Here is an 83,903-nt window from a genome sequence, read left to right on the forward strand (position 1 = left end):
CACGCTCGAACTCCAGCCAGGCGAAGTCCACCTCAGGGTACAGCGCCTCCACGTGCACCTGGCTGTTGCCCACCTCGACGATCAGCAGGCCTTTCTCGGTCAGGTGGTCGCCCGCCTCGGCCAGCATGCGCCGCACCAGGTCCAGGCCATCATTGCCACAGGCCAGGCCCATTTCCGGCTCGTGGTGGTACTCGGCCGGCATGTCGCCGAAGTCTTCGGCATCGACATACGGCGGGTTGGACAGGATCAAGTCGAAGCGCTGCCCCGGCAGGCCCGCAAAACCGTCGCCCTGTACCGTGAACACGCGCTCGTCCAGGCCATGGCGCTCGATGTTCTGGTTGGCCACCTCCAGCGCCTCGAACGACAGGTCGGCCAGCACCACCTCGGCGTCGGGGAACACCTCAGCGGCAACGATGCCGATGCAGCCAGAGCCGGTGCACAGGTCGAGAATGCGCGCAGGCTCGGCGGCCAGCCACGGCTCGAAGCGCTTCTCGATCAGCTCGCCGATGGGCGAACGGGGCACCAGCACGCGCTCGTCGACGATGAACGACATGCCGCAGAACCACGCCTCGCCCAGCAGGTAGGCGGTCGGCACGCGTTCCTCGATACGGCGCTTGAGCAGGTGCTGCAGGCGAACCCGCTCATCGTCCTCCAGCTGGCAGTCCAGGTAGCTGTCGGCGATTTCCCAAGGCAGGTGCACGGCACCCAGCACCAGCAGGCGGGCTTCGTCCCAGGCATTGTCGGCACCGTGGCCGAAGAACAGCTCATGCTCGTGGAAGCGGCTGACCGCCCAGCGGATGTGGTCGCGCAGGGTGCGCAGACGAGATGTGATCACGGGGGACTCCTAATTCAGACCGTACAAAAGTCTAACAGCCCAACCCGCACATTTCTTCCGCGCAATGCCCCAGCGGATAGCCACAGGCCAGTAATCACGCCACTTGCGTTGTCAACCATTCCCATTGGCGCCAAGGCAAGGGAGAATAGGTATACAAAAGCCCTTCCAAGGAGCCCTTGATGTCTGTTCCAACCACGATGTTCCGCCTCACTGGCCGCGACTATCCGCCGGCCAAGCTGAGCCAAGCCAGCCTGATCATCATCGATGCGCAGAAGGAGTACCTCAGTGGTCCCCTGCAACTGTCGGGCATGGACGAGGCCGTGGCCAACATCGCCCGGTTGCTCGACGCCGCCCGCAAGGCTGGCCGTCCGATCATCCATGTTCGCCACCTCGGCACCGTTGGCGGGCGCTTCGACCCGCAGGGTACGGCTGGCCAGTTCATCCCGGGCCTTGAGCCGCATGAGGGTGAAATCGTCATCGAAAAACGCATGCCCAACGCCTTCAAGAACACCCAGCTGCATGAAACCCTGCAGGCGCTGGGGCACCTGGACCTGATCGTGTGCGGTTTCATGAGCCATTCCAGCGTCAGCACCACCGTGCGCCGCGCCAAGGACTATGGTTACCGTTGCACCCTGGTGGAAGACGCCTCGGCCACCCGCGACCTGGCACTGAAGGACCGGGTGATTCCCGCCGCGCAGATCCACGAGTGCGAAATGGCCGTGATGGCCGACAACTTCGCCTGCGTTGCCCCTACCGCCAGCTTGATCTGAGGCAGGTAGCCACATGACCGCCCGGCAGCCGGGCGGAACCAGACGGCCCGCGCACAGGTCGAATTCAGGTTGTTCACAGAGGAACCTGGAATGAAGCTAAAAGGCAGTTTCGACGCCAAACGCCTGCGCCCGCGCCAACCGCGCAACTGGGGCGCCCGAATTGCCGCCGGGCTGTCGGCCCTGCTTGCCACGCTCGGCGTGTTGCTGGCCATGGCCGGTGTCGCCGGGCTGCTGGGCAACTATGCAGCCCTGGCCGAACTCAATGCCAACCGGCCGCTGGCCAGTACCCTGGCGGTGGTGGGCCTGTTGTTGCTGTACTTCGGCGTGCGCTTCTGGCGCCGTAGCCGCATTCGCCTGCGCCGTGGGCGCGAGCTGAACCTGTCGCCGCACCTGATGAAAAAGCATGATTAGGGGTTTGCGCTGCCGGCCCTTTCGTTGTAGGAGCGGGCTTGCCCCGCGAATGGGCCAGCACTGGCGACACATAGCTGCACGCCGGGTCACACTCGCGTAAACTACGCCGCCCACGTGGAGGCACCATGCAAGACGACGATTTTTCCCTGTTCAGCGCCGAAGTGCGCGGCGTCAAGCCGATCAAGCACGACCGCGCCGACGTGGGCAAACCGAAAACCGACCGCCAGCAACTGGCCGGCCTGCGCCAGGCCGCGACCGTGCGCAGCGGCCAGGCCCTGGTGATCGACGGCCTGTCCGACCAGTTCGTGATCGACGTCGGCGCCGAAGACGAGTTGATGTGGCGCCGCGACGGCGTGCAGGAAACCCAGATCCGCAAGCTCAAGCTCGGCCAGATCGCGTTCGAGGGCAGCCTCGACCTGCACGGCATGAGCGTGGAGAAGGCCCGCGAAACCCTGTGGGCCTTCATTGCCGAGGCCACAAGCCTTGAAGTGCGCTGCGTGCGGGTAACCCATGGCAAGGCCGCGCGCCTTGACGGCAAGCGCCCGATGATCAAAAGCCACGTCAACACCTGGCTGCGCCAGCACCCGCAGGTGCTCGGTTTCACCTCGTGCCAGGCCCGCCACGGCGGCACCGGCGCGGTGTACGTGATGCTAAAGCGAACCATGATGGAGGGCCGCGACGAGTAACGCCGCGCTTGCAGCGCCGCCCGCGTCGCCGTACCCTTCTTTTTTGCGATTTTTACCCACAGGTAGATACATGTCCCTGGAACAGAACTACACCGAGATCCTCAGCCAACTTGGCGAGGACGTCTCCCGTGAGGGCCTGGTCGACACGCCCAAACGGGCTGCAAAGGCCATGAAGTACCTTTGCCGCGGTTATGAGCAGACGCTGGAAGAAGTCACCAACGGCGCCCTGTTCACCTCCGACAACAGCGAGATGGTGCTGGTCCGGGACATCGAGCTGTATTCGATGTGCGAACACCACATGCTGCCGTTCATCGGCAAGGCCCACGTGGCCTACCTGCCCAAGGGCAAGGTGCTGGGCCTGTCCAAGGTAGCGCGGATCGTCGACATGTTCGCCCGCCGCCTGCAGATCCAGGAAAACCTCAGCCGCCAGATCGCCGAGGCCATCCAGCAGGTTACCGGCGCCGCAGGCGTTGCCGTGGTGATCGAAGCCAAGCACATGTGCATGATGATGCGCGGTGTCGAGAAGCAGAATTCGAGCATGCTCACTTCGGTGATGCTGGGTGAGTTCCGTGAGAACGCCTCCACCCGCAGCGAGTTCCTTAGCCTGATCAAGTGATCGGCGCGTGACCCAAGCCGGCCCCCTGGGGTCGGCTTTTTCATTTCAGGAGTAGCCCATGATCGTCAAAGCCCTGCGGGTTGGCCTTGGCCAGCTCATCGTGTTCGGCGACTGGATCAGCCGCCCGGCCAAGCGCAAGCGCGATGCGGCGACCCAGGCGCGTGTCGAGCAGGAGGCCAAGGGCCTCGCGCTGTACCAGTTCCATGCCTGCCCGTTCTGCGTGAAAACCCGCCGCACCCTGCACCGCCTGAACGTGCCGGTGGCGCTGCGCGACGCAAAGAACGACGAGGTGCACCGCCAGGCGCTGCTCGAAGGTGGCGGGCGGGTGAAGGTGCCGTGCTTGCGCATCGAGGAGGAAGGCAAGGTGACCTGGATGTACGAGTCCAAGGCCATCATTGCCTACCTGGACAAGCGCTTCGCCTAAGCGCCAATTTTTCGCGGAACAAGCCCCTGTTGTAGGAGCGGGCTTGCCCCGCGAAAAGGCCAGGCCCGCCTACTCAACCATCGGCACATGCCGCGGATGGCTGGCCACCCTGGCCAACCAGGCCCGCACGCCTGGGTAATCGCCAAGGTCGAAGCCACCCTGGTGGGCCACATGGGTGTAGGCATACAACGCCACATCGGCAATCGAATACTGCTCCCCGACCAGGTACGGGGTCATCTGCAGTTGCCGCTCCATCACCTTCAGCGCCTTGTAACCGCCCTTGTGCAGCTTGCGGTACTCCTCCACGCGCGCGTCTGGCAGGCCCAGGTAGAACTGGATGAACCGCGCCACGGCAATGTACGGCTCGTGGCTGTACTGCTCGAAGAACTGCCACTGCAGCACCTGGGTACGCAGGCGCGGCTCGCTGGGCAGGTACTCGCTGCCGTCGGCGAGGAAGTTGAGAATCGCGTTGGACTCCCACAGGCAGGTGCCATCTTCAAGCTTGAGCACCGGCACCTTGCCGTTGGGGTTCATGGCCAGGAACTCGGGTGTTTCGGTCTCGCCCTTGAGGATATCCACCGGCTGCCATTCATACGGCCGGCCCAGCAGGCTGAGCATCAGCTTGACCTTGTAGCAGTTGCCCGACTGGTAATCGCCATAGACCTTGTACATCGCCCCGCCCCTCCCGTGCAGTTACGCAATTGTGCCCAATAGTTGGCGACTGTACGGCTAAAAGCAATGCCTGCTGTATGGCAACGATAGATGCCGCCCGCGTTAGGCTGAAAAAAATGCTTACACATGGACAAGGACCCCTCCCATGACCGATGCCACCTCCGCCCCCCTGCGGCCCCTGGCAGACAGTGCCCCTTCAGCGGTAGTTGCCGGTTTCATCGCCATGCTCACCGGCTACACCAGCTCGCTGGTGCTGATGTTCCAGGCCGGCCAGGCTGCCGGCCTGACGTCGGCGCAGATTTCATCGTGGATCTGGGCGCTGTCGATCGGCATGGCGGTGTGCAGCATCGGCCTGTCATTGCGCTACCGCACCCCGATCACCGTGGCCTGGTCCACGCCAGGGGCGGCGCTGCTGATTACCAGCCTGGGCGGGGTGAGCTACCCCGAGGCCATCGGCGCCTACATCACCTGCGCGTTGCTGGTGGTGATTTGCGGCCTGACCGGCAGCTTCGAGCGCCTGGTCAAGCGCATTCCAGCGTCATTGGCCTCTGCCCTGCTGGCCGGCATCCTGTTCAAGATCGGCAGCGAAATCTTCGTTGCCGCCCAGCACCGCACGTTGCTGGTGCTGGGCATGTTCTTCAGCTACCTGCTGGTCAAGCGCCTGTCGCCGCGCTACTGCGTGCTGGCGGCGTTGCTGGTGGGTACGCTGCTCTCGGGCGTGCTGGGCCTGCTGGACTTCAGCGGCTTCTCGCTGGAAGTGGCGACCCCGGTGTGGACCACGCCCAGTTTCTCGTTGGCTGCGACCATCAGCATCGGTATTCCGCTGTTCGTGGTGGCCATGACCTCGCAGAACATGCCCGGCGTGGCGGTGCTGCGGGCGGACGGTTACCAGGTGCCCGCCTCGCCGCTGATTTCGGCCACCGGCTTCGCTTCCTTGCTGCTGGCGCCGTTTGGCTCGCACGGGGTGAACCTGGCGGCGATCAGCGCGGCGATCTGCACCGGGCCACATGCCCATGAAGACCCGCGCAAACGCTATACGGCGGCCGTGTGGTGCGGGATTTTCTATGGCATTGCCGGGGTATTCGGCGCCACCCTGGCGGCGCTGTTCGCGGCCTTGCCCAAAGAGCTGGTGCTGTCGATTGCCGCGTTGGCGCTGTTTGGTTCGATCATGAACGGCCTGACCGTGGCCATGGGCGAGGCGCGTGAGCGGGAGGCAGCGTTGATCACCTTCATGGTCACGGCCTCCGGGTTTACCTTGTTTTCGATTGGCTCGGCGTTCTGGGGGATTGTGGCGGGGGTGGTGACCTTGGTGATACTTAGCCCGCGCAAGGCCTGAAGCCTTTATCGCCGTCGCGGGTAACCCCGCTCCTATGGAAAAAATCGTAACTATCTGATTTAAAAATGAATCCGGTGGGAGCGGGCTTGTCGAGGCGTCGAACCGCCGCGAACACCGGCGTAGCCGGTGCCATCCACCGCGTCGCCTGCCCCCACAGGACCCGGTAGGAGCGAGCGCAGCTCGCGATGGGCTGCAAAGCAGCCCCAGCGTGATGAGTTGCGAAGCTGAAGACCTGGGGCCGCTGCGCGCCCCATCGCGAGCTGTGCTCGCTCCTACCGGGGCGGCGCTGGCCTGGAGATGGGCGCTGGTTCGGCAGGCCAGGGTTGCGGTGTAGGTCAATCGGTGGTGTTCGCGTATCGCATTTTGGACACTCACGCATTGCGGCGCGGCGGCTGGCAATGTTCCCTGCGCGACAGCACAGCCTGCAGGGCTGGATGATCTCCTACAGGATATTCCGTTAAATCAGACAGTTATGATTAGCGCCGCGCGGAGGCCGTTGGCTCAGATGGCGGTCGCCCCGCCATCCACCGTCAGGCAATGGCCGGTGGTGAAGGCCGCGCCATCGCTGCACAGGTACAGCACCGCGCTGGCGATTTCCTCGACCTTGCCGATGCGCCCCACCGGGTGCATCGCGGCGGCGAACTCGGCCTTGCGCGGGTCGGCTTCGTAGGCGCGGCGGAACATGTCGGTGTCGATGACCGCCGGGCACACCGCATTCACGCGAATGCCCTTCTTGGCATACTCGATGGCCGCCGACTTGGTCAGCCCGATCACGGCATGCTTGGACGCGCTGTAGATGCTCATTTTCGGCGCCGCGCCCAAGCCCGCCACCGAGGCGGTGTTGACGATCGCCCCGCCACCCTGGGCCAGCAGCAACGGCAGCTGGTATTTCATGCACAACCACACGCCCTTGACGTTGACGCCCATGATGGCATCGAACTGCGCTTCGCTGCCCTCGGCCAGGCGGCCCTGTTCGATTTCGATGCCGGCGTTGTTGTAGGCATAGTCCAGCCGCCCATAAGCATTGATGACCTGTTCATGCAGCTGGCGCACCTCGGCATCGCGGGTCACGTCACAGGCCACGAACAGCGCCTGCCCACCGGCTTGGCGAATCTGCGCCACGGTTGCTTCACCGCCCACCCGGTCGAGGTCGGCCACCACCACCTTCAGCCCTTCGCCGGCGAAGGCCAGCGCCGTTGCCCGGCCAATGCCCGCCGCGCCACCGGTGACCAGGGCTACCTGGCCGGAAAAGGTCATGCTCATCGTCTGCTCCTGAAGGGGATGGGATACCGGCCTGAGTCTAGCCACCCGGCTGCCCGGCAGGGCAGCATCATCAGGGCAGCGGTTGAGCTACCATGCTTACCAGTGATTTTACGGACCCGCCTGCATAAGCAGGTTAAATTGACCGTTCAGCCCACAAAGGACCCCTGCCATGACCCAGACCAACCGCCGCTTCCTGCTCGCCAAACGCCCGGTGGGCGCGGTGCGCCGCGACGACTTCACCTTTGAGAGCGTGCCTGCCGAAGCGCCGGCAGACGGCCAAGTGCAGGTGCGCAACCTGTACCTGTCGCTGGACCCGGCCATGCGCGGCTGGATGAACGAGGGCAAGTCGTACATCCCGCCCGTGGCGCTCGGCCAGGTGATGCGGGCCCTGGGCGTTGGTGAAGTGGTTGCCTCCAAGCACCCCGACTTCAAGCCTGGCGATCATGTTAGCGGCGCCCTCGGCGTGCAGGATTTCTTCACCGGCGAACCCCAGGGCCTGCACAAGATCGACCCGCGCCTGGCCCCGCTGCCACGCTACCTGTCGGCCCTGGGCATGACCGGCATGACCGCCTACTTTGCCCTGCTCGACGTCGGCCAGCCCAAGGCCGGTGATACCGTGGTGATCTCCGGCGCCGCCGGTGCGGTGGGCAGCATCGTCGGGCAAATCGCCAAGCTCAAGGGCTGCCACGTGGTCGGCATTGCCGGCGGCGCGCAGAAATGCCAGTACCTGAAGGACGAACTGGGCTTCGACGGGGTGATCGATTACAAAGCCGAGAACGTGCTCGAAGGCCTTAAACGCGAGTGCCCCAAAGGCGTGGACGTGTACTTCGACAACGTGGGCGGGGAAATCCTCGACGCCGTGCTCACGCGCATCAACTTCAAGGCGCGCATCGTCATCTGCGGCGCAATCAGCCAGTACAACAACAAGGAGAGCGTGCAAGGCCCGGCCAACTACCTGGCGCTGCTGGTGAACCGCGCACGCATGGAAGGCTTCGTGGTAATGGACCATGCCAAGGACTATGGCAAGGCCGCGCAGGAAATCGCCGGCTGGCTGGCCAGTGGCAAGGTCAAGAGCAAGGAGGATGTGGTCGAGGGGCTGGAAACTTTCCCCGAGACGTTGCTGAAACTCTTCAGCGGTGAAAACTTCGGCAAACTGGTGCTGAAAGTTTGACCCCTTGCGACCGGGGAGCCCCTGCCGGCTCCTCGGTTGCTAGCAAATAGGCATTAATCAATTGTGAATAAATTGTAGTGAAATTGTGAAAACTCAGTATCATTGGATCCAATGATTATGGCTTTTTGGCACTACAAGGACGATGCGTGGTAGGTAATACACAGCAATGGCAGGACGAATTCCCTCACACCGTGCAGCTTCGCGACACCACCCTGCACTTTCAGTCTCCCATCCCGGCCCACACCCGCAAGGCGCTCGAACAACTGGTTGAGCAAACGCCTGCAGCCAAACGGGTGAGCGCGCCGCTGGCGTGCTCTGCCAGCAAACTGTTCACCAAACGCGAACAACTCGACTCGCTGCGCAAGAAATGGCGAATGCAGCGTGGCAGCCCCAAGCGCAACGGCATGTACGACTGGTCGCTGGAAGAGTTGATCAACACCCACGAAGCAGCCAGGCGCGGCGCCCGCGTCCCCGCGCTGAAAGGCTTCGGCTACCGCCGCTCGAAACTCGGCCTGATGCAAGACTTCATCCTGATTACCGAGTTGCTGACCGGGCACGTGGACGGCATGAGCACCGTTCGCCAGGCGCCGGAATCCGTACACCACGTGATACGGGCAACCTTCGAGCTGCTGCATGCCCTGCACGCCCAGGGTATTACCCACATGGACCTGTGGGCGGCGAACGTCATGCTACCCAAGCGCGGCGAAGCCCAGGCGATCGACCTGGAGAACAGCTTCTCGGAGCCTACCGACTACCTGAGCGAAACGTTGGGCTTTCAGTTCGGTTTTTTCTACTTTCGAGAAATCTACCGCTACATCACCGAAGCGGACTATGATGCTGCGGTAGAATGCGCGCTCGCCGAGTACTTCCCGGATGTGCAACGCGCCGCTTTCAACCGGGTGTATGCGCTCGCCAAGCATGAAGAAATCGGGCGCTTGAAGCGCCGGGAAATCTTCACCAGTGGTGTGCTCGAAAGCCGCTGGTAGAGCGTCATGGCTACCCATGACTTCACAGAGTAGAAAATGATCAAGATCACCCAGACTATCGAATGCTCCAACACCGCCCCGTTCGTATTGTTCGGCGGCATCAATGTGCTCGAGTCCGAGGACCTGGCGTTGACCGCCTGCGCCGAGTACGTTCGGGTAACCGAGAAACTGGGCATCCCCTACGTATTCAAGGCCAGCTTCGACAAGGCCAACCGTTCCTCGATCCACTCCTACCGTGGCCCCGGCATGGAAGAAGGCCTGCGCATCTTTGAAAAGGTGAAAGCCGAGTTCGGCGTGCCGATCATCACCGACGTGCATGAAATTCACCAGTGCGCCCCGGTGGCCGAAGTGGTCGACGTGCTGCAGCTGCCGGCCTTCCTGGCACGCCAGACCGACCTGGTGGTGGCCCTGGCCAAAACCGGCAAGCCGGTGAACATCAAGAAGCCGCAATTCCTCAGCCCGTCGCAGATGCAGAACATCGTGCAGAAGTTCAAGGAAGCCGGTAACGACCAGCTGATTCTGTGCGACCGCGGCACCTGCATGGGCTACGACAACCTGGTGGTCGACATGCTCGGCTTTGGCGTGATGAAACGCACCTGCGACAACCTGCCGATCATCTTCGACGTGACCCACGCCCTGCAAAACCGCGACCCGTCGGGCGCCGCCTCCGGTGGCCGCCGCGAGCAGGTGGTCGACCTGGCACGCGCCGGCATGGGCGTTGGCCTGGCCGGCCTGTTCCTGGAAGCCCACCCGAACCCCGACCAAGCCAAGTGCGATGGCCCAAGCGCCCTGCCGCTGGACAAGCTGGAACCGTTCCTGGCGCAGATCAAGGCGCTGGACGACCTGGTGAAGTCATTCCCACCCCTGACTATCGCCTGATCGACCGCCCGCCCAAAAGGCCGGCACGCACCCGCGTGTCGGCCTTTTCATCATGTGATAGGTATAAATTGCCCGCAGAGCGTAACAACGTGCTACGCCAGGGGCCCAATGGTCGCGCCGCCCCGGCGCTTGCAGTACCCTTGGCAAATACTGCCGACCGTGAGCCTCAAGCTTGAGCAAAAAGGCGATAAGTGAGCTGCAATGAATGAATGCAGCGATGACCCTGTTTAGAGGCTTCTACATGCACGCCGAACACCCTGCCAATGAGTCACCCCTGGTGACCGTGATCATAGCGTCCTATAACCATGCCAGGTACATCGAGCAAAGCATCCTCAGCGTCATCAACCAGACCTACGACAACATCGAGCTGCTGGTCATCGACGACGGCTCCAAGGACGACAGTCCCCGCCTGCTGCAACAGCTGCAGCAGCAACATGGCTTCGACCTGAAGCTGCAGGCCAACCAGGGCCTGGCGCGCACCCTGAACCAGGCGATCGCCCGCGCCAAGGGCAACCTGATCGTGCCGTTCGGCTCTGACGACATCATGGTCCCGCACCGTATCGCCACCCAGGTGGCCTACATGCAAGGCAAACCGGAAGTTGGCATCTGCTCGGCAAACATCGAAACCATCGACCAAGACGGCAAGGTCATGGGCGCCCGCGAGCAGCGCAACCGCAACCTGCCCTTCCGCCGTCTGGACTTCGACGACCTGTTCCTGGACCGCAAGCCCGGGCCGATGGCGGCCACCTTGATGCTACGCCGCGAGGCGCTGGAGAAAGTGGGCGGGTTCCATGACCAGATCCGCCTGGAGGATGTGTACATCGAGCTGTCGATTGCCCACGCCGGCTACTACATCGATGTGCTGGGCGAGGTGCTGGCGCAATACCGCGACCACCCCACCAACACCTTCAAGAACGGCCGCTTCATGATCGACAACGTACTCAAGACCTACGCGATCTTCAGCGACCACCCAAGCTACGAACAGGTGTGCATGCGCTTTCGCAACTCCATGCTGCTCAAGTACGCCAACCGGGACAAGCCACTCGCCCGGGAAATCCTTTCGGACATCCCGGTGAAGTATTGGAACAGGAAGACCTTGCGCGGCCTGTGGCGCCTGGTGTGGTCTTAAGCCAGGCGCTGGCGCGCCTGTTGCAACAGCCATTGGCCATACACCAGCGCCAGCGGCATCCAGATCAGGTACCAATGCTCTTTCGGGCGTGACATGAACGCACTGCCTTCGGTCAGGCCCGAGGCGAAGCCGAAGATCATCCAGGTGGCGGCCAGCATCACGAAGGGCTGCGCCCGGTTGCGCCAGCAGAAGTGCATGGCCAGGCCATAGATTGCCATCCACAGCACCAACCCGACGATGCCACCGGCGTACAGCACGCCCAGTTCGATGTTGTGCGGGTCGGCCAAGGTCTGCTCAAGGCCTGGGATGATCACGGTCATGTGCGTGTCGTAGCCATGGCCGAACCACGGGTGCTGGCCGATCTGGCGCAGCGACTCCATCCAGATGGCCGGGCGGTAGGACACACCGCGCTGCAGGATCGCCTCGGGGTAAGCCAAGGCACCGCCCACCAGGCCCAGCACCACCAAGCCAACGGCCAGCAAGCCACGGCGCCGGTCACCGACCATCAGCAACCAGCCTAAAGCTGCGGCCAGCCCTACCAGAGGGGTTCGAGAGCCGGTGGCCAGCACCGCCACCAGCAATACCGCCAGGCTCGCCAGCGCCAGCGGGTTGAACACACGCGGCCCCTGGAACCATATCACCAACCAGATGGCAGCGAAGGTGCCCAGCACGTGGGCCGTCAGCAGCGGGTTGTAGAACGCCCCATAGCCGGTGAAGCGCCCGCTCGCGTCTGGCTGGTAGGCGAAGTACGCCAGCATCAGGGCCGTGGCCAGCGCGGCTATTACCGCCGCCAGGCGCACGCATTGCTGGAACAGCGGCGGTGACTGCAGGCAGATCATGCCCGCCGACATCAGCAGCATGGCCACGTAAAGCGGCCGCTTGAGCAAGCTGCCCAACGAGTTTTCGGTATCGGCCCAGGCCACGGTGAGCATGGTGTAGGCACTGAACACCAGGAAAGCGATGAACAGCGGGTTGCTGAACAGCGCCTTGGCGACCCGTGGCTGGAGGATCAGCGCCACCAGCGTGGGTGCAGCCAGCAGGATGTAGAAAAGCTTGTGGTACAGCGCCCGGTCGCCAACCCAGAACATGCCCGTCATGATCGACAGCCAGCCCAGCGGCAACACGTAGCGCGTGATGAGGGCACCCCATCGTTGAGCTGGAGAAGCGGTCAGTGCATCAGTTTGCATCTAGCGTCCTCTTGCAAATGGAGATTTGGCGCACCCATGCGCCGGGCCCTCAGCATCTCAGGTTTTGATGAACATCATCCATGGTGGCGACACAGCGGCGGGTTTCAGCGGCTGATTTCAGCCACGACGGCCTTCAGTGCATCGGCCGGGTTGGCCGCCTGGCTGATCGGGCGGCCGATTACCAGGTAGTCGGAACCGGCGTCCAGCGCCTGGCGCGGGGTGAGGATGCGGCGCTGGTCGTCCTGGGCGCTGCCGGCGGGGCGAATGCCTGGGGTTACCAGTTGCAGCGCCGGGTGCGCAGCTTTCAGCGCCGGGGCTTCCAGGGCCGAGCATACCAGGCCGTCCATGCCGGCCTTCTGGGCCAGTGCGGCCAGGCGCAGCACCTGCTCTTGCGGGTCGACATCCAGGCCGATGCCGGCCAGGTCTTCACGCTCCATGCTGGTGAGCACGGTCACGCCGATCAGCAGCGGCTGCGGGCCACTGCGCTTGGCCAGTTCTTCGCGGCAGGCCGACATCATGCGCAGGCCACCGGAGCAGTGCACGTTGACCATCCACACGCCCATCTCGGCGGCCGCCTTCACGGCCATGGCGGTGGTGTTGGGAATGTCGTGGAACTTGAGGTCGAGGAACACCTCGAAGCCCTTCTGGCACAGGGTTTCGACAATGCCGGAGGCACTGCTGGTGAACAGCTCCTTGCCCACCTTGACGCGGCACAGGGCCGGGTCCAGCTGGTCGGCCAGCTTGAGGGCGGCGTCACGGGTAGGGAAATCCAGGGCGACGATCAGGGGCGTCTGGCAGGCGGACATGTCGAGGTCTCTTTGGCAAGTCAAAACGGCGCGCATTGTACGCGAGATTTGGTCGGCCAGGGGGCAGGATCCTATAATGGAACCAACCAATGGCGCAGTTGCTCGAATTTCCTACAAGCGATGCGCTTTTTGAGAATGGGAGAAACACACATGCCTTGGTATGCCTGGCTGATACTCATCATAGCCTTGGGTTCGATCGTCGGCGGGCTGATGATGCTGCGTGATACGGCGAAGAAACTGCCGTTGACGGATGAGCAATTGCGCAAGGTGCACGAGCGCAATGCCGAGGCCGATGCCAAGGATGCGCAGGATCGGTAGGAGGACAGCGACCCCGCAATTACCTGTGATTACCTGTGATTCCCTGTGATTCCCGTAGGAGCGAGCAAAGCTCGCGATGGGGCGCGCAGCGGCCCCAGGGGCTGCCTTGCAGCCCATCGCGAGCTACGCTCGCTCCTACGGGGGTACGGGTGCTTACTCCACGCTCAACTTGCCACGGTTGCGCTCCAGCAGCGCATTGCCGATGCCCTTGATTTCCAGCAACTCATCCACCGAGGCGAACGGCCCGTTGGCCTCGCGGTAGGCCACGATGGCTTCGGCCTTGGCTTTACCGATGCCGCTCAGCTCCTTTTGCAACGTAACTGCATCCGCTTGGTTCAGGTTGAGCATGGCCGAGGCCATGGCTTGCTGGCTCACCAACGGCACCGGCTCAGGTGCAGTGGTGGGCGTTGCATTGACGGAAAACGACAGGCCCGCGAACAGGGGCAGAAACAGGTAGGACAGAACGTTATTGCGCATGACAGGCACTCCTTCGGGTCAGTTTACAAGGCAGCGTTTCCTTGGCTGCCCGGTAAAACTAACGGCTCGAAGTGCGGCGAGATAGCGCCAGAAACAGCGCAGGCTGTAGGAAAGCGCGCTATCTGTCCTGGCGCTGCTGCTGGTACACCCAATCGACGATATCGCCTTCTGGCGTATAGCCATTGACCAGCTCGCGCAGCAACTGCCGAACCCGGCTGAAGTCATCCTCAGCCACCGCCTTGAGCAAGGCGCCCAGGCGCTCGCGCAGCAGGTCCCAGGCGAGATAGTCCTCGTTGGCGGTCATGATCATCGGATGCAGCGTTGGCGCCACGTCATCGCCGATCAGCAACTCCTCATAAAGCTTCTCGCCAGGGCGCAGGCCGCTGAACTCGATGGCGATATCGCCATGGGGGTTGTTTGGGCTGCGCACGCTCAGGCCCGACAGGTGGATCATCTTCTCGGCCAGCTCCACGATCTTCACCGGCTCGCCCATGTCCAGCACGAACACGTCGCCGCCCTGCCCCATGGCCCCGGCCTGCACCACCAGTTGCGCGGCCTCCGGAATGGTCATGAAGTAGCGGGTGATTTTCGGGTGGGTGACCGTCAACGGCCCGCCGGCCTTGATCTGCTTGTGGAACAGAGGGATCACCGAGCCGGAAGAACCCAGCACATTGCCGAAGCGCACCATGGTGAAGCGGGTTTTGTTCACCCGGGATACCTTGGCACTGTCGCCGTACATCACCGGCGCCGCCTCGCGGCTGAGCGCCTGCAGAATCAGCTCGGACAAACGCTTGGTACTGCCCATCACGTTGGTGGGGCGCACGGCCTTGTCGGTGGAAATGAGCACGAAGTTCGCCACCCCCGACTGCAAGGCCGCCTGGGCCGTGCACAGGGTGCCGAAAACATTGTTGAGAATGCCTTCGGCCATGTTGTGCTCGACCATTGGCACATGCTTGTAGGCAGCGGCGTGGTAGACCGTATCGACCCGCCAGGTGCCCATGATGTCGGCCAAATGCTGCTGGTTACGCACCGAACCCAGGATCGGCAACAGGCGCACCTGCAGCGACTCGCGGGCAATACGCTGTTCCAGCTCGCTGAGGATGTTGTACAAGTTGAACTCACTGTGGTCGAACAGCAGCAGCGTTCTGGGCTGCGAGCCGATGATCTGCCGGCACAGTTCAGAGCCGATCGAGCCACCAGCGCCGGTGACCAGCACCGTTTGCTTCTTGATGCAGCGTTCGAGCAGTTCCTCCTGGGCCGGCACCGGGTCGCGCCCCAGCAGGTCGGCGATGTCGACATCCTGGATGTCATCGACCTTCACCCGGCCGCTGGCAAGGTCGGCGAAGGCCGGCACGCTGCGCACGTGCAGCGGGAACGGTTCGAGGAACGCGAGGATTTCCTTGCGCCGCGAGCGCGAGGCGCGTGGCAGGGCCAGCAGGATCTCCTGGGCACCGCTTTCCTTGATCATCTGCTGCAGGTGCTTGGGCTTGTACACCTGCAGCCCGGAAATAACCCGGTTGGCCAGGTCGCCGTCATCGTCGATGAACGCCACCGGGCGCATCACCCGGCCCATGCGCAGGGCCGCCAGCAGCTGGTTGCCAGCAGTACCGGCGCCATAGATGGCGACCTTGATCTGGCCATCGTCGCGGTTGGCGAAGGGAATCTGATGGTTGCCGGTGAACCAGTCACCGAGGAAATACTGGCGCATGACCAGGCGCAAGCCACCGATGATCACCAGGCTCAGCCACCAATAGTTGAAGATGATCGAGCGCGGCACGACTTCCTTGTGGTTGCTGTACCAGTACACCACCACCGCCAGGATCAACGCCGACAGGGTCACCGCCTTGATGATGGTGACCAGGGCGTCGTTGCCGAAATAGCGCATCACCGCCCGATACATGCCGAAGCGGATGAACAGCGGCACCGCCACGGTGGGCGCAGCCAGGAACAGCCAGGTGTGCTCCAGGATCGGGTTGTACATCTCGTCGATGCCCAGGCGCACGATGAACGACAGCCACAGGGCGAGCCAGATCAGCAGCACGTCGGTGCACACCTGGATCAGGCGTTTTTGCCGCCGTGACAGGTTCACCAGGAACTGGCGCACGCTGTCGTTGTTTGCCTCGCTCATCCGGCCCTCCTCAAGGTGCCATGCCCGCTAGCCGTGATCATGTTACTCGCGCTTCCCAGCATGGTATTTGACCGCCAGCAGTATAAGAGGCACATAGGCCACCAGGGTTCCCGTTGCCCCGTCGAGCTGGAACGCTACCACGACCAACGCTACCGGCAGCAACCAGCCCAGGTTGATTGCCGCCACCGCCAGGCTGACCGGCCGATGGCTGCCGTGCTGGCGCGAGGCATACTGGTAGGCATGGCTGCGGTGCGCCTCGTAGACGCGCTCACCGCGCAGCAAGCGGCGCCCGAGGGTGAACGTGGCATCCACCACGAACACACCCAAAAGTATTAACCATCCCCAGAATAATAGCGGATTTATCCAGGCTGCCTGCAACGCCAGCAAACCCAGCACGATGCCGAGGAAACCGCTGCCGGCGTCCCCCATGAAAATGCGCGCTGGCGGGAAGTTCCAGAACAGGAAGCCGGCCACCGTGGCCGCCAACAACAGCGGCAGCCATAGCGCCTCGGGGTGGCCCACCAGCGCGTACAACAGGCAGCCGCCCAGGCACACGCAGATGGCCTCGATGCTGGCGATGCCGTCGATGCCGTCCATGAAGTTGTACAGGTTGAGCAGCCACACCAGGTACAGCGCACCGAGCACCGCGCCCAGCCAGGCGCTGTGAAGCTCCCAGCCGAACACCAGCAACGGCGGCAGGCCGCCCAGCCAGGCAAGCCCCCAGCCAGCGGCCAGGAAGTGCCCGAGCAGGCGCCAGCGCGCAGCGATATGGCCGTGGTCGTCCATGAACCCGATCACCGCCACCAGCCCGCCGGCACCCAGCAGGCCGGCCAGCAGCGACGGCGCAAGCAGACCGTTCCAGCCCAGGGCCAGTGCCGCCAGCATGAACGTGATGACGAACGACAGGCCGCCACCGCGCGGGGTCGGCAGGCTGTGCGAGCTGCGGGCGTTGGGGATGTCCAGCAGGCTGCGGGACAGCGCGTAACGGCGCAGGCCCGCGGTCATTGCCAGGGCGGCGAGGCCTGCGGCCAGCATCAGCCAGATCATCGGGGTTGGGCATCCAGGAAAGCGCGGGCGGTCACGTTGAGTCCTTGTTGCAGCGTGTAGGGAGGTGCCCAGCCCAGCAGTTGCCGGTTCTTGGCGATGTCGACTTGCAGCGAGCCTAGCAGGCGTTGCGCCAGGTCGCCGCGCCCAAGCACCCGCGCCGCCGTGTACAGCAACACGGGTGGCACTGGCAGCAGGCGCGCCGGGCGCCCCAGCGCCTGGCCGAGGGCGCGCAGCAGTTCGCTGAGGGTGACGTCCTGGCCGTCGCTGGCCAGAAACACCTGGTTGGCCGCTTGCGGGTGATCGAGGCAGGTCATTACCAGGTCGACGAGGTTTTCCACGAACACCAGGCTGCGGCGGTTGCGCAGTGCGCCCAGCGGCAACGGCACGCCACGCTGCACCCAGCGCAGCATGCTGAGGAAGTTGGCCTTCACCCCTGGCCCGTAGACCAGCACCGGGCGCACCACCACCACCTCCATGCCGGTAGCCGCGGCCAGTTGCAGCAGGCCCTGCTCGGCCTCGTGCTTGGACACCCCATAGGCGTCCTGGGGCGCGGGCGGGTCATCGGCGCGCAGGGGCTGGCCGGGCTGGCTGAGTTCGCCATTGACCTTGATCGAGCTTATGAAGATGAAACGGCGCACACCGGCAGCAGCGGCCTGGCGTGCGAGGTTCAGCGTGCCCTCGGTGTTGACCCGGCGGTGTTCGGCCTGGCTGTCATTGGCATTTTCCTGCATGACATGCACCCGGGCGGCGGCATGGATGACTGCGTCGGCGCCTGCCAGCATCGGGGCCCAGTCGGTCGCGGCGCCGAGTTCACCGTCACGGCGTGACGGGGCGCGGACGCTGAAGGCGCCGGAGGCGTTCAACTGGCGGCACAGGGCGCTGCCTACGAAACCGCTGGCGCCGGTGACAAGAATTGTTCGTCTGTCCATGAATAGTATTCTTAGCGCTAATCCAAAATCTGGCGCGACCGTTGTAGGAGCGGGCTTGCCCGCGAAACAGGCACCGCGGTGGGTGGCACCGGCTGTGCCGGTGTTCGCGGGCAAGCCCGCTCCCACAGTATTCAACCGCGCTTGTCCCTTACAGCAGGCTTCGGTACAAATCGGCATAGGCCGCGGCCATGGCCGGGGCGGTGAACACCTGCTCGTAGCGCTCCAGGGCCTTGGCGCCCATGGCCTGGGCCATGGCCGGGTCATCCCACAGGCGCTGCATGGCCCGGGCCAGTGCCGGGGCGTCGCGCGGCGGTATTACCAGGCCGGTTTGGTCGGCCAGGTTGATGAAAGTCGTGCCCGAGCCCATTTCGCAGGAAATCAACGGCTTGCCGTACATCGCCGCTTCCAGCAAGGAAATACCGAAGGATTCCGAACGCAGGTGCGAGGGGAACACGAAGCCGTAGCACAGTTCGAGCAACGCGGCCTTGTCTTCGTCCGGCAAGCCGCCCAGGAAATGCACATTGCCCAGGCCAAGGTCGGCTGCCTGTTGCTTCAACTCTGCCTCAAGGAAACCGCCGCCCATGACCACCACCGGCAACCCGTTGAGCTTGGCCGCCTGCAGCAGGTAGTCCAGGCCTTTGTAGTAACGCAGTGCCCCCACGAACAGGAAGAACCGCTCACCCAGCCGCTCGCGCCAGTAGGCCAGCTTGCTGGCTGACGCCTGCGGATAGGTGGCCCGGTCCAGCCCATAGGGAATGATCGAGACTTTGTCCTTGAAGCGCGTCAACACCGGGCTGTGGGCCGCGTAGTTGGGCGAGGATGCCACCACCCGGTCGACGCTTGCGAAAAACCGGTGCATCAGCGGCTGGTAGAGCTTGAGCAGCCACTTTTGCTTGATGATGTCCGAATGGTAGCTGACCACGGTCGGCTTGTTCAGGCGGGCCAGGAAGTGCACCAGGTCCATGTAGGGCCAGGGGAAGTGGTAATGCACGATGTCGGCCTGGCGGGCCAGCTCGGTGAAATCCTTCAGCGCCGACACGGAAAAACCGGTGGAGGCCAGGTGCAGATCGAGCTTGGCACGGTGCGTGAGGTGGTTCGCCACTGGCTCGTTGCGCGCCGCGCCGCGGTCGCTGAGGTAAAGCACTTCGGGCTCGATACCGTGGGTGCGGGTGCCTTCGGCGATCTGGAAGATGACCTGCTCGATGCCGCCCATGGAGTCGGGGTAATAGGTTTTGAAAAAGTGCAGTACCTTGATCATCGTCCCTCGCTGACCTTGCGGTAGACCTCGATGGTGGCCTGGGCACAACGCTCCCAGGAGAACCCGGCGGCATGCTGCAAGCCCTGCTGCACGGCCGACTGGCGCCAGGCTTCGTCCTCGAGCCCTTGCTGCAACAGGGCGCTCAGGCCATCGACGTCGTCCGGCGCGCACATCAGTGCGGCCTGCCCTGCCACTTCTGGCAACGAGGAGCTGTTGGAGCACACCACCGGCACGCCCGAACTCATGGCTTCGAGCACCGGCAGGCCGAAGCCTTCGTAGTGCGAGGGGAAGGTGAACAAGCGCGCGCCGGCGTACAGCAGCGGCAGCTCTTCACTGGCGGCAAAGCCCAGGTAGCGGGCCCAACCTTGTTGCTGCGCCTGGGCGATGCGTTGGTGAATGGCCTCGCTGCGCCAACCGTGGTAGCCGGTGAGGATCAGGGGCCAGCGCTGGCGCAGCGCCAATGGCAGCTTGCCGTAGGCATCCAGCAGGGTTTCCAGGTTCTTGCGCGGCTCGATGGTGCCGACATACAAGCTGTAGCCACCCGGCACCAGGCCATGGCGGGCCAGCGTTTCACGCAGGGCCTCGGCGCTGCGCGGGTAGAATTCCGGCGAGCTGGCCAGGGGCACTGCATGGATGCGTTCGATGGGCCAGGCGAAGTAATCGGCCAGCTCCTGGCGGGTGTAGTGCGAATCGGTGATCAGCGCGTCTGCACGTGCCAGCGTCTGCTTGAGTTCCTTCTGCAGGTAGCGGGCAATCTGCGGGGCCTGGCAGTGCGCCCAGGTAAAGGGCGACAAGTCATGAAACGTTGCCACGCTGCGCCCTGCGAACGGCGGCAGGTAGTAATTGGGGCTGTGGTAGAGGTGGTCCTCATGCCCTTTCAGCGCACGCTTGCGCAGGTAAGGCATCAGCCGCCGGTAGGCCTCCACGGCCAGGCCATTCTTTTGCACCAGGCGCTTGAGCCCGTGCACCGCATCGGACTGCTCAGCCGCCTGGGGCAAGGCCGGCAGGAAGCGCCGCCCGGCAAAGAACTCAAGGTGCGTAATTGCGCTGCTGTTCTGCAGGCGCGTGGCCAGTTCGTAGGTGTAGCGCCCTATGCCGGTCAGCGGGAAGCGGACCGGCTCGACGGAAAGGATGAGCTTCATTTACCCGTAAGCATCCAACCCAGGGTTTCATCCAACGACGGGGTTTGCCAGCCCGGTACCAGCGCGCGCAGGAGGCTGTTGTCGCCACAGAGGGTTTTGACCTCGTTGGCGCGCACGAACGCTGGGTTGACCTGCACCTCGATAGCATGGCCGGTGATGGCCGAGCACTTGGCGATTACTTCGCGCAGCGAGTGGGTTTGCCCGGAGCTGACGTTCACCGTCTGCCCCACCGGGCGTGCTTCGATCAGGCCACGGTAGGCCTGCACCACGGCGCGCACGTCGCTGAAATCGCGCCATACATCAAGGTTGCCGAGTTCGATGGTGTCGGCCTTGCGCTGGAAGTGCGAGACGATCTTGGGCAGCAGGAAGTTCTCTGCCTGCCCGACACCGGTGTAGTTGAAGGGGCGCGTGATGACGATTGGCAGGCGGTCGAACCACAGCCGGGCCATGTATTCCATGGCCAGCTTGCTGACCGCGTAATCGTTGGCCGGTGCGGGCAGCGTCTGCTCGCCCAGCATCCCTTCGGAAACATTGCCATAGACGTTGGCACTGCTGGCGATCAACACACAGTCTGGTGTTTTGCCGCAGGCCGCGATGGCTTCGAGCAGGTTGCGCGTGCCCACCAGGTTCACCTGGTAGAACGCATCGGCGGCGCCGTGCCCGACAAAGGCGATGGCAGCCAGATGCACGATGACATCCGGCTGCAGTTCGGCCAGCAATGCACGCAGGCCAGGGCCGTCGGTGAGGTCGACCTGATGGTAGTCAGGTGCCTGCGACGGCTGGCTGCCAGTCCCTATGACGTGATAACCACGGGCTTGCAACTCGGCTGCCATGTAGTGGCCGGTGAAGCCCTGAATCCCTGTGATGAGCGCGCGTTTGCTGGCCATTTGCATCAGAACGAGAACCCTTTTTCGTTACGACGCAGGTCGGCTTCGACCATCATGCGGCACAGCTCTTCGAGGCTGGTTTTTGGCTCCCAACCCAGCACTTCCTTGGCCTTGGCCGGGTTGCCGATCAGCAGCTCGACTTCCGCAGGGCGGTAGAATTTCGGGTTGATGACGACCAGCACCTTGCCACTGGCGGCGCAGGTGCCCTGCTCGGCTTCGTCCTTGCCAGCCCAGGTGATTTCGATGCCGGCGGCCTTGAAGGCCATGGACACGAAGTCACGCACGGTTTCGGTACGGTTGGTGGCGAGCACGAAGGTGTCTGGCACTTCGGCTTGCAGCATGCGCCACATGCCTTCGACGTATTCCTTGGCAAAGCCCCAGTCGCGCTTGGCGTCGAGGTTGCCCAGCTCCAGCTTGTCGAGCAGGCCGAGTTTGATCTTGGCCACCGAGTCGGTGATCTTGCGGGTGACGAACTCACGGCCGCGCAGTGGCGACTCGTGATTGAACAGGATGCCGCTGGTGGCGAAGATGCCGTACGACTCGCGGTAGTTGATGGTCATCCAGTGGGCGTACAGCTTGGCCACACCGTAGGGGCTACGCGGGTAGAACGGGGTATCCTCGACCTGTGGAATGGCCTGGACCTTGCCGAACATTTCCGAGGTGGACGCCTGGTAGAAGCGCACCTTCGGGTTGACGATGCGGATGGCTTCGAGCAGGTTCACCGCACCCAGGCCGGTGATTTCGGCGGTGGTGACAGGCTGTTCGAAGGAAACGCCCACGAAGCTCTGCGCCGCGAGGTTGTACACCTCGGTGGCTTCAGTGGTTTGCAGCAGGCGAATGCTGGCCGAGAGGTCGGTGAGGTCGTATTCGACCAGGTGCAGATTGGGGTTGGTGTGGATACCCAACTCTTCTATGCGCCAGAAGTTGACCGAGCTGGTGCGACGGTAGGTGCCGTAGACGGTGTAGCCCTTTTCCAGCAGCAGTTCCGCCAGGTAGGCGCCGTCTTGACCAGTGATCCCAGTGACGATTGCTTTCATGCGACTTAACCAACTCCGATAGTGCCGTGCGGGCATGTGTGAATGTCAGACCGGCGCGGGCGAATCCTGCCACGCGCACTTTAAGGTTCGATGACGGAGTATACATCTGTTGGACGGTGCGCTCGACTTGGAAAAAGCCGGCGCTCGCCAGGTGGTATCAATGCCCCCTGCACAGCGTACAAGCGCGGTTTTTTCCCGACAACCGAACGCTATTCGACATGGGGCGTAGGATAAGTTCCGGGAACAGCCAATTCCAGCGGAATGGGCGTAGGAAATTTCTGAAATTCCCCGCCACCGCCCTCAGGGGACAAATCGTAAATGCCTGACTTAACGGTGAATCCTGTGGGAGCGGGCTTGCCCGCGAACACCGGCAAAGCCGGTGCCATCCACCGCGTCGCTTTCTTCGCGGGCAAGCCCGCTCCCACAGGGGAATTGCGGCGCGGGTGCGGGCAATGCTCCCTGAGCGGTTAGCGGCGCCGCGGCTCTGCGGCGCTGTCCACCTGGGCTACATCACCGCCCGGCAAACTGGTTTCAGGAACCGGGCTCAACCACACATTCACATGGTCGACGCTGTCCTGGTTCAGCTCCCCTGCCCACCGGTTGAGCAGGAACAGGTTGGTGATGAAATCGTACTGCGACTTGAGCAAATCACGCCGGGCCTTGAACTCGTTCTGCACCGCATTCAGCACGTCTACCGCATTCACCACGCCGAAACTGAAGGCCTTCTGCGCCGCCAGGCTCGACTTCTGCGCCGACGACAGCGCATTACGGTTGGCGCGGATTTTCTCGACGCTGGACTGGGCGGTGAGGTAGGCCGTGGTGGTTTCCTTCACCACCTGCCGGCGCACGCCTTCGGCTTGCTCTTCGGCCGCCAGCTGGTCGTCATACAGGCCACGCACCCGGGCCGAGGTAGAGCCGCCGCTGTAGAGCGGGATTTTCACCCCCAGCGAGGCCACGTAGCTGTCGCTGCGCGGCGCCTGGGTGTTGTCGTAACCCTGGTCGGACTGTTGCGCGCTCAGGCTCAAGGCCAGTTGCGGGTAATGCTCGCCCTTGCCCTCGCGCACCGCCGCATTCGCAGCCTCCGCGCCGCTTTGCGAAGCCTTGAGCATCGGGTTGGTTTCAATCGCCTGGGTGATCCAGCTTTGCAGCGGCCGGGTTGGCGCCTGCAGGGCAACGTCGTTACGCACCCGGCTGAGCGGTTCGTTCACCGGCCGGCCTACGATGTCGGCCAGTGCCTCGCGGCTTACCTGCACCTGGTTGCGTGCATCCACCTCTTGCGCCGCCAGGAAGTCGACCCGCGCTTGCATGTCGAGCTTGTCGGTGATCTTGGCCATCTGCCGGTCGAACATCATGCTCACCCGGTCGAGGTTCTTTTGCGTGGCCCGGCGCTCGGCCTGCACCAGCGCCAGCTCGTCGTCCGCCGCCAGGGCGACGAAGTAACGCTTGGCCAGGTCTACCGTGGCCTCAGCCAGGGTGTCCTCGGCCTGCTGGCCCTGCTGGGCCTTGACGCTCTTTGACTTCTGGTAGCGCTCCCAGGCCGGCTTGTTGTACAGGTACTGGGTAAGGCTCAGCGAGTAGGTTTCGTTGTTGTAGATGTCGCGTGCGGTTTCATTCTTGCGCAGCACGCGGCTTGAGTTGGCATTGGCCGACACCTGTGGCAGCAACTGGCCAAAGGCCTCGCGCTGTTTCTCGGCGGCCGAACGCGCCTTGGCGTAGCCTATCAGCACGCGCGGGTCTTCCAGCCGGGCCTCGCGGTACAGGCCGGCGAGGTCCAGCGCGTAGGTAGACGCCGACACCCCCTTGGGGCCCTGGTTTTCAACCGCCACCGCCTGCCAGGCGGCCACGCACATCAGTACACCGGGGAGCAAACGCAGCACAATCATTCCTCGATCAGCGATTCAGCGAACATGTTGCGCGCCGGTTTCAACAGGTACTGCAGCATGGTGCGGTCGCCTGCGTTGATCAGGACTTCAGCCGGCATGCCGGGCTGCAGCTTGCGGTTGCCGAGCTTTTTCATGCCGTCTTCGGTGACGTTGACCCGCACCAGGTAATACTGGTCGCCCGTGCGCTCCTCGGTCAGGCTGTCGGCCGAGATGCGCGTCAGGGTGCCCTCGATGACCGGTGTAGTGGCCTGGTTGAAGGCGCTGAAGCGGATGTCGGCGGTTTTGCCCAGTTCCAGGCGGTCGATGTCCTTGGTCGCGACCTTGGCTTCGATCACCAGCTCCGAAGAGGCCGGAACGATATCCAGCAGCGGGGTGGCTGCGCTGACCACGCCACCGATGGTGTGTACTTTCATGTCCAGCACCATGCCGCTTTCCGGCGCACGGATTACCACCCGCGACAGGCGGTCACGCAGTGCGGCTTCTTTTTCCTGCAGGTCGAATACTTTGGCCTGGGTATCGGACAGGTCGTTGGCAACGTCGGCGTCGAACTTCTTTTTCAACTGTACGATCTGCAGTTCGGTTTCACCGATCTGCAGCTTGGTTTTGGTGATGTTCGACTCGTGGTCGGCCACTTCCGTCTTGAGCATGTCCAGCTTGCGCTCTTGCTCCAACAGACGCTGGTTGTCGACGAAGCCTTCGGCGAGCAATTCCTTTAGTTGCTTGATCTCGCCACTGTAGGATTTTTCCAGGCCGGTTTTAGTGCGGATCATGTCGTTGAGGCCGGCGATTTGCTGCTTCATCTGCTCGATGCGCTCGCGGTTCACCGAAATCTCACCTTGCAATGAGTCGCGACGGGCCTTGAATACTTGCTGTTCGCCGGCCAACGCTTCGCTGGCGCGCTGGGAGTCGGTGCCTTCCATGGTTACGGCTGGAATCACCGGCAGGCCGTCGCGCTCAGCGCGCAAACGGGCCTCTTTGTAGCGGGCGACGATCAGCTGGTTGCGGGTGGACTCGTATTCCGAGCTGAGCTGGCTTTCATCCAGCACGATCAGCGGGTCGCCCTTCTTCACCAAGTCGCCGTCACGGGCATACAGCTCTTTGACGATGCCGCCTTCCAGGTGCTGCACGGTCTTGCGGTAGTTCTGCACGGTAACCGTGCCGGAACCATGCACGGCATTGCTGAGCGGGGCGAATGCCGCCCAGGTGCCGAAGATGCCGAAGGTGACGAAGACAATGGTGAGGCCGATGCGGCGGATGCCGCGGTCGGAGGTGGGCATGTCGTCGAAATTGTGGTCGAACGTGGTGATCGCTTTACTGCTCATCTGAAAATCCTTTTACGCGCCAGTGCCGGCAGGAGCTGCGGGCGCAGCGGCAGGGGCCGCGGGGGAAACCGGGTGAGGCGCGGCGGGGGCGGCCGCCGTTGGTTGCGGGGCGGCCGGCTGGGCAACACGCTGCTGGGCCTGCGCTTGGGCCTTGGCCTGCTGGGCGGCCAACTCGGCGATAACCCGGTCGCGCTCGCCATACAGCGACACCGTGCCACCTGCCATGACCAGAATGCGGTCCAAACGGGTAAGGATGTTTGGCCGGTGTGAAACGATGAACACCGTGGCGCCGGTTTCCTTGAGCTTCTGCAGGGCCACGCCCAAGGCGCGTTCGCCAACGTCGTCGAGGTTGGAGTTGGGCTCGTCGAGCACGATCAGCCGTGGGTTGCCGTACAGCGCCCGAGCCAGGCCGATGCGCTGGCGCTGGCCGCCGGAGAGGTTGATGCCGTCGCTGCCGATGACCGTGTCGTAGCCGTCGGGCAGCATCAGGATCATTTCGTGCACGCCGGCCATTTGTGCGGCCTGCACGACCTTTTCTGGGTCGACTTTGTCGAAGCGGGCGATGTTTTCGCTGATGCTGCCTTCGAACAGCTCGATGTCCTGGGGCAGGTAGCCGACGTACGGGCCCAAGGCTTGTTTGTCCCAGCTGGCGATATCGGCGCCGTCGAGGCGGACCACGCCATGTTGAGGCGGCCAGATCCCCATTAGGGCACGCACCAGGGTGGACTTGCCGGCGGCGCTTGGGCCAATGATGCCGACGATGGAGCCGGCCGGGGTCACGAAGTTGACGCTGCGCAGGACTGGGGCCTTAGCGCCAGGCGGGGCGACGATCAGGTTTTCGACCTGGATGTGGCCTTCGGGGGCTGGCAGTGGCATGCGCTCGGGTTCGTTTTTCAGGTCGTCCATTACCTTGCTCAGGCGGTCGTACTGCACCTTGGCGGAGACGAAGCCTTTCCAACTGCCGATCATCTGGTCGATCGGTGACAGCGCCCGGCCTAATAGCAGGGAACCGGCCATCAACAGGCCTGGGTTGATTTCATGGGTGACCACCAGGTATGCGCCGATAGCCAGCATGATCGACTGCGACCAGGTGCGGAACGTTTTGGAGAACGAACTAACCACTCCACCCTTATCGCTGGCCCGCGATTGCAACAACATGATGTTGCGCTGGCGCTTAGCCCAACGATTCATCAGGGTTTCGAGCATGCCCATCGACTCGATGACCTCGGCGTTACGCAGGGTCTTGGTCGTGACAACGTTCGAAGCTACGTTCTCTCTGTTCGCGCTGGCCAGAGCCTGCCCGGTAACTCGATGGTTCACCACCGCCAGAGTCGTCAACACCGCGCCACAGGCCAGCGTCATCCAACCGAACCAAGGGTGGAACAGGAACATGACAATGGTGTAGATCGGGAACCAAGGCGCATCAAAGAAGGCGAAAAGGCCTGAGCCCGTGAAAAACTGGCGCAACGATGTCAGGTCATTGAGGGACTGCGCGGTGGCATCTGCCCCACCACTGTTAAGCGCGCGCTTGAAACTCGCTCGGTACACATCACGACTCAGCATCACATCGAGGCGATTACTGATACGCACCATGATCCGCGATCGCACCCATTCCAAAGCACCCATGGTGACTACGAGCACCGTAAGAATCAGCGTCAGCATCAGCAACGTGGAAGTGCTGCTGGAAGGCACAACACGGCCCGACACCTGGATCATGAAGAAGGTGGGCACCAGCATCAGGGCATTGACGAAGAAGCTGAAGAAACCGACCGAAAGGAAGCTGCTTTTACAGGCTTTGAGGGCGGACTGCAGGTTATTTTCGGATAGTGAACTCATAGTTTCCATACGTGAGAAAGGCGAAAACGGCCGGCAGTGTATCACCCGACTAGACGAGCGGCGTGTTGGTTTCCTCAAGTCATTGACCTGGCACCCGATACACAACCCACTGGCGGCTGAATGATGAAACTTGCTAGCCGGCTGAGAAATGCAGGGATAGGGCCCTGCGCAGCGGGCTCGAACCCACCCTTAGTTGCACATCAGATTGCCACATGCGGCGGTATGAATACCGACAGACGGCAACCCAACCCGACGAGTGACAGTTTTTCGGCGCCAAAAAAACAGAAGGCTTGACCCAAGTCAATTAAAAGCCTGTAAGCTCTTGATTTCAAGTTACTTAGAACGCAAAAAGGCTGCCTGGCGATGGCCCTGTAACCGCCCTCCCAGACCGCTCCGGAGCACGAACAAGGTGATTTAGTTCACTTTTTTGATGAAATTTTTTTTACCCGCTGCAGTTGACAACTTTTTCACACCACTGCATCTTCGCCCCTTCGCAGGGAAAGGCCAGTAAGGCCGTTTGGTGTATGCACGGGTTTGAGCAAGTGAGCTGCCAGTGTGTTTAAAAGGAGCTTAACAACGCCATGTCTATGCCTTCGCAAACCCTAGATGGTTTGAAAATCAGCTCGCGAGTGACGCTACTCGAGCCGGGCATGTACATTTTCCGCTATGCCTCGCAGCCCCCTGCCGACAAGCCAGTTTGCATCGCGCTGCAACAAGCACCGCTGGGCAAAGGCTCCATCGACTTCTTCCCCGCCGAGGGCGTCAGCAAGAACATGCTGACCAAACTGGGCGACACCATCGTGGCCCGGGTGAAAGGTGGCGTCACCACCATCCTGATTACCGAATACCACATGTTCGACGCAGTGATCGACCCAATCGACCTGCGCATCGACCGCATCGACACCTCCCCCGCCATCATGCGCACCTTTGCCGTGGTGGCCGGCGGTGAACCCACCCCAGCTATCGCTGCCAGCACAGCGCCCATGCCGCTGGCGCTGACCGCACACCTGCAAACCACGGGTGAAGTGACTTCCCACGAAGGCTGGGTCGGCACCCCGAACAGCAACGAATTCATTGAAAGCTTTGCCGTCAACTGGCCGAACAAACCGGCCGGTGTCGACCTGCTGTACACCTGCATGGTCGCCGGCTCCGGCCCTAGCCGCAACGTGTCCACCGGCACTTTCGTTGGCGTGCGTGGCGAAGGCCTGCCGCTGATTTGCGCAGGTTTCAGCCTGGTCGGCCCGCAACGCAAACACTACGAACTCACAGGCCATATCGTGTTCGGCAACGCCGAGCCGCAAAGCCTGGTAACCAACCAGATGATGCATGGCCCCACTGGCACCGAGCCTCTGGTGGCGCTGCATATCGCCATTACTCCCGTTACGAAGATGAACGCTGCCCGCTCTAAGTCTCCGTGGGAACACTCTGCGCAACCGCAGAAAATCAGTGCAGCAAGCCAATTGGCTTGAAGTAACAGGAATACACCATGCAATACGATAATCCCGTCTCGGAACTGCAAGACCACCTGGCAGCCTCGCAGCTGTCGGCTGGCACCATCGACGCCATCACCTCCCTGCTGGGCCTGGATGAAGAAGGCGCAACCGTCAACGTTGCTACCTTCGACGGCGTGAACCTGGTGCTGCCAGAAAGCGGTACCGCCAACGTGGTCACCGGCGTGGTTGCAGGCCAGAAGAACGACCAGGTCGCTGTTGACCTGACCAAAGCCGTGGCTGCAGGTGCCAACACCTTCATCCTGGAAAGCGATGCCAACCTGGTTGTCAACGTACCGACTCCGGCTGCCCAGGCTGCTGCCCTGGCCGCTGACGGCGCTGTTGCCATCGACCAGCTGATCGCCACCGGCGGCGGCGACGACCTGATCACCGTTGCAGGCGACCAGAACGTCTACATCGATGCAGGCGCTGGTAACGACACCATCATCACCGGCAACGGCAACAACACCATCGTTGCTGGCGAAGGCAACAACTACGTGAAGACCGGTTCGGGCTCCGACACCGTGATCCTCAGCGGCAGCAACCACGCTGACGTAGTTGACACCGGTGCAGGCTTCGACGTTGTTCAGCTCGACGGCGCACGTGGCGACTACAAGTTCGCTGTGAGCGACTCCAACTTCACCGTCAACCTGACCGGCAACCAGACCGCGCTGATCAGCAACGCTGAGTTCCTGAGCTTCGCCAATGGTGACACCGTTGCCCTGGCACACAGCGAAGCCGAAGCAGACGCTCTGCGCCTGTACCAAGGCATCCTGGGCCGTGACGCCGACGTTTCCGGCGCGAAGGGCTTCGTCGACGCGCTGAACTCGGGCTCTTCGCTGACCGATATCGCCAACACGTTCCTGAACTCGGCTGAGTTCACGTACGCTGTCAACGCCACTGACATCAACGAGCTGTACCAGTCCCTGCTGGGTCGTGATGCAGAAGGCGTAGGCCTGGCCGGCTGGCAAAACGTGCTGGCCAACGGTGGCACGCTGGCTGATGTAGCAGCCGCTATCGCAACGTCGGCCGAAGCGCAGGCACTGGACCAGTCGAACGCCGACTTCGTTTCGAGCCTGTACAGCAACGTACTGGGTCGCGATGTAGAAGAAGCCGGCCTGCAAGGTTGGGTGAGCCTGCTGGTCAACGGCACCAGCCGTGCAGACGTTGCCAAAGGCATCGTCGACTCGGCGGAAGCCAGCAACAAGTCTGACAGCGACTTCATCGACGCTCTGTACCAGTCGGCCCTGGGCCGTGCTGCGGAAGAAACTGGCAAGGCTGGCTGGATGCAAGTGCTGGCCAACGGCGGCACCCACGCCGACGTAGCCCTGGGCATCGTTGGTTCCGTTGAAGCTGAAGCACACATCGACAACGTCGTTGTGCTGCACGGCCAGGTGTAACTAGCCCTGCCGTAGCGCGTATGCCCGGCCGCAAGGCCGGGTGTATGCAAAGGGGCGACTTTCGGGTCGCCCCTCTTTTTATTTTTTGTAGCCAAGCCAAGCTTATGTCCAGAATTCTTGACCATGGGCGCGAAACGCTCATGAACACCTTCCACCGCCATCGGCAGGCCAATGCGCACGACCTGGCGGCTGCCGCACTCGAGCGCGCCCTGCAAACCGCCGAGTACCGGCCGGAAGCTCAATTATGGAAAGGCATCGCGGCCCTGCCGCAGGCGCCTGAGCTGGCCTTTTTGTTTTTCGCCAACGCTGCCCGGGCCTTGCCCGAGCGCGCCGACATCCATGCGCTGATCGGCCGTAGCCTGCTGGCCCAGGGGCACAGCGCCCTGGCCTGCAAGTACCTGACCACCGCCTGGCGGCAACAGCCCAACGAAGCCGCCATTCGCATGACCTTGTGGCAGGCCCGCAGCGAAGCGCTTGCACCGGCCGAGCTGCGCCGGATGATTCTGGCCTACCTGCCCGAAATCAGTTCCGGCAAGGAGCTGGCCCTGCTGCTCAAGCTGCTGGCCGCCCAGCCCGACGCCCCCCGCACCCTCGGCGTGATGCGCTATGTAGAGGAGCGCCGTGAAATCCATGGCTGGGCCATCGACCTGCGCAGCCTGCAAACACCTGTGACCCTGCAGCTGGAGGCCAACGATGCCAAGGTCGCGACCAGTGCCAGCGCCCCTCACCCATTGCTGAGCGCCGCCGGCCTGCCTGCTACCCATGGCGGCATCCGCATCAGCGTGCCGAACCCGACCGCCGCCGTGCACGTGCGCTTCACCGATGGCTCGCCCCTGCTGGGCAGCCCGGTGTACGCCATGCCGGCCCTGGTTCCACCGCCTGCTGCCAGCGGTGGCGGCCTGCAGCAACCGGTCGATGTGCTGATTCCGGTGTACGACGGCCTGGAAGAAACCCTTGAGTGCATCAACAGCGCCCTGGATGCCCGCAAGCTCAACCGCACGCCGCACCGCCTGGTGGTGGTGGATGACGCCTCGCCACAGCCCAAGCTGAACAAGGCCCTGAAAGTGCTGGCCGCCAAGGGCAAGATCACCCTGGTGCACAACGCCGTGAACCTGGGCTTCATCCGCACCATGAACCGCGCCATGGCCCTGAGCCCGAACAAGGACGTGGTGTGGCTGAACGCCGACACCCGCGTGCACGGCGCGTGGCTCGACCGCTTGCGCCAGGTAGCCTACAGCGCCGAAGACATCGCCTCGGTCACGCCCTTCACCAACAACGGCGAGCTGATGAGCTTCCCGCGCAGCCAGGTGTGCCATGACCTGCCCAGTGCCCAGGCGCAGGCTGAGCTGGATGAACTGGCCCGCCAGGTGAACAGCGCGCCCATGGAAATCGAAACCGGCTGCGGTTTCTGCCTGTACATCAAGCGCGCCGCACTGGACCAGGTGGGCTACCTGGACGAAGTGCACCTGGCACGCGGCTACGGTGAAGAAACCGACTGGTGCCTGCGTGCCCGCGAGCACGGCTGGCGGCACATGGGGGCGCCCAATGTGTTCGTTGCCCACCAGGGTGGCATCTCGTTCGGTGCCGAAAAGGTCATGCGCGTGGCGCACAACAACGCCATCCTGCGCAAACGCTACCCCGATGCCTCGGCGCGCTACAACGCCTTCACCCTGCGCGACCCAATCAAGCCGGCCCGCCAGGCCCTGCAGCAGGCGCGCCTTGAGCACCTGGCAAGCAAAACGGCGAACGAGCAACACACGTGCTGGGCCGCCCAAGCCGACAAAGCCCTGTACATTCACGACGGCTCGAACGACAGCGCCGACTTCAGCCTGAGCTACCACCGCGACAGCCATCGCGAGTGGGCCGTACTGCGCGCGCCCTTGAAGCCCCTGGCCCTGAACCTTGAGTTCGAGCTGCCAGGCGACCTTGGCGCCCTGGTACACAGCCTACGCAAACTGCCGCTGCAAACGCTGGTATTCCAGCAACTGGCACGCTGCCCGGTAGCCTTGTGCGACCTCCCTGCCCTGCTGGCCATCCCCTACCGCATTCTCTGCCACGACGACCGCCTGCTCAGCCAGCATGGCGATTACGACTGGCAACGCTTTGCCCGCGAAGCTGCCAGCGTGCAGCTGCCTTGGCAGGCGCTACAGGCAACATACGCCAGTGCCCTGCCGGGCGCCCAGTTGCTTGCACTCGCCAACCCGGCATGCGGCAGCGCACCTGCCAGCATGCCCAAGGCACTGCTGATCGGCGACCACCTACGTGATGCCGACACCGCCCAGCGCTGGTTGAAGCTGGCCCGGCATATCCGCCGCGAGCAGTTGCCCCTGCGCTTGCTGGCCCAGGGCAATAGCCCATGGCTCAAGCAATTGCGCGCCACAGGCACCGTGCACGACCTGCCTGAGCTGCATGATTTCAGCCTGGCCGAACGCGCCCAGGCGGCGGGCTGCGATGGCGTGCTGAGCCTGGCCGAGCACCCCGGCAGCGACTGGCATGCACCAGCGCTGGCCGATGAACTGGCCCAACCCCTGTACGCCCACCCCGGCCTGCTGGCAAGCGAAGCCGGCGCAACGACCCTTACCTCTTTGCCTTTTACCCCGAGCCTGGACCGATGACCCAACACCTCCTGGACCAACCACAGGCGGCGCAACAGCCCGTCACCCTGCCTGCGTTCAGCGGCGCCATTCTTGGCCTGCAGGGTGACGTGCTGCATGGCTGGGCCATGGACAACGCGCAGCCAGAGCAACGCCTGGCCATCGAGGTGTTCGTCGACGGTGCCAGCGTGGCCCTTGTGCGTGCCGACCAGTACGAGCCACAGGCCAGCGCCGGCGACCAGTACCACGGGTTTGTGGTGCAGTTGCGCCAGAACTGGCTGGATGAAGCGCGGGTCATCACCGCACAAATCGCCAACCAGGGGTTCAGCCTGGAAGGCCAGATACTGCTGCCCACCGCACCCAGCCAAGACAGCGCCTCCATCGCCTCACAGGTGTGGCACACCGGCGGCCTGCGGGTGGGTGGCTGGTGCTGGGACCCACAGGCACCGCGCCGCCATGTGCAAGTGACGGTGCGTGAAGGCAACCAAGTGGTCGGCCAGGGCACCTGCAACGTGCACAACCAGGCATTGGCATACCGAGCGACCAGCGACCACGGCTTTGCGATCGACCTGCCGTGGGAATTGGCTGACGGCAAAGTGCACATACTGGATGTGGTCAACGACCTTGGGCAGCCCCTGGCGGGCAGCCCGATTCGCTTGTGCTGCTGGCCAGAAGGCGTGGAAGGGCTGATTCGCAAGCTCGACCCGACGCAGGACAAGGCAACGCTTGAGCTACTGACTGCCGTTGCTAATGAACAAAGCCTGCGCTTGCCGAAGAGTGCTGGCTGGGAGAGTTATCCGCAGTGGTTCGAAGCGTTCCAGCGCTTGGACGAAAAGGATTCCCCTGCACTGCAGGGCAAACTCGGCCTGCTGTTGGTCAGCGAAGGGGATGCAGCGCTGGAACACACCAGCCTGGAAAGCCTGGGCGCCAACCGTGCGAATGTTCATGAAGTCGCCACCGCACCATCGGCTGACCTTACGCCGGCGCTTGACCGGTTACTATCGGCAGGGTGTGATCGCATCTTGCCGATTCATGCCGGGGATCGACTGGCACCGTTTGCCCTGCCTCACCTTAGCGCTCTGCTGGATGATGGCAGTGCGTGGGCGTTTGCCGACTGTGACCGCGACGGCCCCCAAGGCGAGCGTAGCCTGCCCTGGCTAAAGCCGGTGTGGGACATCGACCTGTTTATCGGCGCCGATATTTTTACATCGGGCGCGATCCTCGGCGCAGGCATTGTCGAAAAGGCGCTTGCGCTGCTGAACGGTCGCACCGAATCAAGCGTTTGCTGGCACGACCTTATGGCGGGTGTGGCATTGGCCACAGAACACGAACACGCGAGCGTTGCGCACTTGCCTCGCGTTCTTTATCACCGTGCCAACCACCTACCTGGCAGCCCAGAGCAGGCAGAGCCATCCGAGCAACGGATGCAAGCCATTCAGTGGCTGTGCGAAACACTGGCACCCGGCGCTTACGTAAGCCGCGTGCCAGATTATCCCGCGCTGCTCAGGGCCCATTGGCCGCTACCTGAGACGCTGCCGCGGGTAAGCCTGATCGTGCCCACACGGGATCAGTACAAGTTACTGCACGCCTGTATCGAAGGGTTGCTGAACGATACCGATTATCCTTACCTGGAAATCATCGTTGTCGATAACCAGTCCAGTGATCCCGCCACCCTTGCGTACTTCGAGGATATCAAGGCACGGGGAGTGACCCTTTTGGAGCACCCCTACCCGTTCAACTATTCAACCATCAACAACCGGGCGGTAGGGGTTGCGACGGGTGAATTGATTGGTTTGGTGAACAACGATATCGAGATTATCGAAAGCGGCTGGCTTCGAGAGATGGTTGCGCAGCTCTATCGCCCAGGTGTTGGGGCAGTAGGCGCTAAGCTGCTGTGGCCCAACCGCATGGTCCAGCATGGCGGCGTCGTAGTTGGTATTAATGGTTTGGCGGCACATACGGGAAACAGTCTCGAACAGCGTGATGCGGGGTATTTGGGGATGAATCAGATCACCCGAAGGCAAAGTGCAGTGACTGCCGCGTGCCTGTTGGTACGCAAATCGGTCTTTGATGCCGCAGGTGGCCTGGATGACCGCGCCTATCCAGTAGCGTTTAATGATGTCGACCTTTGCCTTCGTATCACACAGCAAGGCTTGCATATTATTTGGAGTGCATTTGCACAACTGATTCATGCTGAATCCGTTAGTCGAGGGAAAGACTCAACACTTGATAAGCAAGCAAGAGCACAGCGGGAGCAGAAGAACTTCATCAGACGCTGGTCTTGTGATCAGGCATTTGAATGCCGCTATCACCCTTCGCTAAGCTTGGACTATTTATCAGGCCCGCATGGTGGACTTGCCATTCCCCCTAAGAGTTTTGAGCCCAGAAACTCAAGCCATAATCAGTGACCGTTATGAATCATAAAAGAAATGGAATTCTATTCGTGTGCGAAAGCACCGGAAGCATCAACATCGCTCAACGCCTGGCTAGCCAGTTTAAATTCGATGCTCCTATTTACTTATTTACTCTTGAGCGCCTCCTTTCTCAAAACGAGAAAGCATTCAACCTTTTCGATCAAATCACAACTGAACCCCACACTGTCCCGGGGCTTCTTGAAAAGACCAAACTTGTTTTACTTGGAGCTCACGAATCCACCCCCCACTGCAAAGTCTCTAACGCAATCGGCTATCTATGCAAGCAAACAGGTACAGCTCACGCCAGCATCCAGCACGGCTGGATTCAACCTGGTCACAATTTCTCCTCTACGCTTAAACGGATAGACTACCGAGGCACTGAGACTGACAACTCATTATCGTTATTCCACTTTTCCAAACTACTTAGTTTTTTTGGCGATGATGGCATTGGTTACCCATACCCAAACTCAACTGTACGAAAACTCTCCAGCAACGCTATTCACAACATCATTATTGCGACCAATTTTAACTGGGGAGTATACAGCAAGCACCAAATCGTTAGCTTTATTTACGCCATCAAAGAGATCAGAGCGAAATACCCACAAAGCACTATGATACACCGGCCACATCCAGCGGAAAAAAAAGAACAAATCAATCAAGACTGGGCAGAGGCATACAAGCAATGCAACATCAAATGCACAAGCGAACACCCTGAGTCCCTAGAACTAGATTGGGCCTCGCTAGTGATATCAACACCCAGCACAATTGCACTGGACTACATAACAACCAACACACCTACAGCCTTATATGCACCAGAGCCTTTTGCTTCTTTCACTCATGAGCTATCGCTTAACTCAAGAGTTTTCACCAATGCAAATGAAGTGATACAAGCCACTGACTACGCCTTGAACAACACAACGCACAAAATACCTAAATTCCCCAACAGAAAATTCAGAGCAAAAATTGAAGATCTAATCAAGCTTAACGAACCCTTCAGGCTCACTGAAGACATATTCTTTAGGTTTGGTGAGCTCATCAAATAGTACTCAGGGCAATTGAGATGACTAAATTAACAAATTCAGCAACACCCACAACCCCCTACACTTTCAGCCTACTTGAAACCCTACACTCACTCCGCCCTGATCTTGATAAAAATTTGATCTCCAGGCTAGTCATCGACGAAACCGCTTACTATCGAGACCATAAGGACGTGCATAAAGCTGGAGTGCCTGCCGCCCGTCACTACTTCCAGTATGGCGAGAAAGAAAAGCGTCGATACCACTATCCCCGATTGCCGTTTTCTAAAAATTCTTGCTCCGCGCCAATCACTCAAGGCACCACTGTCTTCTATACCGACGCACCTGAAGATAATGCCTCTTGGCTGTATCGCTGCATCTTCCCTCACAAAAAAGATGATAATTTTGACCAAGTTATCTTCTTCGCCGGAAACAACCTGCTTAGCGATATTTTAAAAGCCGTATTCTCGGCCAAAAAAATGATTTTCATGCGCCCCGCCTACAGCCCGAAAATTATATATCTCGTACAGCTCTGCCGGACCATTGGCATCAGCGTAGAGTTTGACTACGACGATCTTTTGCTACCGGAGTATGCCAGAGAGCGCGGCGCATGCCGCTCGGGTTTAAGAACACCTCAAGAGGATTTCGGGGAATCTCTCAAGCAATCAGCACTAACAGTATACGCAGATTCCTTTACTTGCTCCACTGAAGCCATCGCACTAGAACTTCGCAAGATCAATCCATCTGTAACAGTTCGACAAAATAAGCTACCAATAAAATACTTCAAAACCACTCAACAGGTAGTCGCACGAGCGAAAACCCATAAATTCTTAGACAATAAAGTTAAAATCCTTTATCTATCTGGTAGCAATACACACAAAAGAGACTTTTCAACTATAACTGGCCCTCTTACAAAATTAGCCCAGCAACATCCTGAGAAGTTCTCAATTAGCTTCATGGGGAGCTTATCAGATTACTCAAATGTTTTTTCTACACTGGGCGTGAAATCTCAAATGATTAGCACCGCCTCTTTTGAGAAGATGCTCGAAATCATATTCAACCATGATCTCGTTCTCGTCCCTCTTGAAAATAGTGTTTTCAATAACTGTAAGTCTAATATTAAGTATCTTGAGTGCGCCTCTCAATCAGTACCGGTTATAGCAAGCAACGTATCTGAGTTCAACTCCGTAATCACGGACGGCGATAATGGCTGGCTTTGCAACAACGAGCTAGAGTGGTATGAGAAATTGGTTAAAATCACTTCTAATCCAGACCTTATAATTAGTTGCGGCATCAACGCTTACAAGCAGGCGAAGCAAGGACTTAGCGTATGAAGAAGAAAAAACCCCAAAGCCTCCAAGCGCAGCCTTTAAACTCCACTAGGAACTCATATCCGAATCAAGCTGTACTCGAAAAACAATCCACCATAGCAGCCAAATGGCATTCAGTGTCAGGAAGCATCGCAGATTCACAGCCTGACTACTTAACGACAGTTCTCTATATCGCGACAAATGCCTCACAGATCGAGATGGCATGCCTGATGTCTGAAGGCAGTCGCTATAAGTCTATCATTTACTCCGAGGGTTTTGATTTCTTCGAGTGCAGCCAAAAATTTAAAAAAGCTAGCTTCTGTAGTTCAATCAAAAATATCGCAGCCATTTTTAAAAAAATCACAAGAATAGTCACCTACATTGGCCAAGTAAACCCCAACATAAAAAAAGAGTACAGAGCACTACTTTCGAGCGCTTTGAGCCTAAGCATTCCCATCATTGAGTTACCGCATGGCCTCCTACAATCTGGCTATAATTTAGACGACGATTCAAAAATCATTGACTTAAGCTCTTACTACGATGGAATTGGAGAAAGCTTACCGTCTATCGCTTCATTACGGCTGAAGTGGTACGGCGACTCTAGTGTAGGATACCCAAGACATTTGAATGCAAAACCCGCAGAAAGGAGTCTGCCCGCCTACACGGTAATTACCACAAATACCAATTGGTTTTTATATTCCGTAGAAGACAAAAGAAACTTCTTCAATATTGTCTGGCGATTCGCAGAGAGCAACCCCGAAAAACTTTTCATTTGGTCACCCCATCCTGCCGAAACAAATCAACACACATACTCATACAGCGTCGCCGCTCTACGACCCGCTAACGTTTTGATGTATGGACTAAAACAGGACATCTACTTTGACGGCATTGAAAATACAAACGACCTCATAGCTTACTGCGAAGAAGGTATATCAACAGTCAGCACATGCCTTTTAGAGTATGAAATTCATGAAAAAAATGTCAAAATATTTTCAACTGAAGGCGTAAAGAAACTAATCGACCATTTCGACTCAGCACTTGTATTTACTACAGACGCAGAGATTTCTGTGCCCGGCGAGCGCTTAACTACTGGCATGCTTGAGGAATACAACGCTGAGAAATTTGACGATTACTTGGCCTGCGCGCCAAATAGTGACCCGCGAAATTCAGCTTACCTGGAGATAGCGTAAAGATTATCGCCAAAGGGAGCCTGCGCTAAAGCAGACTCCCTATTTTACAAAAATTAAAACAAATCAGCCCTGAGTTTATCTTTAAACTTATTATACTCGGGCTTTCCGTAGGATAGAAATGCATTCATTGCGATTGCATACTCCTGATCTGGCGCATGCCCGATACCCTTTAACAACGGATACAAGAAAAAATTAGGTGCAATGTCGTCCCTGTCAACCGACCCGAGATATCTCTCTGCATTGCCGGTTATAACCAAGTCCGGCCGAGCCATATCAACCAAATCTTCATGAAAGTAGCGCGTCCTAAAAAAGGCAATTTCCTTGAAGCATCGCGACAAAAACAAGCTATGCAGTCGCGAGAAGGAGTCGCCAAAAATAATCACCCTCATCCCCGTAAGTGCATTTTCATTAAAATACAGCTCTGCCAAACCGTCATTTGAAACACCGAGATTATTCTTAACATGCAGATAGCTCCAGTTAGGCTCAATATCATTTTTGACATCAAACTCTTCCGGATCCATTTTGGAGCCAAGATCACCAGAGTATTTAACATGCTTGGTTAAGCACCCTATGAGTTCTTGCTTCACCGCTTCACATAATCTGTCATCAAAACCTAAGCTGCGCAATAGTAGAGCAGTTAGATTACAATAACCGCTGTCAGACATGTGGGTATCTTTTTTATGAAAAGAACCAGAGCCCAGGTCACGCTTTGGGTACATCAACGACCCAGCCAAATCTATACATTTCTCCGCATATCGATCTCCCAAGCAGGTGTAATCGAGCAGCGGAAAGTTAGAGCTTTCTACCGACTGCTTATCAGGAAAGATGATATGCTTATACTTGATATTACGCGCCTTACAAAAACCTTCTCGCCGCTTTAAGTTATCCCTAAAGTTTTCAATCGACAACAAAGGCGGTGACTTTCTACCCGTAATGTAATCCAGTACCGAATGCCTTCCCCCTGCGAGATAAAGATATCCATTCTCACCAACTATTACGTTTCTCGACTCATCCGAAAATCGTAACCCCTTGTACCCAGCTATCAGCTCCATATATCTGCTTGAATAGCCCGTCCTTCGTACGATCTCTCCGCAGCGCGCATGGAAATCGATTATCTGCGACTCAAGCAAACAATCAGATAGCGCTCGCTCAACAAGAGCAAAGTCTCTATCTCCGAGCACTTCACCCCGGCAACATACTAACTGGCACAGCAAATCAAAAGTCTGGCCAGGCAGCTTATTTTCAACAGCACGCTCCAGCCTGTCAAACTCATTAAACTCTTTAGCCTCCACACCGAACCTCTCTCATTCATGCTTTTATGAACAGTGTATTTAAATAACCCCCCTTGTGCAACCCACCGCCCTCTTATCCCCTTAGGCTTCGTGGAGCTGAAAAAATCCTCAAAAAAATTCTAAAAACAACCTCACAAGGTAGGGAAAAAACGCTCTGCCACCCTTTTTTTATAGCCGTGCCAACCCATTTGTTGTACCATCCACCTTGACTTGAGAATCGTCGCACTCAGCTCATCCTGCGGCGACTAGCGCGACGTGCACTCTCGAAGTTTCCAAATAGCAGACATGACAATTAAACGGACTGAGTTTTCATATGATATTAGTGACTGGTGGAGCGGGCTTTATCGGCTCTAATTTTGTTCTGAAATGGTGCACCCATAATGACGAGCCAGTTATAAACCTAGACGCTCTGACATACGCTGGAAATCTCGCCAACCTAAAGTCTCTGGAAGGTGACACTCAACATAATTTTGTCCAAGGCAGTATCTGCGATTCTTCCTTGCTGGCTGAATTGCTTAGCAAATATCGGCCTCGTGCGGTAGTGCACTTTGCAGCAGAGTCCCACGTAGACCGCTCCATCACAGGCCCCGAGGCATTCGTTGAAACCAACGTGGTAGGCACCTTCCGACTGCTCGAAGCCGCTCGCGCGCACTGGAACAGTCTCGAAGGTACGGAGAAAGACTCATTCCGCTTCCTGCATGTCTCCACCGATGAGGTGTACGGCACGCTCGGGCCCAACGATCCGGCGTTCACCGAAACCACGCCTTACGCCCCCAATAGCCCGTATTCGGCCAGCAAAGCCGCCAGCGACCATTTGGTGCGCTCGTACTTCCACACCTACGGCATGCCGGTACTGACCACCAATTGCTCGAACAACTACGGGCCTTTCCACTTCCCCGAAAAGCTCATCCCGTTGATGATCGTCAACGCCTTGGCCGGCAAAGCCCTGCCGGTTTACGGTGACGGTCAGCAAATTCGCGACTGGCTGTATGTCGAAGATCACTGCTCTGGCATTCGCCGTGTCCTGGAAGCAGGCACCTTCGGCGAAACCTATAACATCGGCGGCTGGAACGAAAAAGCCAACATCGACATCGTTCATACGCTCTGCGGCCTGCTCGATGAACTGGCCCCTGCCGCCTCACGCCAGGTGATCAACCAGCAAACCGGCAAGCCAGTCGAGCATTATGCCGAACTGATTACCTACGTCACCGACCGCCCGGGCCACGACCGCCGCTATGCTATCGATGCGCGCAAAATCGAGCGTGAACTAGGCTGGAAACCAGCCGAAACCTTCGAAACCGGCATTCGCAAAACCGTGATGTGGTACCTGGCCAACCAGGAATGGGTCAAAGGCGTCATGGACGGTAGCTATCGTGACTGGGTTGCCCAACAGTACGGAGCACATAAAGCGTGAGGATCCTGCTGTTAGGGAAAAACGGTCAGGTCGGCTGGGAACTGCAACGCGCCTTGGCCCCGCTCGGCGAAGTCATCGCCCTGGACCGCCAAGGCAGCAATGGCCTATGTGGCGACCTTGCCGACCTGGAAGGCCTTGCCGCAACCGTACGCCAGGTGGCACCGGACGTGATCGTCAATGCGGCCGCCTACACGGCAGTGGACAAGGCAGAAAGTGACCAGGCACAGGCGCTACTGATAAATGCCGAGGCCCCAGGTGTGCTGGCACGTGAAGCTGCAGCATTGGGCGCTTGGCTAATACACTATTCCACGGACTATGTGTTCGATGGCAGCGGCCAGAGCCGTTGGCAGGAAAACGCTGCCACCGGGCCATTGTCGGTGTATGGCCGCAGCAAACTCGAAGGCGAACGGGCCATCGAATCCAGTGGCGCCCGCGCCGTGGTGCTTCGTACGAGCTGGGTGTATGCTGCGCGGGGTCACAACTTTGCCAAGACCATGCTGCGCTTGGCTAGCGAACGCGATGCGCTCAATGTGGTGGCAGACCAGTTTGGTGCCCCTACAGGAGCTGAACTGATCGCAGACGTAACCGCGCATATTCTGCAACAGATCAACCATGCTGCAGATGCAAGCAAGCTGGCCGGGACTTATCACCTGGCTGCAGCAGGCGAAACCAGCTGGCATGGTTTTGCCAAATTCGTGCTGGCGTATGCCGCCAACAAAGGTGTTGAGCTGAAGGTTTCGGCCGAGCAGGTTGGAGCCATTAGCACTGAGGACTATCCAGTACCCGCACCACGGCCGCGCAATTCGCGCTTGGCGCTGGATAAACTCGAAGGCACCTTCGAACTCAAGATGCCGCCTTGGGAGCAGGGCGTGCAACGGATGCTGGACGAAATTCAGTAATAGGGATTCTCATGGCTCGTAAAGGAATTATTCTGGCTGGCGGTTCGGGCACACGCCTGCACCCAGCCACACTATCGGTATCGAAACAGCTGCTGCCGGTGTACGACAAACCAATGATCTACTACCCGCTCAGCACGCTGCTGCTGGCTGGTATACGCGACATCCTGATCATTTCCACACCGCAGGACACACCGCGTTTCGAACAGCTGCTGGGTAACGGCAGCCAGTGGGGCCTCAACCTTTCCTATGCAGTGCAGCCGAGCCCGGACGGATTGGCGCAAGCATTCACCATCGGTGCCGACTTCATTGGCAACGACCCGTCAGCCTTGGTTCTGGGCGACAACATTTTCTACGGCCACGACTTCCAGTCGTTGCTGCTCAATGCCGGCCAGCGTGAAACCGGTGCTTCGGTTTTCGCCTACCACGTGCAGGACCCGGAGCGTTACGGCGTGGCCGAGTTCGATGACAGTGGCCGCGTGCTATCGCTTGAAGAGAAGCCGAAAGTACCGAAGTCCAGCTATGCAGTGACAGGCCTGTATTTCTACGACAACCAAGTCGTCGACCTGGCTCGCGACTTGAAGCCGTCCGCCCGAGGCGAATTGGAAATCACCGACCTCAACAACCTCTACCTGCAGAAAGAACAGCTGCAAGTCGAGATCATGGGGCGTGGCTATGCCTGGCTGGATACCGGCACCCATGACAGCCTGCTGGATGCCAGCCAGTACATCGCCACCATGGAACGTCGCCAGGGCCTGAAGGTCGCCTGCCCGGAAGAAATTTGCTATCGCGCGGGCTGGATCGATGCCGAACAGCTGGAGCGCCTGGCTCAACCGTTGCTGAAAAACGGCTACGGGCTGTACCTGAAAAACTTGCTTAAAGAAAAGGTGTTCTGATGCACGCTGTTCCCTTGGCCATCCCCGACGTCTTCCTGTTCACCCCCAAGGTGTTCGGCGATGACCGCGGCTTCTTCTACGAAAGCTTCAACGCCAACGTTTTCAGCGAGGTCACTGGCCAGCGTCCTGACTTCGTTCAGGACAACCACTCGCGTTCGGTGAAAGGCGTGCTGCGCGGCCTGCACTACCAAATGCCGCCTCACGCCCAGGGCAAACTGGTGCGCGTGATTCAGGGCGAGGTGTTTGATGTGGCGGTAGATATCCGTCGCTCTTCGCCAACGTTCGGCAAGTGGGTAGGTGCCGTGCTGTCTGCCGAGAACAAGAACCAGCTGTGGATTCCGCCAGGGTTCGCGCATGGCTTCGTCACCCTGAGTGAAACCGCCGAGTTCCTGTACAAGACCACCGATTTCTACTCGCCACGCAGCGAGCGTTGCATTGCCTGGGACGACCCGGCAATCGCGATCGAATGGCCGATCGACTTCGTGCCTAGCTTGTCCGGCAAGGACCAGTTGGGCGTGGCACTCGGTGACGCCGAATTGTTCGATTAATAACGAAGTGGGCTAAGCTATGTCTCGCTTGGCCCACCCTCAAATTGACTTAAGCCCCATCACGCATATGGACAGACTGGCTATAAATTAATCAAAAATCTCAACAACACCTACAACCTTGCCAGCAGTATTTTTTACCGGCAGTACCCTGATCTTATTATCCAACATATACGACTCCGCCTCGGACAACTGAGCTTCATCCAGAATGGTATGTGGTTCCCCAGTCATGAACTGGGCAACGTTTTCACGAACGACCCCTTCATTCTCCAGCAGCGCGCGCCTTAGATCACCATCCGTCACAATACCGATCAACTCATCACTTTCCATGACTACAGCCAGGCCTAGGCGACTGCTTGTCATGACCAAGAGACAGTCATGAAAGCTTGTACTACGCGAAACAACCGGCACGGGCGAATGCATAACATCTTTTACGCGAGTGAGCAATTTTCGGCCCAAGCTGCCGCCTGGGTGGTAACGTGCAAAGTCCATCGGCTTGAACTGAGTAGCTTCAATTAATGCAACCGCCAAGGCATCGCCCATGGCCATTGTTGCCAAAGTCGAAGTAGTAGGTGCTAAATTATTTGGGCACACCTCACGCTCGACCGATATATCGAGCCAGACATCAGCATGTCGTGCCAAAGTAGATGCACCATTACCAGTCATGGCAATAATCTTATTACCGAATGTTTTCAGGCTCGGAATGAGCTTAATCAACTCTTCGGTTTCACCGCTGTAACTGATGAGGATCAGCACGTCTACAGGTTTGAGCATGCCGAGGTCGCCATGAAATGCTTCGGCAGGATGAAGGAAAAAGCTTGGCGTGCCAGTAGACGCAAAAGTGGCAACCATTTTTTGGCCAATCAATCCCGATTTCCCCATCCCACAGACAACCGTTCGGCCCTTGCATCCCAGTATCAGCTCGACAGCTGTTTGAAACTCTCCATTTAAACGTTCAGCCAGTTGACTTACGGCCTTTGCTTGAGTAACCAATGCTTCTTTGGCAATGCTGAGATGGTTCATATTCATCCATGAAGGGTGGGATTGATGCGAAACGTGCAATCATAAGGTCATATTGCCTTAATGGAAAGCGCAACAGGCCTGTTGATACCTTCCAACTGACAGTACGACGCCAGCCCAGTCAGCCCGCAAGCAGAGTCAGAAATTTCCCCTTTCCTGTAGTCCGTTTCCCAAAGATACTCTCCCCCGCTATTTTCCGTTGCGGCTGCCCACGCAGGACCCTAGTCTCGAGGTGTCGTTGCTCATCAGCGACACGGCTTTGACAGGCCGTAACGGTATTATGCAAACGGCTGCCTTTATGGTGGCTGTACGTGGGGCACGTTCGCGTGCGCCGGAACTCGCATAGTCCGCCGGTCTGTCAACCCACGTACAGCTGCCACCCTCTTGTTTGACAGCAGGAAGGTGCGGCCCCTTTGAAAGGTACTATGCGATGCTAAAGATTGTCCCCGATCCACCCCACGATTTTCACTCCCTCGAAGACACCCTGATCCAAGCCACGGACTACGCCCTGTGCGCAGCCACGGTCGCGCATCAGGCCCTGCTGTTACAACCCAATTCACCGGCTTCGATTCTGATGATAGCTTCCATGCATGAAATGGAGGCGTTGCAGGCGCTGCTGGAGCAGGCCTTGATTCAGGTGCAGATGCCTGCGGGGCCTCGGGACCTGCAGTGACGGTTGAGTGATGGGTTGCCTGGGATGGCCCTTTCGCGGGGCAAGCCCGCTCCTACAGGGTTGGCCTGTGGTGCGAAGGGCCATCGCGGGCACGGGAAAATTCAGGGAGATTCAATAATGAGCACAGACAACACCCCATGCACGGTTGGTAAAACCAAGTTCTACCAAGGCGAAAACCGAACCCACCCGCTGTTCTCCATCGAACCTGGCATACCTTGCCAGCACGCCCGTGAACAAGCGTCCGAGCTGTTGGGCTACGCGCAGGAACTCACCGCCAGCGGCTTGATGGATGACAACCCCAGGCTGGTGTGGGCCGCCTATTACCTCGGTGGGCTGGCCAAGGCACTGATGGATGATGCCGAAGCCGGGATGGCCCGCTAACCACCCGCCACGCTAGACGTGCGAGGGAAGCTCGACGATCATCCACCTCCCCATCAGCGATGGTGCTGCTACCGAGCCAGCGTTTGAATGGCGCAGCCACCACAACCCACGGAGGGTTACCCCCGCATGGCCAGAATGCTGCCCCCTACACCGCCCGCACCGGCAAGCCTTAGCGGGCAACTGGCAGCCTTCCTGGCGCTTGTTGCAAGTGTGATCATGCTCGCCGCCGGCATCAGCGCCCTCGCCGGGCATTTTCACTTCGGCAGCAACCCTGTGGTACCAGCCTTCGCCGAGGCAAGGGTGCCCACTCCCAGCCAACTGAACCCTGTACCCGTGGAACGCCTGGTGTTCATTATCCTCGCCGCGCTCACACCCATCGCGTTGGTGATAGCGGCAAGGCTGTGGAAAGGCCGGCACTTCAGCATACGGCTAAACGCGCCGATGGCCGCACTGACAGGCACGCTGCTGGTGTTGCCCTTCATTGGCTCCGACTTCGCGGGCCGAACTCGCAAACCCTCTTCAAACTGGACGACACCCGCTTGATGGCGCATTACACCGTTTCCGCCAAAAACAGCTTGAACACCCTTTGGCTGCTAGAGCCTCGGCAGGCCATAACTGACAAGGATTGATTCTCCCGATCCTCACTGCGTGGCGCTTACACGGTGTGCGCAGCACACCCATGCCAGTGGGCAGAGCACAACTTCTGATGCAGCAAGCGCGCACCTCGGCTATGATACTGCCCCTCAAGGGCGCGAAGCTTAAGGCTTTACGCCCCCTGGCAACCCAAGCACGGACAAGCAATTCAGCGTGATAAACGGATTTTCTGAGCGCCTTCACACAGCTCGCTCGGCTGCACGTCCCCTCCCTGTTACACGCAGGCCACACGGTGTTTTCGGCTCACGAGAACGCCCACAGGTCAGGCGCACCCGGCTAACTGCCAAAATCCTAGCTCGGCGCTTGGTGGTTTTTTGTAGGCAAATTCCTATAGATTCAGCCGTCTGGCAATTGCGCCACTGAACGCCTTGACGCGATGGTAGACTCCCTGACTTGTCACAATTTCAGAAGCGCCGCCGGAGTGCCCGCCATACCCGGGTTAATCCTCAGGCAACTTGCTTACCGGACTTCCACCGCCAGGTTTACGTGATGGGTTAATCCCTCATTGACTGGCAAAGGCCGACAACAACTTCTGTAACCCCTTAGCATTTCAAACCCGGTAACCCCAATGGCGTCAGTAAAACTTCAAAACGGGAAAACCTTCAGCAGCGAAACCGGCACCTCACTGCTCGACAGTGCCAAGGCCGCCGGCCTCACCTTGGAATACAGCTGCCGTACCGGCCGTTGCGGCGTGTGCAAAACCACCGTCGTCTGCGGCGAAACCGAAGCCCTCCGTGAAGAAACCTCGCTGACCGCCGAAGAACGGGCCGCCGGGATGATCCTGACCTGCTGCCGCCACGCCACCAGCGACGTGGAAATCGACGCCGAAGACCTCGGCGCCCTGGGCGACATCGTAGTCAAGACCGTGCCCTGCCGCATCGACAGCCTGACCCGCCTGGCCGACAACGTGGTCGAGGTGGTGCTGCGCGTGCCACCTACCGGCAAGCTCAGCTACCTGCCCGGCCAGTACCTGGACGTGATCGGCGAAGGCGGCCTGCGCCGCAGCTACTCCATTGCCAACGCCCAGCGCGAGGACGGCAAGCTGGAGCTGCAAATCCGCGAAGTCGAGCAAGGCATGATGTCGCAATACTGGTTCGGCAGTGCCAAGCACAACGACCTGCTGCGCCTGGAAGGCCCGCTGGGCACCTTCTGCCTGCGCGACAAAGAAGCGAGCACACTGATCTTCCTCGCCACCGGCACCGGCATCGCACCGGTGAAGGCCATGCTTGAGCAGTTGCTGGGCAACCCGGCGCTGGCCGCCGGCAAGAAAATCTACATCTACTGGGGTGGGCGCCACCCTGGCGATATCTACTGGGCCCCTCAGCTCGAAGGGCTCAATGCCGCGTTCATTCCGGTACTGTCGCGCACCCATGCCGACTGGCCAGGGCGCACCGGCTACGTGCAAAAGGCACTGCTCGAAGACGGCATCGAACTTGCCGACGCGGTGGTCTATGCCTGCGGCTCGGAAGACATGATCCACTCCGCGCGCACCGCACTCACCGCCGCCGGGTTGCCGGCCAAACACTTTTACTCCGATGCATTTGTAAGCTCAAACTAACAAGGAGCAGTCATGAAAGCAGTCATTTTGGCAGGTGGACTGGGGACGCGCTTGAGCGAAGAGACCGGTACTCGCCCCAAGCCCATGGTCGAAATCGGCGGCAAGCCGATCCTCTGGCACATCATGAAGATGTACTCCTCGCACGGCATCAATGACTTCATCATCTGCTGCGGCTACAAGGGCTACATGATCAAGGAGTATTTCGCCAACTACTTCCTGCACACTTCCGATGTCACCTTCAACATGCGTGACAACAGCATGGAAGTGCACGACAAGCGTGCCGAAGACTGGAACGTGACCCTGGTCGACACCGGCGAAACCTCGATGACGGGCGGCCGCCTGCGCCGTGTGGCCGACTACGTGCGCCACGAAGAAGCCTTCTGCTTCACCTACGGTGACGGTGTGGGCGACATGGACATCAGCGCCACCATCGACTTCCACAAGCGCCACGGCAAGGACGCGACCCTGACCGCCACCTACCCGCCTGGGCGTTTCGGTGCGCTGGACATCAGCAAGGGCCAAGTCCTGAACTTCAAGGAAAAGCCAAAGGGCGACGGCGCCATGATCAATGGTGGCTTCTTCGTGCTGTCGCCGAAAGTGCTCGATCGCCTGAGCGCCGACAGCACCGTGTGGGAGCAAGAGCCACTGATGGGCCTGGCCGATGACGGCCAACTCATGGCCTATGAGCACGCCGGTTTCTGGCAGCCAATGGACACCCTGCACGACAAGAACCTGCTGGAAAAGCTGTGGCAAAATGGCACCGCGCCATGGAAATCCTGGGAATAACGCGAACATGAAAGCTTCCGTCTCGGCCGCCTTCTGGCAAGGCAAGAAGGTATTTCTCACCGGCCACACCGGTTTCAAGGGCAGCTGGCTGGCCCTGTGGCTGCAAGGCATGGGCGCGCAGGTGAAGGGCTTTGCCCTGGCACCGCCCACCACGCCATCGCTGTTCGAACAGGCGCAGGTCGAGCGCGGCATGCAGGCCTCGCAGATCGGCGACATTCGCGACCTGGCGGCCATCACCGAAAGCATGACGGCGTTCGACCCGGACATTCTGATTCACATGGCGGCCCAGCCGCTGGTGCGCCTGTCGTACCGCGAGCCTGTGGAAACCTACGCCACCAACGTGATGGGCACCGTCCACGTGCTGGAAGCTGCACGCCAGTGCCCGAGCCTGCGCGCAATCGTCAATGTCACCACCGACAAGTGCTACGAGAACCAGGAATGGGAATGGGGCTACCGTGAAAACGAGCCCATGGGCGGCCACGACCCCTACAGCAACAGCAAAGGCTGTGTCGAGCTGATTACCAGCGCCTACCGCAATTCGTTCTTCAACAGCGAAGGCGCCGCGGCCCTGGCCTCGGCCCGGGCCGGTAACGTGATTGGCGGTGGCGACTGGGCCGACGACCGGCTGATCCCCGACATCCTGCGCGCCGTGGCGCAGGGTGAGCCGGTGGTGGTACGCAACCCCAAGGCCACACGCCCCTGGCAGCACGTGCTGGAGCCGCTGAGCGGTTACCTTGTTCTGGCCCAGCAGCTATGGGAGCATGGCCACGCGCACGCGCAAGGCTGGAACTTCGGCCCGCGTGATGAAGACGCCCGCCCTGTCGAATGGATCCTCGACCACATGGTCCAAGCGTGGGGCGATGGCGCGCGCTGGCAGCTGGACAACGACCCGCAGCCGCACGAAGCCCGTTACCTGAAACTGGACATCTCCAAGGCCCGCGCCCACCTCAAGTGGGAACCGACCTGGAACCTTGAAACCACCTTGACCTACATCGTCAACTGGCACCGCGCCTGGCTTCAGGGCGATGACATGCACGCCCGTTGCGTGGACGAAATCAACAGCTACATGGCAGCCATGGCTTCTGGCGCCTAACCAACTATTAGCTTGAGCAGGAACTACTATGACCCCCGATATGCTCCGTCAGGAAATCAGCCAGCTCGTCGAGCGCTACGCCCAGATGGCCCTGGCTGCCAAACCTTTTGTTGGGGGCGAAACCGTCATCCCTCCTTCGGGCAAGGTGATCGGCGCCCGTGAATTGCAGCTGATGGTCGAGGCGTCGCTGGACGGCTGGCTGACCACCGGCCGCTTCAACGCCCAGTTCGAGAAGAAACTGGCCGAGTTCCTTGGCGTGAAGTACCTGATCACCGTGAACTCGGGCTCGTCGGCCAACCTGGTGGCCTTCAGCACCCTGACCTCGCCAAAGCTGGGCGAGCGTGCCATCAAGAAAGGCGACGAAGTGATCGGCGTGGCCGCTGGCTTCCCCACCACCGTGAACCCGATCGTGCAGTTCGGCGCCATTCCGGTGTTCGTCGACGTCGACATGGCCACCCACAACATCGATGCCGACCTGATCGAGGCCGCCATCACCCCGAAAACCAAGGCCATCATGCTTGCCCACACCCTGGGCAACCCGTTCAACCTGGCCAAGGTCAAGGAAATTTGCGAGAAGCACAACCTGTGGCTGGTCGAAGACTGCTGTGACGCCCTGGGCGCCACCTACGACGGCAAACTGGTCGGCACCTTCGGCGACATCGCCACCCTGAGCTTCTACCCGGCCCACCACATCACCATGGGTGAAGGCGGCGCAGTGTTCACCAACAACGCCCAGCTCAAGCTGATTGCCGAATCGTTCCGTGACTGGGGCCGCGACTGCTACTGCGCACCAGGTTGCGACGACACCTGCGGCAACCGCTTCGGCCAGCAGTTCGGCAGCCTGCCGCAAGGCTACGACCACAAGTACGTGTATGCCCACCTGGGCTACAACCTGAAGATCACCGACATGCAGGCGGCCTGTGGCCTGGCCCAGCTGGACCGCGCACCGGAGTTCATCGAAACCCGCAAGCGCAACTTCAAGCTGCTGAAAGAACGCCTGTCGAGCCTGAGCGACTTCCTGGAAATCGCCGAGCCTACCCCGAACAGCGAGCCGTCCTGGTTCGGCTTCCCGGTTACCCTGAAGGAAAGCGCCGGGGTCAAGCGTGTCGACCTGCTGAAGTTCCTCGACCAGCACAAGATCGGTACCCGCCTGCTGTTCGCCGGCAACCTGATCCGCCAGCCGTACTTCCACAACGTGGAATACCGCGTGGTAGGTGAGTTGACCAACACCGACCGGACCATGAACCAAACCTTCTGGCTGGGCGTTCAGCCTTCGCTGGGGCAGGAACACTTCGACTTCGTCGGTGAAAAACTGGAAGAATTCTTCGGGATCGGTTTCTAAACTATGAAAGCTTCAGATGCAGTGGCAAAAGTTCTGGCGGACCACAACGTCCTCTATGGTTTTGAGCTCATCGGTGGAATGATCGCCCATCTGGTGGACAGTATTAACTTGCTCGGCAAGACCAAGTTGGTATCCATGCACCATGAGCAAGGCGCGGCCTTCGCTGCATCTGCGGTTGCACGTGCAACCAACCACAAGGTCATGGGCGTGGCACTGGGCACCAGCGGCCCGGGCGCCACCAACCTGATCACTGGCATTGCCGACTGCTGGCTGGACAGCCACCCGTGCGTGTTCCTCACCGGGCAGGTGAACACCCACGAGCTCAAGGGCGACCGCCCTATCCGCCAGCAGGGCTTCCAGGAACTCGACAGCGTGGCACTGGTGAGCAGCATCACCAAGTATGCGCACCAGGTCACCCACGTCGACGAACTTATTCCGAGCCTTCTCAAGGCGCTGCGTATCGCCCGAGAAGGCCGCCCGGGCCCTGTCCTGCTGGACATCCCGATGGACGTTCAGCGCGCCGAAATCGATGAAGCGGTGCTGGACCAATTGATCAAGGCCAGCCTGGCGGCCCCTGCGGCCGAACCCCAGGCCGCGTATGACGACGTCTGGGCCGCGCTGGCCAAGGCGCAGAAGCCGCTGTTCCTGATCGGTGGCGGCGCCGTCAACTGCGCCAACTTCGGCCCCTGGCTGAGCCAGGTGGGCAAACTGGGCATTCCCCATGTCGCCAGCCTCAAGGGCGCTGAAAAGCTCACCGCCAGCGAACACTACCTGGGCATGCTCGGCGCCTACGGCACCCGCGCGGCCAACCATGCCGTGCAGAACTGCGACCTGTTGGTAGTGTTCGGCAGCCGCATGGACGTGCGCCAGACTGGCGCCAAGCCGGAAACCTTCGCCGCCCAGGCCCAGGTGATCCAGTTCGACCTGGATGCCGCGCAGCTGGACAACCGCGTGAAGGCGCAGCAGTCGGTTCATGCCGACCTCGACGGCGTGTTCGCCGACTTCATCGCCCACAGCAGCGCGCTGCAACCGGCGCCAGCCGCCTGGCGCACGCACCTAGCCAAGGTGTTCGCGCAGTCGTTCGCCGATGAGTATTCGGCGTGGAGCGTCAGCCCATTCTCGTTGTTCAGCAGCCTCAACACCCTGGCCGCCGACCGCGCGCTGGACTACGTGGTCGACGTTGGCAACAACCAGATGTGGGCCGCCCACACCCTGCGCCTGGGCGCCAACCAGGCCATGCACCACTCCGGGGGCCTGGGTACCATGGGCTTCGCCATCCCCGCTGCGGTGGGTGCGAGCATCGCCGGCAACAAGCCGGTGGTGGTGATTACCGGTGACGGCGGCGCACAGCTGAACATTCAGGAACTGGACATCATTGCCCGCGACCAGTTGCCGGTTCTTACCGTGGTGCTGAACAACCACTCGCTGGGCATGGTGCGCGGCTTCCAGGAAATGTACTTCGAAGGGCGCAACTCCTCGACCTACTGGGATGGCTACACCTCGCAGTTCAAGGCGCTGGGTGAAGCCTATGGCATCGCCTCGCACAGCGTGCTCGACCTGGCCGCCTTCAATGCTGCCGTGGCCGAGTTCCTGGCCAGTGGCAAACCGATGCTGATCGAGGTGCTGATGCCCGATGCCCGCGAATGCCGCCCACGCCTGGAATTTGGCCGGCCAATCGACGAGCAGTCGCCGCTGATGGACCTGGGCCGATGAGGCTGGCCATCCTCGGTGCCAGCAGCCACATTGCCAAGGACCTGGTCGCCAGTATCGCCGCACAAACTGCCTACGCGTGCACCCTGTTCGTTCGCACGCCAGGCGCGCTAAACGCTGAATTGCAGGCCATTGCGGCAAGCAAGGGCTTTGCCGTCAGCGACTACTCAGGCTTCGATGCCAACGCCCAGTTCGATGCGGTCATCAACTTCGTGGGGGTGGGTGACCCTGCCCGCGCCGTGCAAATGGGCAAGGAAATCTTCACGGTCACCGAGCAGTACGACAACCTCGCACTGGACTACCTGCGCAGCCACCCGGCCTGCCGCTATATCTACCTGAGCAGCGGCGCGGCCTATGGCAGCAACTTCGCAGCGCCCGTCACCGAAGCCTCGCAGGCGGTGTTCCCGATCAACGGCCTGCGCCCGCAAGACTGGTACGGCGCGGCCAAGTTCCAGGCCGAATGCCGCCACCGTGCGCTCCCCGAGGCTGCGATCGTCGATGTGCGGGTGTTCAGCTACTTCAGCCACCGCCAGGCCCCAGCGGCGCGCTTCTTCCTCAGCGACATCCTGCGTGCGCTGCACAACGGCAGCGTACTGGAAGTGGCAGCGGACGACATGCTGCGCGACTACCTGACGCCTGGCGACTTCCTGCAGCTGATCGACCGCATCCTGCAGGCGCCGCCGTGCAATACCGCCGTCGACTGCTACAGCCAGGCACCGGTCGGCAAGTTCGAGCTGCTGGCGGCGCTGGGCGAGGCGTTCGGCCTGCAACACTGCGTTGCCGGCGACCAGGCACGGGTCAATGCGACCGGGCCCAAGGCCCATTACTATTCCCACAATCGCCGCGCCGAGCAGTTGTTCGGCTATGTGCCCGGCGACTCGTCGCTCAGCGGCGTGGTGCGTGAGATCAGGCAGCAACTCGATGCAAGACACTAACTCCTCGCAACCCTGGCTGCGCAAGCTGCTGCAGGTGAAGCTATTCCGCTTCCTGCTAGTGGGCGTGCTGAATGCGGCCTTCGGCTACGGCTGCTTTGCCGGGTTCCTGTACCTGGGCCTGCACTACAGCGCGGCCCTGCTGCTGGCTACCATCCTGGGCATTGCCTTCAATTTCAAAAGCACCGGGGCCCTGGTGTTCGGCTCGAAGAACAACAAGCTGGTCTTCAGGTTCGTGGCCGGGTATGGCGTGGTGTATGGCGCCAACGTGGCCGGCATCGCGGCGCTGAAGCTGCTGGGTGTCGACCCGTACCTGGCCGGCATGGCACTGATCGTGCCCATGGCCCTGCTCTCCTTTGTCATCAATAACAGGTTCGTTTTCAATTATGCGTAAGCTGATCAGCATAGTGACACCCTGCTACAACGAAGAAGCCAACATCGATGAGCTGTACCAGCGCATCGTCGAGGTCATGTCACGCCTTGATTACGATTACGAACATGTGTTCATCGACAACTGCTCCACCGACGGCAGCCACGCCAAGCTGCGCGCCCTGGCCGCACAGGACAAACGCGTCAAGTTGATCTTTAACGCCCGCAACTTCGGCCATATCCGTTCGCCTTACCATGCCCTGCTGCAGGTCAAGGGTGACTGCGCCGTGCTGATCGCCTCCGACCTGCAAGACCCACCCGAGATGATCGAAGAGTTCGTCAAGAAGTGGGAAGAAGGCTTCAAGACCGTGATGGCGGTGAAGCCGGAAAGCGAAGAGTCGCGCATGATGTTCCTGGTGCGCCGCGCCTACTACCGCTTCGTTACGCGCATTTCGGAAGTACCGCTGGTGCAGAACGCCACCGGCGCCGGCCTGTTCGACCGCGCCGTGCTCGACATCCTGAAGAAAATCGACGACCCGTACCCGTACTTCCGCGGCCTGCTGTGCGAAATCGGCTTCCCGATTGCCACCGTGCCGTTCAAGCAGCCACGTCGCCAGCGCGGCATCACCAAGAACAACTTCTACACCCTGTATGACATCGCCATGCTGGGTATCACCAACCACTCCAAGGTGCCGCTGCGCCTGATGGTGATGGGCGGTGGCCTGCTCGCAGGCTTGAGCCTGCTGGCGGCGTTCGCGTTCCTGCTGGCCAAGCTGGTGTTCTGGAACTCGTTCCAGATGGGGATCGCGCCATTGCTGATTTCGCTGTTCTTCTTCAGCTCGGTGCAGATTCTGTTCCTGGGCATGCTGGGTGAATACCTGGGGTCGGTGCATACGCAGATGCGCAACATGCCGCTGGTGGTGGAAGCGGAACGCGTGAACTTCGACTAGGTGAGCCGCCCAGTGAGTTCTGCGCAATTCGCGAACCGGAGCAAAACGTCTGCCCCCGCTTTCAATAACAGGTTACCCAGAGATTGGGGACTGATACTGGCCGGGGCAGTGTTCTCGTTCTTCTTCGCCAGCATCTTGATGAGCGGTTTACCGGCAGGCCTTGTTCCGGACCTGTCTACCCCTTACCACTACGCAAGCGACGGGCTGTTTCACGCCTGGATGGCGCAACGCGTCGATGAAGGGTGGCTATTCAATAACGCCCGCAGTGGCTACCCATTCGGCTCCAGCTTTCTGGATTACCCGGGTTCAGATGGCGCCAGCCATCTGGCAATCAAATGCCTGGCCATGCTGGGTGGTGGCTGGGTGGCGGGCACCAACCTGTTCTTCCTGCTCGGTTTCCCAGTGTGCTTCATCGCCGCGTTCGCCACTGGCCGTGCCTTTGGCCTGAACCGCAGTTTTGCCCTGGCGGCGGGCCTGCTCTACAGCTTCCTACCGTTCCACTTCCTGCGCGTGCACCACCTGTTCTACACCTGGTACTTCGTTGCCCCGGTGTTCTTCGGCCTCGCGTTGGGTGTTTACCGTACCGGCCTGAACGCCCCCAGCGAAGGCCAAGGGCCGAAACTAGGCAAGCTGGCCGCCAGGGTGCTGGGGCTGGTGGCACTCGCTTCATTCGGCGTCTATTACGCGCTGTTCGGCGTCATCGTCATGGCTGTGGCGGGCGTGCTGAACTGGGCCAGGACCCAGCAGCTTCGTGGTGTCGGTAAAGCCATCGCGCTATGCGCCGTGGTCGCCTTGGGAGTCCTCGCCAACGTGGCACCAAACCTGGTTAACAACCTGAGTGAGGGGCGCAACCCGGAGGTCGCCAAGCGTTCGGTTGTCGAATCGGAGTACTACGGCCTGAAAATGATGCAGCTATTGCTGCCACGGCCAGAGCACAGGTCTTCCACCCTGGCCGAGGTCGGCCAGGCTTATAACAGCGCCACCCCACTGATCAACGAGAACAGTACCTCATCGCTGGGGCTGATCGGCGCGGCGGGCTTCCTGCTGGCGTTGCTCTATGTTGTGTTTTCGCCCAAGGGCGTATTGGCCGACGAGCGGCTGCGCTTGCTGGCGGCCACCACCTTGGTGCTCTTCCTGTTTGCCACGATAGGCGGCCTTGGCTCGTTGTTCGCCATGCTGGTTTCGCCATCGATCAGGGGCTGGAACAGGCTTAGTGTTTTCATCGCTTTTGCTGCAATTCTGTTCCTCTTCCTGGCACTAGAGCTGGTGATGCGCCGCTTCGCACCTCGCCTGTTGCGCTACCCCGCCGCAGTGGCTGCAGCGATGCTGCTGTTTGGGCTGTATGACCAGACCAACCCCGCGTGCCTTAGCTGCAATCAGCTGAACAAGCGTGCATTCGAGAGCGACCGGGACTTTGTTCAAGCCATCGAGCAAGCAGTGCCAAAAGGGGCTGCCATCTACCAGCTCCCCTACATCGGCTTTCCTGAAACCCCGCCACTGCACCGCCTGCTGAACTACCAGATGATGGCCGGCGTACTGCACTCCAACGAACTGCACTGGAGCTTCGGCGGCATGAAGGGGCGCCCAGGCGACCTGTTCTACCGCTCTCTTGCCCAAGAGCCGATGGCCAAGCAGATTGAAGTAGTGCGTAACCTTGGCTTTGAAGGCATCACCATTGATCGCCGCGGTTACGCTGATAATGCCGAAGCCTTGATCAGCGAGCTCAGTTCACGCTTGCAGAGTGCGCCAGCGCTGCAAAGTGCCGACGGCGAGTTGGTGTTCTTCAAACTGGCCGGCAGCAAGCACCCGCAGTTGGAAAACAAGCCTGCACTGGACATTATGCAGCAGGCGGATTATCACGCCGACGCCCTGGGCGTGCGCTATCCAGGCACGTTGGATGCTGGCATCGACTTCACAAAAGGCCGCTGGCCGGACTTCGTCAGTGGCGTCACGGGCGTTTCCAGGTTTGAGCCCTGGGGGCTCTGGTCGGAAGGATCCCGTGTGAAGTTTGACTTCAATCGCACCCTGCCGCACAGGTTCACGCTGGTGCTGGACGCGCAGGCCTACGCCACGAATGCGGGGCAGCCAATTCGCGTCGAGATAGGCACGAAGACGTACTCGATCGTTTTGAACAGTGGCGTGGCGCAAGTGCGCATCGACGTAGACCTCGGGCGTGACGAAGCCAGCAGCATCACCTTTATCCCGCCACACCCAGTTTCGCCAAAGGAAATCAGCGGCAGTGGCGATGAACGGCGGCTCGGTATCGGATTCGTGTCCTTGCGAATCATTGAATAAGCAGGCCCTATAAAAAATGCCCCCGGCTTCAAACCGGGGGCATTTTTCTATCAATCAATCACGCCTGAACATAGGGTACTTCACGCAGCTTGTTCAACTCACCAGCCAATTGCCCAGCGCTTTGCTTCCATGTCATCCACGGCATGGCAGTGGAGGTAGGTTGCGTACCGAGGGCCTTCAGCTCCAACCACGCTTGAAGGCCCGATGCCATGTCCTGCGCCGCTGGCCCCTTGAAGTAGTAGGCATGTTCACCGGCCACCTCCCTGAATACCGGCAGATCGCGGGCAATGATCGGCAGTTTCTGCTGGGCAGCCTCGATCAACGGCAAGCCAAACCCTTCCCCATAAGACGCTGCGATAAGGCAATCACAGGTTTTGTAAAGGTGTTCAAGGTATTCGTCACTCGCACCATTGAGCCACAACAGGCGCTTGCCGCGCTCTGGGTGGTCGGCAAGTTTGGCAGCCAATTCATCCACCAACCAGCCGTGCTTGCCGACGATCACCAGGTTGGCCTGAACACCCGTCGCCCATAGCAATTCAAACGCAGCCAGAGTCTGCGCATGGCCTTTGCGCGGCTCAAGCGTTCCCACCATGAGGAAATTGGTGTTCGGTTGCAGGGCTTCAAGGCGCATCGCTGGGTCTTCGGGCAGGCCTTTGGAAGGCATCGATTGGTCGATATCAGCCCCTAGATGGAATGCACCGATACGGAAATGCGGTAGCCGCTCGGGGTAATGCTCGCCAAGCCACTCCCGAAGTTCATCGGCTACGGCGTGGGAAATACAAAGCGCGCCGTCATATTGTGCAACGGCCTGTATCCACTTCAAATAGTGGCTCTGCAAGCTGTCGACGAAGCAGTGGGGCAATTGCAGAATCAGCAGGTCATACACAACGAAGAAGATGCTCACGCCATGGGCACGAAGGGCGTCCAGGTAACTTCGTTTGTGCGGGAGGACATCCATCAGTAAGTCCAGGCACAAATAGGCATCACCCGCTCGATAGGTGATGGCCTCATCTTCATAGCCTTCAGTGGGCTTACCAAGGAACTTGGCTGTAAAACGCGAGGCATACCTATAGAACGGCTCACCGGCCACGGTATACACCGGCTGGACGTCATAACCGGCAGGCGGGTTGCTCAGCCACTCCAACAGAATGCTTCGCACCACACGCTGAATGCCGCTCTTGCCGTCATGTTTGCTGAGTTCTGAAATATCGACCAGTAACTGAGGCTTGCCCGACGTGCTTTGCACTGAGTAATCGATCAGCTTGGCAAGGTGTTGGATATCCACGGTGTTGTCGTTCAGCAGGCTGCCTTCTGCCAACTGCGCGATCAATGCGCCGACCGCGTCACGTACAGGGGGCTTCGCCTTGCCGTCTGGCTGCTGGAGCGCTTGCTCAAATGCTGCAACCGCCGCCTTACCCGTGCGATCCCACGAGAAGGTTTTGGCACGTTGCAAGCCATGGGCTGCCAAGGCGCTGCGGAATTCGTTGCTGCTCAGCGCCTGGTGCATTTTGTGAGCGATCGCCTGGATATCAAGCGGGTCGAATGTCGCATCGTCCCAGCCGATTACCTCAGGTACGCTGGACGTGTTGGCGCCGATTACGGCAGCGCCACACTTCATGGCCTCCAGCGGCGGCAGGCCAAAGCCTTCGTGCCAGGAGGGGAAGACGTACAGGCGACAGGCGTTGTACAAGGCCACAAGGTCTTCATCGGTAATGTAGCCGGTGAACACCAGATCCGTCTCGCTCAAGCCTTCGCTCAGCGCTGCAGTGCGGTACTGGTCAATGTGGAACTGCGGCATTTTGCCGGCAAACACCAACTGAACGTTGGCCACGTCCCGCTTGACCTTGGCAAAGGCCTTGATGAGGCGGACAAGGTTTTTACGCTCATCTGCCCCGCCAGAATAGAGCACGAATGGCTCGCGCAACTTGAACTTCGCGACAAGCGCATTGTGCGCGGCTTCGTCTAGCGTGATAGGCCTGAAGATATCGTCTGCCGCGGTGGACACATTCACCACGCTCGCTTGATCCAACGGCAACAGAGAAAGGGCTTCCTGGCGCGCGAACTCGGATATCGACAGCAACAGGTCGTAATGCTTGTAGGCTTCGACCTTCTCCAGGTAGTGCTTCTTGTAGGCTGGGTTGTTATTTAGATACTCTTCGGGACTGAGCATCGGTATCAAGTCGTAGAGTGTGGCACTTACCAGCGCATGGTTATCGAGCAGCGGGCTGCCGATCACGGCGTCATCGATAAAACCTTCCACGGAACTGGTAATGTGCACCACATCAGGCATCAGCTCATCGATGCACGCCTGGCGAATACGCTCGGCCACCAAACGGCGGCCATAGTTCGCAGGATCACGATCAGATACCGGCCCCTGTGCGTACCAAACCCGGATGTGGCTCTGTGGAAGCAAGTCGATGAACGCCGTGCGGATCGACTCGATACTTTCCCACAGCATGCCATTGAGCAGCAGGTAAACCTCATGCCCTGTGCTGTTACGCACGATGCCCTGTGCCAGTGACAAACTGTAGCGCCCAATACCTCTGAAGCGGCTTTCGGTTTGCGCGCCTTGCATGTCAATTACAATACGCATTCGGTTTCAGCTCTTCTTCATTGCAGATCGGAGGGCGCTTTCAATCGTACGGCCTCGCGGAGTCAACGGTGCATGGTCAATCACGCCATGCACTACGTCGTTGGTGACATGCACCGGTTCAGGGGCAAGTACCGCCTTTATTTTATTCGCCAGCCGCGGGTAACGCTGTAATACCGCAATTGCCGACCTTCGCACGGCAGGGCGGCGCTCAACCCATAAACGCGCATGCGGCGCGATACGACGAACGAGCTTATTCAGTGACGCTTTGCCGTGCTGCCCTGGCTCCCGCAACTGCCTGGCCAGCCAGCGCAGTGGCGCGGTGAAGCGCCAGGAGCTGCTCACGCGCATCAATTGCACCTGCTGCTCCGCTTCCATGGCCCGCAAGTAGTGATAATGGCAGTTTTCAAGCGCCTGGTTACGCTCCTGCGCGGCGCTTTCGGCATTGGCCCGGGCCTGCTCAGCAGCTGCCTGAGCCTGCTGCAGCCGCTCTTGCAATGCACCAAACTGCCGCTGCAGCGCCGCCATTGCAACTTCATGCCGCTCTTGCACCACCAGCAAGTGCTCGACCTGCCCGTGCGATTGCGCCGCTGGGTGTACTACCACGGCCCCGTCAGGGGATGAGTAGTTCACAACATCGAGCTTTTTTTCCAGTTTCGCCAGGCGCGCTTCCAATGCCCGGTCGAATCGCTCAGCCAACTGGTCGAGCGACACACCGTAGTCACCCTCAAATACTTTGAACGCATCCATTAATGAAGGCTCCCCATGCTTCTGTGCGATCACAGCATAGTCGGGACTGGCACCGCATAGAACCTCACGCACACCGATTTTGCCCACCTCATCACGCAGCTCGGGAGCCTCTTGCAGGCGCACGACCTTGGAACGGGCGAAGCCAGCATGCTCTGTCAGGAACGATAGCAACTGGTTCGGCAGTGGCCGCTCATGGGTTGGGTCGAGGTAAAAGTTGTTGGTACCCACCATCACGTTTTCGGCGTTGGGGGTTTCCAGTATCAGCATGCCCGCCGGGCGCAACACCCTCAGGGCTTCGGCGACCAGTTCTTCGAGCACGTTGAAGGGCACGTGCTCGGCAATATGGAAACCACTGACCACCACCTGGCTGTCGTCTGGCAGCTTGCGCAGGGCGCCAAGGGCGTCGTCCTGGTGCGCGGGCAACTGCAGCGCCTGGCAGGCGGCCAGCATGCCTTCGTCGAGGTCCACGCCAACCGGCGAATAACCTTCACGCAACAGCAGCTGCAGCCACTCGCCACGCCCGCAGCCGATGTCGAGCACAGGCAGGTCGGGGTAAATGGATTTCAACGGCTCAAGAAACGGCAGGTAGGCTTCCAGCCGCTGTGTAATCAGTTCCCTCGAACCGCGGTAACGGTCCTCGAAGGCCCTATAGAAACCAGCACTCATCACTTGCACTCCACGGTCGGCGGGATCCATGCCAGGCCAACGAAGGTTTTCTCGGACATATTGACCACGTTGAACAGCAACGCCAGGTCACGCCATTCGAAGTTGTCGGCTATATGGGTGTCGGCTGTGTGCAAAGCGATCGCCACCGAGTAGGAGCCGACACCCAGGTTGGCTGGGAAGCTAAACCGGTAATCCAGCTCCGTGCCCTCCCCCAGGTTGTGGCGCACGCAGTCCAGGTGATGGGTGTTGGTGCCGAAAACATCCTGGCCGAGGCGGTCCTTGATCATATAACCCACTACCAGCTCAGGCAGCGCCGCGTTGACCTTGACCCGAATGTTCAGGCACACGTCCTCGCCCACCGATACGTATTCAACGGGCTGCCCTTGGGTGTTGTACAGCGCCACGCTGTCGATGGTGGCCTTGCCGTTGCCCGAGCGCGTTTGCACGGTGCCATCGGCCAGGGTCTGCACTTCGACGGTGGCGTTTTCCTTCTGGGCGATGATGGCGTTGTAGTAGTCCATCACCTCCTCGGGCGGGCCGTCCTTGATCACGGTACCGCCATCGAGCAGGATCGCCCGGTTGCACAGGGCCTGGATGGCGCCGCGGTCGTGGGAGACGATCAGCAGCGTGGTGCCGGCTTTCTGGAACTCCTTGATACGGCTGAAGCTCTTGTGCTGGAAATAGCTGTCACCTACCGACAACGCTTCGTCGATGATGAGAATTTCCGGGCGGAAGGCGGTTGCCACCGAAAACGCCACGCGCATCTGCATGCCGCTGGAATAGGTGCGCACGGCCTGGTCGAAGTATTCGCCGATTTCGGCGAAGTCTTCGATGTCGGCGATCACGCTGTCGATCTGGTCGGTGTTGAAACCCATCAAGCCTGCAGCGTGATAGACATTCTGGCGGCCAGTGAGCTCGCCATTGAAGCCCATGCCCAATTCAAGGATGGCTGCAATGCGGCCGTTGACGTGCACCTTGCCCTCGGTGGGCTGCAGGGTGCCGGTGATCATCTTCAGCAAGGTCGACTTGCCCGCGCCGTTCTGCCCAACCAGGCCGATGGCCTCGCCGGCGGCGATGTTGAAGCTGATGTGCTTGAGTACCCAGTGCTCACTGCTGGCCTTCACCGGCAGGTAGAACCAGCGGGCAATGCGTTGCCATTCGGAGCGGTAGCTGCGGTAGGCCTTGCCAACGTTGTTGACGGACAGAAGTGTCATAGGGAGTCCACCATTTCCGCAGAGGCCCGACGGAACAGAAACATGCCCAGCACCATCAGGCACAGTGCAATGCCAACCGGAATGGCGAGTGCGGCGAGGTCTGGCGCAAGCTTGTACACCAGCACATTGTGGTAAGCGGAGACGATGGCGAACATCGGGTTGATATCCAAGGTGCCCTTGAGATAATCCGGCACGATGTTTACCGAATAGACGATTGGCGTGAACCAGAACCACACCTGCAGCACAATCGGGATCACCTGGCCGATGTCACGCAAGAATACGTTCATCACGCCCAGTACCAGCCCCAGGCCTACGGCGAAGGCCACCACCACCAAGGTCAGCGGCAACAACCAGAACATCTGCAGGTTGGGCGCATGGCCCAGCACGGCGAAAATGACCATGACCGCAGCGAACAGCAGCAGGTTGTTCAGCAGGCACGAGCCGACCACGATCACTGGCAGGGCGATGCGCGGAAAGCGCATTTTCTTCATCAGGTTACCCTGGTCGATGAACACCGTCAGGCAGCGCCCGACAATTTCGGCGAACAGGTTCCACGCCAAGATGCCGGCAATCAGGTACAGCGCGTAGGCGTACTTGTTGTCGATACCTGGCAGGCGCGCCCCGAGGACGTTGGACAGGATCAACGCGTAGATCGCCACCTGTGCCAGCGGATGGATGATCATCCACAGCCCGCCCAGCTTGCTGCGGGCGAAGCGTGAAATGAACTCGTTCTTGATCGACGTGAGAATGAAGCCTCTGTAATCCCAGATGCCCCGGAGCATGCCAAACATAATTATCCTTGGATCAAACGGGCAATTTCAGCCACGCGTTGCGCCACCAGCGCTTCATCGCCACGGCTCTCAACATTCAGGCGCAGCAGCGGCTCGGTATTCGACCCGCGCAGGCTGAAGCGCCAGTCGGCGAACTCGACGCTGATGCCGTCGGTGCGGTCGACGCTTGGGTTGTGCGGCAGGTAGAAGGTCAGGATCTTCTCGATGGTGCCTTTCACATCGGCCACTTCGTAGTTGATCTCACCGCTGCACGGGAACGCTGCAATCCGCTCATCCACCAGCTGGGCCAGGCTCTTGCCAGTTGCGCTCATCAGCGCGGCCACCAGCAGCCAGGGGATGTTGCCGCTGTCGCAGTAGGCGAAGTCGCGGAAGTAATGGTGGGCGCTCATCTCGCCGCCGTACACGGCGTCTTCGGCGCGCATGCGCTCCTTGATGAAGGCGTGGCCGGTTTTGCTCTGGATGGCCTGGCCACCGGCAGCGCTGACCTGCTCGATGGTGTTCCAGGTCAGGCGCGGGTCGTGGATGATCTTGCTGCCCGGGTGCTGGGCCAGCAGCATTTCGGCCAGCAGGCCGACCACGTAGTAACCCTCGATGAAGCGGCCCTGGTCGTCGAAGAAGAAGCAGCGGTCGAAGTCGCCGTCGAAGGCAATGCCCATGTCGGCTCCGGTGTCGAGCACGGCCTGGCGGGTGAGCTCGCGGTTCTCCGGCAGCAGCGGGTTGGGGATGCCGTTGGGGAAGTTGCCGTCAGGCTCGCCGTTGATGATGGTGATGGCCAGCGGCAGGCGCGCCTTGAGCAGTTCCAGTACCGGGCCGACGGCGCCGTTGCCGGGGTCGGCCAGCACCTTCAGCGGCTTGAGCGCGGCCAGGTCGATGTAGGTCAGCAGGTGGTCGATGTAGGCGGTTTTGTCGAACGCTTCGCGGATGCTGCCTGGGGTGGCGGCCTGGGTGCCGAGGTCGCCGGCTTCGACACGTTGGCGAATATCGTTGAGGCCAGTATCGCCGCTGATCGGCCGGGACTGCTCGCGCACCAGCTTCATGCCGTTGTAACCCTTGGGGTTATGGCTGGCGGTGACCATGATGCCGCCATCGGCCTGGTAGTGGCTGGTGGCGAAATACACTTCTTCGGTGCCGCACAGGCCAATGTCGATCACATCGGCGCCGCCTTCGGTCAGGCCTTTCATCAAGGCGCGGGACAGGCCGGGGCTTTCCAGGCGCATGTCGCGGCCAACGACGTAGCTGCGCCCGCCCAGTTGGGCCACCAGGGCACGGCCGATGCGGTAGGCGATGTCGTCGTTGAGGTCGGTCGGCACTTGACCGCGGATGTCATAGGCTTTGAAGCAGCGGGTTTGAATAGGTGCGTACATACATCTCTCTCGGTGGGTGACGCCTGCGCGTACACCGACGGGAAGGGGATGGCCGGCGAATGGATTGCCGCATGAGCATCGGCCCGGCGCCTCGGTGAGGCGCACAGGGGCCGACAGGAAAGGCCTGGGGTCAGGCGTCGCAACGACCGTATTTGTCCTCGAAGCGGACGATGTCGTCTTCGCCGAGGTAGTCGCCGCTCTGCACTTCGATCAGGACCAGGTCTATGACACCTGGATTTTGCAAACGGTGCTTGTGGCCGGCACGAATGAAGGTGGATTCGTTGGTGTTGAGCATCAGCTCCTGGTCGTCATTGACCACCACGGCCATGCCGCTGACCACAATCCAGTGCTCGCTGCGGTGGTGATGCATCTGCAGCGACAGCGACGCCTTGGGCTTGACCACGATGCGCTTGATCTTGAAACGCTCGCCGTCTTCCAGGGTGGTGTAGGTGCCCCACGGGCGGTGCACCGTCTGGTGCAGCATGTGGGCTGCGTGGCCGTCGGTTTTCAGGCGCTTGACGATGTGCTTGACGTCCTGGGCGTGGTCCTTGTGGGCGATCAGCAGGGCGTCGGGGGTATCGACCACCAGCAGGTCCTGCACGCCAACCAGGGCCGCCAGGCGGTCTTCGGTGCTGACATAGTTGTTGCTGGCGCCGTAGGCCATCACTTCGCCTTCAAAGCGGTTGCCGTGCTCGTCGGGCGGGGTCAGTTCGCTGACGGCGTTCCACGAGCCGATGTCGCTCCAGCCGATGTCGCACGGAATGGTCGCGACCTTGCGCGAGCGCTCCATCAGCGCGTAGTCGATGGAGATGTCCGGCACCTGGGCAAAGCTGTCGGCGTCCAGCGACAGGCAGCTGTAGCCTTTTGAGGTGGCGCGGCGCGAGCTTTGCAGGGTGTGCTCGACGGCTTCGAGCACATCCGGGGCGTGGGCCTTGAACTCTTCGAGCACGGCGCCGACCTGGAAGCAGAACATGCCGGCGTTCCAGAAGTAGTTGCCGGCCGCCACGTAGGATTCGGCAGTTTTCTGGTCAGGTTTTTCGACGAAGCGCTCAACCTTGAGGCCACCTTCGAGCTTGCCGGCAGCGGCTGCCTCGATGTAGCCGAAACCGGTTTCCGGGTACTGCGGCTTGATACCGAAGGTTACCAGCCAGCCCTGCCCGGCCAGGTTCACGGCCTTGGCCACGGCATCGGCGAAAGCGGTTTCGTCCTGGATCAAGTGGTCGGCGGCCAGTACCAGCATGTAGGCCTGCGCGCCGTGGGTCTGCTGCAGTTGCAGTGCGGCGGCGGCTACGGCGGCAGCGGTGTTGCGGCCGAACGGCTCAAGGATGTAGCCCTGGGCGTGGCCCTGGGTATTGATGGTGCGGTACTCGTCTTCGGTCTTGAACAGAAGCTCACGGTTGGTAACGGTCAGCACCTCAACCACACCGTCCAGGCGTGCGGCGCGCTGGAAGGTCTTCTGGATGAGGTTTTGCCCGTCCGGCAGGGTCATGAACGGCTTTGGGTGAGCCTCACGGGACACTGGCCACAAACGGCTACCAACGCCACCAGAAAGAATTACCGGGATCAATTCCATAATCGAGTCCTTAACGGCCACTTGAAGTTTTCAACCTTCAGGGAACCTGCATGTGTCTTATATCTGACCGCTGCCGCGACAGCCGCAACAGCGCTTAAATTTACGCGCCCAGCGTGTGAATTCCCTGGCCATCCATAGGCTCAAGACGCAAGCTTCGGCCAGTAGAATACCAGAGATTTTTCCCTGTAGCTTGGTGGCGGAAGATGCGCCAATCGCGGCTTCGCCGTGTAAAGAAAGGCAAATTGCCAGCACTTGTAACCGCCACGAAACACTTCGTGGCGGGTATAAGACAGCAGTGTTTGTCAATGTTCAGTGAAAGGCCTACCTATTGGGCAATTAAAATGTCCGCCGGTCGATTCAGTTGCCCCAGCCGAAGCGCCAACGCCTGCTTCAAGGCTACTTTCGCCTTGGGCGCCCCATGCACGAGAACGATCTTCTCTGGGCCATGGAATATACCTTCAACGAACGTTACCAAGCCCACCTGATCGGCATGCCCCGAATAACCACCCATTGAGATCACTTTTGCGCGGATCTCTTGCAGCTGCCCATCCAGGTCAATGTGCACGAAGCCTTCGGCGCCTTCACTGGCCTGAATCACGGCGCCGGGCGTGCCCTTGGCCTGGTAACCGACGAACATCACTTCATGGCGCGGGTCACCCAGCATGGCCTTGAGGTAGTTGACGATGCGCCCACCGGAGCACATGCCGTTGCCAGCAATGACGATCGCCGGCCTGCCGGTGCTTTTCAGGTAGTTGACCACCTGCTGGTGCCGGGCATGGGTATCGACGCTCAGCAGTTGGGCAAAGCCGAGCGGCGCCCTGCCCTCGCCCAGGCGCTGTTGGGCATCGTCATTCCAGAAGGCATGCAGCTCGCCGTAAACCTGGGTGATGCGCTGCGCCAGTGGCGAATCGAGGATGATCGGCAAGCGGGACCAGTCCGTGAACTTCAGTGGGTCTGCCAGGGGATCGAGCACTTTCCCTTGGGCCAGCTGCTTGCGGTGCAGGATGTCTTCAAGCTCGTACAGCAGCTCTTGGGTACGCCCCAGGCTGAACGCTGGAATCAGCAAGGTGCCGCTGTCGGCCAGGGCGCGATCGATGGCGGCTTCCAGGCGTGCCAGGCGATCGCTGCGCCCGGCGTGCAGGCGGTCACCGTAGGTGCTCTCCAGTACCAGGATATCGGCGCGCTCCGGCGGCTGCGGTGCCCGCAACAACGGGTTGCAGGGCGCCCCCAGGTCGCCCGAGAACACCACCCGAGTGCTGCTGGCGGCGCCCGGGTAACCCACATCGCATTCCACATAGGCTGAACCGAGCAGATGGCCGGCGCGCTGCAAGCGCACGGTGCAACTGACACCCGCCCCTTCGACCACAGGGTGCCACTGACCAAATGGCACCGCCACGATCAGCCGCTGCAGCAGCGCAAGGTAGCGGTCGACCTGTACCGGGTCGGCGCTGATACCCAGCTTGTAGGCATCTTCCAGCACCAGGGGTAACAGCCTGGCAGAGGGCTCGCTGCACAGGATGGGGCCGCGAAAGCCGGCAGCCAGCAAGGCCGGAATGCGGCCTACGTGGTCGAGGTGAACGTGGGTGACGACGAGTGCCTGGATGCCAGCAATATCAAAGCCGATGGGCGCAGTTTCGCTGCCTGGCGTGGCATCAGCGCCTTGTTCCAGGCCGCAATCGACCAACAAGCTGGTGGCCGCATCGAGATGCAATTGGTGGCACGAACCGGTGACGCCGCGGGTGCCGCCATGGTGGGAAAGGCTGGGGAAACTCATTGGGTGCACGCTCGCCAGGGCCGGAAGTGGAGCTGCTATTAGCCCACTTTGGCCGAGCTGTGCACAGGTGATGCTTTCCTACTGTGCCGTAGGAATTTTCATCAATTCCCGCTCAAGACTGCCTGTCGTGCAGAAGCGCGGATCTTGCGCTTGCTGCGCTGCACACCGTAGGCGCCAAGCAGTGGGCCAACGGCAAGGCCCAACACCAAGGCGCAAAGCACAGGCACTGCCACCGGCAGTTCCGGGGCCGACCAGCCGAACAGCATCAGTGCCACCGGTTGCTGGTTTTCCAGCACGAAGAACAGCACCACAGCCGCCAACAGCAGCACGAACAACGCCGCCAAGGCGCGCTTGAGGTTACGCATCAGATTGCTCCTTCACGGCTTAAAGGTGTTCATGTTCTTCTTCGTTCACCCGGTCACGCAGTTCTTTACCGGGTTTGAAGTGTGGCACGAACTTGCCTTCCAGCTCCACCGACTGGCCGGTCTTGGGATTGCGCCCAACCCGTGGTGCCCGATAGTGCAGGGAAAAACTGCCAAAACCACGGATCTCGATGCGATCACCTGTGGCCAGGCATTGGGACATCTGTTCAAGCATGGTCTTGATGGCCAACTCCACGTCCTTGGACGAGAGCAGCCCCTGATGGGTGACAATACGTTCGATCAGCTCCGACTTCGTCATATTTTTCCCTTCGTTATCAAGCAGCTAGATCATTGCTTAATCAGTTTTTAGCACGCCCGGAGGGATTTGAACAGGGCGGTTCTTGACTTAATAAAAAAATTCAAGATTGGAATGAAAGGAAATATGTGGTGTTTGGGCTGAGATCGAGCGCCGCCTGCGCGGCGCATCGCGAGCTGCGCTCGCTCCTACGTTTGTTTTGGCCAGTAACGCCGATAAGGGTAAATGTAGGAGCGAGCGCAGCTCGCGATGCTGCCGCGCAGGCGGCGCTCGACCTCATAGGCGCCATTCACATCCTGAAAACCTGATTACCGCTGCCACTCGAACACCCCGACTACGCTGTGCCAGGACGTCTCCATTCAAGGATGAATGCAATGATCAAAGCCCATGGCAACCGCCTTCGCCACGCCCGCTGCTCGGTACCAGGCAGGCTCTACATGCTGACGACCGTTACCCACCAGCGTCGGCCGCTGCTGCGCAACTTCCGCCATGCAAGACTGGTCATCCATCACCTTCGCGAGGCAGAGCAAAGACAGCACTGCCGATCGCTCGCCTGGGTGGTGATGCCAGATCATGTTCACTGGCTGCTTGAATTGAAAGACACGACACTTGGAACGTTGATGCAACGCTTCAAGTGCCAGTCCAGCCATGCATTGCGCAAGGCCGGTGTTGGTGCATCACCCATCTGGCAGGCCGGTTATTACGACCATGCGCTGCGGCGGGATGAGGACGTCGTGAAGATGGCCAGGTATATCATCGCCAATCCAATCAGGGCGGGGTTGGTGACTAAGGCGGGGGATTATCCGCATTGGGATGCGGTGTGGGTTTGAGATGGGGCGCCGCTTTGCGGCGCATCTCGAGCTGCGCTCGCTCCTACCGGGTTTGCGTAGGCACAAAAAAAGGGTGGCCCGAAGGCCACCCTTTTTTACCGATCAAACAGAACTTAGTTCTGCTTGGCCATAGCTTCGCGCAGCAGCGCGGCCATGGTGGTGTCGGCAGCCGCTTCCGGAGCGTTTTTCAGGCTCTGGATGGCTTCACGCTCTTCAGCGTCGTCTTTCGACTTGATCGACAGGCTGATCACGCGCGACTTGCGGTCAACGCTGATGATCTTGGCTTCGATCTCTTCGCCTTCCTTCAGAACGTTACGCGCGTCTTCAACGCGGTCACGGCTGATTTCGGAAGCTTTCAGAGTGGCTTCGATGTCGTCGGCCAGGGTGATGATGGCGCCTTTGGCGTCAACTTCTTTCACGATGCCCTTGACGATAGCGCCCTTGTCGTTGACAGCAACGAAGTTGGAGAACGGATCGTCTTCCAGCTGCTTGATGCCCAGGGAGATGCGCTCGCGCTCTGGGTCAACCGACAGGATGACGGTTTCCAGCTCGTCGCCCTTCTTGAAACGACGTACGGCTTCTTCGCCGGTTTCGTTCCAGGAGATGTCGGACAGGTGAACCAGGCCGTCGATGCCGCCGTCCAGGCCGATGAAGATACCGAAGTCGGTGATCGACTTGATGGTACCGGTGATCTTGTCACCCTTGTTGAACTGGCCGGAGAAGTCTTCCCATGGGTTGGACTTGCACTGCTTGATGCCCAGGGAGATACGACGACGCTCTTCGTCGATGTCCAGAACCATAACTTCCACTTCGTCGCCAACCTGAACGACTTTCGACGGGTGGATGTTTTTGTTGGTCCAGTCCATTTCGGAAACGTGTACCAGACCTTCAACGCCTTCTTCCAGCTCAGCGAAGCAGCCGTAGTCGGTCAGGTTGGTAACGCGAGCCTGTACGCGAGTACCTTCTGGGTAGCGCGAAGTGATAGCAACCCACGGATCTTCGCCCATCTGCTTCAGACCCAGCGAAACGCGGTTGCGCTCACGGTCGAACTTCAGAACGCGTACGTCGACTTCGTCGCCAACGTTAACGATTTCCGATGGGTGCTTGATGCGCTTCCAAGCCATGTCGGTGATGTGCAGCAGGCCGTCGATACCGCCCAGGTCCACGAATGCGCCGTAGTCGGTGAGGTTCTTGACGATACCTTTGACTTGCTGGCCTTCCTGCAGGGTTTCCAGCAGGGCTTCGCGCTCGGCGGAGTTCTCGGCTTCCAGCACGCTGCGACGGGAAACGACAACGTTGTTGCGCTTCTGGTCCAGCTTGATGACCTTGAATTCCAGCTCTTTGCCTTCCAGGTGGGTGGTGTCGCGCACTGGGCGGACATCAACCAGGGAGCCCGGCAGGAACGCACGGATGCCGTTAACGTCGACAGTGAAGCCGCCCTTAACCTTACCGTTGATAACGCCCTTGACCACTTCTTCGGCGGCGAAAGCTGCTTCCAGAACAATCCAGCACTCGGCGCGCTTGGCTTTTTCACGGGACAGCTTGGTTTCGCCAAAGCCGTCTTCGACCGCGTCCAGCGCAACGTGAACTTCGTCACCGACCTTGATGGTCAGCTCGCCAGCTTCGTTGTAGAACTGCTCGAGCGGGATGACGCCCTCGGACTTCAGGCCAGCGTGTACGGTAACCCAGTCGCCGTCGATGTCGACAACGATACCGGAGATGATGGCACCCGGCTGAAGATTGAGGGTTTTCAGGCTTTCTTCAAAGAGTTCTGCAAAGCTTTCGCTCATTTTAATTCCTGTAGATTCGGGCGAAACAAACGCCCCTCGCCACATTCCAGACAATGTGGGTTTGTTTTAAGTAAAGGAAAGCCGGCAGGACGTTGACTGGTGCCCCTGCCTGCTTTCCTGGCTATCACAGCAAGTCGCGCTGGGCGAGCTCGCTTCTGATACGTTGCAGCACCTGCTCGATGGACAACTCGGTAGAGTCCAGCTGAATGGCGTCGGCCGCTGGTTTCAGCGGGGCCACTGCGCGCTGGGTGTCGCGCTCATCACGCGCACGAATCTCATCTAGCAGACTCGACAGACTAACATCTTCACCCTTGCCCTTCAACTGCAGGTAGCGGCGACGGGCACGCTCCTCGGCGCTGGCGGTCAGGAACACCTTCAGCGGCGCATCGGGGAACACCACGGTGCCCATGTCGCGGCCATCGGCAATCAGCCCGGGCGCTTCACGGAAGGCGCGCTGGCGCTGCAGCAGCGCTTCGCGCACCGCCGGCAGCGAGGCGACCATCGATGCACCGGCACCGACGGTTTCGGTGCGGATGACGTTGCTGACATCCTCACCCTCAAGAATGATCTGCTGCAGCTTACCCGGCTCGGCCGCGATGAACTGCACATCCAGATGGGCGGCCAGGGCCTTGAGCAGTTCTTCGTTGGTCAGGTCGACGCCGTGGTTGCTGGCGTTGAACGCCAGCAACCGGTACAGCGCGCCGGAGTCCAGCAGCTTCCAGCCGAGCTCGCGGGCCAGCAGCCCGGCGACCGTGCCCTTGCCCGAGCCGCTTGGGCCATCGATGGTGATGACCGGTGCTTGCGAATTCACGACTTGCCCTCTTCGGCCACGCGGATACCCACGTCGGCACACAGTTTCAGGAAGTTCGGGAACGAGGTGGCGACGTTGGCGCAGTCATGGATGCGGATCGGCGCATTGGCGCGCAGCGAGGCAACGCTGAAGGCCATGGCGATACGGTGGTCGCCGTGGCCGTGTACTTCACCGCCGCCGATCTGGCCGCCGTCGATGATGATGCCGTCCGGGGTTGGCTCGCACTTCACGCCCAAGGTGACCAGGCCGTCGGCCATCACCTGGATGCGGTCCGATTCCTTCACCCGCAGCTCTTCGGCGCCACGCAGCACGGTGCGCCCTTCGGCGCAGGCAGCGGCAACGAACAGCACCGGGAACTCGTCGATGGCCAGCGGTACCAGCTCCTCTGGGATATCGATACCCTTGAGGCGGGCACCGCGCACGCGCAGGTCCGCCACGGGCTCGCCGCCGACTTCACGCTGGTTCTCCAGGGTGATGTCGCCGCCCATCAGGCGCAGGATGTCGATCACGCCGGTGCGGGTCGGGTTGATGCCGACGTGCTCAAGCACCAGCTCCGAGCCTTCGGCAATCGAGGCGGCCACCAGGAAGAACGCGGCGGAGGAAATATCCGCAGGCACTTCGATGCGGGTGGCGGTCAGTTTGCCGCCAGCTTCCAGCGAGGCCACCGGCCCGTTGGTTTCAACGGCGTAACCGAAGCCGCGCAGCATGCGCTCGGTGTGGTCACGGGTTGGCGCAGGCTCGGTGACGGTGGTTTTGCCTTCGGCGTACAGGCCGGCCAGCAGCAGGCAGGATTTGACCTGGGCGCTGGCCATCGGCAGCGTGTAGGTCAGCGCCTTGAGCTTGCTGCCACCACGAATGGTCAGCGGCGGGCGGCCTTCGGGGCCGGTTTCCACCACCGCGCCCATTTCCCGCAGCGGGTTGGCCACGCGGTTCATCGGGCGCTTGGACAGCGAGGCGTCGCCGGTCATGGTGACGTCGAACGGCTGGCCGGCCAGCAGGCCCGAGAGCAGGCGCATCGAGGTGCCGGAGTTGCCGACATACAGCGGGCCAGGCGGCGGCTTGAGGCCGTGCAGGCCAACGCCGTGGATGGTCACGCGGCCATGGTTCGGGCCTTCGATGACCACACCCATGTCACGGAAGGCCTGCAGGGTCGCCAGGGCGTCCTCGCCTTCGAGGAAGCCTTCGACTTCGGTCGTGCCTTCGGCCAGCGAGCCGAGCATGATCGAACGGTGGGAAATCGACTTGTCGCCCGGTACGCGGATTCGCCCGGTCAGGCGGCCACCCGGTTGGGCCAGGAAAATCAGATCGTTGGCGTTCATAGCGTCCACATAGGCCCGGCGGGCCAGGATTTTACTGAAATGCTCGCGGGCAACACGTGCGCGGGTGAATACTCCCAGCAACTGATGCCCGTCCCCAGCATCGACCGCGTCGCGCAAGGCGTCGAGGTCGCTGCGAAATGTATCGAGGGTACGCAGGACCGCCTCGCGGTTGGCGAGGAAGATGTCGTGCCACATGGTCGGATCGCTGCCGGCGATTCGGGTGAAATCGCGGAACCCTCCCGCAGCGTACCGGAAGATGTCGAGGTTTTCATTGCGCTTGGCCAGTGAATCGACCAGGCCGAAGGCCAGCAGGTGCGGCAGGTGGCTGGTGGCAGCCAGCACTTCGTCATGGCGCTCGACGGGCATGTGCTCGACGTCGGCATCCAGCGCACGCCACAGGCGATCGACCAGGGCCAGGGCCGCCGGGTCGGTTTCCTCCAGCGGGGTCAGGATTACCTTGTGCCGGCGGAACAAGGTGGCGTTGGCAGCCTCGACCCCGCTCTGCTCGGAACCGGCGATCGGGTGGCCGGGCACGAAGCGCAGCAGGCGCTGGCCGAACACGGCGCGCGCCTCACGCACGACATTGCCCTTGGCACTGCCCACATCGGTGATCACGGCATGGCCCAGGTCAAGCTGGGCCAGGTGCGCCAGCACCTTTTCCATGGCCAGGATCGGCACCGCGAGCTGGATTACATCGGCACCGACGCAGGCGGCGGCGAGGTCGGCTTCGCAGCGGTCGACCACGCCCAGGTCCACGGCCAGCTTGCGCGACGGGGCATCGAGGTCGACACCGACCACTTCCCGGCACAGGCCGCTTTCGCGCAGGCCCTTGGCGAAGGAACCGCCGATCAGGCCGAGGCCGACGACGACCAGGCGGTCGATGATTGGTGCGGGTTTGGTGTTTGCTGCATTTACCACTGGTGCGAACCCTGTTCAGAAATCTGGGCAGTTTGTGAGGCCGATTGGGGCGGCTTTGCCGCCCATCGCGACTTAACAGTCGCTCCTACATGCGCCCCGAGGCCTTGAATCAAAGCACTGCCTTGGGATAGGAACCCAGCACCTTCAGCGCCACGGCATCCTGGCTGATCTTCTCCAGCACCGCCTTGATCAACGGGTCGCGGTGGTGGCCGACGAAGTCGATGAAGAACACGTAGGTCCACTTGCCACTGCGCGACGGGCGGGTTTCGATGCGGGTCAGGTCGATGCCGTTCTCGTGGAATGGCACCAGCAGCTCGTGCAACGCACCTGGCTTGTTGCTCATCGACACGATGATCGAGGTTTTGTCGTCACCGGTCGGCGGCACTTCCTGGTTACCGATCATCAGGAACCGCGTGGAGTTGTCCGGGCGGTCTTCGATCTTCTCGGCCAGGCGAGTCAGGCCGTACAGGTTGGCCGCCATGTCACCGGCGATGGCCGCCGAGTTCCACTCGCCCTTGACCCGCTTGGCCGCTTCGGCGTTGCTGGAAACCGCCACGCGCTCCACGTTCGGGTAGTGCGCATCCAGCCACTTGCGGCACTGGGCCAGGGACTGGGCGTGGGAGTAGATACGGGTGATGCTGTTGGTCTTGGTGCTCTCGCCCACCAGCAGGTGATGGTGAATGCGCAGCTCCACTTCGCCGCAAATCACCATGTCGTGCTCAAGGAAGCTGTCGAGGGTGTGGCTGACCGCACCCTCGGTGGAGTTTTCCACCGGCACCACACCGAAGTTGACGGCGCCGGCCGCCACTTCGCGGAACACTTCGTCGATGGCCGCCATCGGCCGGCTGACCACGGCGTGGCCGAAGTGCTTCATGGCCGCGGCCTGGGTGAAGGTGCCCTCCGGGCCGAGGTAGGCGACCTTGAGTGGTTCTTCCAGGGCCAGGCACGACGACATGATTTCGCGGAACAGCCGCGCCATCTCTTCGTTGCCCAGCGGGCCCTTGTTGCGCTCCATCACGCGCTTGAGCACGGCGGCTTCACGCTCGGGGCGGTAGAACACCGGCTTTTCGCCTTCGGCCAGCGAAGCGGTTTTGACCCGCGCCACTTCTTCGGCGCAGCGGGCACGGTCGCTGATCAGCTCGAGGATTTTCTCGTCGAGGCTGTCGATGCGCACGCGCAGGGCTTTGAGTTCCTGTTCGGACATCAGCCGTGCTCCTTCTCGAATTCGGCCATGTAGGCCACCAGGGCTTCCACCGCATCCAGGCCCAAGGCGTTGTAGATCGAGGCGCGCATGCCGCCAACCGAACGGTGACCCTTGAGGTTGAGCAGGCCACGGGCATCGGCGCCGGCCAGGAAGGCCTTGTCCAGGCGCTCGTCGGCCAGGCGGAATGGGACGTTCATCCACGAACGGGCGTTGTGGTTGATCGGGTTGGTGTAGAACTCGCTGGCGTCGATGAAACCGTACAGGCGGTCTTTCTTGGCGCGGTTGCGCTGTTCCATGGCGTCGACGCCGCCCTGCTCCTTCAGCCACTCGAACACCAGGCCCGAGAGGTACCAGGAATAGGTGGCCGGGGTGTTGTACATCGAACCGTTGTCGGCCGACACCTTGTAGTCGAGCATGGTCGGGCAGCTGCTGCGGGCACGGCCCAGCAGGTCTTCACGGACGATCACCACCACCAGGCCGCTAGGGCCGATGTTCTTCTGCGCGCCGGCGTAGATCAGGCCGTATTGCGACACGTCTATCGGGCGCGAGAGGATGTCGGAGGACATGTCGACCACCAGCGGCACGTCACCGGTTTCCGGCACCCAGTCGAACTGCAGGCCACCGATGGTTTCGTTGGACGCATAGTGGACGTAGGCGGCGTTCTTGGTCAGCTTCCACTCGTTCTGGCCAGGAATGGCCAGGTAGTCGTAGGGCTTGGCGCTGGCGGCGACGTTGACGCTGCCGAAGCGGCGCGCTTCCTCGATGGCCTTTTTCGACCAGATGCCGGTTTCCACGTAGTCGGCGGTGGCGTTTTCCGGCAGCAGGTTCAGCGGAATCTCGGCGAACTGCTGGCTGGCGCCACCCTGCAGGAACAGCACCTTGTAGTTGGAGGGGACGGACAGCAGGTCACGCAGGTCCTGCTCGGCCTTTTCGGCGATGGCCACGTAGTCATCGCTGCGATGGCTCATTTCCATCACCGACAAGCCCTTGCCGTTCCAGTCCAGCATTTCGGCCTGGGCGCGCTGCAATACAGCGTCAGGAAGCGCGGCAGGGCCTGCGCAGAAGTTAAAGGCTCGTTTGCTCACATCCACTCTCGCTCTAATAGAACAAAAATCTAACCAATCTGGTGCAGCGCAACCCTTGTAGGAGCGGGCTTGGCCCGCGAACACCGGCGAAGCCGGTGCCATCTAGCGCAGTGCCTGCATCGCGAGCTGCGCTCGCTCCTACCGGGGGCGGGCAGGCCGTGGGGCCGCACCCTTCACAGTCAAACGGGGCGACCTTGGTCGCCCCGCTTGGGTTTTACGCTTGCTTATTCCTGTGCAGCCTCTTCGCTGCCAGCGGCTTCATCATCTGGCGCATCGGCCTCGACGCCCTCCTCGTCCGTCTCGACCAGGTCATCGAGTTCGTCCTCGGACGGCTCCTGGATACGCTCCAGGCCCACCAGCGTCTCGTCGGTGGCCAGCTTGATCAGGGTGACGCCCTGGGTGTTACGGCCCAGGCTGGAAACCTCGCCAACCCGTGTGCGCACCAGGGTGCCCTGGTCGGAGATCAGCATGATCTCCTCGCCTTCCTGCACCTGAATGGCGCCGATCAGCAAACCGTTGCGGCCCTTGGTACCCATGGCGATCACGCCCTGGCCGCCACGCCCGCGGCGCGGGAACTTCGACAGCGGCGTGCGCTTGCCGAAGCCACGCTCCGACGCGGTGAGGATCTGCGCACCCGACTCAGGAATCAGCATCGAGATGATCTGCTGGCCCTTGCCCAGCTTCATGCCGCGCACGCCACGGGCGGTACGGCCCATTTCGCGAACTACGCTCTCGGCGAAGCGGATCACCTTGCCGGCGTCGGAGAACATCATCACTTCCTTGGCGCCGTCGGTGATGGCCGCGGCAATCAAGGTGTCGCCTTCCTTGAGCTTCAGGGCGATCAGGCCGCTGGAGCGTGGGCGGGCGAACTGCGCCAGCGGGGTTTTCTTGACGGTGCCGGAGGCAGTCGCCATGAAGATGTACGCGCCGGTCGGCTCTGCCGCCCACTCCGGGGTATCGCCGTCTTCTTCGTCGATTTCCTCGGCTTCGACGATTTCGCCTTCGATCACGCCATCGTCGCCGTCTTCCAGCTCTTCTTCAGGGTCGGCGTTCTGCTGCAGGGCTTCCAGGTCGATCTGCAGCATGGCGGTGATGCGTTCACCTTCCTCCAGCGGCAGCAGGTTGACCAGCGGGCGGCCACGGGCAGCGCGCGACGCCTCCGGGATGTCGTAGGTCTTGAGCCAGTACACCTTGCCCTTGCTGGAGAACAGCAGCAGGGTGGCGTGGCTGTTGGCGACCAGCAGGTGCTCGATGTAGTCCTCGTCCTTCACGCCGGTGGCCGACTTGCCCTTGCCACCCCGGCGCTGGGCCTGGTAGGCGGACAGCGGCTGGGTCTTGGCATAGCCGCCGTGGGAGATGGTCACCACGCGCTCTTCTTCCGGGATCATGTCGCCGTAGTTGAGGTCGTGGCGGGCATCGAGGATTTCGGTGCGGCGGGCATCGCCGTATTCGGCACGAATGGCTTCGAGCTCTTCGCGAATCACTTCCATCAGGCGCTGGGCGCTGTTGAGGATGCGGATCAGCTCGCCGATTTGCTCGAGAATTTCCTGGTACTCGGCCAGCAGCTTCTCGTGCTCCAGGCCGGTCAGGCGGTGCAGACGCAGGTCGAGAATCGCCTGGGCCTGTTCCGGCGACAGGTAATACTTGCCATCGCGCAGGCCGTACTGCTCGGGCAGGTCTTCAGGGCGGCAGGAATCGGCGCCGGCGCGCTCGACCATGACCTGCACGGCACTGGATTCCCAGGCAGTGGACACCAGCGCTTCCTTGGCTTCGGACGGCGTTGGCGAGGCCTTGATCATGGCGATGACCGGGTCGATGTTGGACAGCGCAACCGCCTGGCCTTCAAGGATATGGCCACGCTCGCGGGCCTTGCGCAGCTCGAATACGGTACGGCGGGTCACCACTTCGCGGCGGTGACGGACGAACGCTTCGAGCAGGTCCTTGAGGTTGAGCAGGCGCGGGCGACCGTCGACCAGGGCAACCACGTTGATACCGAACACGCTCTGCAGCTGGGTTTGCTGGTAGAGGTTGTTGAGCACCACCTCCGGCACCTCGCCGCGGCGCAGCTCGATGACGATGCGCATGCCGTCCTTGTCGGACTCGTCGCGCAGCTCGGTGATGCCTTCGATTTTCTTCTCTTTGACCAGCTCCGCGATCTTCTCGATCAGGCGGGCCTTGTTCAGCTGGTACGGCAGCTCGGTGACGACGATCTGCTGGCGGCCACCAACCTTGTCGATGTCTTCGATCTCGGAGCGGGCACGCATGTAGATGCGGCCACGGCCGGTACGGTAGGCCTCGATGATGCCCTGGCGGCCGTTGATGATACCGGCAGTCGGGAAGTCGGGGCCGGGGATGAACTGCATCAGTTCATCGATGGTGACGTCCGGGTTGTCGATCAGCGCCAGGCAACCGTCGATCACTTCACCGAGGTTGTGCGGCGGAATGTTGGTTGCCATGCCCACGGCGATACCGCTGGAGCCGTTGACCAGCAGGTTGGGGATGCGGGTAGGCATCACCGCCGGGATCTGCTCGGTGCCGTCGTAGTTGGGCACCCAGTCGACGGTTTCCTTGTGCAGGTCGGCCAGCAGCTCGTGGGCCAGCTTGGTCATGCGCACTTCGGTGTATCGCATGGCCGCGGCGTTGTCGCCGTCCACCGAGCCGAAGTTGCCCTGGCCGTCGACCAGCAGGTAGCGCAGCGAGAAGGGCTGGGCCATACGCACGATGGTGTCGTAGACCGCAGTGTCGCCGTGCGGGTGGTACTTACCGATCACGTCACCGACCACACGGGCGGATTTCTTGTACGGTTTGTTCCAGTCGTTGCCCAGCTCGCTCATCGCGTAGAGGACGCGACGATGCACGGGCTTCAAGCCATCGCGGGCATCGGGCAGCGCTCGCCCGACAATCACGCTCATGGCGTAGTCGAGGTAAGACTGTCTCAGTTCGTCTTCGATATTGACCGGGAGGATTTCTTTGGCCAGTTCGCCCATGAGAAGCCTGATTCCTTTTTTCGGGTGAAACTTCGTAGCTCCATCAAGGGCCGAACGAAGCTCGCCGCCGCAGCGCATAGGGGTGCGACGACTTACGACAAATCAATGAGTTGTTGCATGGATCTGCGCAATGAAGGCCGCCTTCGTGGGCGGTCCTGGAAACTGCCGGATGTTACCACAAAGGCGGGGCGGTGGGGAGATAGGGTACGGGGTGGTTGCGCGGGATATTAGCGCCGCTCACGCGGCGCATCGCGAGCTCTGCTCGCTCCTACCCGGCATGCGCAACCCCGGCAACGCTCGCGATGGGGCCCTCAATGCAAACGCTTGCGGCACATCAGCTGCGCCAACTTGGCGGCATCGGGCCGTTCGACGATGCCGCGCTCGGTGACGATCACGTCAATCAGGTCGGCCGGGGTTACGTCGAACACCGGGTTGAACACCTCCACATCCGGCGCCACACGGGTGCCGGCGTAGTCCAGCAGCTCATCGGCCTCACGCTCTTCCAGCGGAATGTCCTCGCCCGTGGCCAGGTTGAGGTCGATGCTGGTGCTTGGCGCCACCACCATGAAGCGCACGCCGTGGTGCATGGCACTGACCGCCAGCTGGTAGGTGCCGATCTTGCTGGCCATGTCGCCATTGGCCGCGATGCAGTCGGCACCCACCACCACCCAGGTGATGCCCTTGGTCTTCATCAGGTGGGCCAGCGCCGAATCGGCGCACAGGGTGACCGGAATACCTTCGCCGGCCAGCTCCCAGGCCGTCAGCCGCGCACCCTGCAGCCAAGGGCGGGTTTCGCCGGCGTACACCCGCTCGACCATGCCTTCCAGGTATCCGGCGCGGATCACCCCCAACGCCGTGCCGATGCCACCGCTGGCCAGGGCGCCGGCATTGCCGTAGGTGAGCAAGGTCTGGGCATTGCCCTGGTGGCGGCGGATCAGCTCGATACCGTGCTGGGCCATGGTCAGGTTGGCCTCGCGGTCACTCTCGTGAATAGCCACGGCCTCGGCCTCCAGCGCCGCCAGCACGTCTTCTTCGCCGCGCACCCGCTGCAGGCGGTCGCGCATGCGGTTCAGGGCCCAGAACAGGTTGGCGGCAGTGGGGCGCGCCTCGGCCAGGCTCAGGAAGTCTTCTTCCAGGTCCATTTCCCAGTCGCCGCCTTCGGCCAGGCGCTCCTCCAGGGCCAGCACCAGGCCATAGGCCGCGGCGATGCCGATGGCCGAGGCGCCGCGCACGGCCATGCCGCGGATCGCCGCAACCACCTGTGCAACATTGTCGCAGGCCAGCCAGCGCTCTTGCGACGGCAGCAGGCGCTGGTCGAGCAGGTGCAGGACGCCGTCGTGCCAGCGAATCCCGGTCACCTTCTCCGCCGCCAAAAGTCGCTCGCGCATCGCCTCTCCCCGTCGTTCGGATATCAAAAGCCGGCGATTATAGCGACCCTCGGCGCCGGGCGCTCGGGTATACTGCGCCGCATTTGAAGTGCAAGTTCCAGAGGATTGTTCAATGAGCAACGTCGACCACGCCGAAATCGCCAAGTTCGAAGCCTTGGCCCACCGCTGGTGGGACCGCGAAAGCGAGTTCAAGCCGCTGCACGACATCAACCCGCTGCGCGTCAACTGGATCGACGAGCGCGTCAGCCTCGCCGGCAAGAAGGTGCTGGACGTGGGCTGCGGCGGCGGCATCCTCAGCGAAGCCATGGCCCTGCGTGGCGCCAGCGTTACCGGTATCGACATGGGCGAGGCGCCGCTGGCCGTGGCCCAGCTGCACCAGCTGGAATCCGGCGTGCAGGTGCAGTACCGGCAGATTACCGCCGAAGCCCTGGCCGAAGAGATGCCCGAGCAGTTCGATGTGGTCACCTGCCTGGAAATGCTCGAACACGTACCCGACCCGTCGTCGGTGATCCGCGCCTGCTTCCGCATGGTCAAGCCCGGCGGCCAGGTGTTCTTCTCGACCATCAACCGCAACCCCAAGGCCTACCTGCTGGCCATCGTCGGCGCCGAGTACATCCTCAAGATGCTGCCGCGCGGCACCCACGACTTCAAGAAATTCATCCGCCCGTCGGAGCTGGGCGCCTGGGCCCGCGTGGCCGGCCTTGAGGTCAAGGACATCATCGGCCTGACCTACAACCCGCTGACCAAGCACTACAAGCTCAGCAGCGACGTGGACGTGAACTACATGATTCAGACCCTGCGCGAGGAATGAGCATGCGCCTGCGAGCGGTACTCTTCGACATGGACGGCACCTTGCTCGACACGGCGCCGGACTTCATCGCCATTTGCCAGGCCATGCTGGCCGAGCGCGGCCTGCCGGCGGTCGATGACCAGCTGATCCGCGACGTGATTTCCGGCGGCGCCCGGGCGATGGTCGCCGCCACGTTTGCCATGGACCCGGAGGCCGAGGGTTTCGAAGCCCTGCGCCTGGAGTTCCTGGAGCGCTACCAGCGCGACTGCGCGGTGCACAGCAAGCTGTTCGATGGCATGGGCGAGCTGCTGGCCGACATCGAGAAAGGCAACCTGCTGTGGGGCGTGGTCACCAACAAGCCGGTACGCTTCGCCGAGCCGATCATGCAGCAGCTGGGCCTGGCCGAGCGCTCGGCGCTGCTGATCTGCCCGGACCACGTGAAGAACAGCAAGCCCGACCCCGAGCCGCTGATCCTGGCCTGCAAGACCCTCGACCTGGACCCTGCCAGCGTCTTGTTCGTGGGCGACGACTTGCGCGATATCGAGTCGGGCCGCGACGCCGGCACCCGCACGGCGGCGGTGCGCTACGGCTATATTCATCCAGAGGACAACCCCAACAACTGGGGCGCCGATGTGGTGGTGGACCACCCGCTGGAACTGCGCAAGGTCATCGACAGCGCGCTGTGCGGTTGCTGACCTGACCCTGCGCGCGCCCCTGTAGGAGCGGGCTTGCCCCGCGAACACGGGCGCAGCCCGTGCCAGCCGCTGCTGCGCCTGCTTCGCGGGGCAAGCCCGCTCCTACAAGGCCCGTATCAAGCCTTCGAGAAAGGGAATTATCCATGTTCGACTACACCGCCCGCCCCGGCCTGCTCGCTGGCCGCATCATCCTGGTCACCGGCGCAGGCCGTGGCATCGGCGCCGCTGCCGCCAAGGCTTATGCCGCCCTGGGCGCCACCGTGCTGCTGCTGGGCAAGACCGAAGCCAACCTCAACGAGGTCTACGACCAGATCGAGGCCGCTGGCCACCCGCAACCGGTGGTCATCCCGTTCAACCTGGAAACCGCCCTGCCCCACCAGTACGACGAACTGGCGGTGATGATCGAGGAGCAGTTCGGCCGCCTTGACGGCCTGCTCAACAACGCCTCGATCATTGGCCCGCGCACACCGCTGGAGCAGCTGTCGGGCGACAACTTCATGCGTGTGATGCACATCAACGTCGACGCCACCTTCATGCTCACCAGCACCTTGCTGCCGCTGCTCAAGCTGTCGGAGGACGCCTCGGTGGTGTTCACTTCCAGCAGCGTGGGGCGCAAGGGGCGGGCCTATTGGGGCGCCTATGGTGTGTCGAAGTTTGCCACCGAAGGGCTGATGCAGACCCTGGCCGACGAGCTGGAAGGTGTGGCACCGGTGCGTTCGAACAGCATCAACCCGGGGGCCACGCGCACGGCGATGCGGGCGCAGGCGTATCCCAGCGAGAACCCGCAGAACAACCCGCTGCCTGAAGAGATCATGCCGGTTTACCTGTACCTGATGGGGCCCGATAGCAAGGATGTGAATGGGCAGGCATTGAACGCCCAGTAACGCAGGTTCAGCCCTTTCGCGGTGTACGACCGGAGACATCGTTTACATCGTAAACCGGGGACATGGTTTACACATTTGAGGCTTGGACGCGGTTTTCACCCCGTCCAAGCCTCCCCAGGAGATGGTCACACAGGAACACATCCCAAA

72 protein-coding genes (1 of these 72 only partly in view) are annotated in these 83,903 nt (G+C 60.8%); 38 read left to right on the forward strand and 34 right to left on the reverse strand.

Translation table 11 applies throughout. The features are described from left to right. On the reverse strand, positions 1 to 835 hold the 5' portion of the coding sequence (gene prmB / locus F3J45_RS05375) for a 50S ribosomal protein L3 N(5)-glutamine methyltransferase (protein ID WP_167058442.1). The gene continues 74 nt to the left of window position 1, outside the view; the window shows 835 of its 909 coding nt (coding positions 1-835); it begins with the start codon at positions 833 to 835; its stop codon lies off the left edge, out of view. 179 nt (positions 836 to 1,014) lie between these two features. Here prmB and F3J45_RS05380 point away from each other — a divergent pair, with 179 nt between their 5' ends. The 5 genes from F3J45_RS05380 to F3J45_RS05400 all read left to right on the forward strand — a co-directional run bounded on the left by F3J45_RS05380 (position 1,015) and on the right by F3J45_RS05400 (position 3,742). Next, entirely contained in the window at positions 1,015 to 1,605 is a 591-nt protein-coding gene (locus tag F3J45_RS05380; RefSeq protein ID WP_167058444.1) for a cysteine hydrolase family protein, read from the forward strand. A 90-nt stretch (positions 1,606 to 1,695) separates the two neighbouring features. Further along, positions 1,696 to 2,016, forward strand: a complete 321-nt coding sequence (locus F3J45_RS05385; protein ID WP_167058447.1) for a hypothetical protein — start codon at positions 1,696 to 1,698, stop codon at positions 2,014 to 2,016. A 125-nt stretch (positions 2,017 to 2,141) separates the two neighbouring features. Next, positions 2,142 to 2,702 (forward strand): Smr/MutS family protein, encoded by a 561-nt coding sequence (locus F3J45_RS05390; RefSeq protein ID WP_167058450.1) that lies wholly within the window; start codon positions 2,142 to 2,144, stop codon positions 2,700 to 2,702. Positions 2,703 to 2,772: 70 nt separating this feature from the next. Continuing rightward, positions 2,773 to 3,318 carry a GTP cyclohydrolase I FolE gene (gene folE / locus F3J45_RS05395; protein ID WP_167058452.1) on the forward strand — a complete coding sequence of 182 codons (546 nt, stop codon included), beginning with the start codon at positions 2,773 to 2,775 and terminating at the stop codon, positions 3,316 to 3,318. Between the two features lie 58 nt (positions 3,319 to 3,376). Further along, complete coding sequence (locus F3J45_RS05400; protein ID WP_167058454.1) at positions 3,377 to 3,742, forward strand: glutaredoxin; 366 nt, start codon at positions 3,377 to 3,379, stop codon at positions 3,740 to 3,742. Between the two features lie 69 nt (positions 3,743 to 3,811). Here F3J45_RS05400 and F3J45_RS05405 read toward each other — a convergent pair whose 3' ends face one another. After that, positions 3,812 to 4,414: a glutathione S-transferase family protein gene (locus F3J45_RS05405; protein ID WP_167058457.1), complete on the reverse strand. Its 603-nt coding sequence runs from the start codon at positions 4,412 to 4,414 to the stop codon at positions 3,812 to 3,814. A gap of 145 nt (positions 4,415 to 4,559) precedes the next feature. On the opposite strand from F3J45_RS05405, the gene F3J45_RS05410 reads away from it, so the two are divergent. Further along, on the forward strand, positions 4,560 to 5,750 hold the full coding sequence (locus tag F3J45_RS05410; RefSeq protein ID WP_167058460.1) for a benzoate/H(+) symporter BenE family transporter: 1,191 nt from the start codon (positions 4,560 to 4,562) through the stop codon (positions 5,748 to 5,750). A gap of 501 nt (positions 5,751 to 6,251) precedes the next feature. Here the strand turns inward: F3J45_RS05410 and F3J45_RS05415 are convergent. Further along, on the reverse strand, positions 6,252 to 7,013 hold the full coding sequence (locus F3J45_RS05415; protein WP_167058463.1) for an SDR family oxidoreductase: 762 nt from the start codon (positions 7,011 to 7,013) through the stop codon (positions 6,252 to 6,254). Between the two features lie 169 nt (positions 7,014 to 7,182). Between F3J45_RS05415 and F3J45_RS05420 the strand changes: the two genes are divergently transcribed. The 4 genes from F3J45_RS05420 (at position 7,183) to F3J45_RS05435 (ending at position 11,178) form a co-directional block, all read left to right on the forward strand. After that, entirely contained in the window at positions 7,183 to 8,184 is a 1,002-nt protein-coding gene (locus F3J45_RS05420; RefSeq protein WP_167058466.1) for an NADP-dependent oxidoreductase, read from the forward strand. 146 nt (positions 8,185 to 8,330) lie between these two features. After that, positions 8,331 to 9,170: a lipopolysaccharide kinase InaA family protein gene (locus F3J45_RS05425; protein WP_167058469.1), complete on the forward strand. Its 840-nt coding sequence runs from the start codon at positions 8,331 to 8,333 to the stop codon at positions 9,168 to 9,170. Positions 9,171 to 9,206: 36 nt separating this feature from the next. Further along, the gene (kdsA, locus tag F3J45_RS05430; RefSeq protein ID WP_167058472.1) at positions 9,207 to 10,049 is read left to right on the forward strand and encodes a 3-deoxy-8-phosphooctulonate synthase; all 843 of its coding nucleotides are present in this window, start codon (positions 9,207 to 9,209) and stop codon (positions 10,047 to 10,049) included. Positions 10,050 to 10,266: 217 nt separating this feature from the next. Beyond that, on the forward strand, positions 10,267 to 11,178 hold the full coding sequence (locus tag F3J45_RS05435; protein ID WP_304623188.1) for a glycosyltransferase: 912 nt from the start codon (positions 10,267 to 10,269) through the stop codon (positions 11,176 to 11,178). Here F3J45_RS05435 and F3J45_RS05440 read toward each other — a convergent pair. Both F3J45_RS05440 and pyrF read right to left on the reverse strand, forming a co-directional pair. Next, complete coding sequence (locus F3J45_RS05440) at positions 11,175 to 12,365, reverse strand: O-antigen ligase (RefSeq protein ID WP_167058475.1); 1,191 nt, start codon at positions 12,363 to 12,365, stop codon at positions 11,175 to 11,177. The genes F3J45_RS05435 and F3J45_RS05440 overlap by 4 nt on opposite strands. Before the next feature lie 104 nt (positions 12,366 to 12,469). Next, positions 12,470 to 13,171 carry an orotidine-5'-phosphate decarboxylase gene (gene pyrF / locus F3J45_RS05445; protein WP_167058477.1) on the reverse strand — a complete coding sequence of 234 codons (702 nt, stop codon included), beginning with the start codon at positions 13,169 to 13,171 and terminating at the stop codon, positions 12,470 to 12,472. A 150-nt stretch (positions 13,172 to 13,321) separates the two neighbouring features. On the opposite strand from pyrF, the gene F3J45_RS05450 reads away from it, so the two are divergent. Then, positions 13,322 to 13,489, forward strand: a complete 168-nt coding sequence (locus F3J45_RS05450; RefSeq protein WP_016500979.1) for a DUF2897 family protein — start codon at positions 13,322 to 13,324, stop codon at positions 13,487 to 13,489. Positions 13,490 to 13,642: 153 nt separating this feature from the next. Here the strand turns inward: F3J45_RS05450 and F3J45_RS05455 are convergent, their stop codons facing one another. The 11 genes from F3J45_RS05455 to F3J45_RS05505 form a co-directional block, all read right to left on the reverse strand. Next, on the reverse strand, positions 13,643 to 13,966 hold the full coding sequence (locus F3J45_RS05455) for a ComEA family DNA-binding protein (protein WP_167058480.1): 324 nt from the start codon (positions 13,964 to 13,966) through the stop codon (positions 13,643 to 13,645). A 118-nt stretch (positions 13,967 to 14,084) separates the two neighbouring features. Further along, the gene (locus F3J45_RS05460) at positions 14,085 to 16,094 is read right to left on the reverse strand and encodes a nucleoside-diphosphate sugar epimerase/dehydratase (protein ID WP_167058483.1); all 2,010 of its coding nucleotides are present in this window, start codon (positions 16,092 to 16,094) and stop codon (positions 14,085 to 14,087) included. A gap of 42 nt (positions 16,095 to 16,136) precedes the next feature. Next, positions 16,137 to 17,141, reverse strand: a complete 1,005-nt coding sequence (locus F3J45_RS05465) for a glycosyltransferase family 4 protein (protein ID WP_167058486.1) — start codon at positions 17,139 to 17,141, stop codon at positions 16,137 to 16,139. After that, positions 17,138 to 18,070 carry an SDR family oxidoreductase gene (locus F3J45_RS05470; RefSeq protein ID WP_167058488.1) on the reverse strand — a complete coding sequence of 311 codons (933 nt, stop codon included), beginning with the start codon at positions 18,068 to 18,070 and terminating at the stop codon, positions 17,138 to 17,140. Before F3J45_RS05470 ends, F3J45_RS05465 begins: the two co-directional genes overlap by 4 nt. Positions 18,071 to 18,218: 148 nt before the next feature. After that, entirely contained in the window at positions 18,219 to 19,328 is a 1,110-nt protein-coding gene (locus tag F3J45_RS05475; RefSeq protein WP_167058491.1) for a glycosyltransferase family 4 protein, read from the reverse strand. Then, a complete protein-coding gene (locus F3J45_RS05480; RefSeq protein WP_167058494.1) occupies positions 19,325 to 20,470 on the reverse strand; it encodes a glycosyltransferase family 1 protein in 1,146 nt (381 codons plus the stop codon). Before F3J45_RS05480 ends, F3J45_RS05475 begins: the two co-directional genes overlap by 4 nt. Beyond that, on the reverse strand, positions 20,467 to 21,357 hold the full coding sequence (locus F3J45_RS05485; protein WP_370526285.1) for a GDP-mannose 4,6-dehydratase: 891 nt from the start codon (positions 21,355 to 21,357) through the stop codon (positions 20,467 to 20,469). The genes F3J45_RS05480 and F3J45_RS05485 overlap by 4 nt, the downstream gene beginning before the upstream one ends. A gap of 5 nt (positions 21,358 to 21,362) precedes the next feature. Next, positions 21,363 to 22,394 (reverse strand): GDP-mannose 4,6-dehydratase, encoded by a 1,032-nt coding sequence (gene gmd / locus F3J45_RS05490; RefSeq protein WP_167058500.1) that lies wholly within the window; start codon positions 22,392 to 22,394, stop codon positions 21,363 to 21,365. 467 nt (positions 22,395 to 22,861) lie between these two features. After that, positions 22,862 to 24,271, reverse strand: a complete 1,410-nt coding sequence (locus F3J45_RS05495; protein ID WP_205300408.1) for a TolC family outer membrane protein — start codon at positions 24,269 to 24,271, stop codon at positions 22,862 to 22,864. A 2-nt stretch (positions 24,272 to 24,273) separates the two neighbouring features. Next, positions 24,274 to 25,599, reverse strand: a complete 1,326-nt coding sequence (locus F3J45_RS05500; protein ID WP_167058506.1) for an HlyD family type I secretion periplasmic adaptor subunit — start codon at positions 25,597 to 25,599, stop codon at positions 24,274 to 24,276. Between the two features lie 12 nt (positions 25,600 to 25,611). Then, the gene (locus F3J45_RS05505) at positions 25,612 to 27,435 is read right to left on the reverse strand and encodes a type I secretion system permease/ATPase (RefSeq protein WP_167058509.1); all 1,824 of its coding nucleotides are present in this window, start codon (positions 27,433 to 27,435) and stop codon (positions 25,612 to 25,614) included. Between the two features lie 650 nt (positions 27,436 to 28,085). On the opposite strand from F3J45_RS05505, the gene F3J45_RS05510 reads away from it, so the two are divergent. The 7 genes from F3J45_RS05510 to F3J45_RS05540 all read left to right on the forward strand — a co-directional run bounded on the left by F3J45_RS05510 (position 28,086) and on the right by F3J45_RS05540 (position 38,849). Then, entirely contained in the window at positions 28,086 to 28,904 is an 819-nt protein-coding gene (locus F3J45_RS05510; protein WP_205300409.1) for a hypothetical protein, read from the forward strand. Positions 28,905 to 28,921: 17 nt separating this feature from the next. Then, entirely contained in the window at positions 28,922 to 30,325 is a 1,404-nt protein-coding gene (locus F3J45_RS05515; protein ID WP_167058512.1) for a DUF4214 domain-containing protein, read from the forward strand. Positions 30,326 to 30,465: 140 nt separating this feature from the next. Further along, positions 30,466 to 32,940 (forward strand): glycosyltransferase family 2 protein, encoded by a 2,475-nt coding sequence (locus F3J45_RS05520; RefSeq protein WP_167058516.1) that lies wholly within the window; start codon positions 30,466 to 30,468, stop codon positions 32,938 to 32,940. After that, positions 32,937 to 35,327, forward strand: a complete 2,391-nt coding sequence (locus tag F3J45_RS05525; protein WP_167058519.1) for a glycosyltransferase — start codon at positions 32,937 to 32,939, stop codon at positions 35,325 to 35,327. Before F3J45_RS05520 ends, F3J45_RS05525 begins: the two co-directional genes overlap by 4 nt. A 35-nt stretch (positions 35,328 to 35,362) precedes the next feature. Continuing rightward, positions 35,363 to 36,376 (forward strand): hypothetical protein, encoded by a 1,014-nt coding sequence (locus F3J45_RS05530; protein ID WP_167058522.1) that lies wholly within the window; start codon positions 35,363 to 35,365, stop codon positions 36,374 to 36,376. Positions 36,377 to 36,393: 17 nt separating this feature from the next. Then, positions 36,394 to 37,683: a glycosyltransferase gene (locus F3J45_RS05535; RefSeq protein ID WP_167058526.1), complete on the forward strand. Its 1,290-nt coding sequence runs from the start codon at positions 36,394 to 36,396 to the stop codon at positions 37,681 to 37,683. Beyond that, the gene (locus F3J45_RS05540; RefSeq protein ID WP_167058529.1) at positions 37,680 to 38,849 is read left to right on the forward strand and encodes a hypothetical protein; all 1,170 of its coding nucleotides are present in this window, start codon (positions 37,680 to 37,682) and stop codon (positions 38,847 to 38,849) included. Before F3J45_RS05535 ends, F3J45_RS05540 begins: the two co-directional genes overlap by 4 nt. Before the next feature lie 53 nt (positions 38,850 to 38,902). Here the strand turns inward: F3J45_RS05540 and F3J45_RS05545 are convergent, their stop codons facing one another. Beyond that, positions 38,903 to 40,141: a hypothetical protein gene (locus tag F3J45_RS05545; RefSeq protein ID WP_167058532.1), complete on the reverse strand. Its 1,239-nt coding sequence runs from the start codon at positions 40,139 to 40,141 to the stop codon at positions 38,903 to 38,905. 313 nt (positions 40,142 to 40,454) lie between these two features. Here F3J45_RS05545 and rfbB point away from each other — a divergent pair, with 313 nt between their 5' ends. The 4 genes from rfbB to rfbC are packed head-to-tail and all read left to right on the forward strand — an operon-like array spanning position 40,455 to position 43,895. After that, positions 40,455 to 41,555: a dTDP-glucose 4,6-dehydratase gene (gene rfbB / locus F3J45_RS05550; RefSeq protein ID WP_167058535.1), complete on the forward strand. Its 1,101-nt coding sequence runs from the start codon at positions 40,455 to 40,457 to the stop codon at positions 41,553 to 41,555. Next, complete coding sequence (rfbD, locus tag F3J45_RS05555; RefSeq protein ID WP_167058538.1) at positions 41,552 to 42,454, forward strand: dTDP-4-dehydrorhamnose reductase; 903 nt, start codon at positions 41,552 to 41,554, stop codon at positions 42,452 to 42,454. Before rfbB ends, rfbD begins: the two co-directional genes overlap by 4 nt. Before the next feature lie 11 nt (positions 42,455 to 42,465). Next, positions 42,466 to 43,347, forward strand: a complete 882-nt coding sequence (gene rfbA / locus F3J45_RS05560) for a glucose-1-phosphate thymidylyltransferase RfbA (RefSeq protein WP_167058541.1) — start codon at positions 42,466 to 42,468, stop codon at positions 43,345 to 43,347. Further along, positions 43,347 to 43,895, forward strand: a complete 549-nt coding sequence (gene rfbC, locus F3J45_RS05565; protein WP_167058545.1) for a dTDP-4-dehydrorhamnose 3,5-epimerase — start codon at positions 43,347 to 43,349, stop codon at positions 43,893 to 43,895. Before rfbA ends, rfbC begins: the two co-directional genes overlap by 1 nt. An 87-nt stretch (positions 43,896 to 43,982) precedes the next feature. On the opposite strand, the gene F3J45_RS05570 is transcribed toward rfbC, so the two are convergent. Continuing rightward, the gene (locus tag F3J45_RS05570) at positions 43,983 to 44,915 is read right to left on the reverse strand and encodes an SIS domain-containing protein (RefSeq protein WP_167058548.1); all 933 of its coding nucleotides are present in this window, start codon (positions 44,913 to 44,915) and stop codon (positions 43,983 to 43,985) included. Positions 44,916 to 45,342: 427 nt separating this feature from the next. Here F3J45_RS05570 and F3J45_RS05575 point away from each other — a divergent pair, with 427 nt between their 5' ends. The 12 genes from F3J45_RS05575 to F3J45_RS05630 all read left to right on the forward strand — a co-directional run bounded on the left by F3J45_RS05575 (position 45,343) and on the right by F3J45_RS05630 (position 57,655). Continuing rightward, on the forward strand, positions 45,343 to 45,585 hold the full coding sequence (locus F3J45_RS05575; protein WP_167058551.1) for a hypothetical protein: 243 nt from the start codon (positions 45,343 to 45,345) through the stop codon (positions 45,583 to 45,585). Positions 45,586 to 45,702: 117 nt separating this feature from the next. Next, a complete protein-coding gene (locus tag F3J45_RS05580; RefSeq protein WP_167058554.1) occupies positions 45,703 to 45,966 on the forward strand; it encodes a DUF3077 domain-containing protein in 264 nt (87 codons plus the stop codon). Positions 45,967 to 46,092: 126 nt separating this feature from the next. Then, positions 46,093 to 46,509 carry a hypothetical protein gene (locus F3J45_RS05585; RefSeq protein ID WP_167058557.1) on the forward strand — a complete coding sequence of 139 codons (417 nt, stop codon included), beginning with the start codon at positions 46,093 to 46,095 and terminating at the stop codon, positions 46,507 to 46,509. Positions 46,510 to 47,188: 679 nt separating this feature from the next. After that, the gene (locus tag F3J45_RS05590; RefSeq protein WP_167058560.1) at positions 47,189 to 48,178 is read left to right on the forward strand and encodes an FAD-binding oxidoreductase; all 990 of its coding nucleotides are present in this window, start codon (positions 47,189 to 47,191) and stop codon (positions 48,176 to 48,178) included. A 12-nt stretch (positions 48,179 to 48,190) separates the two neighbouring features. Next, on the forward strand, positions 48,191 to 48,964 hold the full coding sequence (rfbF, locus tag F3J45_RS05595) for a glucose-1-phosphate cytidylyltransferase (protein WP_167058563.1): 774 nt from the start codon (positions 48,191 to 48,193) through the stop codon (positions 48,962 to 48,964). 7 nt (positions 48,965 to 48,971) lie between these two features. Next, a complete protein-coding gene (rfbG, locus tag F3J45_RS05600) occupies positions 48,972 to 50,057 on the forward strand; it encodes a CDP-glucose 4,6-dehydratase (protein ID WP_167058566.1) in 1,086 nt (361 codons plus the stop codon). 28 nt (positions 50,058 to 50,085) lie between these two features. Further along, positions 50,086 to 51,399, forward strand: coding sequence for a lipopolysaccharide biosynthesis protein RfbH (gene rfbH / locus F3J45_RS05605; RefSeq protein ID WP_167058570.1), 1,314 nt, complete (start codon positions 50,086 to 50,088; stop codon positions 51,397 to 51,399). A 3-nt stretch (positions 51,400 to 51,402) separates the two neighbouring features. Continuing rightward, a complete protein-coding gene (locus F3J45_RS05610) occupies positions 51,403 to 53,112 on the forward strand; it encodes a thiamine pyrophosphate-binding protein (protein ID WP_167058573.1) in 1,710 nt (569 codons plus the stop codon). Then, positions 53,109 to 54,044 carry an NAD(P)-dependent oxidoreductase gene (locus F3J45_RS05615; protein WP_167058606.1) on the forward strand — a complete coding sequence of 312 codons (936 nt, stop codon included), beginning with the start codon at positions 53,109 to 53,111 and terminating at the stop codon, positions 54,042 to 54,044. Before F3J45_RS05610 ends, F3J45_RS05615 begins: the two co-directional genes overlap by 4 nt. Continuing rightward, a complete protein-coding gene (locus tag F3J45_RS05620) occupies positions 54,031 to 54,435 on the forward strand; it encodes a GtrA family protein (protein WP_167058609.1) in 405 nt (134 codons plus the stop codon). The genes F3J45_RS05615 and F3J45_RS05620 overlap by 14 nt, the downstream gene beginning before the upstream one ends. Continuing rightward, entirely contained in the window at positions 54,428 to 55,360 is a 933-nt protein-coding gene (locus tag F3J45_RS05625) for a glycosyltransferase family 2 protein (RefSeq protein WP_167058612.1), read from the forward strand. The genes F3J45_RS05620 and F3J45_RS05625 overlap by 8 nt, the downstream gene beginning before the upstream one ends. A gap of 108 nt (positions 55,361 to 55,468) precedes the next feature. Next, a complete protein-coding gene (locus F3J45_RS05630; RefSeq protein ID WP_370526291.1) occupies positions 55,469 to 57,655 on the forward strand; it encodes a sugar translocase in 2,187 nt (728 codons plus the stop codon). Positions 57,656 to 57,713: 58 nt separating this feature from the next. Here F3J45_RS05630 and F3J45_RS05635 read toward each other — a convergent pair whose 3' ends face one another. The 9 genes from F3J45_RS05635 to ihfB all read right to left on the reverse strand — a co-directional run bounded on the left by F3J45_RS05635 (position 57,714) and on the right by ihfB (position 69,058). Further along, entirely contained in the window at positions 57,714 to 60,248 is a 2,535-nt protein-coding gene (locus tag F3J45_RS05635) for a glycosyltransferase family 1 protein (RefSeq protein WP_167058615.1), read from the reverse strand. 6 nt (positions 60,249 to 60,254) lie between these two features. Further along, entirely contained in the window at positions 60,255 to 61,661 is a 1,407-nt protein-coding gene (locus F3J45_RS05640) for a bifunctional 2-polyprenyl-6-hydroxyphenol methylase/3-demethylubiquinol 3-O-methyltransferase UbiG (RefSeq protein ID WP_167058619.1), read from the reverse strand. Continuing rightward, positions 61,661 to 62,875 (reverse strand): ABC transporter ATP-binding protein, encoded by a 1,215-nt coding sequence (locus F3J45_RS05645; protein ID WP_167058622.1) that lies wholly within the window; start codon positions 62,873 to 62,875, stop codon positions 61,661 to 61,663. Before F3J45_RS05645 ends, F3J45_RS05640 begins: the two co-directional genes overlap by 1 nt. After that, positions 62,872 to 63,666, reverse strand: coding sequence for an ABC transporter permease (locus tag F3J45_RS05650; RefSeq protein ID WP_167058625.1), 795 nt, complete (start codon positions 63,664 to 63,666; stop codon positions 62,872 to 62,874). Before F3J45_RS05650 ends, F3J45_RS05645 begins: the two co-directional genes overlap by 4 nt. A 2-nt stretch (positions 63,667 to 63,668) precedes the next feature. Beyond that, positions 63,669 to 65,030 (reverse strand): phosphomannomutase, encoded by a 1,362-nt coding sequence (locus F3J45_RS05655; RefSeq protein ID WP_167058628.1) that lies wholly within the window; start codon positions 65,028 to 65,030, stop codon positions 63,669 to 63,671. 130 nt (positions 65,031 to 65,160) lie between these two features. Then, positions 65,161 to 66,603, reverse strand: a complete 1,443-nt coding sequence (locus tag F3J45_RS05660; protein WP_167058631.1) for a mannose-1-phosphate guanylyltransferase/mannose-6-phosphate isomerase — start codon at positions 66,601 to 66,603, stop codon at positions 65,161 to 65,163. Between the two features lie 325 nt (positions 66,604 to 66,928). Next, the gene (locus tag F3J45_RS05665; RefSeq protein ID WP_167058634.1) at positions 66,929 to 68,377 is read right to left on the reverse strand and encodes an MBL fold metallo-hydrolase RNA specificity domain-containing protein; all 1,449 of its coding nucleotides are present in this window, start codon (positions 68,375 to 68,377) and stop codon (positions 66,929 to 66,931) included. Positions 68,378 to 68,478: 101 nt separating this feature from the next. Beyond that, on the reverse strand, positions 68,479 to 68,742 hold the full coding sequence (locus F3J45_RS05670) for a lipopolysaccharide assembly protein LapA domain-containing protein (protein WP_167058637.1): 264 nt from the start codon (positions 68,740 to 68,742) through the stop codon (positions 68,479 to 68,481). 19 nt (positions 68,743 to 68,761) lie between these two features. Continuing rightward, positions 68,762 to 69,058, reverse strand: a complete 297-nt coding sequence (ihfB, locus tag F3J45_RS05675) for an integration host factor subunit beta (protein WP_167058638.1) — start codon at positions 69,056 to 69,058, stop codon at positions 68,762 to 68,764. 371 nt (positions 69,059 to 69,429) lie between these two features. Between ihfB and F3J45_RS05680 the strand changes: the two genes are divergently transcribed. Continuing rightward, a complete protein-coding gene (locus F3J45_RS05680; RefSeq protein ID WP_167058641.1) occupies positions 69,430 to 69,885 on the forward strand; it encodes a transposase in 456 nt (151 codons plus the stop codon). Between the two features lie 113 nt (positions 69,886 to 69,998). Here the strand turns inward: F3J45_RS05680 and rpsA are convergent, their stop codons facing one another. The 7 genes from rpsA to mtnA form a co-directional block, all read right to left on the reverse strand. Then, a complete protein-coding gene (gene rpsA / locus F3J45_RS05685; RefSeq protein ID WP_167058644.1) occupies positions 69,999 to 71,675 on the reverse strand; it encodes a 30S ribosomal protein S1 in 1,677 nt (558 codons plus the stop codon). A gap of 124 nt (positions 71,676 to 71,799) precedes the next feature. After that, positions 71,800 to 72,486: a (d)CMP kinase gene (gene cmk, locus F3J45_RS05690; RefSeq protein ID WP_167058647.1), complete on the reverse strand. Its 687-nt coding sequence runs from the start codon at positions 72,484 to 72,486 to the stop codon at positions 71,800 to 71,802. Then, complete coding sequence (locus tag F3J45_RS05695) at positions 72,483 to 74,723, reverse strand: bifunctional prephenate dehydrogenase/3-phosphoshikimate 1-carboxyvinyltransferase (protein WP_167058650.1); 2,241 nt, start codon at positions 74,721 to 74,723, stop codon at positions 72,483 to 72,485. The genes cmk and F3J45_RS05695 overlap by 4 nt, the downstream gene beginning before the upstream one ends. A 109-nt stretch (positions 74,724 to 74,832) precedes the next feature. Further along, complete coding sequence (pheA, locus tag F3J45_RS05700; protein WP_167058653.1) at positions 74,833 to 75,927, reverse strand: prephenate dehydratase; 1,095 nt, start codon at positions 75,925 to 75,927, stop codon at positions 74,833 to 74,835. After that, on the reverse strand, positions 75,927 to 77,012 hold the full coding sequence (gene serC, locus F3J45_RS05705; RefSeq protein ID WP_167058656.1) for a 3-phosphoserine/phosphohydroxythreonine transaminase: 1,086 nt from the start codon (positions 77,010 to 77,012) through the stop codon (positions 75,927 to 75,929). Before serC ends, pheA begins: the two co-directional genes overlap by 1 nt. 224 nt (positions 77,013 to 77,236) lie before the next feature. After that, complete coding sequence (gyrA, locus tag F3J45_RS05710) at positions 77,237 to 79,999, reverse strand: DNA gyrase subunit A (RefSeq protein WP_167058659.1); 2,763 nt, start codon at positions 79,997 to 79,999, stop codon at positions 77,237 to 77,239. Between the two features lie 311 nt (positions 80,000 to 80,310). Beyond that, positions 80,311 to 81,387, reverse strand: coding sequence for an S-methyl-5-thioribose-1-phosphate isomerase (mtnA, locus tag F3J45_RS05715; protein ID WP_167058662.1), 1,077 nt, complete (start codon positions 81,385 to 81,387; stop codon positions 80,311 to 80,313). A 112-nt stretch (positions 81,388 to 81,499) separates the two neighbouring features. Here mtnA and ubiG point away from each other — a divergent pair, with 112 nt between their 5' ends. From ubiG to F3J45_RS05730, 3 genes are all read left to right on the forward strand, one after another. Then, complete coding sequence (ubiG, locus tag F3J45_RS05720; RefSeq protein ID WP_167058665.1) at positions 81,500 to 82,198, forward strand: bifunctional 2-polyprenyl-6-hydroxyphenol methylase/3-demethylubiquinol 3-O-methyltransferase UbiG; 699 nt, start codon at positions 81,500 to 81,502, stop codon at positions 82,196 to 82,198. 2 nt (positions 82,199 to 82,200) lie between these two features. Then, the gene (gene mupP, locus F3J45_RS05725) at positions 82,201 to 82,872 is read left to right on the forward strand and encodes an N-acetylmuramic acid 6-phosphate phosphatase MupP (protein WP_167058668.1); all 672 of its coding nucleotides are present in this window, start codon (positions 82,201 to 82,203) and stop codon (positions 82,870 to 82,872) included. Positions 82,873 to 83,015: 143 nt separating this feature from the next. Further along, on the forward strand, positions 83,016 to 83,756 hold the full coding sequence (locus F3J45_RS05730) for a YciK family oxidoreductase (protein WP_167058671.1): 741 nt from the start codon (positions 83,016 to 83,018) through the stop codon (positions 83,754 to 83,756). Positions 83,757 to 83,903 lie beyond the last annotated feature (147 nt).

Source organism: Pantoea sp. Ap-967 (assembly GCF_011752565.1).
Classification (GTDB): domain Bacteria; phylum Pseudomonadota; class Gammaproteobacteria; order Pseudomonadales; family Pseudomonadaceae; genus Aquipseudomonas.

Excerpts from the sequence above, each read along its gene's own strand:
- F3J45_RS05380 (WP_167058444.1), top strand. The coding sequence starts at position 1,015 with ATGTCTGTTCCAACCACGATGTTCCGCCTCACTGGCCGCGACTATCCG.
- F3J45_RS05385 (WP_167058447.1), top strand. The coding sequence starts at position 1,696 with ATGAAGCTAAAAGGCAGTTTCGACGCCAAACGCCTGCGCCCGCGCCAA.
- F3J45_RS05390 (WP_167058450.1), top strand. The coding sequence starts at position 2,142 with ATGCAAGACGACGATTTTTCCCTGTTCAGCGCCGAAGTGCGCGGCGTC.
- folE (WP_167058452.1), top strand. The coding sequence starts at position 2,773 with ATGTCCCTGGAACAGAACTACACCGAGATCCTCAGCCAACTTGGCGAG.
- F3J45_RS05400 (WP_167058454.1), top strand. The coding sequence starts at position 3,377 with ATGATCGTCAAAGCCCTGCGGGTTGGCCTTGGCCAGCTCATCGTGTTC.
- F3J45_RS05405 (WP_167058457.1), bottom strand. The coding sequence starts at position 4,414 with ATGTACAAGGTCTATGGCGATTACCAGTCGGGCAACTGCTACAAGGTC.
- F3J45_RS05410 (WP_167058460.1), top strand. The coding sequence starts at position 4,560 with ATGACCGATGCCACCTCCGCCCCCCTGCGGCCCCTGGCAGACAGTGCC.
- F3J45_RS05415 (WP_167058463.1), bottom strand. The coding sequence starts at position 7,013 with ATGAGCATGACCTTTTCCGGCCAGGTAGCCCTGGTCACCGGTGGCGCG.
- F3J45_RS05420 (WP_167058466.1), top strand. The coding sequence starts at position 7,183 with ATGACCCAGACCAACCGCCGCTTCCTGCTCGCCAAACGCCCGGTGGGC.
- kdsA (WP_167058472.1), top strand. The coding sequence starts at position 9,207 with ATGATCAAGATCACCCAGACTATCGAATGCTCCAACACCGCCCCGTTC.
- F3J45_RS05435 (WP_304623188.1), top strand. The coding sequence starts at position 10,267 with ATGACCCTGTTTAGAGGCTTCTACATGCACGCCGAACACCCTGCCAAT.
- F3J45_RS05440 (WP_167058475.1), bottom strand. The coding sequence starts at position 12,365 with ATGCAAACTGATGCACTGACCGCTTCTCCAGCTCAACGATGGGGTGCC.
- pyrF (WP_167058477.1), bottom strand. The coding sequence starts at position 13,171 with ATGTCCGCCTGCCAGACGCCCCTGATCGTCGCCCTGGATTTCCCTACC.
- F3J45_RS05450 (WP_016500979.1), top strand. The coding sequence starts at position 13,322 with ATGCCTTGGTATGCCTGGCTGATACTCATCATAGCCTTGGGTTCGATC.
- F3J45_RS05455 (WP_167058480.1), bottom strand. The coding sequence starts at position 13,966 with ATGCGCAATAACGTTCTGTCCTACCTGTTTCTGCCCCTGTTCGCGGGC.
- F3J45_RS05460 (WP_167058483.1), bottom strand. The coding sequence starts at position 16,094 with ATGAGCGAGGCAAACAACGACAGCGTGCGCCAGTTCCTGGTGAACCTG.
- F3J45_RS05465 (WP_167058486.1), bottom strand. The coding sequence starts at position 17,141 with ATGATCTGGCTGATGCTGGCCGCAGGCCTCGCCGCCCTGGCAATGACC.
- F3J45_RS05470 (WP_167058488.1), bottom strand. The coding sequence starts at position 18,070 with ATGGACAGACGAACAATTCTTGTCACCGGCGCCAGCGGTTTCGTAGGC.
- F3J45_RS05475 (WP_167058491.1), bottom strand. The coding sequence starts at position 19,328 with ATGATCAAGGTACTGCACTTTTTCAAAACCTATTACCCCGACTCCATG.
- F3J45_RS05480 (WP_167058494.1), bottom strand. The coding sequence starts at position 20,470 with ATGAAGCTCATCCTTTCCGTCGAGCCGGTCCGCTTCCCGCTGACCGGC.
- F3J45_RS05485 (WP_370526285.1), bottom strand. The coding sequence starts at position 21,357 with ATGGCCAGCAAACGCGCGCTCATCACAGGGATTCAGGGCTTCACCGGC.
- gmd (WP_167058500.1), bottom strand. The coding sequence starts at position 22,394 with ATGAAAGCAATCGTCACTGGGATCACTGGTCAAGACGGCGCCTACCTG.
- F3J45_RS05500 (WP_167058506.1), bottom strand. The coding sequence starts at position 25,599 with ATGAGCAGTAAAGCGATCACCACGTTCGACCACAATTTCGACGACATG.
- F3J45_RS05505 (WP_167058509.1), bottom strand. The coding sequence starts at position 27,435 with ATGAGTTCACTATCCGAAAATAACCTGCAGTCCGCCCTCAAAGCCTGT.
- F3J45_RS05510 (WP_205300409.1), top strand. The coding sequence starts at position 28,086 with ATGTACATTTTCCGCTATGCCTCGCAGCCCCCTGCCGACAAGCCAGTT.
- F3J45_RS05515 (WP_167058512.1), top strand. The coding sequence starts at position 28,922 with ATGCAATACGATAATCCCGTCTCGGAACTGCAAGACCACCTGGCAGCC.
- F3J45_RS05520 (WP_167058516.1), top strand. The coding sequence starts at position 30,466 with ATGAACACCTTCCACCGCCATCGGCAGGCCAATGCGCACGACCTGGCG.
- F3J45_RS05525 (WP_167058519.1), top strand. The coding sequence starts at position 32,937 with ATGACCCAACACCTCCTGGACCAACCACAGGCGGCGCAACAGCCCGTC.
- F3J45_RS05535 (WP_167058526.1), top strand. The coding sequence starts at position 36,394 with ATGACTAAATTAACAAATTCAGCAACACCCACAACCCCCTACACTTTC.
- F3J45_RS05540 (WP_167058529.1), top strand. The coding sequence starts at position 37,680 with ATGAAGAAGAAAAAACCCCAAAGCCTCCAAGCGCAGCCTTTAAACTCC.
- rfbB (WP_167058535.1), top strand. The coding sequence starts at position 40,455 with ATGATATTAGTGACTGGTGGAGCGGGCTTTATCGGCTCTAATTTTGTT.
- rfbA (WP_167058541.1), top strand. The coding sequence starts at position 42,466 with ATGGCTCGTAAAGGAATTATTCTGGCTGGCGGTTCGGGCACACGCCTG.
- rfbC (WP_167058545.1), top strand. The coding sequence starts at position 43,347 with ATGCACGCTGTTCCCTTGGCCATCCCCGACGTCTTCCTGTTCACCCCC.
- F3J45_RS05570 (WP_167058548.1), bottom strand. The coding sequence starts at position 44,915 with ATGAACCATCTCAGCATTGCCAAAGAAGCATTGGTTACTCAAGCAAAG.
- F3J45_RS05575 (WP_167058551.1), top strand. The coding sequence starts at position 45,343 with ATGCTAAAGATTGTCCCCGATCCACCCCACGATTTTCACTCCCTCGAA.
- F3J45_RS05580 (WP_167058554.1), top strand. The coding sequence starts at position 45,703 with ATGAGCACAGACAACACCCCATGCACGGTTGGTAAAACCAAGTTCTAC.
- F3J45_RS05585 (WP_167058557.1), top strand. The coding sequence starts at position 46,093 with ATGGCCAGAATGCTGCCCCCTACACCGCCCGCACCGGCAAGCCTTAGC.
- F3J45_RS05590 (WP_167058560.1), top strand. The coding sequence starts at position 47,189 with ATGGCGTCAGTAAAACTTCAAAACGGGAAAACCTTCAGCAGCGAAACC.
- rfbF (WP_167058563.1), top strand. The coding sequence starts at position 48,191 with ATGAAAGCAGTCATTTTGGCAGGTGGACTGGGGACGCGCTTGAGCGAA.
- rfbG (WP_167058566.1), top strand. The coding sequence starts at position 48,972 with ATGAAAGCTTCCGTCTCGGCCGCCTTCTGGCAAGGCAAGAAGGTATTT.
- rfbH (WP_167058570.1), top strand. The coding sequence starts at position 50,086 with ATGACCCCCGATATGCTCCGTCAGGAAATCAGCCAGCTCGTCGAGCGC.
- F3J45_RS05610 (WP_167058573.1), top strand. The coding sequence starts at position 51,403 with ATGAAAGCTTCAGATGCAGTGGCAAAAGTTCTGGCGGACCACAACGTC.
- F3J45_RS05615 (WP_167058606.1), top strand. The coding sequence starts at position 53,109 with ATGAGGCTGGCCATCCTCGGTGCCAGCAGCCACATTGCCAAGGACCTG.
- F3J45_RS05620 (WP_167058609.1), top strand. The coding sequence starts at position 54,031 with ATGCAAGACACTAACTCCTCGCAACCCTGGCTGCGCAAGCTGCTGCAG.
- F3J45_RS05625 (WP_167058612.1), top strand. The coding sequence starts at position 54,428 with ATGCGTAAGCTGATCAGCATAGTGACACCCTGCTACAACGAAGAAGCC.
- F3J45_RS05635 (WP_167058615.1), bottom strand. The coding sequence starts at position 60,248 with ATGCGTATTGTAATTGACATGCAAGGCGCGCAAACCGAAAGCCGCTTC.
- F3J45_RS05640 (WP_167058619.1), bottom strand. The coding sequence starts at position 61,661 with ATGAGTGCTGGTTTCTATAGGGCCTTCGAGGACCGTTACCGCGGTTCG.
- F3J45_RS05645 (WP_167058622.1), bottom strand. The coding sequence starts at position 62,875 with ATGACACTTCTGTCCGTCAACAACGTTGGCAAGGCCTACCGCAGCTAC.
- F3J45_RS05650 (WP_167058625.1), bottom strand. The coding sequence starts at position 63,666 with ATGTTTGGCATGCTCCGGGGCATCTGGGATTACAGAGGCTTCATTCTC.
- F3J45_RS05655 (WP_167058628.1), bottom strand. The coding sequence starts at position 65,030 with ATGTACGCACCTATTCAAACCCGCTGCTTCAAAGCCTATGACATCCGC.
- F3J45_RS05660 (WP_167058631.1), bottom strand. The coding sequence starts at position 66,603 with ATGGAATTGATCCCGGTAATTCTTTCTGGTGGCGTTGGTAGCCGTTTG.
- F3J45_RS05665 (WP_167058634.1), bottom strand. The coding sequence starts at position 68,377 with ATGAGTTTCCCCAGCCTTTCCCACCATGGCGGCACCCGCGGCGTCACC.
- F3J45_RS05670 (WP_167058637.1), bottom strand. The coding sequence starts at position 68,742 with ATGCGTAACCTCAAGCGCGCCTTGGCGGCGTTGTTCGTGCTGCTGTTG.
- ihfB (WP_167058638.1), bottom strand. The coding sequence starts at position 69,058 with ATGACGAAGTCGGAGCTGATCGAACGTATTGTCACCCATCAGGGGCTG.
- F3J45_RS05680 (WP_167058641.1), top strand. The coding sequence starts at position 69,430 with ATGATCAAAGCCCATGGCAACCGCCTTCGCCACGCCCGCTGCTCGGTA.
- rpsA (WP_167058644.1), bottom strand. The coding sequence starts at position 71,675 with ATGAGCGAAAGCTTTGCAGAACTCTTTGAAGAAAGCCTGAAAACCCTC.
- pheA (WP_167058653.1), bottom strand. The coding sequence starts at position 75,927 with ATGTCCGAACAGGAACTCAAAGCCCTGCGCGTGCGCATCGACAGCCTC.
- gyrA (WP_167058659.1), bottom strand. The coding sequence starts at position 79,999 with ATGGGCGAACTGGCCAAAGAAATCCTCCCGGTCAATATCGAAGACGAA.
- mtnA (WP_167058662.1), bottom strand. The coding sequence starts at position 81,387 with ATGCGCGAGCGACTTTTGGCGGCGGAGAAGGTGACCGGGATTCGCTGG.
- ubiG (WP_167058665.1), top strand. The coding sequence starts at position 81,500 with ATGAGCAACGTCGACCACGCCGAAATCGCCAAGTTCGAAGCCTTGGCC.
- mupP (WP_167058668.1), top strand. The coding sequence starts at position 82,201 with ATGCGCCTGCGAGCGGTACTCTTCGACATGGACGGCACCTTGCTCGAC.
- F3J45_RS05730 (WP_167058671.1), top strand. The coding sequence starts at position 83,016 with ATGTTCGACTACACCGCCCGCCCCGGCCTGCTCGCTGGCCGCATCATC.